Origin of the sequence: Chitinophaga agri, assembly GCF_010093065.1 — a bacterium.
GTDB classification, from domain to species: domain Bacteria; phylum Bacteroidota; class Bacteroidia; order Chitinophagales; family Chitinophagaceae; genus Chitinophaga; species Chitinophaga agri.
In genome coordinates, this window is sequence record NZ_CP048113.1 from 865,070 (window position 1) to 980,412 (window position 115,343).

Here is a 115,343-nt window from a genome sequence, read left to right on the forward strand (position 1 = left end):
ATCCTGTTCAAGGTCCGAATGGATCTCTTCCACAGAGAACCGGGCCCTTTTCAGCTCATGTGTTAGCTGCTTTACATTCTGCTTACGGGAGCAGAATATAATAATACTGCCAAACTCTTTACGGGAGAGGAGTTGCTTGATCAAAGCTATCTTTTGCTCTTCAAATACGATAAAGGCCTCCTGTACGATCTTCTCCGGCGGTTTAGAGATAGCAATATTGATCTCTTCCGGCTCATGCAGGATCTTCAGGGCCAGTTTCCTGATCTTGTCAGGCATCGTGGCCGAGAACAGCAGATTTTGCCTTTTTTTAGGCAGGGCAGAGGTGATCCGGATGATATCATCATTGAAACCCATGTCCAGCATGCGATCGGCTTCATCCAGCACCAGGTATTTGACTGAGTCTAATTTTACATATCCCATATTCAGGTGGGCGATCATACGACCAGGCGTACAGATCACGATGTCCACCCCGGAAGTCAGGGCTTTTTTCTCGGCGGCGAACAAAGCACCGTTACTCCCGCCATAAACGGCGATTGAGCTGACCGAGGTAAAATAAGACATACCCTCCAGCGTCTGGGCAATCTGAACTGCCAGTTCGCGGGTAGGTACTATAATCAGTGAGTTGATCTTATGTGTCTCATGGGGTGCTGTGATCAGCCGGTGCAGAATAGGCAGCAGGAAAGCAGCTGTTTTCCCGGTACCCGTTTGGGCACAGGCCAGTATGTCTTTACCTTCTATGATCGGGGGGATAACTTTTTCCTGGACTGGCGTTGCCGTCGTATATCCCATCGCATCTATTCCGTCCAGGACCCTGTCGTCCAGGTCAAATTCATCAAAATACAAAGTGCTTATATGGTTTTAATTCACAAATATATTAGCTAAAGATACATAATTGTAATCAGAGCACATACGGTATGTTCTTTGCGGGATAGGCGGGAATCAATAATTATCTGAGATGCTTGAGAATTTACAGAGAGATCTGCACCTGCCGCCTTTTGTATGGAACCTGTTGCTTGGAGGGGCCGCCCTGATCACGGGGTATCTTATTAAACACCTGTTCGCGCTATTCCTGAAGTTCACCACCAGGAAAAATCAGACTGAATATTCGCTGATCAGATCTATATTGAGCAGATTGGGCAAGCCGATCAACTATCTGCTTCCCGTGCTTGTGCTGGATATGGTGCTGCCCTTTATGGAGATGTCGAAGAAGCCAATGGATGTGTTGAGCAGGGTGGTCGAGATTTCCCTGATCATTTCTTTCGGGATCATACTGACCGGGCTGGTTAAAATATTTGAGGACTATATCCTCCATGCCTATGATCTGAAGAAAGAAGACAACCTCCGGGAAAGGAAAATGAGGACGCAGCTGCAGTTTGTACGTAAACTTGCTATCACCACAATTATGATATTGACCTTATGTGCTGTGTTGTTAAGTTTTGATAGTCTGCGGAAGATAGGAGCCGGTCTGCTGACAGGGGTCGGTGTCGGTGGTATCATCGTGGGTTTCGCTGCGCAACGTTCCCTGTCTAATTTCCTGGCAGGTATGCAGCTGGCTTTTACACAGCCGATCCGTATTGACGATGTACTGGTGGTAGAAGGCGAATGGGGCCGGGTGGAAGAGATCACCCTGACTTATGTGGTACTGGGCATCTGGGATCAGCGTAAACTGATATTGCCGATCAATTACTTTATAGAAAAGCCATTCCAGAACTGGACCCGTACAGGATCGGCCATCCTGGGCACGGCCTTCCTATACCTGGATTATACCGCGCCAATTGACATACTGCGGGTCGAATTTGAGCGTTTACTGAAGGATCAGCCACTCTGGGACAAGCGTGTACAGGTGATGCAGGTGACCAACATCTCAGAAAGAACGGTGGAAGTCAGGATGCTGGTGAGTGCCAACAGTTCCGGCAAGGCATTTGACCTGCGGTGTTACCTGCGTGAGAATATGCTCTCCTATATTCAGAAGAACCACGCCTATTGTCTGCCGAAGACACGCGCACTACTGGAAGATAAAGAGGTGCCGCTCATTCAGGGATGATCATCATTGATCTCTACCCAATAACCATCCGGGTCGGTGAAATAGATCTGTTTGACACCATCGACCCGTTTGGTTGGCTTATCCGGTTCTCCGGCCCAGCTGAAGAAGGGGATATGGTGCTGGCGCAATCTGGCCATGAATTCATCTACTGAGGGAACGCTGAAGCAAAGGTGTGAGTTCTTATCATGGGGCACGATTTCCTTTGCTCCGGAAATAATATGCAGATGGCTGTGTTCCGCCACTTTAAACCATGTGTGACGGCCATCATGGAAGGGCTCAGGGATGGTATCTATCTGGATAATGTCCCTGTAGAACGCAGTACTTTTCTGGAGGTCAACTACATACAGTGCAATATGATTGAGCATAGCACTTTTCCGCTGTTGAGCGGAAGCAGGCATATTGGAGAATATCATAACAGCTGCCAGCAAAAGCAAATGTGGAATCCGTTTTTTCATTCTCCAATATACTCATCACTTATCGAATTTTACAAATTTTCTTGTCACTTTGATACCCGTATCGAAGATGATCGTTACCAGGTAAATACCCGGCACATAATCTGACACATTGAGCTCATATTCATACAACTGGCTAAGTGCACTGATCGGGGTATTCGTATCAGAGAATACCGTGCGTCCATAAAGGTTGATCACACGTACGTCCACCCTTTTCACGGTCTGGTCCAGGTTGTATTTGATCCTCAGTTTATCGTCGGTAGGGTTGGGGTATACCAGCATTTCATCAGCGTTCAGCTTTGGGAGGGACAGTGCACCCTGATGAAACCCCTGGTGCAGATGCACATAATCCGGGTAGTTGATCGCTTTCACCGCTATTTCCCCGACAGTAAAATCGATATTGTAATCGCGTGATTCACCATCGACATCCGTGAGTGTGGCGACGAAGCCCTTTCCACCACTGGAAGTGACCTGACGTTCTATCTTTGGGAGTAACGCAGAAGACTGCGCATGTGTCATCCCCGGTAAGAGGAATGACACACCCGCAGCACTTATTGCCAATAATTTACTGATTACGTTCATTGTTAAGGTTTTTCTTCAGTAAAGATTTCCATTTCCACCCTTCTGTTCTTGCCTTTACCATCTCTGCTGTCGTTGGCAACGAGCGGTTTTGTCTGGCCATAACCTTTGGTGGTGATCCTTTCAGCATAGACACCTTTGGTTACGAGGTATTGTCTTACTGCTTCACTTCTTTTTTCTGATAAAGTCTGGTTAAATGCTTCGGTACCCTCGTTATCCGTGTGACCGCTCAGCAGCAGCTGCCATTCCGGATGTGCCTGCAGTAATGCAGCCATTTTATCGAGAGAAGGCAGTGAAGAAGCTGCTATTTCAGCTTTGGCACTGGAGAACTGGAGGTTTGAAAATGCTTTATTTACTACTTCTTTTTCGCTTTTTTTCAGTTCAGCTGCTTTCAGTGCAGGCTTTGCCGTGGTTGCAGCAGCTGAATCAGGAGTCGGGAGTACATCGGTTGCTGCGAGCGGGCCCGGACCAACAGGGAAACGTCTGTCAGAGTAAGACAGTACGGTGCCGTCAGGCAGTACTTCGTCCGCACGGGAAGCAACGATCTGCCAGGTGAATGGAACGCTTGACTTACCACCCTGTAATTCTTTAACATCAAAACCTTTGGCAGATTTATTAGTAACGAATACGCCGTTACACTCACCTTCCAGCTGGATGAACACCTTCATCGGGTGTTTGGCATCTACGCGGATGGATTGTGTCAGCAGTTCTTCCAGGTTGATATGAGCCACACCGTTTACCAGTTCGCCGGTACCGAAGTCCTGGAACAGTACTTCAGGGGCTTCTGTACAGAACAGCAGGCGGTTTTCACCGGTTTTATCTTTAACAACGGTCGATTTGGTACCGTTGGAGATCACACCATATATGCCGGTGGAATTACTACCAGCCAGGTAAGTATATACGTGCACAGACGAAGCCGTTCTGCCAAATTCGAAGATACCACCCCAACGCTCCACATCAGTCGCATCACCTTTTGCAAAGCCAAGCACACCTACGCCAGGATACTGTGTAGCACCAATACCACCTGCAATACCCACCACACCAGCACCACCATGGGTAGGGAGAACGGTTGTCTGGTTATTACCAACACCCATTACACCGATACCAACGTTTACGGTAGTACCGAAACCGATCGTACCTACACGGGTACCCATACCCATTACACCAGCACCAATTTCGGGCGCGTTGGTGATAGTCTGATAGTCAATATTATTACCGGTACCCACTACACCCACACCAGTCGCGTGTGTCGACATACCTAAAACACCACCGGAACGGAAGGAGTTGGTTGCCTTATAAGGGGAGTTGGTCATACCTATCACACCCAGACCGCCGCTGGTAGAGGAGTTGTAACCTCTTACACCCTCGTTGAAACGGGTCGTACCTGAACCATATACACCGGAACCTACCTGGGTGAAACCTTTCACACCATAACCGTTACTGGCATTATAACCAGCTACGCCAGCACCGGTACCGCTGTTGGCGTAACCGATAATAGCGTTGGTATAGATAGGCTGATCATTTACAATACCTGTGGAGTGATCACCCGAGAATACAGTGAATACGCCCTTGCCGAGTGAAGTACCAGCATCGTCTGTACCATTTACAATGATCTGTGGTTTATCAGGGAATACACGCATTCTTTCATATTGTGTACCTGTACCACCCGCTTTGATGATCAAAGGGTTATCGTCGTTTGTGCCTAAGAAGTCCAGCGCCGGATTGGTATCGGTATTACCTCTTATCAGCCATGCTCTGTGCACTGATTTTACGGTGTCAGCATCCGCAGTAGTGGTCAGTCCGATAGAACCGTCGGCTCTGAATTCCAGGTTGGAGAGGTTCCATCCTGTACCGTCCTGCGCCAGTATCTGCCAGGTGCCGGTACTATCGTAGATATATGATTTTCTGTCGGCTGTATTATAATAAGCCATATTCAGGGCCGGTTCTGCCGGAGCAGCAGCCAATGCACCTTTCCAGTTAATAGAAACACCGTTGACACCGACAGTACCGTCTTTACCATCAGCACCATCCTGGGCGAGCAACTGCCATACCCCGGTGCTATCATATATATAAGACTTTTTATCGGTAGAGTTGTAGTAGGCCTGGTTCAGGGTTGGAGAGGCAGGAGCGGCAGCCAGTGCGCCCAGCCAGGAGATAGAGGTACCATCCTGACCATTTGAACCGATCACGCCGTCTTTCCCGTCCTGGGCGAGTATCTGCCAGGTGTTCGTGCTGTCGTAGATGTAGGATTTCTTATCAACTGTATTGTAGTAAGCCTGATTCAGCGCCGGATCCGCAGGAGCGGCAGCAAGTGCGCCTAACCAGCTTACACCGGTACCTACACCGTTTGTCCCGTCAGTACCACTTTCAGAGAAGATCTGCCAGGTGGTGCCGTCGTAGATATAGGCTTTTTTGTCAGTGATATTGTAGTAAGCCTGATTCGGGCCGGTAGGAGTAGGTTCAGCACTGAAGGAACCTAACCACGATAAAGCCGGACCAGGAGTGCCGTCTGTACCGTCCTGCGCCATGATCTGCGGGAGATTGTTGGCATCGTAGATGTAAGATTTCTTATCTGCACTGTTATAATAAGCCTGTCCCGCAGATGGATTTGCCGGCGGATTCGCCAGTGTTCCCAGCCATACGATGTTGACGTTGGTACCGCCGTTACCGCCACCGTTGTTTGAACCGCCATTGACAGCGTACAGGGCGTAAGGTACAGCCATGAAAGGTACTACGCCTACGGGTACGAAGTCGTTGTTACCGTTCTTGTCCAGCTCAACTTTCAGGAACTGATTGGCCGCGCTCCATTGAATGGCTGCAAAAGAGCCCATTTCAACGTTGCCCTGACCAACAATAACGCTAAACAAACCCTGAGAGTTAGTTAACGCGTTATGTTTTTCAATGTACACGGGGTTGCCGGTCACACTGCCGCTAAGGATGCTGAAACGCACCTGGATCGCCTGCAGTTTTAACGGATCTCCCTGGTCAGAACTCCGGGCAAGTGCCTGGTAGTTAAAACCACTTAAACCAGGCCCCTGGGCCCTGGCAAAGAAGCTGGAACAGACTAAAATGGGGATAGATAAAATGAGTAAAATTCCTTTCATCTCATACAAATTATAACAGTAATAAGGCAATAAGTATATAACATTATGTTATATCTTATATTATATTAAGTAAAGATATGACTAAAATTTTATTTATTAATTATTTTAATGTATCATATACACTAATCACACACAAGTAGCATGGTGAAATGTGAGAAATGTTATATCTAATTATTATATCTGTCACATCTTCGTGCTATTTTTATCGGATGAGCCGGTTAATTTTCAGTGGTAGCTAATTGATTTCCAATTCCGGAAAATGGAAGCCCGATACCGCAATAGATGATCATACCCAAAAAGTGTTATTACCTATTGAAATAATGCCGAATTGACATATGCTGATAGTTTATTCGGCCGCCTTATAAACAGGTCGCTTGTTCGTCGCTAGTTCGTCGCTTGTTCGTCGCTTGTTCGTCCGGATCATAAAAGAGGCTGACAGGGTGTATTCAGGACAACCAGGACGGTTCACTGCGTGGAATGCGGTTGTATCACTGTTCGCTGCATACCTGCCGTCTGACAAAAAATCAGTACTGATACCCTGCCCCGTATATGTTGGTAAATTGTTAACATGCACTGCCAGTATCTCCATCCGCTTCGTTTTATGGCTTCCCCGCCGTATATTGCTCCCTTTAAAGGAATTTTGAGATATGCAATTGGGACTTAAGCATTATCCTGTTCTGGCGGCCTCACTCTTACTGGCCGGCATGCAGGTAAACGGACAAGACAAAAAGCCAACTTTCGCAGCAGCAAAGGATTTTAAACCTACAGAATACGTTAACCCGTACATCGGCTCCGGTGGACACGGTCACGTTTTCGTGGGGGCAAGTGTTCCCTTTGGTGCCGTACAGGTGGGACCTACCAACATTGTTAAAGGTTGGGACTGGTGCTCGGGATATCACTATTCAGACAGCGTAGTGATCGGTTTCCCGCAAATGCACCTGAGTGGTACTGGTATCGGTGACCTGGGTGATGTGCTGATCATGCCGTATACCGGTAAGATCAGAACCAACAAGGGTACACAGGAGAATCCGACCAGCGGGTACGGTTCCCGTTACACACATGCGCACGAAACCGCGAAGCCAGGTTACTACGCGGTACAGTTGGAAGACTACAATATCAAAGTGGAGCTGACTGCTTCTGAAAGGGTTGGCTTCCATAAATATACTTTCCCGCAGGGACAGGAGGGTCACATCATTATCGACCTGAAAGAAGGTATCGGCTGGGATTCGCCTGTAGAAACATTCATTCAGAAAAAGGATGACTACACCCTCGTAGGTTACCGCTACTCCAAGGGATGGGCGGAAGATCAGCGCCTGTGGTTTGCTATCAAAAGCAACGTGCCGGTGAAAGACTTCCTGGTATTTGACGGTGATAAACAACTTTCCGGTACCGAAGGTAAGGGCAAAACGATCAAAGGCGTGATCTCCTTCGATAAAGCGCCTGCGGAAGCAATGCTGAAAGTAGGTATCTCTCCTGTAAGCAGTGAAAACGCACTGGCAAACATCAACAGTGAGATCCCTTCCTGGGACTTCGTAGGTACTGTGAAAACGGCTACCGCAAAATGGAACAAGGAACTGAACAAGATCCAGGTGCAGACAAAAGACACTGCTGCCAGAAGCATTTTCTATACTGCCATGTATCACACGATGATCGGTCCGGCCCTGTTCAATGATCATGACCGTTCTTACCGTGGTACTGACAAGAAAGTCTATCCTAATCCGGGCTTTGACAACTATACCGTTTTCTCCCTGTGGGATATCTATCGCTCCTGCGCACCTTTGTACACACTGACACAGCCGGAAAGAGTGAACAGTTTTGTGAACTCTATGCTGACCATCTACAAACAGCAGGGTAAACTCCCTATCTGGCCGCTGGTGGGTAGCGAAACCAACTGTATGGTGGGGTACCACGCCGTACCTGTTATTGCGGATGCTTACCTGAAAGGTTACAAAGGCTTTAACATCAATGAGGCATTCGAAGCCATGAAAACGTCGGCTACCAGAGATGATCTGGGTATGAAAGACATCAAGGCAAAGGGATATATTCCGGCTGATAAAGAATACGAATCTGTGTCCAAAGCAATGGAATACGCCATTGACGACTGGTGCATAGCTGCCGTAGCTAAGAAACTGGGACGTACAGCTGATTTTGAATATTTCTCCAAACGCGCTGGTTACTACAAGAACTATTTTGACAGCACCATTAAGTTCGTTCGTCCGAGAATGGATGATGGCAGCTTCAAAACACCATACGATCCTTTCCATTCTATCCATGAGAAAGGCGACTTTACCGAAGGTAACGGCTGGCAGTATACCTGGCTGGTACCACAGGATGTGGAAGGGCTGATCAGCCTGATGGGCGGCGATGACGCCTTCACAAAGAAGCTGGACAGCCTGTTCGTAGCGGAAGGTGACATGGGAGCAGAAGCATCAAATGACATCTCCGGTCTGATAGGTATGTACGCCCACGGTAATGAACCAAGCCATCACGTAACCTACATGTACGCTTACGCTGGTAATCAGTGGAAGACCTCAGAAAAAGTAAGACAGGTCATGAGAGACTTCTACACCACTACTCCGGAAGGACTGGCTGGTAATGAGGACGTAGGTGCGATGTCTTCCTGGTATGTACTGTCTTCACTGGGTTTCTACCCTGTAAATCCTGCGAAAGGCATTTACGTGTTTGGCAGCCCGCTGTTTGAAAAAGCCAGCCTGAAGGTACAGGGTAAGACTTTCACGGTGGAGACCATCAATAACAGTGCGGAGAACATCTATATCCAGCAGGTAACGCTGAATGGTAAGCCATACAAAAACAGCTACATCCGTCATGCGGACATCCTGAAAGGCGGTACCCTGAAGATCACTATGGGTAACAAACCTAACTACGAATTCGGTAAAGCCCTGGCTAACCGTCCGGATTCAAAATACTAATCATATACACATCTGATTTTACAGACCGGCTGTACTGCATAGCAGTACAGCCGGTCTTTTTTGTCCCATCACAGCTTCCCGGCTGGTCTCTCTTTTAACGCCAGCATTCATAACTTCTGTCCGAAGTAGTTCTTCATAACAATTTGTTTGCAAACGCGTTAACCGGTAATTAACAGTTTAAATGAACGGATCTGCGTAGCTTCATGCAATAGATTGCAGGAATGTAGTCTGTATTTTCCACGTGCGGAGCCATCTACCATCAACTGAACGTAAACAAAGATGAGTGAAAATCACGAACACATATACCAGCTTTTATTACAGAAACGCAACGGTACGATTAACGAGACAGACGACCGGTATGTGTCGGGGCTGATAAGCGGACATGAGGATGTAGAACTCATGTGGCGTGCATTGAAGCATAGTTTCTCCCTGCCGGGAGAGGAAAAGTTCTGGCAGCAGATAGATGTTGCCAACGCCTGGAGTAGTGTCAGAATGGAATTGTCTGCAAAGAATACGAATATACGTAGTCTCAGAAAATGGTTGTTCGCAGCCGCTGTAATTACCGTCGCCGCAACTGGTATCAGTCTCATATGGAAGCATAACCTGCAGCAGCCAAAGGTAGCTGCGGCTATGCCTGTCAGTCAGCCCGCTGCACCAAAGAACGGTTTACAATTGCAGCTGGCAGGAGGGGAGACGATCGCGCTGCCCTATAACCAGGTAGGACAGGATATCAGGGCCGGAGATGTACAACTGAGTGCAGGTGCCAAAAAGTTACAATATACCGGCGGCGCTGGCATGGGGAGCGGCTATAACACACTGACCGTACCACCGAAAATGGATTATAAACTATTATTGTCTGATGGTACGGAAGTGTGGCTGAATGCCACTTCCCGTTTGCGTTTTCCATTTAATTTCACTGGTGATAAACGGGAAGTCTACCTGGATGGGGAAGCCTATTTTCAGGTAAGTAAAAATGACGCCAAGCCTTTTATCGTGCATACCGAACAAACGGATATACTGGTACTCGGTACCAGTTTTAACGTCAACGCCTATAGCGACGGCCTCACCAGGACCTCGCTCGTAACCGGGGCAGTTATCACGAAGGCAGATGGTAAGGAAGTGCAGCTGAAACCCGGACAGGAAGCTGTTTACAGTAGTGACAAAGGCTACAGGATCACCGAATTTGATGACAGCGAAGTACTGGCCTGGATGAAAGGCGTATATGTATTTCACAATACCCCGCTGTCGGACATCGCCAGCGTAATAGAACGCTGGTATGGTGTGGAAGTCGTATTTGATAATAAAGAACTGGCCGGCAAGAAGTTCACCGGCGGTCTCGAAAAACTGCAACATCTCGATTATTTCCTGGAAACCATGGAACTGATCGGCGATATACATCATTCCTACGATGCTAAAGGTGCATTGCACCTAAAGTAAAATAAACGGCAGCTAGTGAGCGCTTCTGCCGTTTATTTCTGCTTCTTCAAGGTCCAGCATCGCTTCCTGCTTGCGCAGTACCTCATCATCATATTGGTGCTCTTTCTTCAGCCGGAATAACTCCTTCCGCTGTAATGCGATCAGGCGTTTCTTAATATCATGATACAGCTGTATCTCCTGTAATTCTGTATCGTCACATTTCAACGATGCCAGCTTGGTCGTAGACAATGAAATACCACTTTGCAGCTGGTGGTGCAGGTTGGCGACCAGCTCATTGTCTTCGATCTCCTTTTTATAGGCATGCTGTAACTGGGCATGCGCCACTTTCATGAGGTGCAGTCGGATGCCCGTTTCCTGCTCCACTTCAGGCACCACATTATCGATCTCGGTTACCTTCAGCAGTTTGGTAATGACAGGCAATAACAGCCCCTGAATCACGAGCGTAATGAAGATAACCACGAATGTGATGAACAGGATCAGGTTACGATGGGGAAAGTTAGTGCCGTCCGATAATACCAGGGGAATAGATAACGCTGATGCCAGTGATACCACACCCCGCATGCCGGCCAGCGCTATCACCAGCGGGGCCCTCCAGCCCGGTGGATTTTCTTTTTCGCGGACGGACCTGAAAAGTAACCGGGGAATAAAAGTAGCGGGGTACATCCATAGTATACGAATGAAAATAGCAACAAAGCTGATAATGACCCCGTACCTGATCGCTTCCCCCAGGGAATAGTTCCCCAAACCTTCCACGATCTCGGGCAGCTCCAGTCCGATTAGAATAAACACGATCCCGTTCAGGATAAAGGCGACCGTCTTCCAGACACTGACTGCCTGCATACGGGCGTTATAATTCAGGATCTCGTGGGAGCGGAAGGAAAGGAACAACCCGCCGCTTACGACTGCCATAACGCCAGAGAAATGGAATGCCTCCGCCGCCATATACATAAAATAGGGCGCCATGAAGGTCATGGAAGTCGAAATACTGGGAGTGGTCGGCAGCCAGCGCAAAATGCCATAAAAGACATGTCCGACGGCCAGTCCGGTCAGAATACCCATGATCGTTACCAGGAAGAAATCTGTGGCTGCCTCGTGCAGGGAGAAAACCCCTGAAACAACAGAGGCTACCGCAAACCGGAATACAATAAGGCTCGACGCATCATTCACAAGGCTTTCTCCCTCGAGTATATAAAGCGCCCGTTTGGGCAGTTTCACATTTTTCAGAACAGAAGTGGCAGCTACTGCGTCCGGTGGTGAAATGATGCCACCCAGCAGGAAACCCAGGGACATAGTGAAGCCGGGTATCATAGCAGTGGATACATATGCCACAATGCCTGACGTAAATAATACCAGTCCAAACGCCAGTAACGCAATGGGCCGTTTCCATTTCCAGAAGTTATGCCACGATGTATACCAGGCTGCTTCAAACAGTAACGGTGGCAGGAATACCAGGAACACTAATTCCGGTTCCATTTTGATACGTGGCACTCCCGGAATAAAACCGATGACAAGTCCGCCGAGGACCAGAAAGATCGGATACGAGATCTTTAGTCGTTGTCCGAGCATCATCAGCATGAAAACGACAAACAAAAGCGATAAAATCAACAACAGATTTTCGTAAATCATATATACCTGGTTTACAGGGGATAAACCCCTCTCAGGCCCAAACTTAAGACAATATTTTGTATTGCTGTGTGAGGTTTTTTATGGCATACTTAATAAGAGAATTATGACCGGTGAGATTTAATTTCTTTGAAATATTATGCCGGTGATTTTCTACTGTTTTGATACTGATGTTAAGTGACTGTGCGATCTCTTTTGTGCTCATACCTTCAGCGATCATCTGCATGACCCTGAACTCTGTTTTGCTTAGCTTGTGATGGGCTTCCTGTGGAATAGCGGGCAGAGAGACAATGGTCGTGTGCCTTTCCCTGGGCTGCAGATTGAAAATGGTAAAACGTGTAAGCCTGGACTTTATGCTCATCAGGAGTTCCTTACTCTTGAACGGGCGGGCCAGGAAGTCGTCAGCCCCGAGGTTCATGCCCATACGCATATCTTCCTTATTATCTTTTCCACTGATGAAGATAAAGGGAATATGTTGCAGCGACGTATCATTTCTCATTTCCATCAGAAAATGAAAACCACTGCCACCGCGTAGTTTCACCCCACATACAATAATGTCGGGCTGATACTGGCGGCAGATATAGATACCTTCTTCCGCAGTGCTGGATGTATAAACGTTGTAGTGATGCAGGGTTAATAACTGTTGAATTTTCCTGATTAAAGCAGCATCTTCTTCAATAACCAGAATGCTGTAAGTTGACTCTTTCATTGGCTAATTAATTGGAGGTAGTTTGTACGTCCCCGTTAGTTGTGTTTTCCTCATAATTGTTGTTTGCCGGACATTCGCATACTATTTTTCCTACTAACGCATAACTGCTCCTAAAATTGGCAGTAGGAAAAAAATATACCGGCATAGTTATAGGTCCCTTATAAAGTTTTATGATCCATTAAGTCTGTTTAATGATTGGTGAACGATTCACTTCCTGTCGGGCCCGTAGCAATGTAATACGGGCACAACAGGGGTAACATTTAACGACGGTTTTTCTCGGGAGATGGTGGGCATAGTCAGCCTGTAACAACGGCTGTACGTAAATATGCATCAAATATTGGGGCCTTTTACAGCCAAGTCTGCTGCCCTTTCTGAAAATAAGTGTTATCACCTAGAAACATGTGTGTCCTTACTCATTTTCAATATCAGGTGCCGAAATTTACGAAATCACCCGCAACATTTGTACATCTTTACACAAGAAATGCATAAGTCATTTAACATGAGGCAAATCTGAAGTAGGATTTGTTACCAATAGGACATGAAAGTTATATGTTTAATCAATATATCATAAGTAATTAATTCTGCCATATCCATATCCATAATAAAGCCGCAAATGGTTTCGCAACCTGCGTATGCTGATTATGAGAATTGTATACCAGGCGCCTGCGAAGATTTTTTAAACACAGGTTTTCATAGGATAGATAACTAAATTGCCGCTCATTCCTGGGCGGCATATTTATTTTTATTATTTAATTCATTAGCTTTAACCCTTACAGGTTTCGCCATTACAACTGGTATAACCAGCCACAAAGTGCTTACTTAACTATCATAATTCCATGGAACAACACAAAAATTCTAATCGGAGGAACTTTATCCGGAACGTGTCATTGGGTAGCCTCGCCGCATTAAGCCTTCCTGAGCTTGTATCCGCTGCAACTACCTCTAGTGAAAGCCCCGCCCGTGCCAAAAAGATAAGCCTGAAAAAGGATGCTGTCATCCTCTTCCAGGGAGATTCCATTACTGATGCAGGACGTAAACGCGATAAGAATGATGCCAACGACCCTTCCGCACTGGGTAACGGCTATGCTTATCTGACTGCCGCCGCCCTCCTCAGAGAGTTCCCGGATAAAAATCTCAAGATCTATAACAAGGGTATCAGCGGTAATAAGGTATACCAGCTGGCTGAAAGATGGGATGCTGACTGTCTGCAGATAAAACCAGACGTATTAAGTATCCTGATCGGTGTAAATGACTTCTGGCATACACTCAACGGTAATTACAACGGTACTATTAAAACATACAGGGACGATTTTACCAAACTGCTCGACCGTACAAAACAGGCCCTGCCTGAAGTACAGCTCATTATAGGTGAACCTTTTGCGGTGAATGGGGTCAAGGCGGTGGATGATAAATGGTTCCCTGCCTTCAATGACTATCGCGTAGCTGCCCGTGAGATCGCTACTAAATACGATGCGGCGTTCATTCCCTATCAGTCTATCTACGACAAAGCAGAGAAGTCCGCGCCTGGGTCTTACTGGACAGGCGATGGGGTACATCCTGCTATTCCGGGTGCGTCACTGATGGCGGCCTCCTGGATGGAAACGATCAGGAAATAACCAGGAATTAAGAAATCGGCATCAGGAATTGACTAGATCATGCCCTCCTGAAACAACTAGCGCTCCTGGCCAATGTCCGGGAGCGCTGGTTATTTGTAGCAGCATTGTATTATCAGATATTCCTAATTCCTCATTCCTGCTTCCTGATTAATTCTCGGCGGCATCAGTTTATATACAACCGGCGTCACTATCCTCGACAACAACGTAGAACTGATCAGTCCTCCTATCAGCACAATTGCCAGTGGTGCGATCAGCGGATTGGAGGAGACTGCAATCGGCATCAGTCCACCGATAGCTGTCAGTGACGTCAGCACGATCGGCAGGAACCTGATCTCTCCCGCCTCCCTGATCGCGGTATCCAGTGATTTACCTTCTTCTCTCAGCTGGTTCGTAAAGTCCACCAGCAGGATCGTATTCTTTACCTCGATCCCCGCCAGGGCAATCATACCAATGATCGCTACAAAGGAAAGCGAGTTTCCCGTTACCCACAGTCCAATTGCCGCACCTACAATACCCAGTGGTATCACCGACAAGACGATCAGTGTACTCTTAAATGTCTTAAACTCCAGTACCAGCACCGCAATGAAAAGGAAGATCGTCACAATAATGATACTCATAAAGCCGCCAAATGAATCCTGGCGTGCTTCCACTTCTCCGCCCATTTCATAACTGTAACCAGCGGGCAACTGGATCGCGTTCATCTTCTCAATCGTACTGTTAATGACACGGTCGGCCAGAAAGCCTTCCTGTACGGATGCTGTTACCGATACCACTCTTCTCTTTTCCTGGTGATTGATATGCAGGGGAGAGGCTTCCATTTTCAGGCTCGCTACCTGCGACAACGGATAAGACTTATCGTCCTGGTTGTTTACATAGAGGTTATTGAATACATCCAGTGTCGGACGACCATCCTTATTCCGTGTCAGCAGGACATCATAGTCGTTGTCGTTCTTATCCGCGTAATGTCCCAGGTTCAGTCCTGCTACTGCCAGACGTACTGTCCGGTCAATATTCACACTTGATATACCCAGTAACTGCGCCTTTTCTTTATCGATGTCTACCCGGATGTCTGTCTTCAGCAGTTTCACCGGATTATTCACATAGATGGCGCCAGGGACCCGCTGTAACATCCCCTCTACTTTGCCTGCCAGGCTTCGCAGCGTATCCAGGTTGTCGCCGAATAGCCTTACTTCCACCGGTGCCGGTGCAGGCGGTCCCTGCTCAAAGTTCATTACTTCCACCTTCGCGCCCGGATAAGGTGTCCAGCGTTTACGCAGCCTGTCTATCAGTTGTAACTTTTCATCCGCACTGGTATGCTCGTCCAGTTGTATAAATATCTGGGCAAAGTCCGCTCTTTCATGCTCCTGTACAACGTTATAATAGATCCGCGGATTTCCCTTGCCTACATTTGTCGCAAAGTAACGGATCGTCCTTTCCTGTTTGAGTTCCTGCTCTACCTGCCTGCTGATGCTTTTGGTGTAGGTCAGACTGGATTGTGGCGGTGTCGTGATATTGATCAGGAACTGTGGTTTCTCTGATGCCGGAAACAAACTGAACCCTACTATCTGAAACAGGAATAATGAGGCGCCAAAGATGAGTACCGTCACCACGATGGTAATGAGAGGTCTGTTCAGTGCCTTGTCCAGCAAACGGGAATAACTGCCATGGATCAGTTTCTTCAGGGTGCGCATGAAGATGTTACCTTCCGGATGGCCCTGATGCTCCTTCAGCAGTTTGCTGGACAGGAACGGGATGATCGTCAGGGATACGAGCATGGAAGCAAACACACTCAGCACAACAGCCATCGGTAATCCACGGATAAAATCGCCCGCACCTTCCGGCAGGAACACTAACGGCATAAAAGCAATGATCAGGGCTGCTGTACAACCTACCACCGCCTGACCGATCTGTTGGGTCGCCTTTAAGGTCGCTTCCATCCGTGAATGCCCTTCCAGCATCCAGCGTTCAATATTTTCCACCACCACAATGCTGTCATCGACCAGCAAACCTAGCGCCACTACTAACCCTACAATACTTAGCTGGTTCAGGTTGTAACCAAAGACATTCAGTAATACCACACCGATTGCCAGTGATAAAGGAATAGAGATCATCACGATCAGTGCCGGCCGGAACCCCAGTGGCAATAAGGTAATAGCCACCAACAGGATAGCGATCATAAAGTCTTTTCCCAGTCCGCCGAGACGCCTGTTCACATTATCTGCCTGGTCAAAATGCTGGATCATGTCAATATTGGAGGGCAGCGTTTTCTTAAAAGCGGCGACTACCGGTGCATACAGTTGCTGTGTCTGACTGATATTCTCTCCTTCCTTCTGGGCTGCTACCACAAAGGCACAGCGGCGTCCGTTGAGTCGTGTCTCGTATTGTTCGTCAGCGAACCCGTAGTAGATATTCGACACATCTCTCAGGAAGATATTTTTCCCCTGGCTGTTGAACACCACCGTGTTCTTGATCTCATCCAGCTGCTGATAGCTACCACTGCTCTTGATATTGTAGCTGCGGTTGCCGGCATCTACACTGCCGCCGGGGATGTTGGCCATTTCCTGCTGGATACTGGTGATGACCTTATGAGCCGGCAGGCCCAGTTGTGCGATCTTCTCCAGGTTCAGTTCTATTTTGACCTGCCTGCCGGGAATACCATGGATCTCCACGTTCTTCAGTGCCTTGATGCGTTCCAGTTCGTCCTGTAGCTTCTCTGCATAGTATTGCAGTTTATCTTTCGGTGCCGTCTCTGATACCAGCGCAATCTGCATGATGTTCACATCGCTGGGCTGTACACGCTGTACGTCAATATTGATGTTGTCCGGAAGCTCCCCGCGTTTGCCATTTACAACCCGCAGTACTTCCTGGTATTTGTCATCGACGTTACTTTTGTATTTATATTCCACGCGGATAACGGCCAGTCCATCGCCAATATTGGTACGTACGCGCTTGATGTTCTCCTGGGAGGACAGTTCCTTTTCCAGTGGGTCTACCACCAGGTCTTCCATGTCTTTCGGACTAGTACCCGGGTATACTACCACTACGCTGAACATGGGCGATTTTACTTCCGGGTCTTCGGAACGGGGCATGGATAAGATGGTCGTGAGACCTAAGACGATGATCATGATAAAGATGACCAGTGTAAACTGGTAGTTCTTTACCGCGTATGAAGAAATTTTCATGATTCCGATAGTTTTAAAGAGAATGCTGATGCGGGAGACGCGTTATTTAACCGTGATAGTGCTGCCGTCAGTGAGATACGCACTGCCGGAGACAATGAGTGCGGCCGCCTGTTGCAGACCATTACTAATGATGACCTTCTCCGCTTCCATGCCGGCAATCGTTACAGGTACCTTGTGTGCGGTTTTATTGTCGTTGGTGATAAACACATAACCGCTGTTACCATCTCCTTCCAGCAGTGCGTCATAGGGAATGGCCCATGGTCCCTGGGAGGCAGTGGCTGTCACTGTTACCGGAGTGATGACCGCTTTGCCAAACATGCCGAAAGCAATGGCGGAAGGCTTTTCTCCTGTCAGTCTGATATCCGCCGTAAAGGAACCGCTCTGCGGTTGTATGCCCTCAGATTTGCGGGAGACGTTACCCGTGAAGGTTTTACCTGGAACCGCTTCTACTTCTATGCTGGCTTTGTCCTGCAGGTTGATGGCCGCCCATTCCTTGTTGCTGATGTTGACGCGTAGCAACCAGTTACCCGATTTTGCACCGTTGGTCTCCAATACAGGTGTACCCGGTTGTACCAGCTGTCCTTCACTGGCCAGCTTGCGCAATACATACCCACTGGCAGTTGCCGTGATCTGTGAATGCGCGCGGTTGAACTGAGCTGTCTTGACCTGTTCAGCGGCGATATCTAATGCAGTCTTTGCGTTTTGCAACTGTTCGAGCGTAGCGACGCTGTCTTTATAGAGATTGTCCACTCTTTTATAATCACGTTGCGCTTTTTCAAATCCGAGCTCTGCCTGTTGTACCTGGGCATTGATCTCTACCGGATTCAATAAGGCCAGTACCTGGCCCTGTTTCACGGCATCACCTTCTCTTACCATGATGCGCTGGATAATGCCGCCGGTCTTGAAAGACAGCAGTACTTCATCGTCTGTGGTGAACTGTCCGGATACGGCGATGGCTGTATGTGCATTCAGCTGACCATTCAATGGCAGCAGTTTCACGGGAATGTCGGCAGTTTTATTGTCGTTATTATGTTCGGCAGCGCTGGGCGTTCCGCAGGAGATGACCATGCAGGAAAAGGAAGCCATTAGTGAGATAGAAAGGATTGTTTTCATGTTGAATATTTTTAGGAAGCAGTTTATAGTTTATAGGAGGCTTTTGCACGTTCAATATCTGCAATGGTTGTTTGCACGGCGGCAAAGGCGACAGATAACTGTAAGCGGGCATTCGTCAGCTGATTCTGTGCATCGAGCAGCTCTATATACAGGAGTTGCCCTGCTTTGTAGACTTTCGACTGATCGGTATAGTACTTTTCAGATAGCCGTAGTTGTTCGCGGGCACTGTTGAAATTGGCCACCGCTGTACGATAGTTATTTTCTGCTACCTGCTGTTCCAGCTGGAATGACAGGTTAGCCTCGGTATAGGCGGCCTGCAGATTGCTCACGTCAATAGCAGCCTGTTTGGCTTTGTATTTCCGTTGTCCGGCGGCGAAGAGGTCCCATTGCAGGTTGACACCCCACATATAATAGCGGGACTGGTTATCCACTTTCCAGTTAAAGCCCTGGGAACCGAGATCCAGGAAGGTGCTGAGTTTAGGCACCAGGTAGGATTTCGACTGGCGGTAGGAGAGGTCAGCTATCTTCTGTTGCTGGGAAAGCTGTAACAGTTCCTCTCTAACGTTGGCTGCTGTTGCGGGAGCTTCCGATAGTTCTTCCTGCTGGAACAGGCTGCTGTCGATAGTGACAGGTGCTTTCAGGTCTCTGTTCAGCAGGAAGTTGAAGTAGGCGGCGGCATTCAGTTGTTTATTCTCCGCATCTGTGATGGCTGCTTCGATCTTCTGTTGCTCTGCTTTGGCACGCGTCAGGGCCGTGCTGTTGGTAACACCGTTGGCAAGGAAGCTGGTGTTCACGCGTATATTCTCCTGCACCTGTGAAAGGGCCGTATGATAGATGTCCACCGCTTTCCCGGCCTGGTAGTATTGGTAATACGCTGTTTTAATGTCTTTTACAAGCCTGCGTTTATACACATTCAGGGCTGCCTGCTGAAGGGTGATACTTTCCCGGCGGATCTTCTGTGCATACCAGATTTCGGTATTTATCAGCGGGAGAGAGGTCCGCAGGTGTACGTCATAAAAGTTATCGGGGTTCAGCAGTACAGACTGGTTTTCCAGTTGCGGGAATTTCTGACTATTAGTTAGCTGGTTCAGTGTGGTATAAACCGGGTTCAGCATGTCACCGATCGGAATATCGATCGTACGGCCACCACCAGCCCTGGTATAATTACCGGTCAATCCCACCTGTGGGAAGAACAGGCTCCTGGCTTCCTGCAGGGCGTAAAGCGATCTATCCAGCTGAAAATGCTGCTGTTTGAGCCCCTGATTCTGTGAAAAGGCGCTCTGGATATAGTCTTCCAGCACTTTGCTCTGCCCATGCCCGTACTGGGCGCACGTTCCAATAATAGCCATTATTATTATGAACGTTTTTCTTTTCATGATTATAGTTGACATAATGAACACTGTTTAGTTATGGCGGATAAAAAAAGACACTTATCGTGTCTGTTGAAAATTAAAACGATCAGACTATAACCGGATACCCCGGCGATAGCGTTAGTGAAGCGCGCGCGCAGGCCTGCCGGTGCTGCCCGTTATTTTTTGATCAGGCGCAGGTAGTCATCTATTGTCGCCTTGATCAGTGTTTTGCTTTGATCATCAGGCAGATGCATCACCTTGATCCGTTCTCTGATGTATAGTGAGATCAGTCCATGTCCGAAAGCCCAGATCGATAGCGCTGCCGTGTGCAGATCCGGATAACGTAACTGATCCATCACAGGAGTCAGCACCTCAACAAGGAAGGCAAATGACTCATCACAGTTTGGCCAGTCGTTTTCGTCTACCGCGTTCATAGGCGAACGAAGAATGAACATCAGGTCATACAGGTCCGGGTGCTCGAAACCGAAGTTGACGTAAGCATGCAGTAATTGCTCCAGTCTTTCCATGGGATCAGTCGCTGTTGTATAATGCATAAAGGCAACATACAGCTGCGCAAATGCCTGCCCCTGCACTTCATATAACAACTCGTCCTTGTCTTTATAGTAAAGGTAAATGGTCGCAGGGCTGTACTCTATTTTCTCGGCGATGTTCCTGATGGATGTCTTCTCATAACCATCGTTAATGAACATCTCCATAGCAGTACTGATAATGCGTTTCCGCATTTCCTGTTTTTCCCTTTCCTTCCGGTCACTAATTCCCATAACAATTTCTTTACAATGCAAATTTAATGAACAGTGTTTATAAAATAAAATAAAATTAATAGTTTTACGTCACTATCTTATAACAAAAGACACCTTACATGGTCAGCACTACATCAAATCTATCAGAATCAGCAGTTTACACAATTTTAGGAGCAGGAGGGGTGATCGCCAGGGAATTAACGGCCGTGTTACTGGAACACGGTAAACAGGTGCGTTTGGTAAGCCGGCGGGGACAGCCGGAGCAGGGGGTGACCAATGTGATGGCGGCGGATATGCTCGACCCGCTGCAAACAAGGAGGGCCGTCAGCGGTTCAGCCGTCGTTTTTCTGTGTGTCGGACTGAAATACGATCACAAGGTGTGGCAGGACGCCTGGCCTAAAATTATTCAGAACGTGATCCATGCCTGCAGCGAAGGAGGTATTCCGCTCATCTTTTTTGACAATGTGTACATGTATGGACTTGTAGATGGTAAAATGACCGAGGATACGCCTTATAACCCACGGAGTAAAAAAGGAGAGATCAGGGCCCTTGTAGCCCGTAAGATCATGGATAGGGTGAGTGAAGGCCGGCTGACCGCCACCATTGCCCGGGCGGCTGATTTCTACGGTCCCGGCGCGAGCGCCACCGGCGTGCTGAACATGATGGTGATAGATAAACTGGCAAAAGGACAAACCGCCAACTGGATCGGGAATGATCACGTGCCACATAGCTATACCTACACTCCCGATGCCGGCAGGGCATTGTATATGCTGGCTACAGATGCATCGACCTATAACCAGGTATGGCACCTGCCCACCACCAATCCTGCACCTAACGGTAAGGAATATGTGGAGATGATCGCAGCTGCTTTACACACAAAGCCGAAATACACAAAGCTCAACAGCTTCATGATCAGGCTGGCCGGGTTCTTTAACACCACTGTCGCCGAAGTCCACGAGATGATGTATCAGACCACACACCCTTACCTGTTCGACAGTACGAAGTTTGAGAAGCATTTTCATTTTACTCCCACTGCCTACAAAGATGGTATTGAACAGATCATAAAAGCGTATAAAAGCTGAAAAAAAATTTGGTGATATAAGTTTTCCGTTTATATCTTTGCACCAGTTCTTTAAGTTTCTTATCAAGAAAGGCAGAGGGAAATGGCCCTGTGAAGCCTTAGCAACCATCCGGAACCACCAAACCGGAAAGGTGCTACATCCACCCCGCATCGCGGGAAAGATAAGTCAGTAGGTTTGATCGATATTTACTCAAAATATATTCAACTCACCTGGCTACCAGGTGAGTTTTTTTGTTTTAAGACCTCCCTGTCGCTATCTGCTCTTCTCTGATAAGTTCCCCTAAGGAACCTGTTTATTCAACAATTTTCATCAAACTTAAAAACACAAAGAGATGAGCACAATCACACAACTGATCCATTCTATTCCCGTAGACCCACAGACCGGCGCCATCGCAGTGCCCATCTACCAGACTTCCACCTTTGTACAGGAAGCGCCCGGCGTTAACAAGGGCTATGACTATGCACGTACCAATAACCCGACCCGCGAAACACTGGAGAAGATCGTTGCCCAGCTGGAAGACGGCGCCACGGGTATTGCTTTTTCCAGCGGTCTTGCCGCCATTGACGCTATCCTGAAACTGTTGCAGTATGGAGACGAGATCGTCGCTGTAGATGATATTTACGGAGGTGCCTTCCGGTTATTCAATAAAGTATACCAGAAGTTCGGCATCAAAGTAACCTATGTTGATACTTCGGATGTGCAGGCGGTATTCAATGCCATCACTCCCAGGACAAAGCTCATATGGCTGGAAACGCCTACCAATCCCACCCTGAAGATCTCCGACATTGCCGCACTGGCAAAGATCGCCGCTGCCAGCAAATGCCTCTTCTGTGTAGACAATACCTTCGCCTCTCCCGTGCTGCAACAGCCGTTAAATTTAGGTGCCGATATCGTTATTCACAGTGCTACCAAATATCTCGGCGGACATAGCGACCTGATAGCCGGCGTAGTAGTGACCAAAACGCCCGAACTGGGTGCCGAGATAAAATTCTATCAGAACGCCTGTGGCGCCATCCTCTCGCCATTCGACAGCTTCCTGCTGATCCGTGGTATAGAGACCCTGCATCTGCGTGTAAGGCAGCATTGTAGTAATGCTCAGCAGATAGCAGCATACCTGGCGATACATCCATTGGTAGACAAAGTTTTCTACCCTGGACTACCGTCCCATCCCGGACATGAAATTGCAAAGAAACAGGCCAAAGGTTTCGGTGGTATTGTCTCCTTTACCCTGAAAGAAGACACGGAGGCGGCTGCACTGGCGTTTGTGACGTCCACGCAGTTGTTTAAACTGGCAGAAAGCCTGGGCGGTATTAAAAGCCTGCTATGTCACCCGGCAGGAATGACGCATAAATCCATCCCCGGCGAAACCCGCAGAGCGGCCGGAGTAGCGGATAGTCTCATCCGTTTGTCCGTCGGACTGGAAGAACCGGCCGACCTCCTTTCAGACCTTGATCTTGCCTTTCATAAAATTCAGCAGGCGACCGGGTCTGTTTTAAGTCTATAGTTTCGTAGTTTGCAGTTCCGGATGATCCAAACTGCAAATTGTTAACTATGTTAAAACCGATGTTATTCAGTGTTTGTCTTTCCGCTATATGTTTGTATACCAATGCGCAGGACAACACATCATTTATAATTAAAGATGTTACGCTGATTGACGGGAGCGGGCAGCCTGCCCGTTCTAATGTCAGTCTTGTGGTCAGCGATGATACGATCGCGGCCATATTACCCGCTGGCATCAACTATCCTGTGAAAGTTGCGGAAGAGATCAACGGGGCAGGCAAAACGATCATGCCATTGATGGTTGATGCCCATTGTCATGTAGGTATCCTCAAAGGCACTACGATCGCCAGCCAGCACTTCACTCCCGACAATGTTTCCCGTCAGCTGAATAAATATCTCCAATACGGTATCGGTACCGTGTTAAGTCTCGGTACGGACCAGCCACAGGGTTTCATGCTCCGTGATGCCTCCCGTGCTGACATGCTGGGAGGGGCTTCCTATTATACTGCTGGTTTTGGCTTCGGCGTGCCCCGTGGTACACCACCGGCGGCCTTTGGCCCGAGCATCCTCCGTCCGGGTAGTGCAGATGAGGCCCTGCAGCAAATGCAGCACCTCGTTACCCTGAAACCTGATTTTATCAAGATCTGGGTAGATGGTGCCCCCCGTATGCTCCCCGAGATCTATCGGGCGATCATCACTGAAGCACATGCCAACAATATCAAAGTAGCCGCCCACGTTTACTACCTGGAAGATGCACGTCAGCTGGTAGATGCCGGTATTGACGTACTCGCCCACAGCATCCGTGACCAGGAGGTGGATGATGCACTGATCAGGGCCATGAAGCTGAAGAACGTGTTTTATATCCCCACCCTCTGTATAGAAGAATTCGGACTGGTCTATGGCGCCGCCAGCCCCGGATGGTTCACTGACCCTTTTTTCGTGCGTTCCCTGGAACCAGGTGCATGGGACCTGCTGAACAGCGACGCCTATCGCAAACAACAGCAGGAAGATAAGGACAGGGACCGTAAGATCAGGGCCTTTGCGATCGCGAAAACCAATCTGCATAAAATGGACAGCGCCGGTGTGAAGATCGCTATGGGCACTGATTCAGGCGCACAACCAGTCAGGGCGCAGGGCTTCTCCGAACACCGGGAATTACAGCTGATGACAGCAGCCGGCATTCCTGCTGTAAAAGCGATCAGTTATGCCAGCCGGAATGGTGCCGCCCTACTGGGAATAGATAAACAGACCGGCACCTTACAGCCGGGTAAGAAGGCAGACTTTATACTGCTGGATGCAGACCCGCAACTGGATGTCAGAGCTACGCAAAATATCAGCGGCATCTGGAAGAACGGGAAACAGATACGATAACTAAAAGGGGGGCGTTGCCAACACGCCTCAGGGTAAAAATATGAGATCAGCATTAAACATCGGCCTATGCCTGTTATTATCTGCAATGACATTAACGGGGTATGGGCAGACCAGAAAAAAGAAATCAGCGAAGGGTAAATCAAAAGCCAGGACAACGGTGAGAGCAGCAGCACCAAAGGTCACAGGACCTGTTTACACCACAGCACAGCAGGTACAGATGAGAAAGTCTTTCTTCCTGCTGTATGTATTGGAAAGAAAAGGAGCAGCACATGATATGGTGTTGAAGAGCACCGCGTTTAACCGTCTCGCAGCGGAACGCCAGGAAAGGCTGAAGGCGGCTTACAGCGATTGTGGTGATGCCGCGTGTATCGGTACTGCATTGTTATGGACAGCGGAAGATATCAGGGAAGCCGGAGAGGAGTTCAAGCGCCTCACCATTGCCGATACTGATATGGCGCAGTTAGTAGAGCGCCTGAAGATAGAATCCCGTTATCCGGTATATAACGATGCCTCAGATACGACCTTTATACGTAAAGCATGGGAAGATGTTGCGGCAGGTATGAACCATGTCTACAAAGTATACCTGCAGGCCGTACCACCCCGCTATCCAAAGATCGATTCGATCTCTTTCAGACCATCCGATCCGGCGTTCGTACAGAAGGTGAAGGCCGCTACCCAGCAGGTGCTGACAGCCGGTGCAGGGAACACCTTCTTCAAACCATCTTTGCTTGCGTCACTAAAAGCGCTGGAGATCAACGGCCGGGATGAGGCCACCCGCTATGAACCTTTATACAAGGGCAGCAATGCAGCACCTTTCTCCAAGTCAAGAAGGATCAACTGGAATGCGTATAAATATACCGCTATCCTCGTACCAGGTGCCGGCCCGGGTAAGGCGGGCGCCTCGATGGACAGTATGGGCGCCTACCGTTGCGGACTGGCGGCTGAACAGTACAGAAAGAACATGGCTCCTTTCATTATTGTTTCCGGTGGACATGTCCATCCTTACAAAACACCGTTCTGCGAAGCAATAGAAATGAAAAAATATATGGTGAGCAAACTGGGTATTCCGGATAGCGCCGTGATCATAGAGCCGCATGCAAGGCATACGACGACCAACATCAGGAATGCTGTCAGACTGGCTTCTTTATTCAATATGCCTGCTGCAAAGCCGATGTTGATCGTGTCAGATGCGTTTCAGTCACTGGCGATAGAAAAAATGGCGATCCGTTTTATTAACGAGATCGGCTATCTGCCATATAAGGGAATAGAAAGAAGGAGCAATACGGAAAATGTGATCATGCCTGACCTGCGGGCATGGCAGCAGGACCCTGAAGATCCGCTCGATCCTTAAGCCAGTTGCGCCCTTTTATCACCCTGGTTACCATCATGGCGGCTACCGTATCTCCGGTGGCATTCAGAATGGTAGCCAGGGGATCTACCAGGGTACCGATCACCATCACAGCCGGTAAGGCTTCTATAGGAAAACCATATACAGACATTACCAGCAGTTCCCCGATATATCCTCCGTTAGGAATACCCCCTTCCACAATACTCACGATCACTGTTACGCCCAACGCCAGCAGCACAGTGTCTACGCCTGTCAGCGGCCGACCGAACATGGCGAATACCACCCCGATCTTTATAACAGAAGAGATACTGGAACCATCTTTATGCAAGGGGCCACCCAATGGTACCACTACGTTGCCGATGTGCTCAGGGATGCCCATGCGCTGTGCGGCGATCAGGTTAGCTGGCATCGTGGCGATACTGCTGCAGGAGCCGAGCGCCGTAAAGGCAGGCACAAGGTTATGCTTCCAATAGAGCTTCACACCAGCGAAACCACCCGCCAGAAAGGCATATACACTGAATAATACAAGGAAGTAAAAGAAGCCGAATCCATAGTATAAAGCCATGGAACTGGCATAGGTACCGAACAGCTGCGGACCAAGCGTTCCCACCTGATAGGCAAAGTAAGCGCCGAGACCTATCGGCCCGAGTAACATAATGAGTTCAAGCAGGGACTTCATCACCTCATTGCCGGAATGCAGGAAGTTCCGGAATGCCTTACCGGCATCACCTGCTTTCAGGGCAGCAAAGCCGGTGAGCGCCGAGAAGATAATGAAAGGCAGCATATTCCTGCGTGACAGCAGTTCAAAGAATTCGCCTACCGTCAGCAGTCGTACGATCTGCTCACCAAAACCGGCAGGGTGCATATCCGGATCTTCCGTAAACGTACCCGGCGCCACCGCCTTCAGCGGAAAGATCCAGATGGCAACGATGGTCAGGAAGGCCGATACAAGCACGGTACCCAGGAATACAAGGCTCATCACAGAAATGACCTTACCCACTTTCTGACCGGTATCAATATTGGCAATGGCAGAAGCGATGGCAAAGAACACCAGCGGGATGACAGCTGTAAAGAGCAGGTTCAGGAATATATCGCCGATCGGTTTGATCACCTCTACCTGTTTACCAAAGATCAGCCCCAGGATACTGCCGGCAATAATGCCGCCTAGTAGGGTCAGCAGGCTGCTGTAATTTTTAAGAATATTGCGCATAGGTCAAATATATTGAAAAGTCTGTTTGCCCGGTATGCATACACGGAAGCAGCCGGGTAGGAGCAGGCGGCTGTATTACCCGAAAAATTTAATTGTTAAATTGACATTTATCATTAACTTGCACCCAGTAGCGATTGTTGTTTGCCAATAAAGAGAGCAAGGTAATTCCACAGAATATGAAGACTGATCCGACCGGCAAAACTTCCCGTGAAAAAATCAGGAATCAGGAATGAGCAATCAGTGCGCCATCAGGCATGATAGTGCTGCTTTATAATCAACGTATGCCATTTGCAGGTCAAATGCGTCCGGGTAGCGCTTTCGGCTGAATTACATAAGAAATTAAGCACCAGGAATGAGGGATTAGTGCGCTGGAAAGCATGATAGTGCTGCTTTACTATCATCGTACGCCATTTGCAGGTCAAAGACGTCCGTCAAAACAGCAGGTTGTACGCCGGGCTTGTGACTCTATAAGATCAATTCTCAATTCCTCGTTAAAACTGTTTCTGCGAGCTGCATGCAAATTTCCCAGGTAATTTTTGCCGCATGCGGCCGATTCAATAACGTGAACTAGGTCGGCGAAGGTCGAAATCATTCGACCTTCTATTTTTTCCTTCACCTCATGCCTGACATAGGCACTCTTCCCTGAATTGATTAGCTTTGAGCCTGCAAATCGTAAAACAGGCATATGAAAAAGGCATTTATTTTTGACATGAACGGCACAATGATCGATGATATGGAGTATCATCTGGAAGGCTGGTTTAACATCCTGAATAATGACCTGGGTGCAGGTATGACCCGGGCGGCAGTAAAGAAAGAGATGTATGGTAAGAACCAGGAGCTGCTGGTCCGTATTTTTGGGAAAGACCGTTTTACAGCTGCAGAAATGGATGAATTATCCATGGAGAAAGAACGCCGTTATCAGCAGGCATACCTGCCGCATCTGCGGCTGATCGATGGACTGGAGGCATTCCTGGCAGCGGCTGAAAAAGAGGGTATCGGGATGGGTATCGGCACGGCCGCCATTCCTTTTAACGTAGACTTTGCACTGGATAACCTGCACATCCGCCATTACTTTAAAAGCATTGTCACTGCGAATGATGTAGCGACCAGCAAGCCCAATCCGGAAGTATTCCTGAAGGCCGCGGAGGAACTGGGCGTAGATCCTGCTAACTGTATCGTATTTGAAGATGCGCCTAAAGGCGTGGAAGCCGCAGCAAATGCAGGCATGAAGGCGGTGGTCCTGACCACTATGCACACGGTGGAAGAGTTCAGTGCCTTTGATAATATCCTGACCTTTGTACCGGATTATACTACGCTGACGGTACCAGCGTTGTTCAGGTAAGCCTTTTATTTACTTAACTGTATAAGAATGAGGAGGGTGTGTCAAAAGTAATTTTGACACACCCTCCTCATTTTTGTATACCCATATGCACCGGAATGGCAGCTGATGACCTCCTGATCAGGTTACGTTACCGTCACTAAAAGGGCACTATAAGGTCACTTCAAGGGCATCTCAATATCCCCTGGATATCGAAGTGCCCTTGAGATGTCCTTATGATGTCCTTATGGTGCCCTTTTAGTGAGCATATCAGTTGCCTTTTTCACTAATAATAAAAGCTTATAAAACAGATACATATGCGGGTTGACATACCTGGTTCAATGGGGATGGTGCGGGCAGCAGGTGTACGCCGTTCATGCCAGGCGTCCGTCGTCCGTGGTCATGGGCTGGCTGGTTTACGTTAATCCTACCCTATGGGAAGTCGTATTAACGTAAGGCGTATCACCTGCTGCAGATGTTTTGGCCGAAAACAACAGGGCCAGGGTCACTATTTTTTAGAATAGGCATAACGTAGGACAGTACGCGTAGTAATCCGCTGTTTACTGCACGCTGTATCATTCCTGTCCATAATACAGCCGTTTTTGTCCTGCTGGCGGGACGAGCCGGTCATCGGTGACCCGCGCTCAGAAAATGGTGCAGCATCGTGAGCCGGAGTGCCTGTCAATACTGCTATCGCAGGCATTTACGGTTCCTTTGAAACGCGCATGGATATGCCTGCTCATACAGTAGTTTTTGTCTGCAGTAAAGACCATTTATTTCTCCGGTAAAAAATAATTGTAAAATTGACATTTAAAGTTCTATATTGTGAGGAAATAAGCAGTCTGTGGTTTAAAATGCTGGCAATATCAACGGGGTGCTTTATATTAGCGGAATTAAACTCCTGGAAAGTATGACACGTTATTCCCGGCAAACCCGGATGCTGGTAGCTGTAGACTGTATAATTTTCGGTTTTGACGGGCAGGATCTCAAGCTTTTGCTGATTAAGCGCGGTTTTGAACCAGAAAAGGGTAAATGGAGCCTGATGGGAGGTTTCGTACAACCTGATGAAGATCTTGAACATGCGGCAGCCCGTACGCTGACCAAGCTGACAGGACTGGACGGGGTATATATGGAGCAGTTAGGCGCTTTTGGTGACCCGCAGCGGGACCCAATGGAAAGAACGCTATCTATTGCCTATTTTGCCCTTATCGACATCAACCAGTATAAGCAGCAGATCACCGACGAGTACAAGGCTGAGTGGTTCCCACTCAGAGATGCGCCTAAACTTATCTTCGATCACGCCCACATGGTCACAGAAGCGCAGGCCAGATTAAGATACAAAGCGGCGATCCACCCGCTGTTGTTCGAGTTGCTGCCTACAAGGTTCACCATCCCTCAGTTACAGATACTGTTCGAAGCAGTATATGATGCCGGCTTCGATAAGCGTAACTTCAGCAGAAAGGTGCTTTCTACCGGGCTGCTGGTTAAACAAAAAGAAAAAGAGAGGGCTACTTCCAAAAGGGGAGCATTCTATTATAAGCTGGACAAAAGAAAATACAGCGCCAAATTCCACGCCTTCCTCAATTTTGTTTCCGATCCGGGAAATTTGAAATAGGCCATCACTGATATGATGGTCACTGCGCAAACAGTGATAATCATATCAGCGTTTTTTTGCCTGTTTTTATAATTGTCGTTTTGACAATAAAGTAGACACAAACGATTATTCATTTTAAAATAAGCTGCTGTTTTCTGCCGCCGGGCAGAACGCACGTCAGGAATGTACGTTATGGAAAATTCATTTGTAATAGGGGTTGACTTTGGTACTGATTCGGTACGCGCGCTCGTTGTGCATACACAAACGGGGCAGGAAGCCGGTAGTGCGGTACATTATTATCCCCGCTGGCAGAAAGGATTATACTGTGATCCTGCCACACAGCAATACAGGCAACATCCCCTTGACTACCTCGAAGGTCTGGAGCATAGCATCCGTGAAGCTTTACAGCAATGCCCCGCCGGTACCGCCGCTCTCGTAAAAGGGATCGCCGTTGATACGACGGGCTCGACACCCGGTCCTGTGGATGAAACGGGTACGCCGCTGGCCTTATTACCCGGTTTCGAAGAGAACCCGAACGCTATGTTCGTGCTCTGGAAAGACCATACGGCCAATAAAGAAGCGGCCCTGATCAATGACATCGCACATAGCAACGGCATGGATTATACCCAGTACAGTGGTGGTATCTACAGCAGCGAATGGTACTGGGCCAAGATCCTGCACGTTATCACGGAAGATGGCGCCGTGCGTGAGAAGGCGGCTTCCTGGGTGGAACACTGTGACTGGATACCGGCAGTGCTGACCGGCAATAACAGCATGGACACCCTATTACGCAGCCGTTGCGCGGCAGGCCATAAAGCCATGTGGCATGCCTCCTGGGGCGGATTACCTCCGAAGACTTTCCTGGAAAAACTCAGTCCGGCACTTACCAGATACGACCAGACTTATACCGACACCGTAGACGCAACTGTTCCTGCCGGCACCATCAGTAAAGAATGGGCGGCTAAACTGGGACTGCCCGAAGATGTAGTGATCGGCACCGGTGCCTTCGATGCCCACATGGGCGCTGTAGGCGGTGGTATCCAGTCATACGCGCTGTGTAAGGTGATCGGTACCAGCACCTGCGACATCCTCGTAGCACCGATGGAAGAAGCAGGCCACCTTTTCGTAAAAGGTATCTGCGGCCAGGTAGACGGCTCTGTTATACCAGGCATGCTGGGACTGGAAGCCGGGCAATCTGCCTATGGCGATGTATTTGCCTGGTTACGCAAACTGATCATGGGGCCGCTCTATGCCCTCATGCCGGACGATAAAGAAAAACTGGCGGAGGTAGAAGGTAAACTTCTCGCTTACCTGTCGCAACAGGCACAGCAACTGCCGCTGAAAGATAATGATCCGCTGGCGCTCGACTGGTTCAATGGCCGTCGCACGCCGGATGCCAATCACACACTGAAAAGTACGATCACCGGTCTGCACCTTGGTATTGATGCCATACAGCTCTTTAAAGCACTGGTAGAGGCAACTGCCTTCGGGGCACAAAGTATTGCAGCACGTTTCCAGCAGGAAGGTATCGCCATCAATGAAGTGATCGCACTCGGTGGGGTGGCCAAGAAATCTGGCTATGCCATGCAGGTACTGGCAGATGTGATGAACAGGCCGATCCGGATCGTGAATAGTGAAAATGCCTGCGCATTGGGTGCTGCCATGTTCGCGGCCGTGGCAGCAGGTATCTATCCGGATATTGATCAGGCCCAGAAAGCCATGACTTCCGGGTTTGAGACCACCTGGCAGCCACGCCAGGAGAATGTTCCGTATTACGCTGCCCGTTATCGCAAATTTCAGGAACTGGGCGCCATCACCGAAAAACTACATGTATGAGCAACCGTTATCAGGGCATAAAAGAGCAGGCTTACGAAGCCAATATGCAATTGCCAGCACTGGGACTGGTACTCTTCACCTTTGGCAATGTGAGCGTGGCTGACCGTGCTGCAGGTGTATTTGCCATCAAACCAAGCGGCGTGCCTTATGTACAGCTGTCGCCGGATAAGATGGTGATCGTTGATTTCGACGGACAAACAGTTGAAGGCAGCGGACGTCCATCCTCCGATACCAAAACACACGCGGTACTCTATAAACACTGGGAAGAGATCGGCGGTATCGTACATACACATTCCACCTACGCAACAGCATGGGCACAGGCCCAGCGGGATATTCCGGTGTACGGTACTACACATGCCGATCACCTGACAGCGGATGTACCCTGTGCGGCGCCGATGAGCGATGAGATGATCAAAGGCAATTATGAATATCAGACCGGCTTTCAGATCATACAATGCCTGCAGGAGAGAGGCTTGTCCTATAAGGATGTGGAAATGATGCTGGTAGGCAATCACGCTCCCTTTACCTGGGGTAAAACGGCTGATAAGGCCGTGTATAATGCCGCAGTACTGGAGGAAGTGGCCCGGATGGCTTTTCTGACGGAAAGCATACGCCCGGAATGTCCCAAACTGAAAGACGCACTTATTAAAAAACATTTTGAACGCAAACACGGGCCTGATGCTTACTATGGTCAATAACGCCCGGCATCACCTATAAATTCCAACAGCATGATACAGTTGAAGCAATTTGAAGCCTGGTTCATTACAGGCAGCCAGCATCTATATGGAGAGGAAACGTTAAAGCAGGTAGCGGCGCATGCTGAAAAGATCGCGCAGTCGCTCAGCAATGAAGCGAATATACCGGTACGCATTGTGTTTAAGCCGGTGGTAAAAACGCCTGATGAGATCTATCGCATCTGCCAGGAGGCCAATACAGCGCCTGACTGTATCGGTGTGATCGCGTGGATGCATACCTTCTCTCCGGCCAAGATGTGGATCGGAGGACTGAAAATACTGCAACGTCCTTTGCTGCACCTGCATACGCAGTTCAACCGTGATATCCCCTGGGGAGACATCGATATGGATTTTATGAACCTGAACCAGTCCGCTCATGGCGACCGTGAGTTTGGTTTTATGATGTCAAGGATGCGCATGGACCGTAAAGTAGTGGCCGGCCACTGGCAGGATCCGGATGTTGTTTCGGAAATTGGTACATGGCTGCGTGCTGCCGCCGGCTGGTTTGACTGGCAGGGCGCCCGTTTTGCCCGTCTGGGAGATAATATGAGACAGGTGGCCGTGACCGAAGGTGATAAGGTAGAAGCGGAACTCCAGTTCGGCTATTCCGTAAACGGTTATGGCATTGGTGACCTGGTAAAATATATTAAGGAGATTGGCGACAGCGCGATCGGTAAACTGATAGAAGAGTACCATGACACCTATACACTGGCCGCTGGTTTGCAGAAAGGCGGCGCACAGCATGCCTCGCTGATAGAAGCAGCACGTATCGAACTCGGTATGCGCGCCTTCCTGGAAGAAGGTAAATTCAAAGGATTCACAGATACCTTCGAAGACCTGCATGGCATGGAGCAGTTGCCCGGTATAGCAGTACAACGTCTGATGGCAGATGGTTATGGTTTTGGCGGAGAAGGGGACTGGAAGACAGCGGCGCTGGTAAGGGCAATGAAAGTAATGGGAAGCGGTTTGCCAGGTGGTAACTCATTCATGGAAGATTACACCTATCACTTTGATCCGGATAACAGACTGGTACTCGGCGCGCACATGCTGGAGATCTGTTCTTCCATTGCGAGTGGTAAACCTACCTGCGAGATCCACCCGCTGGGAATAGGCGGCAAGGCTGATCCGGTAAGACTGGTGTTTAACGTAGATGGCGGTCCGGCTATCAACGCGTCTGTGATCGATATGGGTAACAGGTTCAGACTCCTGGTAAATGAAGTGGAAGCGGTAGCGCCGCTGCATGAGCTGCCTAAATTACCGGTAGCCAGAGTACTGTGGAAGCCATATCCGGACATGCGTACAGGTTGTGCGGCATGGATCCAGGCAGGTGGAGCACACCATACCGGTTACAGCCAGAACCTCACGGCGGCGCATATGCAGGATTTCGCGGATATGGCAGGTATTGAATTTGTGAAGATCGGCAAACAGACAGACCTCTACCAGTTCCGTAACGAATTACGCTGGAACGATGCGTTCTACCTGATGAAAGGATTTAAATAAGTAATAGATCAATAGTGGCTGAGTAAAGCCAATGATGACGTGGAATATCAATCGCCGTCCCGCCTCGCGCGGGATGGCTTTTTTTATTACAGCGTATGCCAGTTCCTGACCAGCTCCGTCAGCAGCGTCTGACCTACCGGCCATTCACCCAGATCAGAGTCCGCATTGATGTGTCCTTTCTCGCCGGCATTGACGAAACGGCTACCCCAGGCATCAGCAAAGGACCGCGACCTTTCCGGCGAGGCATACTGGTCATTGGTACTGGATACCACAATACTTTTAAAAGGCAGTGTGGCCATCGGAATAGGCGCAAATCCATGGGCTTCTTCAGGAAATCCCGGTCTCTCGGCATCTGCCGGTGCGACCAGTAGGGCGGCTCTGATACTTAGCTTCGTGTGTTGGGCCCAGTGAGCCAGGGCGATACATCCCAGGCTGTGGGCGGCGATCACCACATCCGGCCCTGCTTCGGCAACGGCTGCCTCGATCGTTTGTATCCATTCACTCATTTCGGGTGCGTCCCAGTTTTGCTGTTGAATGCGTTTGTATCCGGATGTTTTCTCCCAGATACTTTGCCAATGAAGCGGACCAGAACCATGTAGACCTGGTGCAGTCAGTACGTTAACTTCCATAAAACAGACCTTTTTAAAAATACTCCTTTAGCAAGACAGATGATGGTATAACTGGCATTAGGGAATAACAAAGTACTAAAAAGGAATAAAAAAGCAAATAGCCTAACCGTTAACAAAACGCAAATTTCGCCGGATACCGGCGTATTTTGACCTTTTCATAGGAGAACGGCGGAAGATGCGCTTAAATTCTTCCTCGGTCAGTTCCTCCCAGTCCTTCGTGGAAAAATTAAGGATCTCGGGGATGGGGGTGAATTCAACGGTCTTATTAGGTTTGGAAAAGCGGTTCCACGGACATACATCCTGGCATACGTCACAGCCGAACATCCAGTTATCAAACTGACCCTTCATGTTATCAGGTATCAGCAGGTCTTTGAGTTCGATCGTGAAATAGGAGATGCAACGGCTGCCGTCTACAACGCCTGGTTCAACGAGGGCGCCAGTAGGGCACGCATCCAGGCAACGCGTGCAGGAGCCACAGTAGTCACCTACCGGACCGTCATATTCCAGGTCCAGGTCAGTGATCAGCGTGGCAATAAAAAAGAAGGAACCGGCCTGTTTATGGATAAGATTACCATTCTTGCCCAGCCATCCCAGTCCGCTGCGTTGTGCCCAGGCTCTTTCCAGCACGGGCGCCGAGTCTACGAATCCACGGCCGCTTACAGCGCCAAACTCCTCCTGCATCCTGGCGAGGAGGGTATTGAGCTTAGCTTTGATAACTTCGTGGTAATCATGTCCGTAGGCGTATTTGGAGATCTTCGGGGCATCGGTCAGCTGTTGTTCATGCGGGTAGTAGTTCAGCAGGAGGGTAATGACCGATTTCGCACCGTCTACCAGCTTCCGCGGATCGATCCGCTTATCGAAATTGTTCTCCATATAGTGCATGGAACCATGCATCCCCTTATGAAGCCACTTTTCCAGCCGGCGCGCATCATCGTCCAGCTGCACCGCCTTCGCAATGCCACAGTGGTCAAAACCGAGGTCAGCTGCATGCTGCCTGATAAACGCCGTATATTTTGCCCTAAGTTCCATGAACCATGCAAGTTACGTAAAAATAAAAGTTTACTACTCCAAGTAACGGATATCAAATTTGCCTACCTTCATCCCCAAAATCCTTATAACCTGATATGCGTAGCAGATCTATTGTATTCCCCTTGCACCTCGTAGTAGGGTGCCTGATTTCATGTGCAGCATTTTCCCAGTCTAAAATCAAGTTCGGTAAGATCACCCCCGAAGATTTTAAGGCCACAACGTTCGAGAAAGATACTTCAGCGCATGCGGTTATCATCGCAGACATTGGATCATCTGCCTATGAAGCCGACAGGGACGACCTCCATATGATTTTTAAAAAGTACAAACGTATTAAGATCATTGACAAGAATGCCTATGATGAAGCCACTGTCAAAGTAGGGCTTTATCACGAAGGTGCAACCGAGGAGAGACTCGTGAACGTAAAGGCATCTGCCTATAACCTGGTCAACGGACAGGTTGTAGAAACAAAAATGGATAGTAAAAGTATCTTCACTGACAAGGTTGACAAAGATGTCAATGTCAAGAAGTTTACGATCCCTGATGTAAAAGAAGGTACTATTATCGAGTACCAGTACACTGTCAATTCTCCCTGGAAATACTCGCTGCGTGGCTGGGTGTTCCAGGATGAATACCCGGTCATGCTGAGTGAGTACACGGTGACCATTCCTGAGTTTTACGATTTCGTATTCATGAAACAGGACGTCGGTGGTTTGCTGAAACACAAGGCAAATATCGAGCGGCAGAATTTTACCCTGCACATTGCGTCCAGTCCTACGGCAGCAGCAGAACGTTACAGCTTGTCGGCGAACACTACTGAAAATGTCTGGAGTGCCGAAAATATCCCGGCGCTGAAGGAGGAAAGTTATACGACTTCTCTGAGTAACCACATTACCAAAATTGAATTTCAGTTGTCAGCGATCAAGTTCCCGGACTCACCGGTAAGACCGTATATGTCTACCTGGGAGAAGTTCTCGGACGAGATGCTGAAAAGTGAAGACTTTGGCGCTGACCTGAGTAAGAACAACGTTTTCCTCGGGGATGTGGTGGACGGTTTGGTGGCTGGTCTGAAAGATGATACAGCCAGGGCACGCCGTATCTATAACTATGTAAGAACTAACTTCACCTGTACCGACCATTCCGGTTTGTTTCTCAGTAAGTCGCTGAAGACGGTATTCAGCTCCCACAATGGTAACGAAACAGACCTGAACCTGCTCCTGATCGCTATGCTCCGCCGTGCTAAACTGCAGGCTGCCCCTTTGATACTCAGTACACGCGACCATGGTGTGACACATGAACTGTATCCGCTCAGACAACGTTTCAACTATACCGTTGCTGCACTGACGGTTGACTCGCTGACGTATTTTATGGACGCTTCTCATCCCTACCTCGGCTTCGGACGCCTGAGTAACTCCTGCTATAACGGTCACGCACGTCTGTTGCTGAACAACACAACGGCCGTGCCTGTCTATCTGAATCCGGACGATCTGCTGGAGCAGAAAACGACCTATGTAATGGTAATGGCTGGCGAGAATGGTACACTGAAAGGTAGCTACCAGCAGGCGCCGACTTATTTTGAGTCCTGCGCTATCCGGTCTGCGATCAAGGATAAAGGCAAGGATACCTATTTCAAAGGGCATGAAAAAGAGTTCGGTGAAGAAGCCACTATCAGCGGCGTAGAACTGGAGGACCTGGCAGATAATGAAGTACCGCTCAAAGTAAAATACGACTTTGAAATGAAGCCGGACGAATCAGGTATGCTATATATTAATCCGCTGTTCAAAGAGGCAACGACAACAAACCCTTTCAAATCAGAGACCCGTTTCTACCCGGTGGAAATGCCATATGTGGTAGATGAAAGCTATACCCTGAATATGATGGTGCCGGATGGTTACACGGTAGAAGAACTGCCTAAATCAGCCGTTGTAAAACTCAATGAGTCAGATGGCGTATTCCAGTACCTCATCCAGCAGAGTGAGAATAATATTCAGTTCCGCTCCAGGATCAAACTGAACAGGGCTGTATTTGCACCGGAAGAATATCCAGAACTGCGCAGATTCTTTGACATGATCGTAAAGAAACAATCAGAACAAATTGTACTGAAAAAGAAAAGCTAACCAATGTTATCCTCTTTAATGAAACAATATAGATACGCAGTCTGTTACTGCGTATTTTTCCTCCTGTTTATGGCCCCCGCATTCGCAGGCGATCCGGTCTACCCGGCTATGCTGATACCGGATTCGCTGAAGAAGAATGCGCATGTGGTAAAACGTTTGGAGGAAGTCACTGTAAAGATCAATGATCCCGGGGATGTGCGTGTCACGACGCATTACGTGATCACCGTTCTGGACCCGAAGGGAGAAAGATACGCCCGTATGTACGAGTACTACGACAAACTGCAGGACATCCGTTCTATCAGAGGGACGTTGTATGATGAACTGGGTATGCCGGTAAAGAAACTAAAGCAAAGCGACATAGAGGATTTGAGCGGCACGGGTAGTAGCTCCCTGATGACGGACGATCGTGTAAAGCGGCATGCGTTTTATCACAATATCTACCCCCATACCGTAGAATATGAAATAGAAGTGAAATATAATCACTCTTTTTACCTCCCGTCATGGTATCCACAGGAAGACGAATGTATTGCTGTAGAGCAGAGTAAGCTATTAGTGATCGCTCCAAAAGACTATATCATGCGGTACAAGGCGACGAACTGTAAGGGAGAGCCTGTAAAAGGCACAGAGGGTTCCAGCAGCACTTACACCTGGGAGGTTAAAAACCTGTGTGCAGAAGAGGAAGAACCGTATACGCCCCGCTGGACGCAGCGTATGCCGGCTGTTCTGTTGGCGCCTTCCTCGTTTGAGATGCAGAAGTATAAAGGAAATATGACCACCTGGGAGGAGTTTGGTCATTTCTACTACGACCTGAATGCAGGTCGTGACGTGTTACCGGAGCATGTAAAACAGACTGTACATCAGCTTACGGATGGCAAAAGCAGGGAAGAGAAGATCGCGAAGTTGTATGGCTATCTGCAACAGAATACCCGCTATGTCAGCATCCAGCTTGGTATCGGCGGCTGGCAGACATTTGATGCCAACTATGTGGCGACGAAAGGATATGGCGATTGTAAGGCGTTGTCCAACTATATGTGTGCGCTGCTGAAGGAAGCCGGCATTAAAGCCAATTGTGCCCTTGTTCGTGCAGGCGCCCAGGAGAACGATATTGTACAGGCTGATTTTTCGTGTTCGCGTTTTAATCACGTCATCCTCTGTATACCTGATAAAAAAGATACTACATGGCTGGAATGCACCAGCAATACGGCGCCGGTAGGATATCTCGGAGAGTTTACGGCCGACAGGTTAGTATTGCTGGTAGACGAAAATGGCAGTAAGCTGATTCGCACGCCAGTATACCCGCTGGAAAGTAATCTCCAGACGCGTACGATCAATGCCGTGATAGACGCATCAGGCGACATGAAGCTGAGAGCTGCTACGCGGTACAGCGGTTTGCAGCAGGATCATCTGCACGCCAGGGTTAACGGCCTGACGAAAGACAAGATCCTGGAAGGCTTAAGAGAAGCGGGGTTCTTCTCCAGTTATGATGTGACGGGATATGACTGGAGGGAACAGAAATCAGTCCTGCCATTTATTGACGAACAAATGGACATTTCTGCACATGCATATGCCACTGTAACGGGCAAACGTATGTTCATTGAGCCTAACCTGCTGAATAAGTCGTCCGGAAGGCTCTCAGCCGATTCCACCCGTAAGTCAGCCATTTACCTGAATTATTCCTATAGGGACGTAGATAGCGTTAAAATCACCATTCCTGAGGGCTATACGGCGGAGGCAGTACCGCAACCGGTATCACTGGACAGCCAGTTCGGCAAATATTCCAGTAAAGTGACCCTGGAAGGGAATATGATCGTTTATGTACGTGCGATCGATCATAAGGGCGGTCATTACCCGGCCAGCGCTTATGGCGACCTGGCGAAGTTCTATAATGCCATGTACAAAGCTGACCGGGGCAGGATTGTGCTGGTCAAAAAGTGAAATAATTGCAGTCTGGTACCGGAAAATCTGTAAAAAGAGCAGTCCGGTACCAATCTTTCTGACAAAATGCCCCTATTGTTAACCTTGGATCGTGATTTGTTGTTCTTTATATGTCCGATTGGAAATACTACACATAAGGAGAAAACAAACTGTATATGAATCTGAACAACTTCACTATCAAATCGCAGGAAATACTGCAACAAGCGCAGCAGCTCGCCTTTAACGGTCAGCAGCAGGCCATCGAAACAGGGCATTTGCTTAAGTCCCTGATAGATGACGAAGACAGTGCTATAGACTATTTACTTAAGAAGAATAATATAAATATCAACTTCCTGGCTTCAAGACTGGAAGATCAGATAAAAAAGTACCCACGCATTTCCGGAGGGGAAGGGGGACAGGTATTAAGCCGTGACGCAAACAGCGCTATGCTGAGGGCCGGTGCCAGTATTAAGGAATTTAAAGATGAATTTGTCAGTGTTGAACACTTATTGCTCGGGATACTGGGTGGAAGCGACGAGACTGCCAAATTGCTGAAAGATGCGGGTTTGACAGAAAAAGGTCTTAAAACCGCTATCAAAGATCTCCGTAAGGGAAGTACAGTTAACTCTCAAACAGCCGATACCCAGTATAATGCGCTGCAGAAATACGCGAAGAACCTGAACGAACTGGCACGTGCTGGTAAACTTGACCCGGTGATTGGTCGTGATGAGGAGATCCGCAGAACGTTACATATCCTTTCCCGCCGTTCCAAAAACAATCCGATCCTGGTCGGAGAACCAGGGGTAGGTAAGACGGCTATCGTGGAAGGGCTGGCGCATCGTATCATTAACGGAGACGTGCCGGAAAACCTCCGTTCTAAGATCATCTACGCCCTGGATATGGGGGCACTGATGGCAGGTGCGAAATACAGAGGTGAATTTGAAGAACGATTGAAATCAGTGATCAAAGAGGTGACAGATAGTAACGGGGAACTGGTGCTCTTCATAGATGAGATCCATACCCTGGTGGGCGCTGGTGCGATGGAAGGCGCTATGGATGCTGCCAACATTCTGAAACCTGCGCTGGCCCGCGGCGAACTGCGTGCTATCGGAGCCACCACACTGAATGAATATCAGAAATATTTCGAGAAAGATAAAGCCCTGGAACGCCGTTTCCAGAAAGTAATGGTAGATGAGCCAAGCGTAGAAGATGCGATCTCGATCCTGCGAGGATTGAAAGAGCGTTACGAAAGCCATCACCATGTACTGATCAAAGACGAAGCAATTATTGCAGCCGTAGAACTGTCGTCCCGCTATATTACAGACCGTTTCCTGCCGGACAAGGCAATCGACCTGATAGACGAAAGTGCTGCTAAGCTCCGCCTGGAAATGAATTCTATGCCGGAAGAACTGGACGAACTGGAACGCCGTATCAGACAGCTGGAAATCGAAAGGGAAGCGATCAAACGTGAGAATGACGAAGACAAACTGCGTGAGCTGAACGCCGACATTGCGCGGCTGGGAGAACAGCGTAGCACGTTTAAGGCAAAATGGCAGGCGGAGAAGGAGATAGTGGACAAGCTGCAAAGTGCGAAAGGTGATATAGAAAACCTGAGGCTGGAAGCGGAACAGGCAGAACGTAACGGGGAATACGGCCGTGTGGCTGAGATCCGTTACGGTAAAGTGAAAGAACAGGAAGAACTGGTAGCCAGGTATACAGCAGAGCTGAATGAAATGTCGGCAGACCATAAAAGGTTGCTGAAAGAGGAAGTAGATGCAGAAGATATTGCGGAAAACGTCGCCAAAGCCACTGGTATCCCAGTATCGAGAATGCTGCAGAGCGAGCGTGATAAACTGCTGCATCTGGAAGAAGAGCTTCATAGACGTGTGGTAGGACAGGAAGAAGCGATCATCGCAGTTTCTGACGCCATCCGCAGAAGCCGGGCCGGCTTACAGGACCCTAAACGTCCAATAGGCTCATTTATCTTCCTTGGAACCACCGGTGTAGGTAAAACGGAGCTGGCGAAAGCCCTGGCTGAATACCTTTTCGATGACGATTCTATGATGACGCGCATCGACATGAGTGAATATCAGGAAAAACACGCGGTTAGCCGTCTGATAGGTGCGCCTCCGGGATACGTAGGTTACGATGAAGGCGGACAATTAACCGAAGCAGTGAGACGTAAGCCTTATTCCGTAGTATTGCTGGATGAGATAGAAAAGGCACACCCGGATACTTTTAACATTTTGCTGCAGGTATTAGATGATGGCCGCCTGACCGATAATAAAGGTCGTGTGGTGAACTTCAAAAATACCATTATTATTATGACCAGCAATCTGGGTAGTCAGATCATCCAGGAGAATTTTGAACGGATTGATGATACTAACCGGGAGTATGTAGTGGACGCGACCAAGACGGAAGTGATAAATTTACTGAAGCAAACGATCCGTCCTGAGTTCCTGAACCGCGTAGATGAAGTAATTATGTTCCAGCCATTGCTTCGCAATGAAATTAAAGGAATAATTAACATTCAGTTACAACAGTTGAAACAGCTGGTAGCGCAAAATGGCATGATATTGGAGTTCTCTGATTATGCGCTTGACTATCTCGCTGTTCAGGGGTATGATCCGCAATTCGGAGCAAGACCGCTGAAAAGATTGATTCAAAAAGAGATCACGAACCTGCTGAGTAAAAAGATCCTGGCAGGGGACATTGATAAATCCAAGCCGGTGTTGATTGATGTGTTTGATGGCGTAGTAGTCGTTAGAAACAATCATGCAGTAGGCGCATAAGACATTTTCTATTCAAATACGACGATATACAGTTACGAATACCCGGATAATTCTTTATCCGGGTTTTTTATTGGCGGGATTTATTCTGTAATGCCGTATCTACGACGGCTATTATTGTTAAGCCTTTTTATATTGCATGCAAACCACCCCATTGGCAAAAGTCTTTGTACTAACCAATGTAAGCGGCGTTATCCCATTCACATTTTTGAAAAGCGGCATGCCTTCACCCAGCAACACAGGGTTTACAAACAGCCAGAATTCATCTACTAAATCGTATTGTAACAGTGAGTGGGTAGCGGACGGACTACCGAATATCAGGATCTCTGTACCTTCCTGTTGCTTGATAGCTTTGATACGATGTTCCACATCTCCGCTAATGAAGGTTGTATTGGGTAATTCGTCGCCAGCTATACTCTCAGACAGCACAATTTTACCTGCCTGTTTATACCAGGCCGCATGCTCAATATCATGTTGACTGGCATTAGGCTGGTCAGCGGCAGTAGGCCAGTAGCCTTCCATCATTTGCCAGGTCACGCGGCCGTACAATGCAGTGTCACTGTTGCTGACACGGTCGCCGACATATCCGAAGATCTCCTCATCCACTTTGATCCAGTCCATTTCACCATTAGGACCGGCTACATATCCATCTAAAGAAACATGAAAAAACGAAACGAGTGTACGCATACTGGAATTATTTTGGGGCAAACTTACGGTCCACAGCTCATTTCAATAATGGCTAAACGGGACAAACATGCGGGCGTGATCTGACACATGTAAGAATCTGTATATTTTACTATAACTTGTGCCAGCCTTGTACAGCTTGCAGGAAGCATCGCTTTGGCAGGGACTATTTCCCCGTTAAGCCGTGCAGTTATCGCGGTCGCTGGACAGGGTGTAAACTATAACATCCATGTCAAAAACAGCCAGAGAGGAGCGTCTCTTAAGTTGGATACACGCAGGACGACTGTTAGTAAGTCAGCCACCCATTATCCGTTATTCCGTTTTCGTTCTCATTGTATTACTCTGTTTAACAACAGCAGACAGTTTTGCGCAGGTGATTGATAGTCTTACTTCCCCTGCGCCGGCTTCCGTTTACAACAATGGGACAGTTGACGTGCAGGAAGATAATTTTAAGATATTCCTGATAATATTCGGTAGCTGCGTAGTTGCAGCGGCCTTTATGACTGCCATTGCAGTCGGGTGTCTTGTGGCTATCATACTGGCAGTAGTTATCGTACTGGCGATCTGTGGTATCACTTCGGCTTCTCTTGCTGCGGGATTCGTCAGGAGGTCATGGACATCTGGTTTAAAGACGTTCCTGTGCCTTTCCACCATCACCATCAGCACAGCAGGAGGCATTCCTGTAGCGTGGATGATTTCCATCTTAACCCAGCGGCCGCTATCTATAGCTGCAACCGTTGTCATTGGGCTGACGGGAGGTATGATCGGCGGGGTGTTCTTGTATTGGCTGCTTGTAATACTGGGTCGTGAGGCAAGGTACTATTTTAACCGCTTGATGGCGTGATGGCAGCACATGAAAATATTGCGGAAAGCAGGTAACCGGCACTATGATGGTCCGGTTACCTGCTTTTATGGTGCCAGTGCTACCACCAGCTTGGCAGCAACTATTATGTAAGTCCGTAGCGAAAAGTGTTTTACATTTAACGTATTGACGGGTATTAACAGCTGGCAGCAGCGGCCCGGCAAGCAGCATAACTGGAAATTATGGAGCAGGATACAAAAGTTACATGGAGGAATAAACTGCATAATATTATCTATGAATCAAACACGGTAGCGGGCAAGATCTTTGACGTTGCCTTGTTGGTCCTGATCATTTTAAGTATCGTCGTTGTCATGCTGGATAGTATTCAGAGCTATCATCAGCGATATGGTGAGCTGTTTCATATCCTGGAATGGTCTTTCACCTTTTTATTTACACTGGAGTATCTCCTTCGTTTGATAAGCATCAGGAAGCCCTTGTTGTATGTTACTTCATTCTTTGGGATCATTGATCTGCTGGCCATTCTGCCGTCTTACCTGAGTGTATTTGTGGTAGGGGCGCAGTCGCTACTGGTGCTCCGGGCGCTAAGGCTACTACGCATATTCCGGATCTTTAAGTTAACACATTTCCTGACTGAGATAGATTTCCTTCAGACCGCTGTTTCCAGCAGTCTGAAGAAGATCACTGTCTTTATGATGGTCGTGCTCTTTACAGTCATTATACTTGGATCAGTCATGTACCTCGTCGAAAATGGTGAAAACGGTTTTGCCAGTATTCCGGATAGTATCTATTGGGCGATCGTTACGATCACGACTGTGGGCTATGGAGATATTGCACCAGTGACACCGGTAGGTAAGTTCATTGCCTCCATCATGATGTTTATCGGGTATGGCATTATCGCTGTGCCGACAGGCATTGTGACCAATGAAATGGTGAACGCTACACGCAGCAGGAAGCATGGTCATGAAACGTGCCCTGGTTGTGGAAAAGAAGGGCATGACAGAGATGCGGTGCATTGTAAATATTGTGGTACTTTGTTGTGAGCTATACTATTTGTAGTGTAGCTTTAACCGCTATCAATAAAAAAGGGGAATCATATCAGACCTGATCGAAACCTTCCACGTCCTGGAAAAGCCAAGCAATGACCAGGGAATTAACATCGAATTTTCTGAACCTATGGATATTGCGGACGTCGGAGATGTAGTGGCACAAGCTAACTTTACCTTTCAGATTGAGGGCGCAATGAAGGAACTTACCACTTTTTGTATACTGACCAAAATAAGAACAGCCCCGGTGGTCATTACTTACCGGGGCTGTTTATGCAGTTAGTTAACTACCGGAAAATTACCGCCGTCAATAACAAGATTTGCCCCGGTGATGTACGAGGCCGCAGGTGTAACAAGGAAGCACACCAGTTCCGCCGTTTCTTCCGGCTCGGCCATTCTTCCCAGGGGCACACCGCCGACTCTGTTGAAAAGCTGCTGCGTCATTTCTTCTACCGTGATACCCGCCTGTTTTGCATAGTCTTCCAGGAAGGCGGACATAGCTTCTGTTTTATTCAGCCCCGGAGATACGGTGATCACCCTGATGCCTTTACCGGCAACTTCAGTAGCCAGGGCCTTGCTATAGGTATTCAGTGCCGATTTTGCGGTGCTGTAGGCCATGGTAGACTCCCAGATGGGAAACGAACCGCTGGTAGAGGATATGTGGATGATCACACCACTCTTCTGCGCCAGCATGGCGGGCAATAACGCCCTGTCCAGGCGAACGGAGGAAAGCAGGTTTACCTGCAGCGCCTGGTCCCAGTGTTCATCTGTCAGTGTGCTAAATCCGCCGCCTGGGAATGTGTTTGCACCCATGTTATTGATCAGTATATCTATGCGCCCGAATTGTTCATGGATGGTGTTGGCTACTTTGTTCACCTCTTCCGCCCGCGATAAGTCTGCTGCGATAAAGGTATATGTTGTGTGCTGCTCCTCCGGTTGATGACGCGCAGTGACGATCACAGTGGCGCCGGACTGCTCCAGTTTCCTGACGATCGCTTTGCCAATACCTTTTGTGCCCCCGGTGACCAGGGCGATCTTACCTTGTAATATCCCGTTATTCACTTGTGTACTTTCCATGCTATTCGTTTTTGAATGTTTGTTATTGATTAAGGAAATAGATTTACATTAGTTTCATAAAGTAACTAAAACTGTTACTGTTAAAACATCTCACCCCACTAATTGGCGGTTACGTTGATGTAACTAAAAGCCGAAAAGTGGTAACATTTATGTAACCAATGAAGAAATTCAAAGCACATACATCGACGTGTCCGATTGTTCATACGATGACCTATATTGGTGGTAAGTGGAAACCTATTATCCTGGGCCGGCTGGTGAATGGGGCAGTCCGGTTTGGGAAACTGGCGGTACAGATACCGGATATATCACGTAAGATCCTGACCGAGCAACTGAAGGAATTAGAGGAAGACGGCATCATTATCCGGCATAGTTATAACGAGAAGCCGCCCCGCGTTGAATACGAACTAAGCGAGATCGGTCAGACCGTCCTGCCTGTGCTGATGGCAATGACGGAACTGGGGGAGCAAATGCACGAAGCCATTACTAAACACAAGCGGAATAGTTTGTCTGGAAAAAATTAATGCAATGAGAAAATTCTATATTCTTTTCTTACTATTCGGACAGTCGTCTCTTTTAGCAGTTGGCCAGTCATCTGTGCATGTACCTGCTGACGCTGCGTTACAGACATTGATGCAGCGGCACCAGGTGCCCGCCGCTGGTATTGGTGTTATTGAAAATAATGAATTGAAAAGTGCCCGGGTCTTTGGTGAATTGAGGGCTGGAGTGCCAGCGCCTGCCAATACGCTGTTTCAGGTTGCATCGCTGACCAAACCAGTTGTAGAAATGACCACATTACGACTGGTCAGCAAGGGACTCTGGTCCCTGGATGCCCCCCTGGCGAAGTACTGGACCGATCCGGATGTGAAGGATGATCCCAGACATGGGTTGTTAACTACCCGTCATGTATTGTCCCATCAGACGGGGTTTGTCAACTGGCGGTGGGAGCATCAGACAGGCAAACTTGTTTTTGATTTTGCACCAGGTACAAATACGCGGTATTCGGGTGAGGGATTAGAATATCTGAAACATGCACTGGAGGCCAAATTTAAAATGCCACTGGCTGCGATCGTCAGCAAATATCTCTTTGAGCCAGACAGCATGAAAGACACTCATTTTTTCTGGGACGGAGGCGTGACAGAAGACCGGTATGCGGTGCCTCATAACAAAGAAGCTGCACCGTACGAGATCCGAAAGAATAAGGAAGTCAGCGCCGCGGATCTGCTGATGACCACTATTACCGACTATACAACATTTGGGGTAAATGTTTTAAGGAAAAAGCAGTTGAATGATAAGGTCTGGGAAGACATGATACATATACAATCCAAAGAGCCGAATGCGAAATTCGGCCTTGGATGGGAAGTATATAACAATGTGAAAGGCGGGGACTTTGTGCTCTTACATAGTGGAAGCGATCCCGGCGTGAGAACAGTTATTGCACTGCTACCGTCGTCTAAACAGGGGCTGGTGATCTTCACCAACAGCGACAATGGTATTCCGTTTATTAAGGATCTCATCAAAGAATCGCTGGATATAGGAGAAGCGTTGCTTCAGAAGGTGAAATAAACCCCGCAGGCTTGCCAGGCAAGGAACTGCGGGGCTGCAACCGCTACGTTACATCTCTTTATCGGCGATCAGCTTCGAGTCACGGGTATTTTTTTGTACAGCAATGGAGGAAAACATGCTCAGGACGAACGCCATGGCATAAAAACCTTTCTCACTCAGGGCCATATCTGCATTCCACAGGCCAATCGTTAACAGGAGCACGGCGGCGATAGCAGCAAACCAGCTTAGTCCGTAATAAAGGTCCGTTACAGCCAGTCCTTCCGCCCTGTCTCTCACGCTTTTTTGTACAGAGATGACTGCGAACAAGCCAAATAATAAAATAGTCAGATAATAGCCTTTTTCGTTGAGCTGCATATTGGCATTCCACAGGCCAATGCAATATCCTACCGCACCTGTCAATAAGGCGAACCAGGATGCTCCTATAAATGCTCCGGTAGGTTTAAGGGGATTTCTGCCCTTTTCCCCATTTTTTGCAGAGGATGAATTTTCGTCTGTTCTGTTTTGTAGCGGTTCCATAAAACTTTGTTTGAGTGATTAATATGAAACAAATGTCGGATGTAAAGGAGACCTGAAAAAGCCAGATTGTGTAAATTACTGACGATATAATTTTCAAATATTTACCTTTGATAACATTGGTAAAATGATTAAACGATAGGTGTATGGACTCACTTTCGGAACTGGTAAAACTGCTTAATAATAATGAAATAGAGCTTTTTAGGCAGTTTTTGCGACGGAAGAACAAACGCGGCGATGTAAAGAACCTGCAACTGCTGGAATTAATAAAAACTGACGATATAAAAGGCATAGATGCCCTGTATGCATCAGAAAGTGTCGATGCTTATCATGCTTTGCGCAAAAGGTTGCAGGATAGTTTGCTGCTATTCCTGTCACAACGTGCCTTTGAAACCACGCATGCTGATACCTATGACGCGCTTCGTTTGGTCATGGTAGGTCGTTTTCTGCTGGAAAATGATGTGGTGAATGTCGCATTTAAGTGTCTGGATAAGGCGGAGCGGCTGGCGGAGCACCTGGAACAGTTCAATCTGCTGAACGAGTTGCTGTTACTGAAGCTGCAATATGCCCATCTGCCGGGTGCTGAAGACCTGGACGTACTGACCGCACGTTTTCTGCAAAACCAGACACATATGCAGCGGGAGGCGAAGCTGAACATGGCCTATGCCTTTCTGCGGCGGGAGCTGCAGCAGATACACCTGAAAGGAAAGATCGTTAATCTGACCGCCCTCATGATCACGACTATCAGGAAATATAAGATCTCTGAGCAGGAACTCATGACCTATAAGTCTGTTTATCAGATCCTCTTTATTGCGAATGAGTATGCCGCTATCCAGCAGAACTATGGATTGATAACACGTTATATTGACCGGACGAATCAATTTATACAGGACCAGGCGCAGAAGAAGCAGCCTTATCTCTTTTATCATATCTCCATTCTATATCTGTTGGCTAACTTCCATCTGCGGCAAAGGGAGTTTGAGAAGAGCAGCGCCTATCTGGAGGAGATGGATACATTAATGGGAACAGACAGCCGCTACAGGGCGCAGTTCTATTTACGTCACCAGCTGCTTGTGTCGCTCAATCTGTTCTTTACCACCGCCGCCGGTGGGGCTATCCAGATCGTGCAGGCATCACTTGCCAGTATAAAGCATGGGGCTAAACCCGAGGATATAGAGGATTTACGGATATGCCTGACCATGTTCCTGGCGCTCTCCAACGATCAGGGAAGTTTGAAACAACTTGCTATGCTGACCCGCACGGATGCCTGGTATGAAAAGAAAATGGGTATGCTATGGACTATCCGGAAGAACATGATGGAAATTCTGATCCATGCGCAGTTCTCTAATACCGAACTGGCGATGTCGAGGGTAACCAGCTTCCGCCGGCGATATAAGAAGTATCTGTTAAAGACCTCGGAGGAGCGGGTGTTGGTGTTCCTGAAGCTGGTGGAGAAATATCTTCAGCAACCGGATGTGGTGTATGAAGTCGCGTATCAGCAAACGGTGTTAAGTCTGGTAGACAAAGTGGCGAACAACGATATTTTCACGCTGAGCTTTATTGCCTGGCTGATGGCCCGCTGGGAGCGGAGAACCGCCTATGAAGTTGTACTGTCTTTAATCCGGACGGGTGATTACCAACATGACGGGCTGTGATTGGCCGCACCACCGCTGTATGATCAACAGATCATTAATAACCGCTTCTTTCCGGATCGTTCTGCTGGTGCCCGGTGAAGGCAGGGCACAACCGGGCTTTCGGGGTGATCAACTGCTAACCGCCATAGGTTGCCAGTGCCTAAATTGATGATGTTGGCGTTCGGTTTGGCCTGATAATGCAGATCGAAGAAATGGTCAATCAAGAATGACTCGAAACCTTCGTCAGGGCCATCATATAGCTGTTTCAGTTCCGCACGTATCTCCGGGATCAGTATTTTCTGTTCACCCTGTGAATTGGGCAGTATATCACTGGCATCGCCATGATACGTACACAGGAAGGTATTAGTTGGTACGGGAGAACGGTCTACATGGAAGGAATAAACGTCGGTCGGGAAAAAGGGGAGGGCGTCGTCCCGGTCATAGTGACAGATGACGTTCAGAACGGGCGAAGCGCCATGTGCTTCCAGCAGTTGCCAGTCGCTTAACAGCGTTTCACGGGCCAGTTGCCCCTGTTCACTGAGCGCAAGTGCGAGCAGGTCTTCCTGTTCGATGGTGGTTATGTTACCGTCCAGGGTGAGCTTTTCGACGATCTCAGCGAAATCACCTGTTAGTTCACGGGTCCAGCAAATCGCGTTTATCTGGCCTTTAAATGGCGTGGAAACGAGGTCGTGGAAAGTAGTGACACAGTGAACTTGATTTTCGGCGTGAGAGAGATCGATCATGATAGTGTGTGTGAATGTTGCGTTGATGAGGTATGTGGCCGGCGGAGCCTGCGTACATACCCATTGGAAAATTTCGGATGAAGGTAATAAGAAAACCTAACAGCGGGTATGTCCAGTTGTTGCCTCAGTCCAATCAGACTATCAGGTAAGACGTTACAATGAGTGGCGCTGAACTGCCCGTTAGTAAATGACATATCCTGGCGCATGATGGCAGTAGCCGGCATCGCATTACCAGATACTGTCAGGATAGCGCGGCATTTTTGTGTATTTTTGGTACAAAGCAATATTTATGATCGGAGAAAGAGAAAAACGGTTTATGCAGATAGCAGTCGAACTTTCCCGTGAGGGAATGGAAAAAGGAGACGGAGGGCCGTTTGGCGCTATCGTAGTGAGGGGAGAGGAGATCGTAGGACGTGGCTGGAATAGTGTGTTAGCCCTGAATGATCCTACGGCGCACGCAGAAGTGACTGCCATCAGGGATGCCTGTTCCAAACTGAATACCTTCCAGTTGCACGACTGTGAAATATATACTTCCTGTGAACCCTGCCCGATGTGCCTGGGTGCTATCTATTGGGCGAGACCACAGCGTGTCTACTTCGCCAATACGAAGGAGGATGCAGCGGCCATTGATTTCGATGACTCGTTTATCTACCGGGAGATCCAGGTGCCGCATGCCGACAAGAAAATACCGTTTATCGCTTTTCCATCGGATGCCGCCCGGCAGGTATTTAAGGACTGGCAGGTGAAGGGTGACAGAACGTTGTATTAATTGGCAGTGGGGGAAATGGAATGTGTTATGAATTGAGACATTCCGTTATTCTATTGTAAAAGATAAATAGCAAAACGGGGAGCTTCAGGAACTGAAACACCCCGTTTTTACTATTTTAAGAACCGTCATTAGGTGCAATTCCTAATGCTTGGTCCTGATTATTACGCAGCTTTCTTAGCGGCAGGCTTGTGACCTTCATGGCCTTTATGTGCCTTCGCGCTGTCGGCAGCTGGTTTTTCAGTTTTAGCTTTTTCTTTCTTAGCAGGTTTCTGTGGCGTCTGTGCGAAAGTGATCGCGCTAACACTCATAAATACCGCTGCTACAATAAGGCCTTTTTTAATGTTCATGATCGTAAGTTTTTAATAATTTTTGAGAGGTGAATTGTTTCAATCACTGAAGTAAAGTTACCTCTTCAAAAGGCTGCATCCGGGCGGTTTCGGTGAAAAGGGCGCAAGTGTCGTTGAAAAGCCACAAACGAAAGGCGGGCTAGAAAAGTAATTGCATAGTCTCGTGTAATGCTCTCATACAGAGTGATTTAAGTGTTTCGAACTGCCTGGCGACATCATCCTGGTCATAGCTGGATTCCAGTTTTTCCAACGATTCAAGGATGGGATACAACTGTCCTTCCAGTCCGATAAAGGAAATAGTCGTTTTAAGTGTATGTGCCGTCCGGCGTATATCCGTGACGTTATTACTATCAATAGCCCGTTTCAACATACTCAGGTCTTCTGGCAGCTGGCCCGCGAATTGCGTGAGCATATTTTGTTCAAATGCCTTATCGCCCCGGGAGAGTTGCTGGAGGTATTCCAGGTGAACCAGTGTGGAGGGGGATGCGATATGCCCGTTAAGAACCGGCTGGTGAGTAAAATGTTCGGTTATACCGCTTTTACCGGTAAAGATCTGTATCATGCTATACAGCTCATCCTCGCGTATCGGTTTGGCCAGGTATTCATTCATGCCGGCCTGGATACATTTCTCCCTTTCGCCCGACATGGCATGCGCCGTCATAGCGATGATGGGGATATTGGAATGTAAATCTTCCCTGATTTTTTTAGTAGCCGTATAGCCATCCATTTCCGGCATCTGGATATCCATCAGCACGAGATCAAAATGTTGGCTGGTCAGTGCGTTCAGTGCTTCCTGGCCGTTATTTACCAGCTGATAATGCAGGCCCCTGTTGTCCAGCAGGTGCCTGAGCAGGTGCTGGTTCATACGGTTATCTTCTACAACGAGCAGCTGCGCATCGGACGGCTGTGGTAAGGAAAAATGTTCCTGCGAGAGCGCGGGATGTTCTGCCCCATCTGCCGGTAAATGGCCCAATGAGTAGGGAAGCTCCACCAGGAACAGACTCCCTTTCCCGGATTCACTTTCTACCCGTATGCTGCCATGCTGTAGCTCCACCAGCTGTTTCACGATGGTGAGTCCGAGACCAGTACCACCGTATTTCCGCGTAATATCTGCCTCTGCCTGATGGAAGCGGTCAAATATGGTAGACAGCTTGTTATCTGCGATGCCAATGCCTGTATCACTCACGGCAAACAACAAACGAACGCCTGCCTCACTGCCGTTCAGCAGAGAGACATTTACCTGCACCTGCCCCCTGGAAGTAAATTTGATCGCATTATTGATCAGATTGACCAGTACCTGGGTGAGCCGCATCACATCTCCATATAGGATGTCCGGTACGTTTGCTTCGGCATTCATGGTAAAGGCCAGCTGTTTTTCCGCAGCTTTAGGCTGGAACATGAGCTGAAGGGAGTGGATCATGCCCCGGAGACTGAAAGAGACAGGTTCCAGGCGCATCATACCGGATTCTATTTTTGAAATATCCAGGATGTCGTTGATGATATCCAGCAGGTTTTCTCCGGCGTGCTGGATAGCCGCCACATATTCTTTTGATTTCTCGTTCTGCGGCTGTTGCTGCAGTAAATGGGTGAAGCCAAGGACCGCGTTCATTGGTGTCCTTATTTCATGGCTCATGTTGGCCAGGAACTGGTCTTTAATAACGGTTAGCTTTTGTTCCTGCTGCCGCGAACGGTCCAGCGCATCGATCAGTTGTTCCTGCTTATAGATACGGCTGGTAATGTAAAGGAAGGACAGTAGACTCGACAGACAGGCAAAGAACAGCATGATGGTACCCCAGTTCAGCGCTTTCTGTCCGCTGGTGTCTATCATATGCGTCATCCGGTTTACTTCTGTTTGCCGGGTACTGTCAAGGGAATGAAGTATCACATTGATCGCATCTCCGAGGCGTTGCCCTTTCTGGGCGTTGATCATTCGCTCGGCAGCGCCTTTACCCTTTCCATAAAAGCTGTCCAGTACGTGTATGTTGAAATTATTTTTTTCATCCACAAGGTAGTTTAGCTGGGTTAACAGCTTTTCTGTGCTGTCATTGAGGGCGAGTTTATTGATCTCAGTGAGGTCGGACCTGATGACCGCCACTTCTGCCTCTATACCGGTGATGTTCAGGGTGTCCTGGGAGATGACAGTGCCCCGTACCTTACTATCGGTTTTGGCTATATTGGTCTGCAGCTTCTGCAGTTCATTCTTCACATTCAGCTCATTCAGCAGCTTTTCATTACCGGAAATGAGCTTACGGATGTTCTTGGCTGAGTTGAATTGCAGCACTATGAACAGTACGAGTCCTATAATGAACAGGCCCAGCAGGTAGTATTTTATCAGCTTTGGCTGCATAGTGTGCTCCGGTATTTTAATAAAATTACGATTTTGTTCAGTGATGGCTTCTTTTAGTGGCAGGAAGACTGACAACGGGGTGTTCATTACGGACGAATGACGAATCACGAATGTTATACATCCGTCACCCGTCATTCATTGCTTTAACCCAAATCTTATCTCCGTCAGATCACTGAATCCACTATCAGATCTATCGATGTTGCCCGTTGCATTCCTTTGGTTATAATATCGTCGTGTTTTTCCTGATCATTGAAGGAAAACAGGGATCTGCCGTGAATAGCCGCTCTGCCGGAGATGATCACTATAGAAACTTAAAGGTTGACCCTTTTAAGATGTGCTATTACTTGGTAGCAGGAGCAGCCGCTTTTTTGGCAGTGTGGTGTTTCTTATGTGTTTTCTTTGCGGCAGTAGCCTGTGCTGGCTTGGTAGCAGGTTTTTCCTGTTTAGCCGTAACGGTCACCGCTTTCATTGTTGCAGGTTTAGCGGCAGTGTTAGCAGTTGTAGATTTAGCTTTTGTGGTATGGGCCGGAGTAGCAGCGAAAGTTGCAGTACCTGCGAAGATCATGGCTGCTGCCATCAGTGTTCCTAACTTTTTCATGGTAAATTGTTTTGTTTGTGATTAACTATTTTTAAGATTATTAAGTCATTTTCAGCATGTCAGTCAGCAGCAATCCGGTCGTTGTAGCTATTGATCCTTTTTTTGTTCGTTACGGGTTAGTGACCGGTTGCTTTTTGTTTGATTTGCTGACTCAAAGATAGGACGGTCGGGCGCTGGTACGGGATGGATTTGGGTTAACAGGCATGAGTTGTCGGTGGAAAAGGAGGAAGTGTCGGCGGGATCGGTTATATTTGTTTGCTACCACCATCAAAAGACGTTAAGTCAACTAAAACAAACCCTCATTTTATAATGGATCTGAGAAAAACTGCCGGCAGTATTGCCCTGCTTTTAGTATTACAAGGCGCCTATGCGCAGCAAAAGCTGAGTGGTTTCAACAGCGAACATGCCCAACAGCAACTGGAACTGGAAGCCCGTTTTGACAAGGAACTGAGTGCAGCCGCTATTGGTAATAACATCAAAACGCTGTCGGCTAAACAACATTATCTCGGTACGCCTAGAGATAAGTGGGTGGCGGAGCATATTCTGCAGCAGTTTAAATCCTATGGTTGGGATGCTAAGGTGGAAACTTACCAGGTGCTCTTTCCTACACCAAAGACCAGGATACTGGAGGCGAGTTATCCGGCTAACTATAAAGCTGTGCTGAAAGAACCGGCGTTAAAGGAAGACGCCAGTACGGGACAGCCCGACGAGCTGCCTACCTATAATGCCTGGAGTGCCGACGGCGACGTGACCGGCGAACTGGTATTCGTGAACTACGGTTTGCCGGAAGATTATGAATACCTCGAAAGGCTCGGCATCGATGTAAAGGGAAAAATAGTCATTGCAAAATACGGCCGATCGTGGAGGGGTATTAAACCTAAGGTCGCACAGGAACATGGGGCGATCGGTACGCTGATCTATTCCGATCCGAAGGACGACGGTTACTACCAGGGGGATGTTTATCCGCAGGGTGCGTTTAAAAGCGAATACGGGGTGCAAAGAGGCGCTGTGATGGATATGGTGATATATCCGGGCGATCCGCTGACCCCGGGTGTAGGTGCGACTGAAAATGCCCAAAGACTGGAACGGGCGGCGGCGACCAACCTGTTAAAGATACCGGTACTCCCGATCAGCTATCACGATGCGGCGCCCCTGCTGGAAGCCCTGGAGGGTCCCGTGGCACCGGAAAGCTGGAGAGGTGCCCTGCCGTTCACCTATCATGTTGGTCCGGGGAAAGCGAAAGTGCACCTGAAGCTGGAGTTTGACTGGAAGATGGTGCCGGCCTATAATGTTATTGCTACCATGAAAGGGAGTCAGTATCCTGACCAGTGGGTGATCAGGGGAAACCATCATGATGCCTGGGTGTATGGTGCGGCGGACCCTGTTAGCGGATTATCTTCCCTGCTGGAAGAAGCCAAAGCGATCGGCGAACTCGCCAAGAGGGGTTATAAGCCAAAGCGTACGCTGGTATATGCCGCCTGGGACGGAGAGGAGCCTGGTCTGCTGGGTTCTACTGAATGGGTGGAAACACATGCTGCTGAGTTACAACAGAAAGCGGTCGCCTATATCAACTCTGATGGTAACAGCCGCGGATTCATGGGGGTAGGCGGCTCTCATGCCCTGGAGCCTTTTGTTGGGGAGATCGCCAGAAGCATTAGCGATCCGCAGACGAAAGTCAGCATCTTTGAAAGAAAACAGGCTGCCGATGTAGTCGCAGCATCTACTACTAAAGCGAAGAAAGATATACTGGCAAAGAAAGACCTGACCATCAGTGCGCTGGGATCAGGGTCTGACTATTCTTCTTTCCTGCAGCATCTGGGTATCCCGTCACTTAACGTCGGTTTCGGCGGAGAAGGAGCCGGTGGTGAATATCATTCCATTTACGATACTTATGAGAACTACTCCCGCTTTAAAGATCCTGGATTTGAATACGGCGTAGCGCTGTCTAAGCTGGCGGGTCATGCCGCATTGAGACTGGCGGATGCGGATGTCCTGCCTTTTGATTTCCGTAGTCTGGCAAAGACGATCACCGGTTATATCACAGACCTGATCTCTCTTGCTGACCAGATGCGGGAAAGCACGGCCGTGGAAAATCAGATCATCAGCAGCAATGCCTATCAGCTGGCAGGTGATGCCACAAAACCCCTCAAAGTGCCTGCCGCCAAATCAGAAGTGCCTTACATCGATTTTTCCAAACTACAGAATGCGTTAGTGGCATTTGATAAAGTGGTGCAGCAGTTGCAGGATGTGAAAAAAGGACAGTTGCCCGCTGCAAAACAGGATGTGCTGAACAAGGCGCTGTATCAGGCAGAACAACAGTTGCTGCACGCAGGGGGCTTGCCTAACAGGGACTGGTATAAGCACGTGATATATGCACCTGGTTTCTATACCGGGTATGGTGTGAAGACGATGCCAGGTATCCGTGAAGCGATCGAACAGCGGAAATGGAAAGAAGCAGAAGAACAGCTGACGATTGCAGCGAATGCTGTCAACAGACTGACAGATTATCTCGAACAGACACTGGCCGCTGTAAAACCTGCGCCGGAAACAGCAGATAGCAAATAACATCGCCTGTCATAAAAAAGGTGGTCGTACCTATGACAGCTACGACCACCTTTTTCATTATTCATTCATAAAAGATTCAGCTTACTATTCAATGACGCCCGATAAGCATCCGCCACGGGAATCGCATTCTTAGCTATAACGATCGCCCCATCTTCAATTGATTCGATCTTGTCAAGGGCGACAATATAAGACCGGTGTACCCGCATGAACTTCGTTGCCGGCAGTCGTTCTTCTATCGCTTTCAGCGTTGAATGTACTGCGTGAAACTTTTGACCCGTGTGCAGTTTTACATAGTCTCCCATTGCTTCCAGGTATAACACCTCATCCAGTTTGACACGTTTCAGCACGCCACTGTCCCTGATGAAGATGAACTCATGATCCGTCTCCTGCACGACCTTATTCCCGGCCTGTTTTAACTCCTTCACTCTTTCAATCGCCTGTATGAACCGCGCGGGCGATACAGGTTTAATCAGGTAATCCGCGACATGTAGTTCAAACGCCTCGAGTGCATAGTCTTTCTTTGCCGTGGTGAAGATGATGACAGGACCATTCTTACCTATATTACGTGTCAGTTCGAGTCCGTCCATGCCGGGCATTTCTATATCCAGCAGCAGAAGGTCTATCTTCTCTTTTTGCAGGATATTATAGGCGTCTATTGCACTGGCGCATTCGCCGGCCACGTGGAGCTGGTCTACATGGCTGACCAGTTGTTTCATGGCAGTGCGTGCCAGCTTGTTGTCGTCAATGATGAGGCAGTTCATGGCACAAAGATAGGAATGCTGGTGAGTGACCGGGCTTAAAGACAGCTTATAATTCCCTTAAAACATCCGCAGAGCTATGTATTATAAAATTGTTTAAATATCTTGCAGCTGATTAAATGGGTCTCAACTTGAAGCAACTTAAAAGGCTTTTACTTTTCCTGTCCTGTATCTTCTTACTTCCTGCGTTGCAGGAGGACAGCCCGTTTATATCTCACGCATCACAAACTGTATTACATCCAACTACAGGTAATACTTTACAAACAGATAAGCACAAGGTCACTTATCATGCTGTTCAGTTTGAATCAGTGACGAAGAGGCCTTATAAGTACCGCAGCCGTACGAAGGCCCTGAATGACTTTCATGAATTATGTCTGTTTGTTTCCAGCATCCGTATCAGGCCTATTCTCCTTTATATCCAGCCTCATTATAAGGGGTATAAGGAATCCTATATCAGTGTCGCTGTTACAATAAGTGACTGGAGAGGCCCTCCTGTAGCCTAATCTTTCTATTTTCTCAATGTATTCTTATTTAAAGCCACCGGTATGCGCCTGTGGCTGAGTTAACACATCTGTCAGTTATGAATAAAAAACATGCTGCAGGGATGTGCGTGATATCGCTATGCCTGCTGGCAGGCGTGTCGCCGCATGTTCATGCACAATCAGCAGCGGAGCATTTGTCCCTGCAACAGGCGATCTCTCTGACGCTTGATCATTATCCCTCGTTAAAAGCGAAACAGACATTATCGAAGGCCAGCATTGCCCATACTACGGATGTCAGCCACAACTGGTGGCCTGCCGTTAAGCTGGTGGAAGAAGCGACAGTTGGTACCGACAATGGTATCTATGGCTCTTATTTTCCCTTGGGAACAATACCCTCCACTTCTGGTGGTATCAGGGCGGCTAACCGGGGGGATGTGATGAGTGGCAATATTGCACTTGCACAGGTACAATGGGAGGTTTACAATTTCGGAGCGTACCGTTCCCAGCGTGAGGAGGCCATCCAGCAGCAAAAAGTGGCCGGTATGGATGCAGATATCACTGCGAATGACCTGACGGTGGCAGTTGTGCGGGACTATCTGGGTATGTTGCAATACCGTTCACTGATGCAGATCCAGGCCGACAATATCGAGCGTACACGCTCCGTGCAGCGGGCGGTGACGGCTATTGTGTTGCATGGTCTGAAGCCAGGCGTAGACAGTTCTATCGCTGCGGCTGAATTATCCAAAGCAAGATTAAACTACCTCGATATACAGAACAGCTATAACAGTGTGCGCATGCATATGAGTATGCTGACAGGGTTGGACACCAGTGCCATACAACCTGATACACTGTATAATAACGGATTGTTATCCATGCTGGCTGGCACCGGCGATACAACCAGTGTAGCGGCGTCCCATCCGGTATTGCAATATTATAACGGCCTGTTGTTACAACAACAGAAACATGAAACCGTGATCCGTAAAGCCGCCCTGCCGAAAGTATCCATTCTGGCAGCAGGCTGGATGAGAGGTTCCAGCGGGCAGTTTGATGATGTATATAATAAGAACCTGTTCAGTGGATTGAGCTATAGTCGCCGTAACTATCTGGCTGGGTTGGCGTTGACCTACAACCTGGCAGATATCGGTCATACAAGGGACAAGATGCGGGAACAGACATTGAAAACAAAAGCAGCAGCCGAGCAGCTCGAAACGACGCAACTGGTGCTGGATAATAGTCTGCGGCAGTCTAAACTGAATATCCGTACTGCCCTGGATAAGCTGCGCGAGATGCCTGCACAGCTGAATGCTGCCCGAGCGGCGGCCCTGCAGAAAATGGCACTCTATAAAGGCGGACTGACAAACATTATAGAAGTCACCAATGCACTATACCTGCTGAACAGGGCAGAGACAGATATGGTGCAGACCCGTAATGCCGCCTGGCAGGCATTGTTTACACAGGCCTTCGCCGCTAACGAGATACAGGGGCTTGTACAGCAGCTGGAACAATCCCGTATCCAATAACATCAAAAACCGATTATTATGTCATTAGTTACCAGTGCACTAAAAAAGCCATTGTCGGTGGTCGTGTTAACCATCGGCATGTTCCTCTTTTCAGTGCTGGCAGTTATCAATATTCCGATAGATATCTTTCCTAAACTCAACCTGCCCACGATCTATGTCATAGAGCCTTATGGCGGTATGTCACCGCAGCAGATGGAAGGGTTCTTCGCGACCCGTTTACAGGACCAGTTCCTGTATGTGAATGGTATTAAAAACATCAGTAGTAAGAACATACAGGGGCTGACCATGATCAAGCTCTCTTTCTACGAAAACACAAATATGGCGGAAGCTTCCGCACAGGTAGCCCTGCAGGTGAACAGGGCCATGAAGTTCTTCCCGCCGGGCGCCCTGCCGCCGCAGGTAGTACGTTTTGATGCCTCCTCCCTGCCGGTAGGACAACTGGTGTTCAGTTGCCCGAACCGTTCGCTGAAAGATATCTATGACCTGGCCAATACGCGTGTCAGGCCAATGTTTGGTTCAGTGCCCGGACTATCGGCCCCGCCACCTTTCGGGGCTAACTCCCGCTCTGTGATCATCAACGTAGACCCTAACCGCCTGCGTAGTTACAATATGAATGCGGATGAGGTGGTAGAAGCGATTGCGAAGAACAACGTGATGACGCCTTCCGGGAATATCCGTATCAACAATACGATGTATGTAACCACGATCAACTCCCTGGAAAAAGAAGTGCAGGACTTTGGCGACATACCGGTGACAACCAATGGTAACTCAACGGTGTTCGTTCGTGATGTAGCCAGGGTATCAGATGCCGCAGATGTGACCGTGGATTATGCGCTGGTGAACGGGAAACGGTCGGTGTACATCCCGGTGGTAAAAACGGCAGATGCCTCTACCTGGGATGTGGTGAAACAGCTGAAAGCGAGGTTACCGGAGATGCAGAGCCTATTGCCGGAAGATGTCCAGGTGAGCTATGAATTTGATCAGTCGGTCTTCGTGATCAATGCGGTAAAAAGCCTGTTGACAGAAGGTTTGTTAGGTGCGCTGCTAACCGGTTTGATGGTACTGCTCTTTCTGAGAGATCTTAGAAGTTGCCTGGTCGTGGTGATCACCATTCCCATAGCTATCCTGATGGCGGTACTGGGATTGTACCTGGCAGGACAAACCATTAACCTGATGACGTTAAGCGGACTGGCGCTGGCCATCGGCGTGCTGGTGGACCAGGCCACGGTAACGATAGAAAATATCCACCAGCATCTGGAAATGGGAAAATCCAAACGGCAGGCCATTTACGAAGCCAGTGAGGAGATCGCCTTTCCGCTATTACTCATTTTACTTTGTATCCTGGCGGTATTTGCGCCTTCCTTTATCATGAACGGTGTGCCAAAGGCGATGTTCCTGCCGCTATCGCTGTCTATTGGTTTTGCGATGATCGCTTCCTATTTCGCTGCACAGTCGCTGGTGCCTGTACTGGCTAACTGGTGGCTGAAGGAAGGGAAGTTCACCGCTCACGCCCATCCGCAGGAAGGTGGTTTTGAAAAGTTCAGGGCACGCTTTGTATCGCTGGTAGAATGGCTGGGAAAACGTTCCCGCCTGGTGATCGGCAGCTACATCATACTGGCTTTTGGCATAGCGGGTATTGCGTTTTTTACGATCGGTAAGGACCTGATGCCACATGTCAATACCGGTCAGTTCCAGGTACGGCTGAAACAACCGGATGGTACCCGTCTGGAGAGAACAGAAGAAAAAGTACACCAGGTATTGCAGCTGATAGATAGTACGGTAGATGGTCACGTCGCGATCAGCTCCGGTTATGTGGGACTGATCCCCAGCAGCTACGGTACCAGTAACCTGTATATCTTCAATAGTGGCACGCACGAGGCGGTATTACAGGTTAATCTGGAGGAAACGTATAAAGTGGACATCGAGGAGCTGAAAGATAAATTAAGGGCTGTGATCAAGGCGCATATGCCAGAAATGAGGGTCAGCTTCGAACCGGTGGATATGACGGAAAAGATCATGGCACAGGGGGCTGCAACGCCTATTGAAGTGAGGGTGGCCGGAAAGGATATGAAGGAGATCGAGCGCTATGCTAATACGCTGGTAGATAATCTGAAGGAGGTTGAGTTCCTGCGCGATGTGCAGATCGCGCAGCCATTACACTATCCGGTGATCAAGATCAATGTAGATCGCTTTAAGGTGGCGCAGATGGGGCTGAATATGTACCAGGTGGCCCGTTCGGTGACCGCCTCGACTTCTTCCAGTCGTTTCACGGAAAAGAACCAGTGGCTGGACGAGAAGGTGGCTTATACTTACCAGGTGCAGGTGCAGGTGCCGGAATATATTATGCAAACGATCAATGACCTGAAGGAGATCCCCCTGGTAAAAGGGCAGGCCAGACCCGTCCTGGGAGACGTGGCCACATTCTCTAACAGTGAAATGCCGGGAGAATTTGACCGCGCTGGTACCCGTCGTTTTGTGACGGTAAGTGCCAATATCAGGGATAAGGACCTGGGTGCCGCTACCCGTGTCGTACAGGAAGCTATCGACGAAATGGGCGAGCCTCCGCGCGGACTGAAGGTGGAACTGAAGGGTAGTTCCAGCTTGCTGACGGAGACGCTGGGCAGTCTGCAGAACGGACTCTTACTGGCAGTGGTCGTGATATTCCTTCTGCTGGCAGCAAATTACCAGTCTTTTAAGCTCAGCTTTGCCGTATTGGTAACGGTGCCGGCAGTGATCGCAGGTGCGCTCGTTATGTTATTACTCACAGGCGCAACGCTGAATCTGCAATCTTATATGGGTATGATCATGTCTACCGGTGTATCTGTGGCGAATGCGATCCTTATCGTGACCAATGCGGAGAAACTGAGACTGGAATATAAGGACGCCTACCGCGCAGCCGTGGCAAGTGCCGGCATTCGTCTGAGGCCGATCCTGATGACCAGCCTGGCGATGATAGCCGGTATGATACCCATGGCGACAGGTCTGGGTGAATCCGGTGATCAGACGGCGCCATTGGGACGTGCGGTGATCGGTGGACTGATCGCCTCCACACTGGCGGCCCTGTTAATACTACCGCTGGTGTACGCAGCTATACAGCGGAAATCATCTTATGATGACCCTTCATTAATGCCTGAAAACAAGATTGACGAACCTAAAATTGCTGAAATACATGTATAAATATCTCATTATAATAACATTGTCAGGCTTGATGTTTACGGCCTGTCGTGAAGCCGCTCCCAAAAAGAAAACGGCCGTAAAAGACGGTAAGGGCAGAAAGTATGAGTTGGTAGCAGTGGTGAATCAGCCGCTATCATCCAGTATCCAGTTACCAGCTGTACTTGAAGCATATCAGAAAGTAAGCATTTACCCGAGAGTGAACGGATTTGTGAAGAAAGTCGCAGTTGACCGGGGTAGTGCCGTACGTAAAGGTCAGGTACTGATTACGCTGGAGGCGCCGGAGATCATTGAGCAGTACTTTGCCGCACAGTCAAAATACCTGCAGGCTAAGGCAGTCTTTGCCGCATCTAAAGACAACTTTCAGCGTACACTGGCAGTAAGTGAGACACCGGGTACTATTTCCGCACATGATGTAGAGGTAGCCAATGCCCGTATGGAGGCTGACAGTGCCATTATGAATGCCGAACTGGCCAACTTCCGGGCATTGGAAGCAACGCGTAGCTATCTCACAGTAACAGCTCCTTTTGACGGTGTGATCACAGAAAGAAATATCCATCCTGGTGCACTGGTAGGACCAGTAACAAAGTTAGAGGGCGGACCGATGCTGATGCTGGAGCAGGAAGACAGGCTGCGTCTTGTGGTACAGGTACCGGAGGTATATAGTGCGCAATTGTCGGACAGCCGGCAGGTAAGCTTCCATGTCAATGCACTGCCGGGCAGAAACTTTACAGGGAATATCAGCCGTCAGGCAGGGTCATTGAGTGACAGGTACCGTTCTGAAGCGGTGGAAGTGGACGTAGTGAATAGTCAGCATCTGCTGAAGCCGGGGATGTACGCGGAGATGTCTATTCCGGTAACAGGCTCTGTGCAGGCGATGGTTGTGCCGGCGAGCGCGATCGTCACTTCTACTGAAAAGAAGTATGTGGTAGCTGTACGTGAAGGGAAGACACGCTGGATCGATGTGCAGGAAGGTAATCATCATAGTGATTCATCAGAAGTATTTGGCAATCTGAAACCGGGAGAAAAAGTGATCTTGAATGCGAATGACGAGATAAAGGAAGGGATCAGCATCGATTAATGCAATATCACGGATGTAGTGGGAGAGGTTGTTCACCAATTGTGGACAACCTCTTTCATTTATAGGGTTGTCCCCGTTGTCCTCCGGCAGCATTTTTGTAACCTCTTTCATAAACGATTGATATGACAGTAAAGAAGTCCATGAACGAAAAACGTGCTATCAAGCAGATAAAACGTAAAAACGCAGGTGCTACCAGTGCGGCGAAGGCAGCCCCGAAGAAGGAATTCAATGATGACCAGAATAATGAGCTGGAAGGGTATGATGAGAATGAGTATGATGGAAAGGATAAAGCGGATGAAAAGAGGAAGAAGTCGTAAGTGAGTGGATAAGGCAGCGTAGGGAAAAGAAAAAGGGACCCTGAAAGAGCCCCTTATTTCTGAACGTACATAAGTTTAATTACTTCATCATCAGCACAGCGGATAATCCAGCGGATTTCCATTGCGCATTGTAGTTCGGCATGATCATCGTGCGCACAGCGGGCTCACGGTTCTCATTCTTTGGTGCAAAGAGGCGCTGTAGCTTTGGATAAGCCCAGTAAGCCGCTTTGGTACTCAGGATACCCAGACCTGCACCTGCAACAACATCACTTACCCAGTGACGGTTATTGTAGATACGCAGTACACCTGTTGCGGAAGCGACAGCATAACCTGCCACACCATACCAGGGACTTACATCTTTATATTCCTCCCACATGAACTGCGCCGTCATGAAAGCAACAGATGTGTGACCGGAAGGGAAAGAGTTGTAAGTACTGCCATCAGGACGAAGGCGTGCCGTAGCATTTTTGATGAAAAAAGTACTGGAAGTCACCAGAACGGACGACATTCCCAACAGTATAGTACGATCAGCGAAATTGTGTTTGCCTTTGATACCGGCCATATTCAATGCGTATACGGCGGCCGCAGGAACATATTTCAGATAATCATCGATACTGGTGCGGAAGGTTGGATGATCTTCCATGATCTCGTTCTTGGTGCTGCGGTCCAGGGAACGTAAAGTACCACTGGTCAGTGACACGGCGCCATAAGTCATCATGGCGGTAGGGACAATAATGCCTGCAAGTCGCGTCGTGTAATTGGGAATGCTGCGTTTCTGAGCGTAGTTCAGGTTCGTGTTAAAAACAGGGACCCGCTCGTCCATCAGTTCGGATGTTGTTGGCACATCGTTTGCGTGATGGATAGTCGTATCCGCATTCACATTCACAATTGCTGTGTCAGCATTTGCATAGACACAGTACGTCGACAGTTGCAGGCTAAGCAGTAAGAACAATCTCATGTTTGGTGCTGGTGAATTCTTTATGTTACTGTTAATACTTATTAAGTTACTACAAAATTGCTGAAAGATTCTGTCGACAATCTGAATATCCCACGTCTTTAACTATATTTTCACTTTTTTTTAGCAATAACTGGTATATTTGTGTTATATCAGTATCACATTTTACAGGAAATGGTGTCTTCCTGCACAAGAACCGTCTTCGCCTGATCTTTACATAGGCAAGTCTGATGGCGCCTGCAAATAATAAATTTGTCTTCCTGAGTATATTGGGAAGAAGCTGAAATTGTATTTATTTGTAGGCTAATGAAATATATTAAACACACTGTCGAACAACTGACGATCGCTTATCAGCTGCTACGCTGGACACTGATCATCGTTCCCGTCTCTCTTATTGTCGGTTCCCTTGTTGCTTTGTTTTTATGGTTACTCGAAAAGGTAACAATAATCCGGATAGACAACGGATGGTTGCTATGGTTATTGCCGTTGGCAGGTGTATTGATCCACTTTCTGTATAAAAAGATGGGTAGTAATACCGAAGCGGGTAACAACCTGATTATGGATGAGATCCACGAACCGGGAGGTGGTGTACCCGCCAGGATGGCGCCGCTGGTACTTGCGACCACTATCATCACACATTTATTTGGAGGGTCTGCAGGACGGGAGGGGACCGCCGTACAGATCGGTGGCAGTATGGCGAATATGCTGGCCCGCTGGATGCGGTTGTCACCGGCTGATGTAAGGATCATCCTGATGACAGGTATAGCTGCCGGTTTCGGGGCGGTATTCGGGACGCCGCTTACAGGGGCTGTATTTGCCCTGGAGGTGCTGGCGATAGGACTGATCCGCTACGATGCACTGATCCCCTGTCTCATCGCCGCCGTATTTGCCGATATCGTTTGTTCCGCCTGGGGCATCCATCATACCCATTACCAGATCCTCTTTGAACAACATCATGTGTTCTTCCATTTCGTTCATTTCGATTTCCTTCTACTCATAAAAGTAATTGGTTGCGGTGTCGCTTTCGGGCTGGCGAGCTACCTCTTCGCCACCTGCATGCGCAATATCAAAAGCTATGCAAAGAAATGGATCCAGCCAGCCTGGCTGATCCCTGTAGCAGGTGGTTTTATCGTGATTGGTGCCTGTTACTTACTAGGTACCCGCGATTATATTGGTCTGGGTGTAACATCTCCTGATCCCTATGGCGTCAGTATTGTCAATGCATTTACGACCAATCCGATCTCTGACTGGGGGTGGCTCTGGAAGTTACTACTTACTGCCATCACCCTGGGAATGGGCTTCAAGGGGGGGGAAGTAACGCCGTTGTTCTTTATTGGTGCTACACTTGGACATACACTTGCGGTGTTACTCGGCGCACCCGTGGATTTGTTTGCCGGTCTCGGATTTATTGCCGTATTTGCAGGTGCCACCAATACGCCGATAGCCTGTACGCTGATGGGCGTCGAACTTTTTGGCACAACTCATGTGCTATATTTTGCTGTTGCATGTTTCACTGCCTATTATTTCAGCGGACATGCCGGTATCTACAGTGCGCAACGTATAGCCGTACCGAAGAACCATCAAATTGATTAACCACACAACTGAATTTTAAACTTATGAGGGCTGTAGCCGTTCAGCAATTTAAAGGGATTCCCGAAGTAATGGAATTACCCCGTCCGGAAGTCAAACCCGGTACTGTTCTCGTCCGTGTAGCCGCTGCTGGTATGAATCCATTTGACTGGAAACTGGTCGATGGTATCCTGGATGGAACGATGCCGCATAAATTCCCCCTGGTCCTGGGCGTGGATGGCGCCGGTACAGTGGAAGCTGTCGGCGAAGGGGTTACACGCTTTAAAACCGGTGATAAGATCTATGGGCAGTTTATTCATTCCCCGGTTGGTGAAGGATCTTATGCCGAATATGTAGCTGTACCTGAGAAGGCCGCGATCTCACATGCGCCGGAAAGTATTTCTCTTGTCGATGCTGCCGCCATACCTACCGCAGGGATGACTGCGCAACAGTTGCTGGAACGACTCGGGTTGAAACATGAACAGACACTGTTACTTGTAGGCGCTACTGGTGGTGTTGGTTCGTTCTTGCTGCAGCTTGCAGCAATGCAGGGGATCTATGTGATCGCCACTGTAAGCAGTGAAGAGGGCGAAGAACGTGTGAAAAAGCTAGGTGCGAAGGAAACGGTAAATTATAAAAAATTATCTGTAGAAAAAGAGATCAGGAGCAGGTATCCATCTGGAGTGGACGGGTTAATCGATCTGGTGAGTCCTGCACCAGTGTTTAAGACAATGACGGAACTGGTGGCGAATGGCGGCGCGGCGCTGACCACTGCGTTTGTATCTACGCCCGAGGTGCTGAGCGCGAGAGGGCTGACGGGGGGGAACTTTGAGACACACGGGTCACCAGCGTCGCTGGATGTACTGACCGATGCGGTGGATAGTGGTATGTTGAAAGTGCCGGTTGGCGAGGTGATTACTATGGAGCAGGTAGCAGGTGCGATCGCAGAGAGCCGGAAGGTTAACGGGAAGGGAAAAACAGTGGTGAGGATCGCTGACGATGTAACGTGACCAGGCGTATTTAAGTGATGTATGTTTATTGTTTAATTATTGTAGTTGGCGTAGCCAGTGTTTGCTGGCTTTTGTATTTCAGACGTCCGTTTGGTAACAAGGGTTATTTATTGAAGATCGTATATGATGTTACTTACGCCGTATAACTGATATGCGGTATTTGAGAAACGTTGAGAAGTTGGTGTTCAACCGTCTTCTCAACGTTTTTTTACTGATTATTTGTGAATTACTGTTGATTGTTTGTTTATCATTACTGCTTGTTGGCTGATTGTTATCTATCGATTGTCATTCATTGTTGTAGTCACTGGCAATGTTCAGCTTTTCGATAGCACCTGCATCCAGTCCCAGCTGCGTTGCTTTTAACAGATCCTGTAGTTGCTGGGTGCTGGTAGCGCTGACGATGGGGGCAGTGATGCCAGGGTGCTGAATGAGCCATGCAATGGCTACGCTGGTCAGCGATGATTTGTAGTCGGCTGCTACTTCGTCGAGTGTTTCAAGAATGCTCTGTCCACGTTCATCCAGGTAACCGACAGCTTTTTCTCCACGGGCACTTTTAGCGGCATCTTCTTTTGTTCTGTATTTGCCACTGAGGAAACCACTGGCTAGTGAGTAGTAGCTAATAACACCCAGTCCGTATTGTTGTGTGATGGGCAGATATTCACGTTCGAATTTCTGCCGGTCGTATAGATTGTATTCCGGCTGGAGAGATTCGTATCTGGGAAAGCCATTGGTGTCGCTGGACTCTAAGGATTGCAGCAGTCTTTCCGGACTGAAGTTAGAAGCGCCAATGACGCGCACCTTACCAGCTTTAACAAGTTTATCATAAGTGGCTAGCGTAGCATCTACGGACGTTTTAGGGTCGTCGTAATGAGACTGATAAAGGTCTATGTAGTCGGTTTGCAATCTGCGCAATGATTCTTCCACTGTCTTTTCAATATATGCAGGAGAAAGATCGCGCACTTTGCCACCGCCAACTTTTGTGGCAATGATCACCTGATCACGTTTGCCGGTTTTCTTCAGCCATTTACCAATAAGTGTTTCTGATTCACCACCATTGTTGCCCGGCGCCCAGTGAGAATAAGAATCCGCCGTGTCTATCAGGTTAAATCCTGCATCGACGAATGTATCAAGTAGAGAGAACGAGGTTGCTTCATCCGCTGTCCAGCCGAAAACATTTCCGCCAAAAGCCAAAGGTGCCACCTGTAAAGCCGATTTTCCCAATTGTCTTTTTTCCATTATTCTTATTTGATTTTATGATGAGTAAAGAGGTGTTTTGCTATGTTATCGTGATGATAAAATACGCTAACACTATTCATGCTGATTAGTTATGATCCTTGTCGGGTAATCAACACAGCGATTTAAAGTTTTATTAAGTAGTACGGAATTTATAGCAGTTGTCTGTGATTTATTTTTTTTCTGTAATTGATGCGATGCAGGCAACAGTATTGAAACCTTTGTTACGCGGTTGTTTACGCCGGTAATGGTAATATGTGCGCATGCATTCAGCATTGAATGTACGAGTTTGTTTCAAATTGAATACCATAATTTTCCGTATATTGGCGGCCATTGTCGTCGAATATCTGCAGTCATTGTTACCTACTGAGCAGGTGTTTTTTCCGTATCTATTTTCAGGTGCGTTTTTTGTAAAGTGCTTTCCGTCTATCGGGACAGGCATTGATTTAAGCTAGATTTTTTGATTTAAAACTGTATTATGAGTAAAACCATTATTGTATCTAACAGACTACCAGTAAAAATCACTGAAAAGGATGGGGAATATGTGCTGAATCCCAGTGAAGGTGGTCTGGCTACAGGCTTGGGTTCCATTTACAGGCAAGGCTATAATATCTGGATCGGATGGCCGGGCATTGACGTAGGTGAGGCTGCACAACCGCAGATCAGGGAACAGTTAGGTGAAATGAACCTGATGCCTGTATACCTGACACAGGAGGAAATCAACAACTATTATGAGGGGTTTTCTAATGAAGTATTGTGGCCTGTTTTCCACTATATGTCCGTTTATGCCCGCTATGAACAGGCCTATTGGGATTTTTATTATCAGGTGAACAGCAAATTCAGAGACGCTGTTCTTCAGGTTGCTGAACCAGGTGATGTTATCTGGATCCACGACTATCAGTTGTTGTTGTTGCCAGGCATGATCCGCGCGGAGGTACCCGATGTAGCGATTGGTTATTTCCAGCATATTCCATTCCCTTCGTTTGAACTTTTCCGACTGATCCCATGGCGTGCTGAATTGCTGGAAGGTATGCTGGGTGCTGACTTATTAGGTTTCCACACCTTTGATGACAGCCATCATTTTCTGAACGCGGTTACCCGCCTGCTACCCGTAAATGCTTCTGCCAACGTCGTGATGGTCAATGACCGTGCGGTGATCGCTGAAACCTTTCCAATGGGTATCGACAATCAGAAGTTTGAACAACTTTCAGCCGATCCGGAAGTACTTCGTCAGCTGGAGAATCTCAAAGAAACATTCCATGATACACACATGGTCTTGTCTATTGACAGACTTGATTACAGCAAAGGTATCATACAACGGTTGCAGGCATTTGAACTCTTCCTGCAACTTTATCCGGAGTATATAGAGAAGGTGGTATTGTATATGATCGTTGTGCCGTCTCGAGATACGGTGCCGCAATACAGGGAACTGAAAGAGGCCATTGATATGCTGGCTGGCGGTATTAACGCACGCTTCCGCACGATGAACTGGCATCCTGTAAATTACTTCTACCGGTCGTTCCCAGTTGAGGTATTGTCTGCATTGTACAACTTTGCAGATGTAGGACTGGTTACCCCGATGCGTGATGGTATGAATCTCGTGAGTAAAGAGTATGTTGCCAGTCGTAAAGATGACGACGGGGTACTGATCCTGAGTGAGATGGCCGGTGCATCTAAAGAATTGATCGATGCGCTGATTGTAAATCCTAATAATATTGGTGCTATTGCAAGAGCTTTACACGAAGCGATCAACATGCCCATACAGGAACAGCAACGTCGCATGAAGCAAATGCGGCAGGTAGTTGGGAAGTTTAATATTTCTCACTGGGTGAAACTGTTCATGACACGCCTGCAGGAAGTAAAGCAATTGCAGCAGTCCATGCTGGCCCGCAGAATGAGCATGGATATGCAGTCGCAGGTCAGGAATAAGTACAAGAAAGCCGCTAAACGTGTTATCTTCCTCGATTATGATGGTACGCTGGTTGGCTTTCAGTCTAATATTGATCTCGCTTCGCCCGATCAGGAACTCTATCAGTTGTTAAAAACACTGACACATGATAAAGCCAATCACGTAGTCATGATCAGTGGCCGTAAACATGAAACGCTGGAAGAGTGGCTGGGACAGCTGCCGTTGGATCTGATCGCGGAACATGGCGCATGGCATAGGAAATATGGGGAAGACTGGCAGAAAATACCCGGACTGACCGCTCAGTGGAAACAGGATATCATGCCTATTCTAGATACCTATATGGACCGTACTCCCGGCTCTTTTATAGAAGAAAAGAGTTACTCGCTTGTATGGCATTACCGCAAGGTAGAAGCCGGCCTCGGCGAACTGCGTGCCAATGAGCTCATGAACACACTCCGCTACTTCACCAGTGATATCGGATTGCAGATCCTGCCAGGTGATAAAGTAATTGAGATAAAAAATGTGGAGATCAATAAAGGTAAAGCAACGCTTGCATGGTTGCAGGACAGGCAGTTTGATTTTACACTGGCTATCGGTGATGATCATACTGATGAAGATATCTTCAAGGCATTGCCTAATGATGCGGTGACGATCAAGGTAGGTAGCCAGGTTTCGGCAGCGAGATACTATCTGCGCAATCATCACGAAGTACGCGCATTCCTGCGGACGTTAGTAGCCGGATAGCCGTTACGAATTACTTTGAGTAGCGGAATAACGCTAAGGACTATATAAAAAGATGCCGCTTCAATATGATGCGGCATCTTTCTTTACATGTATATTGAGAAAAATGATCAAAGGAAGATAGGTACATCCAGTCGCATGGATATTCTGTAAGCTGCATTCATCAATCCCACGTGGCTATAGGCCTGCGGGAAGTTACCCCACTGGCTGCCATTTTCTTCATCCACATCTTCACTGAATAACATCAGGTGATTTGAATATTGTAACAGGTTCTCGAACTCTCTTACTGCATCATCTATACGACCCACACATGCTAATGCTTCTACATACCAGAATGCACAAACGAGGAAGGTCGTTTTCGGTTTTCCAAAATCGTCGGAATGCAGGTAACGGTAGAAGAGCCCCTGCGGTGTTTTCAGTTCCTTTTCGAGTGCCGCCAGATGGTCCCTCGCCTTTTCTGAAGCAGGGTCAAGGTAGTTCATCATGATCAGCTGTAAGGTACTGGCGTCCAGGTGCTGACTGCCTGCCGCATTGGTATATACTTTTCTCACAGGATCATAACAGCTTTCTATATGCGCGGCAGCCCTGTCTTTCAAAGCGATGGCTTTTTTTGCCAGTTGTTCATTGCCGATGGTACGGGCCATTTTTTCTGCGGCGGCACAACCAGCCCACTGGAACAGGTTACTGTAGCAGTGGATGTTGGCGAAATTGCGGAATTCCCAGATACCGGCATCCTTTTCATCAATGGTGTGTTCTATCTTATTCAACAGATATTCTATCCACCATGCGGAATCCTTGCGTTCAGAGAACACAAAACGATGGTCTGTATATAATGGCAGCATCGAGATCAGTACCTGGCCATAGATGTCGTTCTGTATATGCTCATAAGCCTGGTTACCGACGCGTACGGGCTGGTTGCCCTGATAGCCTTCCAGATGAGGAAGGATCTGCTCCACAAGATTTTTCTTACCAGTAATGCCATATAATGGCTGATACCGGTAGTCACCAGAGAAGGAGATGTCCGCGACGTAACTGAAGTACTTCTCCATTTCCTCGAAATGGCCGATATGGTTCAGTGCGGTGATCACATAAAAGGTGTCTCTCAACCAGCAATATCTGTAATCCCAGGTGCGACCGCTACCCGGCGATTCCGGCAGACTGGTCGTACTGGCGGCGATAATGGCGCCGGTATCTTCGTACTGGTGGATTTTCAGGGTCAGCGCAGACCGTATGACTGCAGGCTGGTAGAAATTGGCGATGTTAGAATGTTTGATCCATGTGCGCCAGTACACGGTTGTTTCACGCAGGAACCTTTCCGCAGTACTGTTCAAAGGTGCCTCCAGTGGATGCCCGTAGGTCAGGAGCAGGTATTTTTCGTCATTTAAGACAAAGAATTCTTCTTCGACGAGATAACTGATGGGAATGTTGGTCGTCAGTCTGAGCGTTTCCTCGCATCCCAGGAATTCGATGTGATTACTACCTCTTTGCGCTTTCAGGAAGCCACTTCCGTAATCGCATACCGGTGTACATTTTACTTTTACCCGTGGATTGCCCTCCAGTGGCTCGATCTTGCGGATCAGCATCAGCGGTTTGAAATAACGTTCATACTGATAGAAACGGGGAGCAAAGTCCGTGATACGGTATTTTCCGCTCTCACTGGTGACTTCCGTACACAGTACATTGGTGTTTTCCAGGTAATACTGCTTGGACGTGTACTCTCCTGAAGGACGGATGTAGAATTCACCACCCTTCTTCTTATCGAGCATGCCGCCAAAGATAAAGGAGCTGTCCATGCGAGGCCAGCAAAGCCAGTCTATGTTTGTGTTTAGATTGACATGAGCAAGATATGCACAATTGCCAATAATGCCAGTCTGATAAGTATGTCTTTCCATAAGTGATTCATTAGAACACAAAAGCCATTCCAATACGGCACATTTTGTGTTAATTAAGAACTAAAAACCTCTTTTTTTGATTTCCCGTAAATTCCCTGCATGAAGAAATGGCTACGTATAACCCTGATTGTTTCCGGAAGCCTGTTAGGGCTGCTGGTCCTGCTATGGCTCGGATTAGCATGGCATATCCGGCATAACAAGGCCATGATCCTTCAACAGATCAGCGATCGGCTGAAGGAGAGACTACATGGAGGAGAACTGTTGATAAAAGACATGGAACCTTCACTGGTGCGCAGTTTTCCGAATATTTCGGTCGCGCTGGAAGGGGTAAGTGTTAAGGATAGTCTGTGTAATGTACATCGCCATCCCTTGCTTGATGTAGCACGTATCTTCATAAAAATAAACACTTTCTCGTTACTGAAAAAACAATTAGATATTAAACAGATCTCTCTGGAGGGAGGTACGGTGTATTTATTTACTGATAGCACCGGATATAGCAATGCCAGTATGCTGAAGCCGGACACGAAGGTGAAGGCGGAAGGGAAGGGTATGGCAGCGGATATTACACGTTTTCAGTTGCACGATATGAAACTGGTGATGGAAAACCTGCAAAAGCACAAATTATTCAGCTTTGCGATTGGACATCTGCAGGGAAATTTACGCAACCACGATTCCGGTTGGGTGTGTAACCTGAATATGGCGGTAAGGGTGGGGAGTCTGGCATTTAACACCGACAAGGGCAGTTTCCTGAAGGACAAGCCCTTACAGACCGACCTGGAGGTCACCTACAACAGCAACCGGAAGCTGCTGGAGATCCCGCAGCAGGCATTGTATATCTCGGATCAGAAAATTACAGCTGGCGCCTCCTTCTCATTTGGCGATCATCCCAGACCATTTACGGTGCATATTATCGCTGAACAGATACCTTTCCGCCTGGCGGCGTCTATGCTGACGCCCAGGATCAATGCAAAGCTGGATAGTATCAGCCTGGAAAATCCACTGGATGCAGAATGTGTGCTGAAAGGGTTAATGTCCCGTGGAGAACCAGCAGTAAATGTTACCTGGAAAACAGTGAAGAACCATGTGATGCCAAAGGGGATGGAATTGCAGGAATGCAGTTTTACCGGCCGTTTCTCTAATGAATGGATCGGTGGACAGCCGAGGGGCGATGAAAACTCAGTTATCAGTCTGTATGGATTAACGGCCCGCTGTTATGGTATACCGGTGGCAGCCGATACTATTGATATTACGAATCTGAGACATCCGACGCTGATGGGGATTTTTAAGTCTAATTTTTCGCTAACTGACCTGAATAGTGCGCAGGGAGAAGAAGAGATATTCCGTTTTACCGGGGGAACGGCCAATGCTACCTTGTTTTATAAGGGCGGCATCACTGTGGGAGATACGATCATTCCTTATCTGAAGGGAACGATCCAGCTGAAGGACGGCGCGATGGTGTATGTTCCCAGGGACCTGCAGTTGACGGCCTGTAATGCCTTACTGGACTTCAACGGACAGGACCTGTTCCTGCAGAATATTTCTGTTCGCACGCAGAAGAGCAGTTTGCAGATGGAAGGGAGTGTCAGGAATATCACCCGGCTGTATTTTTCCAATCCGGATAAGTTACAGCTGGACTGGAATGTCAGGAGTGACGGGATTGACCTTAATGAGTTCCGTGCTTTCCTCGGGAAGCGCCGGCAGAGTAAACGAACGACTATGGCAGCGAACAGGCGGAAGATCAGCCGTATTGCCAGTCAGCTGGATGTGATGCTTAGCACCTGCATTATCAATCTCAATGTGCAGCTGGCAAAACTTAGTTATGGCAATTTTACTGCCCAGCAGGTAAAGGCCGATCTGTCGATGAAGGAGAGTAATGTCACCCTGAAACGAGTATCGCTGGCGCATGCAGGGGGAAGTATTGATATGAATGGCGTGATGAACCAGGAAGGTGCCAACAACCGGTTTAAGATCAATGCAGGTATCCGTAATGTGCATGTGGATCAGTTGTTTCAGGCGTTCAATAACTTCGGGATGCAGTCGCTGAGCCATAGGAACCTGCGTGGCATCTTTTCCGCAAAAGCAGCCGTCAGCGGTAACATCCTGGATAATGGAAGTATGTCTCCCCAGTCGATGTACGGTACACTGTCCTTTGATCTCCGGCAGGGAGCACTGGTACATTTTGCACCTCTGGAAGACATAGGGAACTTTCTGCTGCGAAAGCGGAACCTGGATAATATCACCTTTGACAATCTTAAAAACACGCTGACATTGCAGGGTAACAAGATCATTGTTCCGCCCATGCAGATCAATTCCAGTGCGCTGTACCTGGACGTATCAGGGGTATATGCAATAGCGAAGGGGACTGACATGTATATTACGGTACCACTTCGTAATCCAAAGAAGGATGAAGATATCGTTGACAAGGAGGAAAAAAAGGCGCGAAGGAAAAAAGGAATTATACTGCATTTCCGTGCAATGGACGGGGATGACGGCAAAGTAAAGATCAAAATGGGCGGCAAAAAAGACAAGCCGGAGGAGGCGGAAATGTAACTTTTTGAATAGAACAGTCGTTTTATAGTAATTTAGCGCCTGACAATCAACTTCTATGAGAAAACTGCTGGTTCCGGCATTACTACTCTTTGCCGCTTGTAAGAAGGACGACACAACAGTTAGCCAACGTCCGTATGATGGAAAATGGTACATCCATCACGTTATTAATAAAAAGTATACGATAGAGAACGGAGACACTACGTTTAGCAGGTACAATGTGATCACGGGTACCGGTAGGGAGTATGTCGAGTTTCCGGTGAGCAGCAGTACACCTACAGAAGTGTTCATACAGTGGAGTAGTGGTTCTTCACAGATGACCTATGAACCTGTTACGCCCAGTTTTTTTAAGTTAGACGACTATATGTGTGAGATCACACAGCTCACAGATAGTTCACTGCATTTTAACGGTATCTATTTCGACGGAGAGAGCACTCCGGGCAAGGTGGAGGTCTTACAAAATTTTTATACGCTGGGTCGTTGACCAGAGCGTTTTTCACTTTAAAAAGGCATGGTTTTTATAGTTTAATGAGCGGACCATGTTTCCAATCTAATGTCCAGAGAGTATTTTAAGAGCATTGCGCGCACATTGCGCGTTTCATTTCAGGTTTTACAAAATAATGATCCGCTACGCCTGGCGGGAGCTACCGCTTTTTTCGCCAGTTTTGCGTTACCGCCAATTCTGTTGATCTTATTACAGGTATTCGGGCTCCTTTTTGACCGTAAATCCATTGGTAAACAGCTCGTGGGCCGTCTGGCAGAACTGGTGGGCAGGGATAGTGCACAACAGGTAGTCATCACCCTGAGAGGATTCAGGGGACTTGCGCAGACATGGCCGGTGGCTATTATATTATTTGTTTTCCTGCTGTTTGTCGCGACCACCTTGCTGAAGGTGATCAGAAGTTCTCTCAACCAGGTCTGGATGATCCGTATTCCTGTTAAAGAGAGTTTTGGCGAGGCAATGCTTGGACGTCTCCGTTCACTTATTGTGATCGGAGCCGCGGGTATCCTGTTCCTGGCGAGTCTGATGGCTGAAAGTGCACATGCTTTCCTGGGTAACTATGTCAATGAATTGTTTCCTAGTGCTGCTTTTGTATTTAGCGGTGTTTTTACACAACTGGTCTCTCTGCTGATCGTGACTGCGTGGTTTGGCGTACTTTTCCGTTATCTGCCGGACGCCCGTCCGACGTGGAAAGTTGCGCTCTCCGGTGCTTTGCTTACGGGTGTACTTTTCAGTATCGGAAAATTGATCTTACATCGTCTGCTGTATGGGGGCAATATTGGTATCCTGTATGGGGCTTCAGCCTCCGCAGTGCTATTGATGCTGTTTATCTTCTATAGTGCAATTATCTTCTATTACGGAGCTGCATTTACTAAAGTCTGGAGCGAATTTAAGCATCGTCCGATGCAGCCCCTCCGTCATGCGACCTTTTACGAACTGGCAGATGTGGAAGTACGCTGATCACTCACCGCGTAACACCATTTCTATCTGATCTTTTACAGGATTACTAAAGCCTTCCAGCTCAATTTTCGGATGTTGGTCAAGATTGATGCGGATCTTACCGTTTTCATTGACGAGAGAGTCAGACAGGGGCTCCAGGAGGGCGTGCATTTGCCTTACGCCTAATTGTACCAGCTGATTCATAAAAGAGTCTTCCAGTTGGAGAAATTCACGGTTCTTATAGGTATATGTTACCTGAATCATAATAGATGCTTTTCAGAGGATATAAATGAAAAATAATATTGGTTAAATTAGAATATACGTAGTTACTGAACAATCAGATGAGTTATTACCGCAATTTTCATGCGCAATTTAACGGTATAAATATATAAATTTAACTAATAACTAGTTGTATCTCACTTGTATAAAACTTTTCCACAATAAGTTTTCCACAAACGGTAGGGCTCATTTTCCCTGCAATGATTTATCTTGCCGTTTCAAATTTACCAGATGCGTTTACGTTATTTCAGATACTCCGCTATCGGGGTATTCACTTTGTTAGCCTGTGTAATGGCAGGCAGCGCCTCCGCACAGCCCTGGAAACAGGTTAAATGGGCGAAAGACGGCCAGACTTTTTACCAGCAGGAGAACAATGGTATTACAGCCTATAACGCCAAGGATGGCGGACAGACTGCTAAGATCACTCCCGCCCAGCTGACGCCTAAAGGAGGTACGCCTATTCAGATAGAAGATTTTTCTTATACGCCTGATGAAAAGAAATGGCTGATCTATACTAAAGCGCAGAAAGTATGGCGGTACAAGACGCGTGGCGACTACTGGATGCTGGACATTGCCAGTGGTAAACTGATGCAACTGGGTAAAGGATTACCCGCTTCCTCACTTATGTTTGCGAAATTTTCTCCCGATGGTCAGAAAGTTGCTTATGTCAGCGGACATAACCTGTATGTGGAAGATCTGCTGACGGGTAAAGTAAAGGCCCTGACGACAGATGGTACCCGCCGGCTGATCAATGGTACCTTTGACTGGGCCTATGAAGAAGAATTCGACTGCCGTGATGGCTTCCGCTGGAGCCCCGACAGCCGTTCTATTGCTTACTGGCAGATCGATGCCCGCAAGATAAGGGACTTCCTGATGATTGATAATACAGACTCCCTCTATGCGTATACCATACCGGTAGAATATCCGAAAGCCGGTGAGAGTCCTTCTTCCTGCCGTGTAGGTGTGGTGAACGTCACGACCGCCAGGACAACCTGGTTACAGGTGCCCGGCGACGCGCAACAACACTACATTACCCGCGTGGAATGGAACCCTGCGACTAAAGGCCTGATCCTGCAGCAACTGAACAGAAAACAGAATCAGAGTATCCTTTACACTGCCGACGCACTGACTGGCAAAACAAAGGAACTCTATAAAGAGTCAGATTCAGCGTGGATCGATATCCGTTCCCGCTGGAACAGTGAACTGACCGGGTGGGACTGGACCAACAGTGGCAAGTCTTTCATCTGGGTAAGTGAAAAAGATGGCTGGAGACATCTTTACAGTGTTGATATGACTGGTAAAGAAACCCTGCTGACGCCTGGTCAGTATGATATTATTAACCTGCTGCGTATCGATGAAGCGCATAACCAGGCCTATGTACTGGCTTCGCCTGATAATGCAACACAGCAATATCTCTACAAAGTCTCACTGGACGGAAAAGGGACGCTGGAAAGAGTTTCCCCGGTTGTAGAACAGGGTACACATGAATATGAAATTTCTCCGACAGCAGAATATGCGCTACACAGTTTCTCCAACCACTACTACCAGCCACACAGTGAGATGGTGTATCTGCCGGCGCATAAAGATGCGGAAAAGAGCCGTATTGCTCATGATCTGATGACATCCCGTTTTGCTGTGCGTCAGGAGTTCTTCCAGGTGACAACCGCTGATGGGGTGACCATGGATGGCTGGATGGCCCGTCCGACTAATTTCGATTCTACCAAGAAATATCCTGTGGTATTTTATGTATATGGTGAGCCGGCAGCTGCTACCGCAAAAGATGAATATGGTGCAGGCCGCAGTTTCATTTACAACGGCGATATGGCTGCAGATGGTTACATCTATATTTCTATGGATAACCGTGGTACACCTTTACCTAAAGGTCGTGCATGGCGTAAGGCTATCTACCGTAAGGTTGGACAGGTGAATATGCAGGACCAGGCCAATGCTGCCGTGGAACTTTTTAAACGTCACGCTTACCTCGACACATCCCGTGTAGCTGTATGGGGCTGGAGCGGTGGCGGTGGTATGACACTGAACCTGCTGTTCCGTTATCCGAAGATCTATAAGACAGGTATCGCGATCGCAGCTGTTGGTAGTCTGTTCACTTATGACAATATTTACCAGGAGCGCTATATGGGATTGCCACAGGAAAATCGTCAGGACTATATTGATGGCTCTCCGGTGACCTACACCAAAGGTCTGGTGGGTAACCTGCTGTACATCCATGGCACGGGTGATGACAATGTGCACTATCAGAACGCGGAGCTGTTACAGAATGAACTGATCCGTAACGGCAAGCAGTTCCAGTTTATGTCTTATCCGAACCGTACACATAGCATCAGCGAGGGCGCGGGTACATTTCAGCACCTGTCAGCTTTATATACCAATTACCTGAAACAGCATTGTCCTCCGGGAGCGAGATAATAAGTGAATTATGAACAGACCAAGTATAATCGGATTAGTTTCGGTAGCAGTAGTGATCGTCAGTGCGTTTTTGCCATGGCTCACAATAGAAAGTAAACACCTGGTATTCACAGGTATGGACACCACTGGTTCCAGCTTTGGTGAGCCGGGAAAGCTCAATATCATTGTAGCGGTTATTGCAGGGATCTTCTTTGCTTTACGTGGCAAATGGCCGGCAAGGATCAACCTTTTTATCACCGCTTTCATGGCAGCATGGACCTTCAGGAATTTCATCTTGTTTTCAAGATGTGAAATGGGAGAGTGTCCGCATCGTGAGATCGGGTTATATCTTTCTCTGGTCGCATCGCTGATCACATTTGCATGTGTGATCCTGAGCAATGGAAAGCAGAAATAGAGCGTAATATATAGATCACAAAATAGAAAGGGGCTTCCGTCAATGGCGGAAGCCCCTTTATCATGGCAGATAGGATGTTCCTGATACAAACATTCACCCCACCGCATTACAAGTATTAATTATCTGAATATTGTCAGCATCACATACGCTCCTAACCCCACCGCGCCTGTATAGGCGAGGTTACGCAGGATAACAGGGATGGCTGACTGGCTGGTCATTTTTGCTTTAATGAAACTAAAAACAGTCATTGCAAGGAAGCATATCAGCAAACTACGGGATGCAGCGGCAGGAAAGTTCTCATCCTGCAAATAAGGCAGTAGTGGCAAAAGTCCGCCAATTAAAAAGAACATGCCTGTCACTATAGCACTACGGATCGCTACGCCAAAACTGAAATGCCTTTCTTCAACATGTGCTGTTCTTAATGTTTCCTCCCATTGTACGGCATCCTTTTCCATTTCGGCAGCGATATTCTCAATAACAGGATCACTGATATTAAGTCTTTCCAGCTTTTGGCGTTCTTCGGGAGAAAGGGAGCTTTCATCGTGTTGCGTGTCGCCACGATTCGCCTGAAAGGCGGTAAACATGACCAGCAGGCTGGCGGCTACCCATATACAGCTATTGATAGTATAAAATTGCTGGACTGTGACAGGAAGGCCCTGTGACAGGAAGGTTGTAAAAAACAATAATAGCAAACCTTCAGGAAATCCGATCAGGAAATCTGTTTTCCATCCACTGCTACGAATGGCTTTCTGGTCTTTGGGCATGTTAAGCTATAATATTTCAAGACTTTTAGCGATGATGCCTACAGCCTCTTTTACCTGAGCTGCGGTAATCGTTAATGGAGGCGCAAAGCGGATCTTGTCGCCATGGGTAGGCTTGGCAAGCAGTCCGTTTTCTTTCAGCGAAAGGCAAAGATCCCAGGCGGCTTCCGGATGATCATGATTAATAACGATCGCGTTTAACAGACCTTTGCCACGAAGGGTGCCAATGTGCGGAGATTGGAGGGCTGCCAGTTCATTTCTGAGCAGTTCACCCATTGCGGCAGCATTTTCTACCATCTTCTCTTCCTTCAACACAGTGAGTGCTGTGATAGCCACCTTACAGGCCAGCGGGTTACCGCCATAGGTGCTGCCATGTTCACCCGGTTTGATGGTAAGCATGATCTCATCGTCTGCTAATACAGCTGCTACCGGCAATGTACCTCCGGAGAGCGCTTTACCAAGTATCAGGATGTCAGGATGTACGTTCTCGTGATCACAACAAAGCATTTTACCAGTACGTGCCAGGCCGGTCTGGATTTCATCAGCAATGAACAGCACATTCGCATCCTCACAATATTGGCGGGCTTTAGAGAGATATCCCTCATCAGGTACCATCACTCCGGCTTCTCCCTGTATGGGCTCTACAAGAAAACCGGCAACATTTTTATCCTGCAAGGCGCGTTCAAGCGCAGGCAGGTCATTATAAGGAATGACTTCATATCCCGGCATAAACGGACCGAAGTTCGTGCGGGAGGAAGCGTCTGTACTAAAGGAAACGACATTTAAGGTACGGCCGTGGAAGTTATTCGCACAGACGATGATCTTTGCCTGGTTCTCAGGTATGCCCTTTACAACATATCCCCAGCGACGGGCCAGCTTCAGGGCAGTTTCCACTGCTTCTACACCGGTATTCATCGGGAGGACTTTATTGTATCCGAAATAACTCGTAATAAAGGCAGCATATTCGCCTAAAAGATCGTTATGAAAAGCGCGTGAAGTCAGCGTCAGTTTCTGTGCCTGTCCGATAAGCGAACGGATGATGGCCGGATGGCAATGGCCCTGGTTCACTGCGGAATATCCTGACAGGAAGTCGTAGTAACGTTTGCCGTCAACATCCCAGAGAAAAACACCTTCTCCACGATCCAGCACCACGGGCAATGGATGATAGTTATGCGCGCCGTATTGTTCTTCGAGGTCCAGATAATGCTGGGTCTTTTCACTGATATTAAATGTGTGCAACATATAGCCCAAAGGTAATTAGGAATTACGAATTAGGCATTAGGAATTGAGTAAGTCTTTAGCGCGAAACAGCACCCCCTGCTAAAACAATGCTTTAATCGTGAGTGAAGCTGAGATGGTGCGGGAGCAGAGAATCGATAATATTGGACATGACAAGCTGATTACTAAAGAAGTCTGACCATAAATAGTCAGACTTCCTTAAAGACGGGAGGAAAGGTGAAGGAATCGAAAAGGAAATTTGTCATCAATGCTCAATTCCTAATTATTCTTCAGTTTATTTACCAACGCCACATACTCTTCCTGTGCCGTTTCTTTTGTTTTTCCCTTTAATTTCTGCCAGGCTTCAAATTTAGCTTTGGCTACAAAATCAAATGGGTTAGCAGGAGGCTCGCCGGTAATATCGCCCTCAGTACCTTGTTTAAAGAGGGAGTAAAGTTGCAGAAGTGTCTCATTATCAGGTTTTTGAGAAAGGGTTTTGCTGGCAGTGGCAGCCGCTTCAAACTGTTGTTGCAGGTCCATGATATATTTTTTATATTAAATGTAGAGAAAATAGTACCAAATCTCACGGAGTAACCTATCCGGGAATAGCAAATTTTAAATACCTTTGCGGCTTGACGCGGGGCGTTAAACGCCTGGTTTTAAAAGCATATATGAAGAATATCAGGAATTTTTGCATCATTGCACACATTGACCACGGTAAAAGTACATTGGCTGACAGGCTGTTAGAGCATACCAAGACGATCTCTGAAAGGGAAATGCAGGCGCAGGTACTGGACGATATGGATCTGGAAAGAGAGAAAGGTATCACAATTAAAAGCCATGCGATCCAGATGAACTACGTTCAGGATGGCCAGTCTTATGTATTTAACCTGATCGATACTCCCGGTCACGTGGATTTCTCTTACGAAGTATCCCGTGCGCTGGCTGCCTGTGAAGGTGCATTGCTGTTGGTGGATGCTGCTCAGGGTATCCAGGCTCAGACAATTTCCAACCTCTACCTGGCGTTGGAAAATGACCTGGAAATCATCCCCGTGATCAATAAGATCGACATGGAAGGCGCCATGATTCCGGAGGTAAAAGACCAGATCATCGAACTGATCGGCTGTAAAGAGGAAGAGATCCTGCTGGCTTCCGGTAAAAGCGGTATTGGTATTGAAGAGATCCTGGATGCTGTTGTAAAACGTATCCCTGCTCCTAAGGGAGACCCGGAAGCTCCTTTACAGGCGCTGATCTTTGACAGCGTATTTAACTCTTTCCGTGGTATCATTGCTTACTACAGAGTTTATAACGGTACTATTAAAAAAGGCGATAAAGTTAAATTCTTCAATACTGATGAAGAATACTTTGCTGATGAAGTAGGGATTCTGAAACTCGGACTGCAACCTACTAAAGAGGTGAAGACCGGTGACGTAGGATATATTATTACAGGTATTAAGAATGCGAAGGAAGTAAAGGTAGGTGATACCATTACCACCAGCGCAAACCCGAGCCTCGAGGCCATTAATGGTTTTGAAGAGGTGAAACCAATGGTATTCGCAGGTATCTTCCCGGTAAATACGGAAGACTTTGAGGAGTTACGCGACTGTATGGAGAAACTCCAGCTGAACGATGCCTCCCTGACCTTCGAACTGGAAACATCCCAGGCACTCGGCTTCGGTTTCCGATGCGGATTCCTTGGTATGCTGCACATGGAGATCATCCAGGAGCGTCTGGAAAGAGAGTTCAATCAGACAGTGATCACCACTGTTCCGAACGTAAGCTTCATTGCGCATAGCACCAGGCAGGAGGTTATTATCGTAAATAACCCGGCCGAAATGCCTGATCCAAGTAAACTGGAGCGTATTGAAGAGCCATTTATCAAAGCACAGATCATTACCAAGCCCGATTATATCGGTAACATCATGACGCTGTGCCTTGGTAAGAGAGGTATCCTGATCAATCAAAGCTATCTGACTCCTTCGAGAGTTGAACTGATATTTGAAATGCCGCTCACAGAGATCGTATTCGACTTCTACGATAAACTGAAGAGCCAGACACGTGGTTATGCATCATTTGACTATACACCGATCGGTTACCGTGACAGTGATATTGCAAAGATGGATATCCTGCTGAACGGTGATAAAGTGGATGCATTGAGCGCCCTGATTCACCGCAGCCGTGCCCAGGACTTCGGTCGTAAGCTCTGTGAAAAGCTGAAAGAGCTGTTGCCTCGCCAGCAATTTATGATTGCGATACAGGCAGCTATCGGTGCGAAAATCCTTGCCCGAGAAACTATCAGCGCTATGCGTAAGGATGTTACCGCTAAATGTTATGGTGGTGATATCTCCCGTAAGCGTAAACTGTTGGAAAAACAGAAAGAAGGTAAGAAGCGTATGAGACAGATTGGTAACGTGGAAGTACCGCAAGAGGCGTTTCTTGCAGTACTCAAATTAGATTAATACGCGCATCAAATTTTGGGAAATAAAAGCGACCGGAGTGATCTGGTCGCTTTTTTATTATCAGGTACCTCCCGAACGTTTCAGTGCTAATATCAATACATAAAAAAAGCCGGCAGGAATTACTCCTGCCGGCTTTTAAAATATGCTTTCTCTTTAAGCCAGCTGGCCTTTAGGAGCAATTACCACTGATTTGATAGCTGACCATGCGCCAAACAGCACCACTGTAAAGAACACATTCCCCATCAGACCATTCAGGGCAAAGCTACTGAACAGATCACCTTCCTTATAGAAAGGAATGCCTGCTGCATAACAGGCGATCAGACCTGCACCTGTTTTAGGATACATATCTGTAGTCAGGAACGTTCCCAGATTTGTGATCAGGAAAAACAGTAGACCTGTACCGATAGACGACAACAACAGGGTTAATGTATTCACCTTTCTGATGCGGGTACCTATGAAGGTAATCAGCATGAATGCACCATATACGAAGAACAACTGACCCAGGTAATCACGATTAAGCGCCTGAATGCTGGTGAACAGCTGTAGGAACACGTCAGAGAGGAATAAAGACAATAATGGAATAATGTACGCCAGACGTTTGTCTTTCAGTACGATGCCGCCGAATAAAGCTGCTGCGCCAATAGCATTGAAATTCCACAGACCGGCCTGATTAGTCAGAATACGGCAGAGAGCAGACAGGAATATCAGCAGGCTGATGATCAGTATTTCCCTGATAGAATCCTTTTTCATAATGGGTTGATTATTTGCGTCAAAGATAACTGATTTTAAATAGATTGAACAGGTACGCTTGCCTTAAATATCACGGTACCTGCGTTGCTCTGAATATCGTAGGTAGTATCAAAATAGGTTACTACTGATTCGCCTTTTTTCAGGTTGATAGGCTCGCCTCCTTTTTCAGTGATGATAGCGGCGCCTTCCATTACCAACATGATTTCTGTCGCCTCACTGGTATGTTCATAGCGTTGTCCGTTCTGTATTGTAATACGGCTCACCACGAAGTCTGGCGCCGGAGAGTGGTAAATGCTTTCCAGTCCGCCTTTTACAACCTCGCCAGCCAGGATCTTCGGATGTACCGGCTCGAAACGGGTATGCTTCAGCAACTCTGGTACGTCGATGTGCTTAGGCGTCAGACCACCCCGTAAAACGTTGTCGGAGTTGGCCATCAGCTCTACATTCTGACCTTCGAGATAGGCGTGTGGAATACCCGCGTCCTGGAATACTGCCTCACCCGGATGTACTTCCATGATATTAAAGAAGTAGATAGAAAAGATGCCTCTATCCAGATTTTCCAGGCCCTGAGGGTCATTGGCAATCGCTCTGCCGGCCCAGAAAGCGGGGTCGGATTTAGCCAGTCGGTTGTTCTGGTAATCTTCCAGTACAGACGCGGCGAGCGGGCGTAACATGCTGTTCACCTCTGCCTGTGACATTTCCATTACGACCTTGTATAGACCATAGTAGCCTTCTTTCTCGAATATAGGCGCCAGCGTAGCAAATTCTTTTACGCTCTGCAGCACATTCTTCAGCTTATCCTCCGGCAGGAAACCATGTAACAGCCAGAATTCGCTGAGCGCAACCATAATCTCAGGTTTATGGTTGGCGTCTTTATAGTTACGATGAGGAGCGTTCAGGGGAATACCGGCTTCATTCTCACGGGCAAATCCTTTTTCAGCTTCTGCTTTGGTAGGATGTACCTGAATAGAAAGCATATCTTTTACATCCAGGATCTTCAGCAGATAAGGCAGTTCTCCAAACCGGTCCCAAACTTTAGGGCCAAGCACTCCTGTAGGATCAGCTTTTACCAGCTGGTCAAGTGGTGTGGACTGACCGTCAGTAGCGATAACTGATGGCGCGCTCTGGTGTGCGCCCATCCAGTATTCTGCACTTGGTTTACCATTTTCCGGAATACCTAATAAAGCAGGAATGTAGTGATATCCACCCCATGCGTAGTTCTGTACCTTGCCATCCAGCCTGAATAATTTCTTCTCGCTCATGCGTAATATTGTTTATTTTCCTGTGATTGTTAACCTGTTGTTTTCCCAAAGGGAAAGCAAAAATAGTCAAAACAATGGCATCCCATATAGCTTTGGGCAAAAAAGGAGAGTCAATCGCAGCTGACTATCTCCGTTTACATCATTATAATATTATAGCAATTAACTGGCGGTACCGCCGGAAAGAGATTGATCTCATTGCCTGGGAAGAGAACTGTCTGGTGTTCTTCGAGGTAAAGACACTGGCCAGTGACCTGTTCGGCTGGCCCGAGCAACATGTGGATGCGTCCAAGCGCCGGCATGTACAGGCCGTTGCTTCGGCATATATGGATCACATGCCGCAGTTACCGAAGATGATCAGGTTTGATGTCATTGCTATTACATTCCAGCCAAACGGTGGGCACGAATTGCTGCATATGAAAGATGCGTTTTAGGAACCAGGTAGGAATAGTAAACGCTGCGAATGGATGTGTTGTTTGGAGAAGATAGGCTTCACCCCAAATAAGAAGACGAGCTCCTTCACGTCTGAACGTGCTGGAGCTCGTCTATAATATATTGTCACTTAGCACCTGTCAGTTACTGATTTGTAACGGCTGGTTAGATTGATGCTAGCCCCAGATACCAGTGTAGTTATGTGGAGTGATCGCTTTCAGTTCTTTCTTCAATGTCGCGCTGATCTTCAGCCCGTCGATGAACTTGTGCATTGTCTTCTGTGTGATGTGCTCTCCGCCACGTGTAAGGTCTTTCAGCGCCTCGTATGGTTTAGGGAAGTTCTCGCGACGCAGCACGGTCTGAATAGCCTCGGCAACAACCGCCCAGTTATTTTCCAGATCGTTTTCCAGCTTTGCTTCATTCAGGATCAGTTTTCCCAAACCTTTCTGCACAGATTTCAATGCCAGGATAGTGTGGCCGAAAGGTACACCAATGTTACGGAGCACGGTAGAATCGGTCAGGTCACGCTGTAAACGGGAGATAGGCAGCTTGCTGCTCAGGTGTTCGAAGATAGCGTTAGCCATACCGAGGTTACCTTCTGCATTTTCAAAATCGATCGGGTTTACTTTATGCGGCATTGCAGAAGATCCTACTTCGCCGGCTTTGATCTTCTGTTTGAAATAGTCCATGGAGATGTATGTCCATATGTCACGGCAGAAGTCAATGAGGATCGTGTTGATACGTTTGAGTGTGTCAAACTGAGCGGAGATATTGTCGTAATGCTCGATCTGGGTGGTATACTTCATACGTTGCAACCCCAGGGTGTTGTTCACAAACTTATCGCCGAATTTTTCCCAGTTGATCTTAGGGAATGCTACGTGATGAGCGTTGAAATTACCGGTAGCGCCGCCGAATTTTGCTGCGAATGGAATATCCCCCAGCAGTTTTACCTGACCTTCCAGTCTTTCAACGAATACCTGTATCTCCTTGCCGAGAATGGTCGGAGAAGCCGGCTGACCATGTGTACGGGCCAGCATCGGGATCTTCATCCACGATTTTGCCATTTTCTTCAGGTCCAGTATCAGGTTAGCTATTGCCGGCATATATACATGTTCAACAGCCTCTTTCCAATACAGTGGAGTAGCGGTGTTGTTCACATCCTGAGAAGTCAGACCGAAGTGTACCCACTCCAGTTTTTCTTCCAGGCCGAGCGCCTTCAGCTCATTTTTAACAAAATACTCAACAGCTTTTACATCGTGGTTGGTCACCTTTTCAGTTTCCTTGATCAGCTGAGCATTCTCAATGGTAAAATCCTGGTAGATCTTACGCAGGGCAGGTACCTGAGATTTGGAGAGTGTAAATACCTTCTGCTCTGAGAGGGCGATAAAGTATTCTATCTCTACCAATACGCGGTAACGGATCAGTGCAAACTCAGAAAAATAAGGAGCCAGTTCTTCCAGTTGTCTCCGGTAGCGACCATCCAGAGGAGAAATGGCGGTTAAAGCTTGTAATTGCATAATGTTATTTGATTAGTGAGCGTTTATCACTTTTTGCCTAATTTAGCCGGCAAAATTACAGAAATTGGAACGGAAAGTAAAAGTAGCGGCAGTAAGTTATTTGAATACCAGGCCATTATTGTACGGATTCAGGGAGCACCCGGTGATGAATATGCTGGATTTAAGTGTAGATTACCCAGCTAAGATAGCACAACAACTCATTGATGGAGACGTAGATGTGGCGCTTGTCCCTGTGGCAACCATCCCAAAACTGAAAGAATATCATATCATTTCTGATTTTTGTATTGGTGCGGAAGGTCCGGTTGCGTCGGTTTGTCTTTTTAGCGAAGTTCCCCTGCACGAAATAAAACGTATCTACCTGGATTATCAGAGCCGTACTTCTGTAGCATTACTGAAAGTACTGGTACGTGAACACTGGAAATTATCAGCAGAACTGATCGAAACAACCGGCGACTATCAGGATAAGATCAAAGGTACAGATGCCGGACTAGTGATTGGCGACCGTGCATTGGAACAGCGCCATGTGTCCCCTTATATATATGACCTCGCTGAACATTGGATGCGATTTACCAGTCTGCCTTTCGTTTTTGCAGCCTGGATCAGTAATAAACCGTTGTCTCCGGAATTTATCCAGCAGTTCAATCATGCAAACAGCATCGGCTTCCATAACATCCCGGCGATCGTTGCTGAGAATCCTTATCCTTTGTACGATCTCACAACCTATTACACGCAGAATATCAGTTATCCGCTGACACCCTCCAAGCGTCAGGGTATGCAGCGGTTCCTCAGCTATCTGATGCAGTAATCAACGAGCAGGCAAGGCTTACAAAGGTGCGGATTTCCAGTATGGATCAATCTGTCATCGGCTCATGAGTAGCCTATCAAATTATACGCGCCCTGCATGCTGCCTGTCCGTCATAACGGACAGGCAGCATGCAGGGAAGTGTCTGTTCCCTATTTCCTGATTATTAATAGTTAATCCTCAGCTCCTTCCACTTTTTTTACTATATTAGTTACCCATCTGTCTGTTCACACAAATTCCAGCATCATGAAAATTGGTATCCTTGGTAGCGGCCCTGTCGGACTTACGTTAACAGAAGGACTGATAATGGCCGGTCATGAGGTGATACTTGGTACCCGTAATCCTTCCAAGGAGTCGCTTCAGCAATGGATCAAAAAGAAGGGAGGGGACCGCGTAACTGCTGCGCCTTTCAGGGAGGCGGCCTCCCAGGGAGAACTACTGGTAATTTGTACCAACTGGGCGGGCACCCAGAAAGCCATTGAAGCAGCTGGATTATGGAATTTTAAGAATAAGGTGGTAGTTGACGTTACCAATCCTCTTGATGGCAAAGGGCCTGACCAGCAGGGTAGACTTAGCTTCTCTATCGGACATACAAATTCAGCTGGTGAGCAACTACAGGCCTGGCTACCTCCAGATGCTCATGTCGTAAAAGCGCTTAGTTGCATCGGACACGAATCAATGTTCCGTTCTCACCAAGAGCAGGAAACGCCCACTATGTTCATCTGCGGAAACAAAAGAGCGGCTAAAATGGCCGTAACAGGTCTGCTGAATGAAATGGGCTGGAAAGATGTGGTGGATATGGGAACGATAGAAATGAGCCGGAATATTGAGCCGCTGAGCATCTTATGGTATGCTTATGGGTTCAGGACGGGTACCTGGAGTCATGCTTTCAAACTGTTCAAATAAAAAGACCGGGCATATAGGGGATCGCTCCATATGCCCGGCCGCCTGATATCTTTCCTGAGAACTAGATCTCTTTTACATTAATGTAGAAGTTAGGATCTACTTTAAACTTCTTGATATCTGACAGGGTAAAACCTGTTGACTGCCAGTTCCTTCCCGGATAAATGAATGAATAGCCATTATCGGTCAGCGTTACCTTTACTGGCATATTGAAGTTCTCCACGTCGGTTACCCAACGGAATTTCAGCTGACTACCCTCGAAGTGATATTCCAGTGTAGGAATAGACGTACGCGTAAGATACTGTTCAAACACCTTATTGAAGTTCATGTTAGTCTTCTGATTGAAGAATTCCTCTACCTGACGGGTAGTGACGGTCTGGTGCCAGAAGGTCTTATTCAACCCGCGCAGGATGTCGCGGAACACATAGTCGTTGTTCACAATCTGGCGAATGGTATGGATCATGTTGGCACCTTTATAATACATATCACCACTACCTTCATTATTTACCCCATAATTGCCGATGATAGGAATATCATTCCTGATATTCTTTCTGATTCCCGTGATATAGGCAAATGCCGCTTCAGGACCATACTGACATTCAGTGAATAGTGTCTCTGAGTAGTTAGTGAAGCTTTCATGTACCCACATGTCAGCGATGTCTTTCGTAGTGATATTATTGCCGAACCACTCATGGCCGCTTTCATGTACAATGATAAAGTCCCATTTCAGGCCCCAGCCGCTACCGGAAAGATCAGTGCCTTTGTAACCCATCTGGAATTTGTTTCCATAGGCAACAGCACTCTGGTGTTCCATGCCGAGGTGCGGAGACTCAACGAGTTTATAGCTGTCCTTATAGAAAGGATATTTGCCAAACCAGGACTCAAAACATTTCATCATCTCTTTCACGACGGTGAAATGTGTACGGGCAGTATCTACGTTATAATCGAGTACCCAGTAGCTAAGGTCAAGTTTTCCGCCTTCACCTGAATAGGTATCTTTGAACTCTGAATAGTGACCAATGTTCATGGCCACATCATAATTATTGATCGGATTGGCCACATACCAGGTCCATACGATATTACCATCTTTGTCAACGGCTTTTTTCTTCAAACGACCATTTGATACGTCTACGAGGTCGGGAGGTGTAGTGATGGAGATGGTCATATTATCCGGTTCGTCACTCTGATGATCTTTATTCGGCCACCATACGCTGGCCCCAAGTCCCTGACAGGCAGTAGCGATCCAGGGCCTGTTCTGATCATCTCTTTTCCAGATCAGACCACCATCCCAGGGAGCGTTCTTTGCAATGCGGGGTTTACCATGATAGGCGATAGTGATCTTTTTTAGTTTCCCTTTGACCTGTTTTTTAGCAACCAGGTCGATGAAGATCACATTGCCCTCCCTTTTATACGGGACACTTTGTTTATCCTGTGTAACACTATCAACCGCCAGCGGTTCCTGCAGGTCTATCTGCATAACACTGTCCACTTTCAGCACCTTGTAGGTGATCGTATTCGACCCTGCCAGTGTACTGTCACTGAGATTAGGTTTTACGCGCAGATCGTAGGATTTAACATCCCACCAGGCTCTTTCACGGGTGATCGTACCCCTGAGTGTGTCTTGCCGGGTAAATGTAGTTTGATGTTGGGCGCCGGCTGTTAATGCCGTAAACAAAACCAATAAAAGCATAGGAATGCCTCGCATAGAAATTCTTATTTTATGCGGAAAGGTATTAATTTTCGTGTAATAATGCCTAACGCTGAAGGTTTAATGCTTAATGGTTTATGAAGATATCCATAAGCGGCATACAACAGATGCTCAATGGCGTAAGACCCTTCGCATGTATATGAGATATTTATGTATAGTAGTTGTTGTGTTACTGGCGGCCTGTGGCACCCCGTCCTCTTCAGACAAACAGGTGTTCCGGTATAATGTCCAGGAGGGAATTGCCTCCCTAGATCCTGCCTTTGCCAAAAATCAGGCAGTTATCTGGGCGGTGAGGCAGTTATATAATACCCTGGTTGAGCCGGATGCTCAGTTAAACATACGTCCGTCCCTGGCTACCCGCTGGGATATATCTCCTGACCATAAAACATTGACCTTTCATTTAAGAACGAATGTCTATTTTCATGATAATGAGGTGTTTCCCGGAGGGAAAGGTCGCCGGTTAGTCGCCAGTGATGTGGTATATAGCCTGCGTCGTATTATGGATCCGGCAACAGCTTCGCCGGGTGCCTGGATCTTTAACGGGAAGGTAGATAAGGAGAAAGGCTTTCTGGCATTAAATGATTCCACCTTCCAGCTGTCATTGTTACAACCGTTCCACCCGATATTGGGCATCCTGAGTATGCAGTATTGCTCGATCATACCTCACGAGATAGTAGATAGATACGGAAAAGATTTCCGTAAACATCCCTGTGGCTCGGGTCCTTTCCAGTTTTCTTTCTGGGAAGAAGGGCAGGCGTTGGTCCTGCACCGTAACCCCCACTACTTTGAGAATGACAGTGCCGGACGCCCATTACCATATTTAGATGCGGTAAAGATCAGTTTCCTGGATAGTAAGGCAACCGAATTTCTGCTGTTCCGGCAGGGACAGCTGGACTTCATGAATGATATTGATGCCTCTTTTAAAGATGAAGTACTGACGAAAAAAGGTAACCTGAAAAAGGATTGGGAGGGTAAATTGGTACTGGACAAGAGTCCCTATCTGAATATCGAATACTTTGGCTTTCTGATGGATAGTACTAATTCCGCCGTAAAACATTCATCTTCAGCTATTCAGAAAGTCAGGCTGGCTATTAACTATAGCATAGACCGGACCCGGATGATCACCTATCTGCGGAATGGGATCGGCTTTCCGGCCACTGCAGGGTTTGTGCCAATGGGATTGCCTTCATTTGATACAAGCCGGGTGAAAGGGTACCGGTATGATCCCGTGAAGGCAAGGCAGCTATTGCAGGAAGCCGGATTCCCGGAAGGGAAAGGACTGCCAACAATTAAGTTGCTGTCCATACCCGTTTATGAAGATTATGCCAATTACGTGGCCAACCAGCTGCAGCAGGTAGGTATTCCTGTGCAGGTAGAGGTGATGCAGAAGGCACTTTTATTGGAGCAAACGGCTAAATCGCAGGCATTGTTTTTCAGAGGGAGCTGGATGGCCGATTATGCAGATGCGGAGAATTACCTGGCTGTCTTTTATAGTAAAAACCCTGCGCCCCCAAATTATACCCGCTATCATAATCCGGCGTTCGACCTATTATATGAACAATCACTGAGTGAGAATAACGATTCTCTCCGCTACCTGTTATATCAGCAAATGGATAAAATGGTACTGGCAGATGCCCCTGTTGTACCCCTGTTTTACGACCAGGTGATCCACCTGGTGCAACCCAACGTGGAAGGATTTACCAGCAACGCGCTGAACCTGCTGGAGCTTAGGAATGTGAGGATCCGGCCCAGGATCATTAATGAAAATTAACGGCTCGGAAGTCCGGACAAAGTTTGAAATTTGCAAAAAGCAATTGTCATGAATGGTGTCATGCATCCGTGGGAATCTCCACATTTTACGATGGGCAGTCAATATGGTTCTCCCCAGTTTAATGCCTTCACCCTGGAGGAACGGTTAGCTGCGGGGATTGTTTATCCAACCTTCATACGCCGGGATTTTTACAAGATCATGCTCTTTCAGGGAAGGGCTGTTTTCCATTTTGGTGATGAAAGTATCGCCGTAGATGGAGACACATTATTGTTTTTTAATCCGAGGGTGCCCTACACGTATGGTGACATTCCGGCTGACCTCAAAGGTTATTGTTGCGTCTTTACAGAAGCGTTCTTCCATGAGCATTTTAAGGCGAAGCTGACCGACATTCCGCTGTTCCGGCAAGGGGTTAAACCAATATTTAAGATAGATGCTAAAGTCGTTAAAGAAGTAAGTAGCTCATTTGATAAGATAATCAGTGAGTTAAATAGTGATTACGCCTACCGGTTTGAACTCATAAGCAGCTATGTAAATGAGCTGATTTATTATGCAATGAAGCTAAATCCGTTCCAGCATCCGGTGTCCGAAGGGAATGCAACTGCCCGGATCACCAGTGTGTTCTTCGAACTGCTGGAGCGGCAATTTCCGGTAGACCTTTTTTCCTCTCGTATACTCCTGCGAACTCCTAAAGACTTCGCCGAACGACTCGCCATTCACGTCAATTATTTAAACCGTGCCGTAAAAAAAGAGACAGGTAAGACGACCTCGGAACTGATCTTCGACCGACTTGTTAATGAGGCAAAAGGGATGCTGAGACATAGTAATATGAACATTGCCGAGATCAGCGACGTGCTGGGATTTGAGGACCAGGCGCACTTTAATAACTTCTTCAAAAAGCGGACGGGGCAAACTCCATCTATGTTTCGGCAGGTTTGATTTTTACAAATAACGGTTTGATAGCTACAAAATAATCATAGTAGGTAGTCCTACCTTTGTGATGTAAAAAAGAACATCATGGATAAGACAACATATAGGACACCACAAGTGCCTCTTCATTCCGGTTTTGAAGGTGCATCAACCGCGGCTGATGTGATAAAAGAAATTGACCTTTCTGGTAAAACGGCTATCGTCACCGGAGGGTATGCTGGGATCGGTGCGGAGACCACCCGGGTACTGGCGGCTGCGGGAGCCAAAGTTATTGTGCCTGCCCGTGATACCCATAAGGCGGCAGCAACGCTATCAGGTATCCAGGGAGTGACAATAGCCAAAATGGACCTGATGGACCCTGCATCAGTTGATGCGTTCGCGGCACAATTCCTGGCTGGTGGACAACCATTACACCTGCTGATTAATAGTGCAGGTATCATGGCGCCGCCCCTGACAAGAGACAGCCGTGGAATTGAGTCTCAGTTCGCTACGAATCATCTCGGACATTTTCAGCTGGCCGTCCGCCTCTGGCCGGCCCTTGTACAGGCAGCAGGAGCCAGGATCGTGGCGCTCTCTTCCTGGGGACATCGCTATTCTCCGGTGATATTCGATGACATCAGTTTCGAAAACCGGGAATATGATCCATGGAAAGCTTATGGTCAGTCAAAAACGGCCAACGTCCTGTTTGCCGTAGAGGCAGACCGGAGGGGAAAAGATGCAGGTATCCGCGCCTTCGCAGTACATCCAGGTAGTATAGTAAGTACAGATCTTACCCGCTATATGTCTGAAGATCAACTTAAAAAGATGGGTGCATTGGACCAGGACGGGAAGCCGGTAATAGACCCGGCCAGGCAGCTGAAGACAATCGAACAGGGCGCAGCCACCAGTATATGGTGCGCCGTAAGCCCTCAACTGGAGGGAAAGGGCGGTGTGTATTGTGAGAATGCAGATATCTCTCCTGTGATAGAGAGTGATGGAACACAGGGAAGTAATGACCTGAGTCTTCGGAAGGCATCCAGCGCATTCGGTGTGTTTCCGTATGCCATAGATGCGGAGAACGCGGTACGCCTCTGGGAAGTGAGTGAACAGCTGACAGGTGTAAAGTTGCAGTAATATTTACCAATACTTAAAATGAGTGAGGATTAACTGGCTAGTGACTCTACAGCCAGGAATGTGATGAATATTAGCTGGTGCTGATGGTAGTAAAGCCAGCTGATATGCATCACTATTGTTAATTATCAGTTGTTTATCATGTTAGCCCTACAAACAGTCGTCTACCTATTCTGCACTTCCTACCTGCAGTATACTCGCTGATAAGCTGTAAGATAATCCGCTGCTGGATGGAAGAGGACTGTTCAGACTGGCCGTACCAGGAGAGAAAGACGCTAAAAACAGCTTTCAGTGGTCAAAATGGTGATAAGATTGGCCCCAAATTAAGGAGTTACACAATTTTAACATTTCCTAAACACCGCTTCTGTGGCTATCTCACCGCCGGTATAGTCCGTCTCAGTGCTTGATAAGTAATTATTTATAAGGGTTCCCGCTCATTTTAATATAACTTTGACCACTTATTCATTTACGTTTAAAGCGAGATAATGACTGCGATTCTGATATTCTTTTTTTCCCACTGGTTTTTGTCATTGTTCTTTCACACCTTTTTCCTGCATAGATATGCATCCCATCAGATGTATACTACGAGTAAAGGCTGGGAGAGAGTATTTTACTTCTGTACCTGGTTCTTCCAGGGCACATCTTATTTAGTACCAAGAGCTTATGGTTCTATGCACCGCATGCACCATGAGTTTAGCGATACAGAACATGATCCGCACTCTCCTCACTTTTTCAAGGACGTCTGGTCAATGATGTGGCAGACACGTAAACTATATAATGACATCTATGAAGGTAAAACCGTTGTGGATGAGAAATTTACAAAGAATCCTCCGCTGCCGGTTTGGGATGCTATGGACCGTTTCGGCGACCATATTATCACCCGTCTGGCATGGGCCGCGGTTTATATTGGTTTCTATGTAGCATTCGCACCAGCCTGGTACTGGTATCTGCTGTTACCCGTGCATTTCCTGATCGGGCCTGTACAGGGAGCTGTGGTAAACTGGTGTGGTCATAAGTATGGTTACCGGAATTTCGAGAATGGTGACAAATCCCGCAATACCAGCCCATGGGGCATCTTGCTGCTGGGAGAGCTGTTCCAGAACAACCACCACAAACACGGTGATAGCCCGAATTTTGCAAAGAAATGGTTTGAACTTGATCCTACCTATCCGGTAATGAAGTTTTTTAACTTCATCGGTATCATCAAACTGAAAAAGCCGGAAGCTAAGGTGGTGAACCTGAAGGCGGCTGCATAAATAAGATAGTAAGTAGAATAGATAGATACACATCAGGCCATCAGTTACAGTCGGAAGACCGTGATTGATGGCCTGGGTGTTTTTAGGAAGTATAGCATCCTAGAATTTCCTGAAGTAGCCGAAAGTCGCCATCTGCAGCATGGGTTTGTCACCGCTGGTGTCGCCATAGGCATAAATGTCTCCAAAAGCGGGCAGATCATATTTTTCACGGATGCGGCGTACCTTCTCTTCTCCGTTGCAATTGATGCCGTTGATCCTGCCAGTCACTCTTGCATCCCTGATCTCCAGTTGTGTACCGATACATTCAATACCGATACAGTCCGCCCAGGGTTTTACCCATTCCTGAGCGGAAGCAGTTACTACCACGACGCGGTGCCCTTTGGATATATGCTGTTTGATTTCCTGTTCAGCAGTTTCCCGGATCAGGCCAGGCAGTTTGTCCCGACAGAACGCGGCGCATTTATCCCGGAACTCATCCACAGGCATATTGCGGAAAAAATATTGTAACACGATCTCCTTCGCCTTTTGTTTTGAGATCAGCTTACATTTCATCATTACCAGTGCAGGCGCCAGCAACGCCAAACCAGCATATAGTGCTGCGTCTCCCTTCTGAAAGCGGATGATCTCAAACAGGGTATCCCGCCGGGTGATCGTCCCGTCAAAGTCAAAGAAGGCAATAGCAGGCTTCATAATTTCAGCTTTTTGAACATGAACTCAGGTATCGATTTGATAATGAGCATAATGTACCGCCAGAACCACCTCGTATAGATCTGATTCTTTTTTGCTTTGACGGCCCGGTAAATGTCCCTTGCGACATCCTGCGGCTGCGCAGTTAGCAGTGGGGGAAGTTTGAGGTTTTCCGTCATCCGGGTATACACGAATCCTGGTTGTACACTGAGCACATGTACACCTTTGTGGAACAGGCGGTTGCGGAGACCGCTGAGGTAAGCAGTAAAGCCAGCCTTCGCACTACCATACAGATAGTTGCTCTGCCGGCCGCGCTCTCCGGCTACCGAGCTGATACCTACAATGGTACCAGTACCACGGGTGGCATAGTCTTCTGCGACAATATTTAAAATGGAAACGGCGCCTGTGTAGTTCGTATGTAGAATACGGCTGGCTTCATTCCAGTCAGCCTGCCCTTTTTCCTGTGATCCGAGGTAGCCGAATACGGCTATTGTAATATCGGGTTTTACAGTCAGGGCGTTATAAAAAGCGGGGTGGCTGTTAAAATCAGTAGCATCGAAGGCATAGGTACTGGACTCCACGCCGTAGCGGATACGGAGGTCCTGCTCCAGTGGGGACAGGGATGCCTTGTTACGGGCTGCCAGTTGAATATCATATTTGTTACCGGCGAACTCACGGGCGATGGCAACAGCCATGTCTGACCCGGCTCCCAGAATAAGAACAGTAGGCATATATTTGAAATCGGTATTTTAAGGTAGTTGCGTTATTGCGTCAGCAGTAATCTGTCAGACTGTACTGAACGGAATAGCTTTTTACCGTTGTATTTTTTAATGATCTCGGCAAACTTTTGTGCATTGGGGTAGCTTTGCCAGAATACTTCCTGCTTCATGCGGGCATCTTTTGAGAGATAGAGGCGTCCGCCATATTGCAGCACAATTTCGTCCAGCTGGTCAAGGAATTCGAACAGTCCTTTACGTACCGGAAAGTCAAGGGCTAACGTATAGCCTTCCATCGGGAAGGAGATCAGGCTATCCTGTTTACCAAATACTTTCAGTACGGCCAGGAAAGAGCCCAGCCCTGCATCACTGATCTTTTTGAGGATAGCGACAAGACCTTCCTTCTTTTCAAGCGGGAGCACGAATTGATACTGAACAAAACCTGCTTTGCCATAACCACGGTTCCAGTGCAGAATGGCGTCCAGCGGATAGAAGAATGGCTCGTAAGGAATCACGTTGTTAATCTCCCTTTTGGTATTCTTCAGGTAGTACAGCCAGTTAAACGCCTTAACAGTCAGTGTATTAAGTGTGAAAGAGGGAAGATTGAACGGCATGGACAGTTTACGTTTGGCCGTCAGGTGTAAGGGCGCTTTACGTTGCTGTTCATTCAGCTCCCCGGGGGTAGCATGTTCACCTACTATGAGGATGCCACGGCCGAAGGAATCGCCTTTCTGCAGGCAGTCGATCCACGCCATGGAATATGTGTAATCTTTGTATTCTTCAAACAGGCGGATCAGATCTTCCAGGTTCTTCGCCTTGATCTGTTTCTGACGGATGTACGCAGTATCGATCTTTTTCAGACCAAACTTCACCCGGGTAATAATACCGGTCAGCCCCATGCCACCGCAGGTTGCCCAAAACAGATCCGGCTCTTTTTCGGCGGAGCAGGTGACTGTATCCTGATTGCCTGTGATAACGTCCATCTCTATAATATGTCCTGAGAATGAGCCGTCCACGTGATGGTTTTTACCGTGTACGTCAGACGCTACTGCACCACCTACGGTAATGAATTTCGTACCGGGTGTAACCGGCAGGAACCATCCTTTGGGAACTATAATATCGAGGATCTGATCGAGTGTGATACCCGACTGACATTCGAAGACGCCATTCGTAGTATCAAAAGCCAGCACCTTATCGTATTTAAGGGTGGATACACTGTATTGTGCCAGTGAAGCATCGCCGTAACACCGACCGTTTCCACGGGCGATAACAGCTGAATGGGAGGATATAAAATCCTGTACTTGTTCGTCCTGCGAAAACGTTGACTCATCGCAGGCGATAGCGGGGTAGTTCCCCCAGTTAGCTAACCGTTTTTCCATTACTCAAAAAAACTTTTGTTAGTGGGTAAATAAATAATCACATAAAAACTCAGCACCCACAGGAGTATGGTTAATTGAATGAAACGGTCTTTGTATAGGATTTTGGTTGGAGAACCTGTATTATTCTCCACATATGTTATTTGCAAATATCGTAATAATCCACCAATTACAAAAAGACATGTATAATATAAGCGGTAGGTATGGAAGTTAGACATGGTCTCAGGCGCCATTGTATACATCAGATAGGACACAATGATCACCGCCGATACCAATGCCAGCATTACATTTAAAAAATCCATATTGTATCCTTTGGACGCTTTGCGCATGTCTTTTCCGGATTGTGTTTTGATCAGCACATCATCCCTGCGTTTAGCAATGGCCATAAATAATGCCAGGAGGAATACCATGATCATCAGCCATTCGGATACGGCGAGATCCGCAGCTACACCTCCTGCTTTTACCCTCAGTACAAAGCCAGTGGACAGGATCAGTATATCCAGGATGGAAATATTTTTCAATCCCATCGAGTATAAAAGATTAATCACAAAATAAATACCCAGTACAAACGCAAACTTGGGCTTAACGTAATATGCGAGGAGTGCACCAATGGCGAGGCACAACACAAAAAATACCAGTGCTGCCGGTTTAGACACTGCACCTGAGGCAATAGGCCGTTTACATTTTACCGGGTGTATCCGGTCTGCCTCTACGTCTTTATAATCATTAATAATGTAAATACTGCTGGCAATGAGGCTAAATGCAAAGAACCCGATCAGTAACTCAATGACCTTGGAGAAAATGAATATTTCGCCCGCAAAGAAAAGTGGGATATACAAGAACAGATTTTTCGCCCAATGAGAGGGTCTTAATAATTTTAAATATTGCACGGGGATATAACTTATAGTTGACGCCAAGATACGGACTGATTATGGAACAACAATGCTAAAAAATGCTTATTTCGGGTAAATTCTACTATTTTTGGGCCCGTTCATGTTCATTTATACTCGTTTTCACCATTTTATTATCCCCGTTTATGCCGTCGACTTACGCTCCGTTCAGCCGGAAAGGTGCTTTTATTACGGAATTATTGATTATTGTTGGTCTGGCCCTGGTGCCTTTGTTTGTAACGTTTCCCTACAGGGTGAATATCTTTCTTTCCTGGGAAGGCGCTTACAGGATTTCTCAGGGGCAGCTACCTTACAAGGATTTTGGCCTGCCGCTGGGGTATGGTTTCTGGCTGATGCCTGCATTGTTCTTTAAATTATTTGGCGCCCAGCTCATTTCACTGGTGAAGGCACAGGTGTTTATGAACATCCTGGCAGGATTATCATTCCGTTCCATTCTGAAAAGTTTGAATGTAAAACCTGCGATCAGGGTATTGTCTGTATTACTGTTCGTGCTTTCGTATTCGTTCTTCAATTTCTGGCCCTGGTATAATCAGACGGTTATTGTCTACGAGTTGGTCGGACTCGCATTCCTCTTCCGCTTCCTGACGGGACCAGCAGGTAAAGTACGTTATGTGTTCCTTTTTCTGTCTGCCGCCTTTACATTCCTGTCTTTCTTTACCAAACAGGATGGTGGTGGACTCGCATTGTTGCTGTCCCTTGCCTTGCTGGGATATCATGCGCTGGAAGGGAAACGCTGGCTGGATGTGCCGGTTTTTCTCGCCTTTTATGGACTGGTCGCTGCAGCTGTCATTGTGCCGTTGCTGCCTTACGGTTTTGGCTATTGGTTCAATCATGGTCAGGCACCGCACAACTCACGTTTATCATTATATGACATCCTTTCTGAGGTGATGGGTGCTTCCCAATGGATCAAATTCTACTTTGTGATGGTGGTAATCTGCCTCATACCGGCATTCCGCAACTGGAAAGCTTTCTGGAAGAAACGAGAGGCAATGCTGTTCACCCTGCTGACGTTGGGAATACTAGTGGAAGCCGCTATTTTCCAGGTCACGAGTTATACTCCGCCGGACAATAATATATTCTTCCATGCTTTTGCCTTTGCATTTATTGCCAGCCGCTTACAGGACCAGCTGGAACTAAAGATCGAGCGTTGGCCTTCTTTCGGTCTGGCAGCCGCGTTGGTTTTATTGTGGTGGTCCGGGTCTTTCTGGAAATACCTGGACAGAATTGTAGCACGTGTCGTTCCACATGAGCAGGTGATCGCAGGTAAAGGAAATGTCGCAGTTGCTGATAGCAGTAATTATGCGATCTACAATCCACAGGTAAGTAAGACGGGAGAGAATGTCGTGTCCCGGAATAACTTCATGCTGAATACCGATACTACCGATGTGCCTGTAGAGAAATGGATCTTCTCCGATCTCTGGGCTTTTCACAAAATCTATATGCCACCTTCAACAGTCGAGGGCATGAAACGGTTGATGGCGATGCCTGTTGTGAAGGAGAAGAAAGGGACGCTTAAGCTGCTGAATATGACGGAATTAACACCGCTAGCGCAGGCGATGCCCTATAAGCTGGAGACAGGTAGTGACTACCCTTTATGGTATCACCTGGGTGTAGGCATGTTCAACAAACAGCTGGAGATGTTCAGCAATAAGGTGAAAAACCATTACTTTGACGTCGTGTTATACGAATATGCGCCGGGTAATAACAACTTCTTCCCGTTCGCGTTAAGGTATGAGCTGCAACAGCATTACCGTAAAGTAGATGAATTCCTGGCGCCCCGTCGCCCGACGAATGCCATCATTGAGGTGTTCGTAGCTGAATAGGGACGTCGTTAACGACTGATACTATGCCCAATAAACCGGATACTACAAAGCTCTGGACATTCTTATTTGCAGTCTATATTATTTGGGGATCTACCTATCTGGGGATGAAAATCGCCACGGAGGTAGTTCCCCCTTTTTTATTATCAGCCTTTCGTTTCCTCGTAGCAGGGACCATCATGGTTTGTATAGGCTGGCGAAGCGAAAAGCAACTGCCTACCCGGAAACAGTTTTTGTCAGCCGCCTTCGTGGGACTGATGCTGATCGGAATCGGTAATTCAACTACTGCATTGGCGGTGCATTACATGCCATCCGGACTAGTGGCTTTAATCGTAGCCGCCATACCGGTATGGTTTATAGGTCTGGACTGGGCCTTTTTCAGTAAGCAGCGGCCCACACTGATGACGGTGACGGGTATTCTGATCGGTCTGGCGGGCCTGTTCCTGTTATTCAATCCTTTTTCGGCTGACCATAGCAGGGACTATCCATTATGGCCGCTGGTAGTGCTGGCTGCTGGAATGGCTTGCTGGACGCTGGGCTCATTATCAGTTCCCAGACTGTCTATGCCGGCACCTATGACATCGGCAGGTTTGCAGATGCTAACAGGGGCAGTATTTTGTTTTTTAGTCAGCAGTGTAACGGAGGATGACGCCTGGAGCACATTGCATCACCTAAGTACCAGAACGATCAGTGCTTACCTCTACCTGGTCTTTATGGGCTCGCTGGTGGGCTTTACTTCTTATAGCTGGCTGACGCGTAACGCGCCACCACGGCTATTATCGACCTACGCATATGTAAACCCGGTAGTAGCACTGTTCCTGGGATGGGCGATCGGGCACGAAAGTTTGTCTGCAAGAACACTGACCGCCTGTGCGATCGTTATTGGTGGGGTGATATTGATGACGCTAGGCAAAAGGAAAGTGCAGGATAATAAAAAATGACTTCCTGTTATGAACGGTTCGGATTTACGGACTTACATGTGTCCAACTCAGTGCATGATGGCGAAGTCTGGCATGATGTGACGCTGAAGTCGTGACATCGCTGCCCCAATAAAGATATGACTGTCAGCCTCTTCCTATGATGACTGTGGACTAATTTATTTAGTGAATGCTAAAATATTTAGTAATTTAGTTCCACAGTTGATTGTTATGGAAAGGATACAGGAGAAACTTGCAATTCTGGCAGATGCGGCAAAATACGATGCCTCCTGCGCTTCTAGTGGTAGCAACCGGAAAAATGAGTCCAAAGGGCTGGGGAATGCTCATCCGGGAATGGGCATCTGTCACTCTTATACGGCAGATGGTCGCTGCGTATCATTACTAAAGATATTACTGACAAATGTTTGCATATATGACTGTGCTTATTGCGTGTCCCGCAGAAGTAATGATATTAAGCGGGCGGCATTTACAGTGCAGGAAGTGGTTGACCTTACAATTAATTTCTACCGCAGGAATTATATAGAAGGGTTGTTTCTGAGTTCCGGTATTTTCAAGGATCCGGATTACACAATGGAGCGGTTGGTGAGAGTTGCCAGGAAGCTCCGGACTGAGCATAATTTCAATGGGTATATACATTTAAAGGCTATTCCGGGTGCGAGCGATGAGCTGATGCAGGAAGCGGGGCTGTATGCAGACCGGCTGAGTGTCAATCTTGAGCTACCGACAGAAGCCGGGTTGAAGTTACTGGCGCCGGAAAAGAACCGGCCTGCTATGGTCAAACCCATTCGTTTCCTACAGAGTGAAATTATCCGCCTGGAAGATGAACGTAAGGTATTAAAGACGGTGCCTACCTTTATGCCTGCCGGACAAAGTACGCAGGTGATAGTAGGAGCGGCCGGAGAATCTGATATGGAGATCATGCACCTGGCTTCCCGGTTTTATAAACAGTTTCAACTGAAGCGGGTGTACTATTCCGGCTATGTACCTATCAGCAATGATACGAGATTACCGGCTTTGCATAGTCAGGTGCCGCTGATGCGGGAAAACCGGCTGTATCAGGCAGACTGGCTACTGCGCTTCTATGGGTTTGAGCCGCATGAGTTATTGAACGAAGGACATCCGAACCTCGATACGGACGTTGACCCTAAATTGTCCTGGGCGTTGCGCAATCTTAACAGCTTCCCAGTGGATATTAATAAGGCCGATAAAATGCTGATTGCCAGGGTGCCCGGCATTGGTATGGAAAGTGTACGTAAAATCTGTTCCGCCCGTATGCACGGTCAGTTAGGCTGGGATCAGCTGAAGCAAATGGGTGTACAATTAAATAAAGCCAGATACTTTATTACCTGTAAAGCCGGTGCACTCGAAAGACGGGACCTGACATCAGAACAGATACGTCAGCAACTGCTGGCACAATCTCACAGTAAATGGATAAAGGCGCATAGTCCGCAGTTACAGCTATTTTAAAGAGACAGCGGAGAACAATGAATGATACACAGTTATATGCATCTATGCTATGAATTTCCTCAATGACTATCGTCTGAAAGGGAATCCTGACAATCAGGAATGATCACCTGCTGACGATAGATTAAATGTTACTAAAATGACTACGTGGTTGTATGATGGAAGTTTTGATGGCTTCCTTTCTGCTGTATTTGATTTATACTGGCAGAAGAAAACGGATGTGACTATCCGCAAGGAACAGGATCATGTCAAAGGGTTGTTTGAAAATGTCATCTTTATGCCGACAATAATGGCGAATGCCGACAGGGTGTGGGCCGGGCTCAGTAAGAAGCTAACGGAAGAGAGTCTGCAGCAGCTCTTTTGTTGTTACCTGTCAGAACTACCCGGGGAGGAAGATCATATGGTGGGATTTATCAGGCATGTATTTGCCGGTGGAGAGGGGGTTACCGGTGATTTCGGGAATAAATATGTGCTGCATGTTGCCCAGCTTGCGCGAAAGGTACACCGGGAAAAGCACCGGATGGAAGCTTTTGTACGTTTTCAACTCACAAAGGATCAGATCTATTATTCACTGGTATCACCGGATTACAACGTACTGCCATTGATCGCCAGGCACTTTAAGGAACGTTATGCTGACCAGTACTGGATCATTTATGATGAACGCAGAAGGTATGGGATCTATTATAATCTGGACAAAGTAGAAACGATAAGATTGCAGTTCAACGCTGAATATGATCCACATTATCATACCACAGGAAATGTGTGGGCGCCGGAGGAGGAACTATATCAGCGGTTATGGAATACCTATTTCAAAGAGGCAAATATTGCGGGCAGAAGAAATCCCAGGTTACAGTTACAGCATATGCCTAGGCGGTATTGGAAATACCTGACAGAGATGCGGTTAGGTTGAGTTGAACGAGATCGGGCTGTTTAAAAAGTCTATTGCTCACATGGTACAACGCTTACAAATAATAATAACCGGCTTATTAAGATAAGTCCTTATACCCTTCGTTAATCTCTCCCAACCGGAACTGATTGACCAGATGATGTGCAAGCCTCGTAGGTTCAGGAATACGGTAGCGCCCTATACACTGGGTAACTATATCTAATGCGCTTTCTACGTCCATCTGATGCCCAGGAGAGACGAACACGGATTTTACGGCATTCTTTGTTCGCAGGACGGCGCCGACGGCCTCATTTTTAAATATCAGAGGAGAATGACTACCCTGAGCAGGCGCGGGCTCCTCATATTGACCACAAAGTACCTTTTTTGCACAACCGATAGTAGGCGCATTCGCTAACACACCGAAGTGGCTCGCAACGCCCATTCGTCTCGGATGCGCGATGCCATGTCCGTCTACTACCAGCAGGTCAGGCTTTAGGGGCAATTGTTCCCAGGCATCCATTAACGCAGGAACTTCACGGAAAGCCAGGTAACCAGGTACATAGGGGAAGTGTACCTCTTTCTTTACGAGCGAATAGCCGATAGGTGTTAACTCCGGAAAACGTAACAGGATAATGCCTGCATAGACGGTTGTACTGAATTTGTTAAAAGATATATCGGTGCCAGCAATGACATTTACTGGGCAGGTACGTGGCTGTATCAGGATCTTCTCCCGGAGATTGTTTTGAATCTCAGTAGCAGCTGTAACTTTCAGATTGTCATAATTTACGTATTCCATGATTTGACTGTCGGACTCTCCGGGACGATTCAAATTTCGTTCCGAAGGTAAGGAAGTAGTGCAGTCATAAGGCAGAAGATCCGGCGTCATCAGCAGGCATAAGATGATGGTTATACATGACGAAGACCGGGGGCTGTCTACTGCCGGACGTCTACAGCATACAAGAAGCACAGGCAGTCTTCAGTACTATCCTGTGCGCCTGCTGATATTGCTCAGTCTAATACCACAGCGGATGTAGAGAGAAAAGTCCGCTTCATTTGGCACGGAATTGGTGCTATATTTATCAGAACAATTTCTCTTTTTTAGCCTAGGGGAGGCTACAAATCGTAACCTGAGATGAAACCCCTCTTACATTTTAACTGGGTAATGCCAGCATAGAAAATAGGAAAGAGAAATTTTAAGGAGTCCCGGCTTTCATGCCGGGATTTTTTTACCCCCGCCTGTAGAGGAGGCTTTTGCTTGTTGGCATTGCGTATGGCAAGGGTGTTCCTTCAAAAGATCAATTTGCAGCGCGCCTTTCAGTCAAAGAATGAGCGGAGGCGACATAAGATTACAGCAGATGCTTTACTGGACTTCCCAACCAGCCTGATAATCAGTTGGTCAGGTATGAGAGGGATCGTCTCACTGGCGATAGCGATTGGGCTGCCGGTTACGCTTGAAAGCGGCGCGCCATTCCCACTACGTAATGAGATCATCTTTATATCAGTGGCTGTTGTGTTGTTTACATTGCTTGGACAGGGGCTCACCTTACCCTGGATCGTAAAGCAGCTGAAGCGGCATAAATCTTAGAACAAACTTAACTGATCACCCTCTTTCTTCTTCGGGGGCTGTGCCTTTCCCATCACTGTCTGTCCGCCGTATCGCCACGAGTTATCTCTTTCCTGTTGAATGAGATCTTCCAGCCGGGCATTCGGAATAAAATCCTTTTCCACCTGCTGTGACAACTGCGAGAGCTTACGGATGGCGTCCTGTTTATCGGACTGACCGATCTTAGCTTTGTTAACGGCATCTTTCAATACGCTGATCGTCTCATCATACACATTGACAGGAACAGGGAAGGGATGCCCATCTTTTCCGCCATGTGCAAAAGAGAATCGCGCCGGATCGGTAAACCGGGAGGGGGTACCATGTATCACTTCGCTGACCAGCGTAAGCGACTGTAAGGTACGGGGGCCTACACCCTCCAGCAGCAACAGCGATTCGAAGTCGTGCAGCTGACGCTCATGGGCTACAGCCAGCACACTTCCCAGTCTTTTGAGGTCTACATCTTTTGCCTTCACATCATGATGACCGGGCATGATCAGGTTCCTGATCTCTGGCAGCAGGTGGGCCGGTTTTTCCTTCACCAGTTCCAGCATGCCGGTTTTGGTCGCAGTTGCTTCCGGGTCGGTAAGGTTGAGAATAAGTCCCTGGTTCTTCCCGTATATAAATGTATGCGGCGCTTCTGTATAGGCTTTAAATGCGGCAGAATGCCAGTGATAACGACGGGCCATGCTACTGGCATCGTTCATTCCCTGTTGGACGATGGCCCATTCGCCTTCGTCGGATACGATGAAAGTGTGCAGATATAGCTGAAATCCATCCTGGATAGCCGTATTATCTACCTTGGCAGCCAGTTTACTGCTACGTACAAGTTCCTGCCCGGGAAGGCCGGTACGCTCCGCAATGGCCAACAGTTCCGCCGGCGTCTGACGCGAATGCTTACCCTTTCCTCCACAGATATAGATACCCAGTTCCTGTGCCCTGGGATTCAAAGCTTTCTTTAACGCGCCCAGTACGCTTGTAGTGATACCCGAGGAATGCCAGTCCATCCCCAGCACGCATCCCAATGCCTGGAACCAGCAGGGATCACTGAGTTTCCGGATCACTTCCGCCTTTCCATAATCGGCAGCGATGGTTTCAATGATAGCACCTCCCAGCAGGCTCATTCTCTGCGCCAGCCATGGTGGTACGTGACCATAATGTAAAGGTAGATCTGCATGTCCTCCCCGCATATACTGTTCCTATTTCTCTTTCTAAAGTGGGTTTGCCTGAACGGTGAAATGATGAATGTTCTTATCCGCCATCAGTAAGTCAGTAAGGGCAGTGATCGCCTCTGGTTTACCGTTTACCTCATATTTCTCCTCTATAAGTGCATCCTCTCTTTTCTGTATCAGCAATTTATAGTTCAATTCAAGCTGTTTGAATCTACCTGTGATCTCCTCAGGTTTGTATTTGTCTACCGGGTAGCTGATGGTGTAGGTACGTTTCTCTCTCCATCGTCCGATATTCGTTTCAAGCGCTTTTAGTCCCAGTAGTAACCCCAATACGATCACCAGGGAGAACGCTGCCAGCACGAAATCACTCATACCGATGGCGATGCCTAACGCGGAAGCGATCCATATTGTGGCAGCTGTGGTGATCCCGTCTATTGTAAAGTCACCTTTGAAAATAACGCCAGCGCCTATAAATCCGACGCCTGTGAGTATGTTTGACGCCACACGGTCGGGGCTACCCGGATATCCCAGTTCAACTGACAGGATCGTGAACAGGGTACTGCCCAGACAGATCAGGGTCAATGTACGCATACCCGCTGCCTTATGCCGGTATTCCCGTTCAAGACCAAGCAATCCGCCTATAACGACCGCGACTATTACTTTAAGTAGCTGATGCTGTTCAATATTTTGAAATAGAGACGCTTCCATAAACCTATTCAAATACAAATGTAAGCCTTGGCATAATTCTTTAGGCATAATGCAGAAATCATACTTCTGATACTTTTCATTGTTAAACCTGGATAAATTTAAGTTAATCATGAGAACGCAAACGAACGACCTCGGTAATAAAGCAATAACCCTTCGTCTGGCACTCTGTAAAATTGGTATCACTACTTGTCTCGCTATTATTCTGAGCATCTTCCTGTTTGCTTGCGGCAGTTCGAGAGAAAGTGGCAACACAACGGACAGTTCAACAATTATCCAGTCAGATACTTCCAGTACAGTAGACACTATGAACAGATCCATGGATACTTCTTCCGTAAGACCTGATTCTACGTCGATTAAGTAACGTTGTGTGGTCGATTGTCGACTATCGTCTACTATTTGTAGAAAAAAATACAGAGATGTATATGTGATAACTTATATCTGTTAACTCAAAAAGGGCTTATGAAAAATACGTTAAAAAATAATCAGCTGTTGTTCGCATTTATGATCGCCGGAGGTACTTTCCTGGCAGCTTGTGGAAATGGTACAGGCACCCATTCTGATACGACTACTGTAGGAGGAGTGGAAAATGGCACTGTAACGCCCGACACAGCTCCATCGGCAGAAATACCACCAGGAGCGATCAACCCCGGGGAAGATTCTTCCCGCTATGGGACAGGAACTGCAGATTCCAGTAAGAACAGACAGCAATAAGGTCAGTTACGGGAACAGTCAGCGAATACAAATGTAGTTACCATCAGGTAACGACTGCATAAGTGGTTTTTGGGAGATGGTCATTGTCTTCAGGCCCCTTAAAATTAATTAAACGACGCAGATTGGCTATTTAAGTCGTTGTAAACCAGATTGTATAACAAAACAGTCCTTGTATTCGTATCTGTACTGCGGCTTTTCAGTACGCAGTGTGACATCCGCAGGGATGTACATTCGTAATTGACTATCGTCTTGGAACAAAGGAGGTCTTTATGGCCTCCTTTATTTATTTTCGTCAGCTTAAAATATTTTACCTTTCCACCCCGTCATAACCTATACAACTTGTTTATTCCTCCACTGGAAATGTTCACAAACTGATGCAAGAAGATAGCACACCACAGAAAAAGCCTTTACGTGCAGCGGCTCTAAAACGCACACTCAGATTATATAAATATGTTAAACCGTATTGGCCGGCATTCAGTCTGGGGATCCTGTTCCTCTTTGTGTCAAGTGCCGCCAATCTCGCCTTTCCAAAGCTGCTTGGGGAACTGGTTGATGCCGCTGGTGGACATCGTGTGACGACTGATCCACACCGTATCAATCAGATCGGGTTACTACTGGCGGCAATCCTCATTGCCCAGGGAATTTTCGGCTATTTGCGGATAATGTTATTTGTTAATGTAACGGAGCGTTCACTGGCTTCCTTACGTCAGCATATTTATAACCATCTCATCAAACTGCCGATGCGCTTCTTTCTGAGCAGGCGTGTCGGGGAACTGGGTAGCCGGATCTCTTCGGATATTTCCCTGTTACAGGAAACATTTACTACAACGGTCGCTGAATTCATCAGGCAGATCATCATTATCGTTGGTGGTATTGTGCTGCTGTTACATACTTCTGTACAACTCACTTTGCTGATGCTGGCTACCTTGCCGGTGATCATGGTGATTGCCTATTTCTTCGGACGCTTCGTAAGACGGTATTCCAAGCTGGCGCAAAGTCAGGTGGCAGAAGCCAATACAATCGTTGAAGAAACCCTGCAGGGCGTGTTGAACGTCAAGGCCTTTGCTAACGAATTTTTCGAAATGAAAAGATACCGTCAGAAGATCCAGGAGGTCGCTGCAACAGGTATGAAGACCGGAAAGTTCCGCGGCGCTTTTGCTGCCAGTATGATTGTCGGGATCTTCGGCGCCATGATAGGCGTGATCTGGAGGGGCGCCTTACTGATCGCTGAAGGAAAAATGGACCCGGGCATGCTGCTGTCATTTGTGCTGTACTCCAGTTTCATTGGCGGCTCTGTGGCCGGTCTGGCAGAAGTGTATACCAGTATTCAGAAGAGTATTGGTGCGACGGAGCATCTGCTGGAGATACTTGATGAACCGGCAGAGCCGATAGCAGAAACGGCTGTTGTCGCACCACAGGATCACCTCACCGGGCAGCTTTCCTTCAGCAATGTGTCTTTCCATTATCCTACCAGGGAAGATCAGCAGGTGTTACAACATGTCTCATTTGATATAGCGCCTGACCAGCAGGTAGCACTGGTCGGACCCAGTGGCGCCGGAAAAAGCACGGTCGTGTCCTTACTGTTGCGCTTATATGATCCGCAGTCGGGAACAGTACGCTTTAACGGAAAAGATGCTACGTCGTTTCCGCTTTCCGCGTTGCGGAGTCAGATGGCGATCGTTCCACAGGACGTTTTCCTCTTTGGGGGCACCATCCGCGATAACATCGCTTACGGTAAACCGGAGGCAACCACCGAAGAGATCCGGGAAGCCGCACAAAAGGCAAACGCCTGGGAGTTCATAGCGCGCTTCCCCGATGGACTGGATACCGTCGTTGGGGAAAGGGGTATTCAGTTATCCGGCGGACAACGGCAGCGTATTGCTATTGCCAGAGCTGTCCTGAAAAATCCCCGCATACTTATCCTCGATGAGGCTACCTCCGCACTTGACTCTGAATCAGAACGACTGGTGCAGGATGCGTTGGAAAAGCTCATGGAGGGCCGGACCTCTATAGTGATCGCACACCGTTTAAGCACGGTGCGCCAGGCAGATAAGATCATTGTGCTGGACAAAGGGCAGCTGGTGGAAGAAGGTACGCACCAGGAACTGATCCTCATGGAGGGTGGTTTGTATAAAAGTCTGAGTGACATGCAGTTCTCGCATTAGTGGTGCATTAAATATGCATTAACAGGGTGTATTCCCTGGAAGGCCATTCCAATATTCCCGGGCGGGAATCTGGAATGGCCTTTCTTAATTGTACCATTCAGGGAATGGGCTAAAAAACAGGACCTGATAACCTTACTAACAGGGCACGGACAGGTCACTTAAAGGGCACCTCAAGGGCACTTCAATATCCAAGGGATATTGAAGTGCCCTTGAGGTGCCCTTTAAGTGACCTATTGGTGATACCTTCGTGTAAAGATCAGACCGATAGCAGCAAGGTGTTTGTCTGCTATCAGGCAGCAGGAACAAGCGTAAACAGCAACGCCTTCAGTTCTTGCGAACCGAAGGCGTTTTATATGAAATTATAACGGCAGGTCAGGCCTACATGTAAGGTCTCATTTCCTCCTCAATGTTCTGTCTGAGCGCCATTAGCTTTTTAGCATAGTTCTCCATTTCGATGGCTGCCTGCGTTTCGGGCACCCATTTAGGCACCGGAACCGTTTTGCCATTATCATCCACCGCAGCGAACACCATTACGCAGTGGGTGGTTTTGATCCTGTCCTTACGACGCGGATTACCCGCCTGCACATTGATCGCAATATGCATACTGGACGTACCCGTGTAGATAACAGTAGCCGTTATTTCCACCATATCTCCAATGGAGATAGGCTTGAAGAAACGGATACCACCCACATAGACTGTTACGCAGTATTCACCGCTCCAGTTGGCCGCACAGGCGTAACCTGCCTGGTCAATCCATTTCATTACGGCGCCCCCATGCACTTTACCTCCAAAGTTTACGTCAGACGGTTCTGCAAGAAAGCGGAGCGTGACGGTGTTGCTGATAGCATCGATCATAAGTATTCGGTTTTGGACAGGTAAAATTAAAATTCTTCTTTGTTTTCCTGTCCTTCTTCTTTTTTACCGCCTTTACGCTTAAACAACTGTGTATCCATTTTACCGAAACGATAAGACACGTTCAGTCGCAGTTCGCGGGTAGCACGCTTGCGGTATCTTTCCTGCTCAGAGAAGGCCGTGTTGGTGTAAGACAGGTTACGGTCGGTATTGAAGATATCGTTCAACGCCAGAGACACCACCAGGTTCCTCTTCTTCAGGAACTCCTTACGCAGCGCTATATCAGCAGAGTATTGTGCCGCTCTTTCCCCCTGTGGAAGGATCTGTTTGGACTCGTAGTTACCAGTTACCTGCAGCGAGGTATTCCATCCCAGTTTGGTATTACTGTTCACTTTACCAAACCAGATAAAGCCCTGATTAGTAAGGTTGTTCTGCAGGTTGCTTGCATTGATCTTTTGCTGCGCAAGGTTCAGGTTCGATGTGATGTCCCAGCCTTTTATGATCTGGTTGCGAACTGTAAATTCAGCACCGTACGCATTACGGGTATTCGCATTCACCGGATAAGACAATACTACTTTCTGCGTCTGACCATTGATGGTCAGGGTTGTGTCTGTATAAAAATCAGTGATGGCTTTTTCCGTATTTCTGAAGTAAACAGACACCAGCACGTTATGTTTTCGATTGAAATCCTTCAGATAGCTTAATTCGAATGAGTTGGTGAACTCAGGACGTAAAGCCGGGTTACCACGGCTGGCACTCTGGGCCGTGTAGTCCAGGTTAGGCAGCAGGTCGCGGAACCATGGGCGACGTATACGGCGGCTATAGTTCAGTTGGAGCTCATGGTCACCTTTGAATTTCTGGGAGAGGAAGATGCTGGGGAACAGGCTGATAGGATAATCGATCTTGTAGCTGTTCTTGTTCTGGCTTCTCATTTCTCCATCGTAGAAGGACTGCTCCGCACGCAGACCACCCTGGTATCCGAAGTTGCCGGAGGTACCTGAATAGCTCACATATGCAGCGTTCACTGTTTCTGAGTAACGGTAATTATTTGAAAGGGAAGAATCTAATACATATTGACCAGTAGTATAATCCTGCCCCTTGGTATTCAGTTCGTTATTGAACTTACGTGTGGTAGTACGCAGACCAGCTTCTATCTTAG

The 115,343-nt window shown here is 47.7% G+C and carries 94 protein-coding genes and 2 riboswitches (2 of these 96 running past the window's edge); of the genes, 52 read left to right on the forward strand and 42 right to left on the reverse strand.

Translation table 11 applies throughout. The features are described from left to right. On the reverse strand, positions 1 to 843 hold the 5' portion of the coding sequence (locus GWR21_RS03225; protein WP_162330345.1) for a DEAD/DEAH box helicase. Its footprint begins 480 nt before the window's first position; only the first 843 of its 1,323 coding nucleotides appear in the window; it begins with the start codon at positions 841 to 843; its stop codon lies beyond the left edge, outside the window. Between the two features lie 112 nt (positions 844 to 955). On the opposite strand from GWR21_RS03225, the gene GWR21_RS03230 reads away from it, so the two are divergent. Then, positions 956 to 2,044, forward strand: a complete 1,089-nt coding sequence (locus tag GWR21_RS03230; RefSeq protein WP_162330346.1) for a mechanosensitive ion channel family protein — start codon at positions 956 to 958, stop codon at positions 2,042 to 2,044. Here the strand turns inward: GWR21_RS03230 and GWR21_RS03235 are convergent. The 4 genes from GWR21_RS03235 to GWR21_RS03250 all read right to left on the reverse strand — a co-directional run bounded on the left by GWR21_RS03235 (position 2,035) and on the right by GWR21_RS03250 (position 6,768). Next, a complete protein-coding gene (locus GWR21_RS03235) occupies positions 2,035 to 2,499 on the reverse strand; it encodes a VOC family protein (protein ID WP_238430151.1) in 465 nt (154 codons plus the stop codon). The genes GWR21_RS03230 and GWR21_RS03235 overlap by 10 nt on opposite strands. A gap of 15 nt (positions 2,500 to 2,514) precedes the next feature. Continuing rightward, positions 2,515 to 3,078 carry a T9SS type A sorting domain-containing protein gene (locus tag GWR21_RS03240; protein ID WP_162330347.1) on the reverse strand — a complete coding sequence of 188 codons (564 nt, stop codon included), beginning with the start codon at positions 3,076 to 3,078 and terminating at the stop codon, positions 2,515 to 2,517. Between the two features lie 2 nt (positions 3,079 to 3,080). Further along, a complete protein-coding gene (locus tag GWR21_RS03245) occupies positions 3,081 to 6,179 on the reverse strand; it encodes an OmpA family protein (protein WP_162330348.1) in 3,099 nt (1,032 codons plus the stop codon). 346 nt (positions 6,180 to 6,525) lie between these two features. After that, positions 6,526 to 6,768 carry a hypothetical protein gene (locus GWR21_RS03250; RefSeq protein WP_162330349.1) on the reverse strand — a complete coding sequence of 81 codons (243 nt, stop codon included), beginning with the start codon at positions 6,766 to 6,768 and terminating at the stop codon, positions 6,526 to 6,528. Positions 6,769 to 6,826: 58 nt separating this feature from the next. Between GWR21_RS03250 and GWR21_RS03255 the strand changes: the two genes are divergently transcribed. After that, positions 6,827 to 9,109: a GH92 family glycosyl hydrolase gene (locus tag GWR21_RS03255; RefSeq protein WP_162330350.1), complete on the forward strand. Its 2,283-nt coding sequence runs from the start codon at positions 6,827 to 6,829 to the stop codon at positions 9,107 to 9,109. Between the two features lie 279 nt (positions 9,110 to 9,388). Beyond that, on the forward strand, positions 9,389 to 10,546 hold the full coding sequence (locus GWR21_RS03260; protein WP_162330351.1) for a FecR family protein: 1,158 nt from the start codon (positions 9,389 to 9,391) through the stop codon (positions 10,544 to 10,546). A gap of 12 nt (positions 10,547 to 10,558) precedes the next feature. Here GWR21_RS03260 and GWR21_RS03265 read toward each other — a convergent pair whose 3' ends face one another. Continuing rightward, positions 10,559 to 12,172 carry a Na+/H+ antiporter gene (locus tag GWR21_RS03265; protein WP_162330352.1) on the reverse strand — a complete coding sequence of 538 codons (1,614 nt, stop codon included), beginning with the start codon at positions 12,170 to 12,172 and terminating at the stop codon, positions 10,559 to 10,561. A gap of 43 nt (positions 12,173 to 12,215) precedes the next feature. Next, complete coding sequence (locus GWR21_RS03270) at positions 12,216 to 12,878, reverse strand: response regulator transcription factor (RefSeq protein WP_162330353.1); 663 nt, start codon at positions 12,876 to 12,878, stop codon at positions 12,216 to 12,218. Positions 12,879 to 13,714: 836 nt separating this feature from the next. Between GWR21_RS03270 and GWR21_RS03275 the strand changes: the two genes are divergently transcribed. Then, on the forward strand, positions 13,715 to 14,494 hold the full coding sequence (locus GWR21_RS03275) for an SGNH/GDSL hydrolase family protein (RefSeq protein ID WP_162330354.1): 780 nt from the start codon (positions 13,715 to 13,717) through the stop codon (positions 14,492 to 14,494). A 122-nt stretch (positions 14,495 to 14,616) separates the two neighbouring features. Here the strand turns inward: GWR21_RS03275 and GWR21_RS03280 are convergent, their stop codons facing one another. The 4 genes from GWR21_RS03280 to GWR21_RS03295 all read right to left on the reverse strand — a co-directional run bounded on the left by GWR21_RS03280 (position 14,617) and on the right by GWR21_RS03295 (position 20,923). Then, on the reverse strand, positions 14,617 to 17,676 hold the full coding sequence (locus GWR21_RS03280) for an efflux RND transporter permease subunit (RefSeq protein ID WP_162330355.1): 3,060 nt from the start codon (positions 17,674 to 17,676) through the stop codon (positions 14,617 to 14,619). Positions 17,677 to 17,718: 42 nt separating this feature from the next. Beyond that, positions 17,719 to 18,789 (reverse strand): efflux RND transporter periplasmic adaptor subunit, encoded by a 1,071-nt coding sequence (locus GWR21_RS03285; protein WP_162330356.1) that lies wholly within the window; start codon positions 18,787 to 18,789, stop codon positions 17,719 to 17,721. 23 nt (positions 18,790 to 18,812) lie between these two features. Then, on the reverse strand, positions 18,813 to 20,138 hold the full coding sequence (locus tag GWR21_RS03290; RefSeq protein ID WP_162330357.1) for a TolC family protein: 1,326 nt from the start codon (positions 20,136 to 20,138) through the stop codon (positions 18,813 to 18,815). Positions 20,139 to 20,317: 179 nt separating this feature from the next. Then, complete coding sequence (locus GWR21_RS03295) at positions 20,318 to 20,923, reverse strand: TetR/AcrR family transcriptional regulator (protein ID WP_162330358.1); 606 nt, start codon at positions 20,921 to 20,923, stop codon at positions 20,318 to 20,320. 98 nt (positions 20,924 to 21,021) lie between these two features. On the opposite strand from GWR21_RS03295, the gene GWR21_RS03300 reads away from it, so the two are divergent. From GWR21_RS03300 to GWR21_RS03315, 4 genes are all read left to right on the forward strand, one after another. After that, positions 21,022 to 21,984 carry an NAD-dependent epimerase/dehydratase family protein gene (locus GWR21_RS03300; RefSeq protein WP_162330359.1) on the forward strand — a complete coding sequence of 321 codons (963 nt, stop codon included), beginning with the start codon at positions 21,022 to 21,024 and terminating at the stop codon, positions 21,982 to 21,984. 56 nt (positions 21,985 to 22,040) lie between these two features. Continuing rightward, positions 22,041 to 22,151, forward strand: a riboswitch (SAM riboswitch). A gap of 164 nt (positions 22,152 to 22,315) precedes the next feature. Beyond that, positions 22,316 to 23,488 (forward strand): trans-sulfuration enzyme family protein, encoded by a 1,173-nt coding sequence (locus GWR21_RS03305; protein WP_162330360.1) that lies wholly within the window; start codon positions 22,316 to 22,318, stop codon positions 23,486 to 23,488. Positions 23,489 to 23,535: 47 nt separating this feature from the next. Further along, positions 23,536 to 24,855, forward strand: a complete 1,320-nt coding sequence (locus GWR21_RS03310) for an amidohydrolase family protein (protein ID WP_162330361.1) — start codon at positions 23,536 to 23,538, stop codon at positions 24,853 to 24,855. A 40-nt stretch (positions 24,856 to 24,895) separates the two neighbouring features. Then, on the forward strand, positions 24,896 to 26,206 hold the full coding sequence (locus GWR21_RS03315) for a YdcF family protein (RefSeq protein WP_162330362.1): 1,311 nt from the start codon (positions 24,896 to 24,898) through the stop codon (positions 26,204 to 26,206). On the opposite strand, the gene GWR21_RS03320 is transcribed toward GWR21_RS03315, so the two are convergent. Next, positions 26,151 to 27,413, reverse strand: coding sequence for a dicarboxylate/amino acid:cation symporter (locus GWR21_RS03320; RefSeq protein ID WP_162330363.1), 1,263 nt, complete (start codon positions 27,411 to 27,413; stop codon positions 26,151 to 26,153). The two genes, GWR21_RS03315 and GWR21_RS03320, sit on opposite strands and share 56 nt — an antisense overlap. A gap of 685 nt (positions 27,414 to 28,098) precedes the next feature. On the opposite strand from GWR21_RS03320, the gene GWR21_RS03325 reads away from it, so the two are divergent. The 5 genes from GWR21_RS03325 to araA all read left to right on the forward strand — a co-directional run bounded on the left by GWR21_RS03325 (position 28,099) and on the right by araA (position 34,395). Next, the gene (locus tag GWR21_RS03325) at positions 28,099 to 28,755 is read left to right on the forward strand and encodes an HAD family hydrolase (protein WP_162330364.1); all 657 of its coding nucleotides are present in this window, start codon (positions 28,099 to 28,101) and stop codon (positions 28,753 to 28,755) included. 886 nt (positions 28,756 to 29,641) lie between these two features. Further along, complete coding sequence (locus tag GWR21_RS03330; protein WP_162330365.1) at positions 29,642 to 30,346, forward strand: NUDIX hydrolase; 705 nt, start codon at positions 29,642 to 29,644, stop codon at positions 30,344 to 30,346. A gap of 171 nt (positions 30,347 to 30,517) precedes the next feature. Next, positions 30,518 to 32,161, forward strand: coding sequence for a ribulokinase (locus tag GWR21_RS03335; RefSeq protein WP_162330366.1), 1,644 nt, complete (start codon positions 30,518 to 30,520; stop codon positions 32,159 to 32,161). After that, a complete protein-coding gene (locus GWR21_RS03340) occupies positions 32,158 to 32,859 on the forward strand; it encodes an L-ribulose-5-phosphate 4-epimerase (protein ID WP_162330367.1) in 702 nt (233 codons plus the stop codon). The genes GWR21_RS03335 and GWR21_RS03340 overlap by 4 nt, the downstream gene beginning before the upstream one ends. A gap of 30 nt (positions 32,860 to 32,889) precedes the next feature. After that, the gene (gene araA, locus GWR21_RS03345) at positions 32,890 to 34,395 is read left to right on the forward strand and encodes an L-arabinose isomerase (protein ID WP_162330368.1); all 1,506 of its coding nucleotides are present in this window, start codon (positions 32,890 to 32,892) and stop codon (positions 34,393 to 34,395) included. 86 nt (positions 34,396 to 34,481) lie between these two features. Here araA and GWR21_RS03350 read toward each other — a convergent pair whose 3' ends face one another. Both GWR21_RS03350 and queG read right to left on the reverse strand, forming a co-directional pair. Then, positions 34,482 to 35,024 carry an RBBP9/YdeN family alpha/beta hydrolase gene (locus GWR21_RS03350; protein ID WP_162330369.1) on the reverse strand — a complete coding sequence of 181 codons (543 nt, stop codon included), beginning with the start codon at positions 35,022 to 35,024 and terminating at the stop codon, positions 34,482 to 34,484. Between the two features lie 102 nt (positions 35,025 to 35,126). Then, on the reverse strand, positions 35,127 to 36,053 hold the full coding sequence (gene queG / locus GWR21_RS03355) for a tRNA epoxyqueuosine(34) reductase QueG (protein WP_162330370.1): 927 nt from the start codon (positions 36,051 to 36,053) through the stop codon (positions 35,127 to 35,129). Between the two features lie 95 nt (positions 36,054 to 36,148). Between queG and GWR21_RS03360 the strand changes: the two genes are divergently transcribed. The 3 genes from GWR21_RS03360 to clpB all read left to right on the forward strand — a co-directional run bounded on the left by GWR21_RS03360 (position 36,149) and on the right by clpB (position 42,873). Continuing rightward, on the forward strand, positions 36,149 to 38,167 hold the full coding sequence (locus tag GWR21_RS03360) for a DUF3858 domain-containing protein (protein WP_162330371.1): 2,019 nt from the start codon (positions 36,149 to 36,151) through the stop codon (positions 38,165 to 38,167). A 69-nt stretch (positions 38,168 to 38,236) separates the two neighbouring features. Further along, positions 38,237 to 40,102: a DUF3857 domain-containing protein gene (locus GWR21_RS03365; RefSeq protein ID WP_162330372.1), complete on the forward strand. Its 1,866-nt coding sequence runs from the start codon at positions 38,237 to 38,239 to the stop codon at positions 40,100 to 40,102. A gap of 155 nt (positions 40,103 to 40,257) precedes the next feature. Then, positions 40,258 to 42,873 carry an ATP-dependent chaperone ClpB gene (clpB, locus tag GWR21_RS03370; protein ID WP_162330373.1) on the forward strand — a complete coding sequence of 872 codons (2,616 nt, stop codon included), beginning with the start codon at positions 40,258 to 40,260 and terminating at the stop codon, positions 42,871 to 42,873. Positions 42,874 to 42,990: 117 nt separating this feature from the next. Here clpB and GWR21_RS03375 read toward each other — a convergent pair whose 3' ends face one another. After that, a complete protein-coding gene (locus tag GWR21_RS03375) occupies positions 42,991 to 43,557 on the reverse strand; it encodes a dihydrofolate reductase family protein (protein ID WP_162330374.1) in 567 nt (188 codons plus the stop codon). 226 nt (positions 43,558 to 43,783) lie between these two features. Here GWR21_RS03375 and GWR21_RS03380 point away from each other — a divergent pair, with 226 nt between their 5' ends. Together GWR21_RS03380 and GWR21_RS03385 are read left to right on the forward strand one after the other, a co-directional pair. Next, the gene (locus GWR21_RS03380) at positions 43,784 to 44,398 is read left to right on the forward strand and encodes a hypothetical protein (RefSeq protein WP_162330375.1); all 615 of its coding nucleotides are present in this window, start codon (positions 43,784 to 43,786) and stop codon (positions 44,396 to 44,398) included. Positions 44,399 to 44,598: 200 nt separating this feature from the next. After that, a complete protein-coding gene (locus tag GWR21_RS03385; protein WP_162330376.1) occupies positions 44,599 to 45,417 on the forward strand; it encodes an ion transporter in 819 nt (272 codons plus the stop codon). A gap of 282 nt (positions 45,418 to 45,699) precedes the next feature. On the opposite strand, the gene GWR21_RS03390 is transcribed toward GWR21_RS03385, so the two are convergent. Further along, positions 45,700 to 46,497 carry an SDR family oxidoreductase gene (locus tag GWR21_RS03390; protein WP_162330377.1) on the reverse strand — a complete coding sequence of 266 codons (798 nt, stop codon included), beginning with the start codon at positions 46,495 to 46,497 and terminating at the stop codon, positions 45,700 to 45,702. Between the two features lie 158 nt (positions 46,498 to 46,655). Between GWR21_RS03390 and GWR21_RS03395 the strand changes: the two genes are divergently transcribed. Both GWR21_RS03395 and GWR21_RS03400 read left to right on the forward strand, forming a co-directional pair. Then, the gene (locus GWR21_RS03395) at positions 46,656 to 47,018 is read left to right on the forward strand and encodes a winged helix-turn-helix transcriptional regulator (protein ID WP_162330378.1); all 363 of its coding nucleotides are present in this window, start codon (positions 46,656 to 46,658) and stop codon (positions 47,016 to 47,018) included. A 4-nt stretch (positions 47,019 to 47,022) separates the two neighbouring features. Beyond that, positions 47,023 to 48,060 (forward strand): serine hydrolase domain-containing protein, encoded by a 1,038-nt coding sequence (locus tag GWR21_RS03400; protein ID WP_162330379.1) that lies wholly within the window; start codon positions 47,023 to 47,025, stop codon positions 48,058 to 48,060. Between the two features lie 48 nt (positions 48,061 to 48,108). Here GWR21_RS03400 and yiaA read toward each other — a convergent pair whose 3' ends face one another. Then, positions 48,109 to 48,576, reverse strand: a complete 468-nt coding sequence (gene yiaA / locus GWR21_RS03405) for an inner membrane protein YiaA (RefSeq protein ID WP_162330380.1) — start codon at positions 48,574 to 48,576, stop codon at positions 48,109 to 48,111. 143 nt (positions 48,577 to 48,719) lie between these two features. Between yiaA and GWR21_RS03410 the strand changes: the two genes are divergently transcribed. Beyond that, positions 48,720 to 50,228, forward strand: a complete 1,509-nt coding sequence (locus tag GWR21_RS03410) for a hypothetical protein (protein WP_162330381.1) — start codon at positions 48,720 to 48,722, stop codon at positions 50,226 to 50,228. 23 nt (positions 50,229 to 50,251) lie between these two features. On the opposite strand, the gene GWR21_RS03415 is transcribed toward GWR21_RS03410, so the two are convergent. Next, entirely contained in the window at positions 50,252 to 50,950 is a 699-nt protein-coding gene (locus tag GWR21_RS03415; protein WP_162330382.1) for a DUF1826 domain-containing protein, read from the reverse strand. 289 nt (positions 50,951 to 51,239) lie between these two features. Here GWR21_RS03415 and GWR21_RS03420 point away from each other — a divergent pair, with 289 nt between their 5' ends. Continuing rightward, positions 51,240 to 51,719, forward strand: coding sequence for a nucleoside deaminase (locus GWR21_RS03420; protein ID WP_162330383.1), 480 nt, complete (start codon positions 51,240 to 51,242; stop codon positions 51,717 to 51,719). A 161-nt stretch (positions 51,720 to 51,880) separates the two neighbouring features. Here GWR21_RS03420 and GWR21_RS03425 read toward each other — a convergent pair whose 3' ends face one another. The 3 genes from GWR21_RS03425 to GWR21_RS03435 all read right to left on the reverse strand — a co-directional run bounded on the left by GWR21_RS03425 (position 51,881) and on the right by GWR21_RS03435 (position 55,011). After that, entirely contained in the window at positions 51,881 to 52,066 is a 186-nt protein-coding gene (locus GWR21_RS03425) for a hypothetical protein (RefSeq protein WP_162330384.1), read from the reverse strand. Positions 52,067 to 52,205: 139 nt separating this feature from the next. After that, positions 52,206 to 54,413 carry a hybrid sensor histidine kinase/response regulator gene (locus GWR21_RS03430; RefSeq protein WP_162330385.1) on the reverse strand — a complete coding sequence of 736 codons (2,208 nt, stop codon included), beginning with the start codon at positions 54,411 to 54,413 and terminating at the stop codon, positions 52,206 to 52,208. A 340-nt stretch (positions 54,414 to 54,753) separates the two neighbouring features. Continuing rightward, a complete protein-coding gene (locus GWR21_RS03435) occupies positions 54,754 to 55,011 on the reverse strand; it encodes a hypothetical protein (protein ID WP_162330386.1) in 258 nt (85 codons plus the stop codon). 309 nt (positions 55,012 to 55,320) lie between these two features. On the opposite strand from GWR21_RS03435, the gene GWR21_RS03440 reads away from it, so the two are divergent. Beyond that, complete coding sequence (locus GWR21_RS03440; RefSeq protein WP_162330387.1) at positions 55,321 to 57,576, forward strand: transferrin receptor-like dimerization domain-containing protein; 2,256 nt, start codon at positions 55,321 to 55,323, stop codon at positions 57,574 to 57,576. Positions 57,577 to 57,641: 65 nt separating this feature from the next. Here the strand turns inward: GWR21_RS03440 and GWR21_RS03445 are convergent, their stop codons facing one another. Then, the gene (locus GWR21_RS03445; protein WP_162330388.1) at positions 57,642 to 58,337 is read right to left on the reverse strand and encodes a LytR/AlgR family response regulator transcription factor; all 696 of its coding nucleotides are present in this window, start codon (positions 58,335 to 58,337) and stop codon (positions 57,642 to 57,644) included. A gap of 128 nt (positions 58,338 to 58,465) precedes the next feature. Here GWR21_RS03445 and GWR21_RS03450 point away from each other — a divergent pair, with 128 nt between their 5' ends. The 5 genes from GWR21_RS03450 (at position 58,466) to GWR21_RS03470 (ending at position 64,908) form a co-directional block, all read left to right on the forward strand. After that, the gene (locus tag GWR21_RS03450) at positions 58,466 to 58,837 is read left to right on the forward strand and encodes a hypothetical protein (RefSeq protein WP_162330389.1); all 372 of its coding nucleotides are present in this window, start codon (positions 58,466 to 58,468) and stop codon (positions 58,835 to 58,837) included. 77 nt (positions 58,838 to 58,914) lie between these two features. Beyond that, positions 58,915 to 60,336: a TolC family protein gene (locus tag GWR21_RS03455; protein WP_162330390.1), complete on the forward strand. Its 1,422-nt coding sequence runs from the start codon at positions 58,915 to 58,917 to the stop codon at positions 60,334 to 60,336. A gap of 18 nt (positions 60,337 to 60,354) precedes the next feature. Continuing rightward, positions 60,355 to 63,513, forward strand: coding sequence for an efflux RND transporter permease subunit (locus GWR21_RS03460; RefSeq protein WP_162330391.1), 3,159 nt, complete (start codon positions 60,355 to 60,357; stop codon positions 63,511 to 63,513). Further along, a complete protein-coding gene (locus tag GWR21_RS03465; protein ID WP_162330392.1) occupies positions 63,506 to 64,591 on the forward strand; it encodes an efflux RND transporter periplasmic adaptor subunit in 1,086 nt (361 codons plus the stop codon). Before GWR21_RS03460 ends, GWR21_RS03465 begins: the two co-directional genes overlap by 8 nt. A gap of 122 nt (positions 64,592 to 64,713) precedes the next feature. Continuing rightward, complete coding sequence (locus GWR21_RS03470; protein WP_162330393.1) at positions 64,714 to 64,908, forward strand: hypothetical protein; 195 nt, start codon at positions 64,714 to 64,716, stop codon at positions 64,906 to 64,908. A gap of 79 nt (positions 64,909 to 64,987) precedes the next feature. Here GWR21_RS03470 and GWR21_RS03475 read toward each other — a convergent pair whose 3' ends face one another. After that, positions 64,988 to 65,866 carry a phosphatase PAP2 family protein gene (locus tag GWR21_RS03475; RefSeq protein ID WP_162330394.1) on the reverse strand — a complete coding sequence of 293 codons (879 nt, stop codon included), beginning with the start codon at positions 65,864 to 65,866 and terminating at the stop codon, positions 64,988 to 64,990. A gap of 158 nt (positions 65,867 to 66,024) precedes the next feature. Continuing rightward, positions 66,025 to 66,110: riboswitch (Fluoride riboswitch) on the forward strand. A gap of 59 nt (positions 66,111 to 66,169) precedes the next feature. On the opposite strand from GWR21_RS03475, the gene GWR21_RS03480 reads away from it, so the two are divergent. Beyond that, complete coding sequence (locus tag GWR21_RS03480; protein WP_162330395.1) at positions 66,170 to 67,456, forward strand: voltage-gated chloride channel family protein; 1,287 nt, start codon at positions 66,170 to 66,172, stop codon at positions 67,454 to 67,456. Positions 67,457 to 67,479: 23 nt separating this feature from the next. Further along, positions 67,480 to 68,442, forward strand: coding sequence for an NADP-dependent oxidoreductase (locus GWR21_RS03485; protein WP_162330396.1), 963 nt, complete (start codon positions 67,480 to 67,482; stop codon positions 68,440 to 68,442). A gap of 285 nt (positions 68,443 to 68,727) precedes the next feature. Here the strand turns inward: GWR21_RS03485 and GWR21_RS03490 are convergent, their stop codons facing one another. Continuing rightward, positions 68,728 to 69,678, reverse strand: a complete 951-nt coding sequence (locus GWR21_RS03490; RefSeq protein WP_162330397.1) for an aldo/keto reductase — start codon at positions 69,676 to 69,678, stop codon at positions 68,728 to 68,730. A gap of 475 nt (positions 69,679 to 70,153) precedes the next feature. Between GWR21_RS03490 and GWR21_RS03495 the strand changes: the two genes are divergently transcribed. Continuing rightward, positions 70,154 to 72,328 carry a bifunctional alpha,alpha-trehalose-phosphate synthase (UDP-forming)/trehalose-phosphatase gene (locus GWR21_RS03495; protein ID WP_162330398.1) on the forward strand — a complete coding sequence of 725 codons (2,175 nt, stop codon included), beginning with the start codon at positions 70,154 to 70,156 and terminating at the stop codon, positions 72,326 to 72,328. 107 nt (positions 72,329 to 72,435) lie between these two features. Here the strand turns inward: GWR21_RS03495 and GWR21_RS03500 are convergent, their stop codons facing one another. Then, positions 72,436 to 74,250 (reverse strand): glycoside hydrolase family 15 protein, encoded by a 1,815-nt coding sequence (locus tag GWR21_RS03500; RefSeq protein ID WP_317165780.1) that lies wholly within the window; start codon positions 74,248 to 74,250, stop codon positions 72,436 to 72,438. 66 nt (positions 74,251 to 74,316) lie between these two features. Here GWR21_RS03500 and GWR21_RS03505 point away from each other — a divergent pair, with 66 nt between their 5' ends. From GWR21_RS03505 to GWR21_RS03515, 3 genes are all read left to right on the forward strand, one after another. Further along, positions 74,317 to 76,767, forward strand: a complete 2,451-nt coding sequence (locus GWR21_RS03505; RefSeq protein ID WP_162330400.1) for an AsmA family protein — start codon at positions 74,317 to 74,319, stop codon at positions 76,765 to 76,767. Positions 76,768 to 76,822: 55 nt separating this feature from the next. Further along, a complete protein-coding gene (locus GWR21_RS03510) occupies positions 76,823 to 77,248 on the forward strand; it encodes a hypothetical protein (RefSeq protein ID WP_162330401.1) in 426 nt (141 codons plus the stop codon). Positions 77,249 to 77,317: 69 nt separating this feature from the next. Then, positions 77,318 to 78,226, forward strand: coding sequence for a YihY/virulence factor BrkB family protein (locus GWR21_RS03515; RefSeq protein ID WP_162330402.1), 909 nt, complete (start codon positions 77,318 to 77,320; stop codon positions 78,224 to 78,226). Here GWR21_RS03515 and GWR21_RS03520 read toward each other — a convergent pair whose 3' ends face one another. Beyond that, positions 78,227 to 78,469 (reverse strand): hypothetical protein, encoded by a 243-nt coding sequence (locus GWR21_RS03520; protein ID WP_162330403.1) that lies wholly within the window; start codon positions 78,467 to 78,469, stop codon positions 78,227 to 78,229. Between the two features lie 246 nt (positions 78,470 to 78,715). Between GWR21_RS03520 and GWR21_RS03525 the strand changes: the two genes are divergently transcribed. Next, positions 78,716 to 80,911, forward strand: a complete 2,196-nt coding sequence (locus GWR21_RS03525) for a S9 family peptidase (RefSeq protein WP_162330404.1) — start codon at positions 78,716 to 78,718, stop codon at positions 80,909 to 80,911. Positions 80,912 to 80,921: 10 nt separating this feature from the next. Continuing rightward, a complete protein-coding gene (locus tag GWR21_RS03530; RefSeq protein ID WP_162330405.1) occupies positions 80,922 to 81,305 on the forward strand; it encodes a hypothetical protein in 384 nt (127 codons plus the stop codon). Positions 81,306 to 81,424: 119 nt separating this feature from the next. Here the strand turns inward: GWR21_RS03530 and GWR21_RS03535 are convergent, their stop codons facing one another. The 3 genes from GWR21_RS03535 to GWR21_RS03545 form a co-directional block, all read right to left on the reverse strand. Further along, on the reverse strand, positions 81,425 to 82,069 hold the full coding sequence (locus GWR21_RS03535) for a VIT1/CCC1 transporter family protein (protein ID WP_162330406.1): 645 nt from the start codon (positions 82,067 to 82,069) through the stop codon (positions 81,425 to 81,427). 6 nt (positions 82,070 to 82,075) lie between these two features. Next, complete coding sequence (gene rocD, locus GWR21_RS03540; RefSeq protein WP_162330407.1) at positions 82,076 to 83,308, reverse strand: ornithine--oxo-acid transaminase; 1,233 nt, start codon at positions 83,306 to 83,308, stop codon at positions 82,076 to 82,078. Between the two features lie 255 nt (positions 83,309 to 83,563). After that, positions 83,564 to 83,824, reverse strand: a complete 261-nt coding sequence (locus GWR21_RS03545; RefSeq protein ID WP_162330408.1) for an acyl-CoA-binding protein — start codon at positions 83,822 to 83,824, stop codon at positions 83,564 to 83,566. Between the two features lie 131 nt (positions 83,825 to 83,955). Between GWR21_RS03545 and lepA the strand changes: the two genes are divergently transcribed. Beyond that, entirely contained in the window at positions 83,956 to 85,743 is a 1,788-nt protein-coding gene (lepA, locus tag GWR21_RS03550; protein ID WP_162330409.1) for a translation elongation factor 4, read from the forward strand. Positions 85,744 to 85,896: 153 nt separating this feature from the next. Here lepA and GWR21_RS03555 read toward each other — a convergent pair whose 3' ends face one another. Together GWR21_RS03555 and manA are read right to left on the reverse strand one after the other, a co-directional pair. Further along, on the reverse strand, positions 85,897 to 86,493 hold the full coding sequence (locus tag GWR21_RS03555; protein WP_162330410.1) for a DUF6580 family putative transport protein: 597 nt from the start codon (positions 86,491 to 86,493) through the stop codon (positions 85,897 to 85,899). Positions 86,494 to 86,528: 35 nt separating this feature from the next. Beyond that, a complete protein-coding gene (gene manA / locus GWR21_RS03560; protein WP_162330411.1) occupies positions 86,529 to 87,755 on the reverse strand; it encodes a mannose-6-phosphate isomerase, class I in 1,227 nt (408 codons plus the stop codon). A 74-nt stretch (positions 87,756 to 87,829) separates the two neighbouring features. Here manA and GWR21_RS03565 point away from each other — a divergent pair, with 74 nt between their 5' ends. Further along, positions 87,830 to 88,186, forward strand: a complete 357-nt coding sequence (locus GWR21_RS03565) for a YraN family protein (RefSeq protein ID WP_162330412.1) — start codon at positions 87,830 to 87,832, stop codon at positions 88,184 to 88,186. A gap of 174 nt (positions 88,187 to 88,360) precedes the next feature. Here GWR21_RS03565 and purB read toward each other — a convergent pair whose 3' ends face one another. Beyond that, positions 88,361 to 89,701 (reverse strand): adenylosuccinate lyase, encoded by a 1,341-nt coding sequence (purB, locus tag GWR21_RS03570; protein WP_162330413.1) that lies wholly within the window; start codon positions 89,699 to 89,701, stop codon positions 88,361 to 88,363. Between the two features lie 64 nt (positions 89,702 to 89,765). Here purB and GWR21_RS03575 point away from each other — a divergent pair, with 64 nt between their 5' ends. Further along, a complete protein-coding gene (locus tag GWR21_RS03575; RefSeq protein WP_162330414.1) occupies positions 89,766 to 90,506 on the forward strand; it encodes a menaquinone biosynthetic enzyme MqnA/MqnD family protein in 741 nt (246 codons plus the stop codon). A gap of 243 nt (positions 90,507 to 90,749) precedes the next feature. Further along, entirely contained in the window at positions 90,750 to 91,409 is a 660-nt protein-coding gene (locus GWR21_RS03580; RefSeq protein WP_162330415.1) for an NADPH-dependent F420 reductase, read from the forward strand. Positions 91,410 to 91,470: 61 nt separating this feature from the next. Here the strand turns inward: GWR21_RS03580 and GWR21_RS03585 are convergent, their stop codons facing one another. Next, positions 91,471 to 93,111 carry a M1 family metallopeptidase gene (locus GWR21_RS03585; RefSeq protein ID WP_162330416.1) on the reverse strand — a complete coding sequence of 547 codons (1,641 nt, stop codon included), beginning with the start codon at positions 93,109 to 93,111 and terminating at the stop codon, positions 91,471 to 91,473. A gap of 142 nt (positions 93,112 to 93,253) precedes the next feature. On the opposite strand from GWR21_RS03585, the gene GWR21_RS03590 reads away from it, so the two are divergent. From GWR21_RS03590 to GWR21_RS03605, 4 genes are all read left to right on the forward strand, one after another. Beyond that, positions 93,254 to 94,885: an ABC transporter substrate-binding protein gene (locus tag GWR21_RS03590; protein WP_238430154.1), complete on the forward strand. Its 1,632-nt coding sequence runs from the start codon at positions 93,254 to 93,256 to the stop codon at positions 94,883 to 94,885. Positions 94,886 to 94,915: 30 nt separating this feature from the next. Then, positions 94,916 to 95,821, forward strand: coding sequence for a helix-turn-helix domain-containing protein (locus GWR21_RS03595; RefSeq protein WP_238430156.1), 906 nt, complete (start codon positions 94,916 to 94,918; stop codon positions 95,819 to 95,821). Between the two features lie 78 nt (positions 95,822 to 95,899). Further along, positions 95,900 to 96,925: an oxidoreductase gene (locus GWR21_RS03600; protein ID WP_162330418.1), complete on the forward strand. Its 1,026-nt coding sequence runs from the start codon at positions 95,900 to 95,902 to the stop codon at positions 96,923 to 96,925. 572 nt (positions 96,926 to 97,497) lie between these two features. Further along, the gene (locus tag GWR21_RS03605; RefSeq protein ID WP_238430158.1) at positions 97,498 to 98,178 is read left to right on the forward strand and encodes a fatty acid desaturase family protein; all 681 of its coding nucleotides are present in this window, start codon (positions 97,498 to 97,500) and stop codon (positions 98,176 to 98,178) included. 99 nt (positions 98,179 to 98,277) lie between these two features. Here the strand turns inward: GWR21_RS03605 and GWR21_RS03610 are convergent, their stop codons facing one another. Genes GWR21_RS03610 through GWR21_RS03625 form a run of 4 tightly spaced genes read right to left on the reverse strand, consistent with a single transcriptional unit; the run spans position 98,278 to position 101,847 of the window. Further along, a complete protein-coding gene (locus GWR21_RS03610) occupies positions 98,278 to 98,868 on the reverse strand; it encodes an HAD family hydrolase (protein ID WP_162330420.1) in 591 nt (196 codons plus the stop codon). Next, positions 98,865 to 99,596 carry an SDR family oxidoreductase gene (locus GWR21_RS03615; protein WP_162330421.1) on the reverse strand — a complete coding sequence of 244 codons (732 nt, stop codon included), beginning with the start codon at positions 99,594 to 99,596 and terminating at the stop codon, positions 98,865 to 98,867. Before GWR21_RS03615 ends, GWR21_RS03610 begins: the two co-directional genes overlap by 4 nt. A gap of 32 nt (positions 99,597 to 99,628) precedes the next feature. Next, on the reverse strand, positions 99,629 to 100,960 hold the full coding sequence (locus tag GWR21_RS03620; protein WP_162330422.1) for an FAD-binding oxidoreductase: 1,332 nt from the start codon (positions 100,958 to 100,960) through the stop codon (positions 99,629 to 99,631). Further along, positions 100,960 to 101,847 carry a decaprenyl-phosphate phosphoribosyltransferase gene (locus GWR21_RS03625; protein ID WP_162330423.1) on the reverse strand — a complete coding sequence of 296 codons (888 nt, stop codon included), beginning with the start codon at positions 101,845 to 101,847 and terminating at the stop codon, positions 100,960 to 100,962. Before GWR21_RS03625 ends, GWR21_RS03620 begins: the two co-directional genes overlap by 1 nt. A 146-nt stretch (positions 101,848 to 101,993) precedes the next feature. Between GWR21_RS03625 and GWR21_RS03630 the strand changes: the two genes are divergently transcribed. From GWR21_RS03630 to GWR21_RS03645, 4 genes are all read left to right on the forward strand, one after another. After that, positions 101,994 to 103,691: a hypothetical protein gene (locus GWR21_RS03630; RefSeq protein ID WP_162330424.1), complete on the forward strand. Its 1,698-nt coding sequence runs from the start codon at positions 101,994 to 101,996 to the stop codon at positions 103,689 to 103,691. Positions 103,692 to 103,714: 23 nt separating this feature from the next. Continuing rightward, positions 103,715 to 104,629: an EamA family transporter gene (locus GWR21_RS03635; protein ID WP_162330425.1), complete on the forward strand. Its 915-nt coding sequence runs from the start codon at positions 103,715 to 103,717 to the stop codon at positions 104,627 to 104,629. A 207-nt stretch (positions 104,630 to 104,836) separates the two neighbouring features. Further along, positions 104,837 to 106,093: a putative DNA modification/repair radical SAM protein gene (locus GWR21_RS03640; protein WP_162330426.1), complete on the forward strand. Its 1,257-nt coding sequence runs from the start codon at positions 104,837 to 104,839 to the stop codon at positions 106,091 to 106,093. 136 nt (positions 106,094 to 106,229) lie between these two features. Then, positions 106,230 to 107,000, forward strand: coding sequence for a TIGR03915 family putative DNA repair protein (locus tag GWR21_RS03645; RefSeq protein ID WP_162330427.1), 771 nt, complete (start codon positions 106,230 to 106,232; stop codon positions 106,998 to 107,000). 76 nt (positions 107,001 to 107,076) lie between these two features. Here GWR21_RS03645 and nfi read toward each other — a convergent pair whose 3' ends face one another. Then, the gene (nfi, locus tag GWR21_RS03650; RefSeq protein WP_162330428.1) at positions 107,077 to 107,772 is read right to left on the reverse strand and encodes a deoxyribonuclease V; all 696 of its coding nucleotides are present in this window, start codon (positions 107,770 to 107,772) and stop codon (positions 107,077 to 107,079) included. A 504-nt stretch (positions 107,773 to 108,276) separates the two neighbouring features. Between nfi and GWR21_RS03655 the strand changes: the two genes are divergently transcribed. Next, a complete protein-coding gene (locus GWR21_RS03655; protein WP_238430164.1) occupies positions 108,277 to 108,561 on the forward strand; it encodes a cation:proton antiporter domain-containing protein in 285 nt (94 codons plus the stop codon). Here the strand turns inward: GWR21_RS03655 and GWR21_RS03660 are convergent. Next, entirely contained in the window at positions 108,558 to 109,766 is a 1,209-nt protein-coding gene (locus GWR21_RS03660) for a DUF763 domain-containing protein (RefSeq protein ID WP_162330429.1), read from the reverse strand. The two genes, GWR21_RS03655 and GWR21_RS03660, sit on opposite strands and share 4 nt — an antisense overlap. A gap of 21 nt (positions 109,767 to 109,787) precedes the next feature. Beyond that, positions 109,788 to 110,456 carry an MgtC/SapB family protein gene (locus GWR21_RS03665; RefSeq protein ID WP_162330430.1) on the reverse strand — a complete coding sequence of 223 codons (669 nt, stop codon included), beginning with the start codon at positions 110,454 to 110,456 and terminating at the stop codon, positions 109,788 to 109,790. 109 nt (positions 110,457 to 110,565) lie between these two features. Between GWR21_RS03665 and GWR21_RS03670 the strand changes: the two genes are divergently transcribed. The 3 genes from GWR21_RS03670 to GWR21_RS03680 all read left to right on the forward strand — a co-directional run bounded on the left by GWR21_RS03670 (position 110,566) and on the right by GWR21_RS03680 (position 113,332). Then, a complete protein-coding gene (locus tag GWR21_RS03670) occupies positions 110,566 to 110,817 on the forward strand; it encodes a hypothetical protein (protein ID WP_162330431.1) in 252 nt (83 codons plus the stop codon). Between the two features lie 98 nt (positions 110,818 to 110,915). After that, a complete protein-coding gene (locus tag GWR21_RS03675; protein ID WP_162330432.1) occupies positions 110,916 to 111,167 on the forward strand; it encodes a hypothetical protein in 252 nt (83 codons plus the stop codon). Between the two features lie 374 nt (positions 111,168 to 111,541). Then, positions 111,542 to 113,332, forward strand: a complete 1,791-nt coding sequence (locus GWR21_RS03680; RefSeq protein ID WP_162330433.1) for an ABC transporter ATP-binding protein — start codon at positions 111,542 to 111,544, stop codon at positions 113,330 to 113,332. 378 nt (positions 113,333 to 113,710) lie between these two features. Here the strand turns inward: GWR21_RS03680 and GWR21_RS03685 are convergent, their stop codons facing one another. Next, positions 113,711 to 114,187 carry an acyl-CoA thioesterase gene (locus tag GWR21_RS03685; protein ID WP_162330434.1) on the reverse strand — a complete coding sequence of 159 codons (477 nt, stop codon included), beginning with the start codon at positions 114,185 to 114,187 and terminating at the stop codon, positions 113,711 to 113,713. Between the two features lie 26 nt (positions 114,188 to 114,213). Continuing rightward, on the reverse strand, positions 114,214 to 115,343 hold the 3' end of the coding sequence (locus GWR21_RS03690) for a TonB-dependent receptor domain-containing protein (protein WP_162330435.1). It continues 1,318 nt past the right edge of the window; only the last 1,130 of its 2,448 coding nucleotides appear in the window; its start codon lies off the right edge, out of view; its stop codon occupies positions 114,214 to 114,216.

Coding starts and splice junctions, on each gene's coding strand:
- GWR21_RS03505 (WP_162330400.1), top strand. CDS start 74,317: ATGAAGAAATGGCTACGTATAACCCTGATTGTTTCCGGAAGCCTGTTA.
- araA (WP_162330368.1), top strand. CDS start 32,890: ATGATACAGTTGAAGCAATTTGAAGCCTGGTTCATTACAGGCAGCCAG.
- GWR21_RS03335 (WP_162330366.1), top strand. CDS start 30,518: ATGGAAAATTCATTTGTAATAGGGGTTGACTTTGGTACTGATTCGGTA.
- GWR21_RS03255 (WP_162330350.1), top strand. CDS start 6,827: ATGCAATTGGGACTTAAGCATTATCCTGTTCTGGCGGCCTCACTCTTA.
- GWR21_RS03240 (WP_162330347.1), bottom strand. CDS start 3,078: ATGAACGTAATCAGTAAATTATTGGCAATAAGTGCTGCGGGTGTGTCA.
- GWR21_RS03495 (WP_162330398.1), top strand. CDS start 70,154: ATGAGTAAAACCATTATTGTATCTAACAGACTACCAGTAAAAATCACT.
- GWR21_RS03340 (WP_162330367.1), top strand. CDS start 32,158: ATGAGCAACCGTTATCAGGGCATAAAAGAGCAGGCTTACGAAGCCAAT.
- purB (WP_162330413.1), bottom strand. CDS start 89,701: ATGCAATTACAAGCTTTAACCGCCATTTCTCCTCTGGATGGTCGCTAC.
- GWR21_RS03520 (WP_162330403.1), bottom strand. CDS start 78,469: ATGATTCAGGTAACATATACCTATAAGAACCGTGAATTTCTCCAACTG.
- GWR21_RS03365 (WP_162330372.1), top strand. CDS start 38,237: ATGGCCCCCGCATTCGCAGGCGATCCGGTCTACCCGGCTATGCTGATA.
- GWR21_RS03290 (WP_162330357.1), bottom strand. CDS start 20,138: ATGGCTATTATTGGAACGTGCGCCCAGTACGGGCATGGGCAGAGCAAA.
- GWR21_RS03670 (WP_162330431.1), top strand. CDS start 110,566: ATGAGAACGCAAACGAACGACCTCGGTAATAAAGCAATAACCCTTCGT.
- GWR21_RS03455 (WP_162330390.1), top strand. CDS start 58,915: ATGAATAAAAAACATGCTGCAGGGATGTGCGTGATATCGCTATGCCTG.
- GWR21_RS03600 (WP_162330418.1), top strand. CDS start 95,900: ATGGATAAGACAACATATAGGACACCACAAGTGCCTCTTCATTCCGGT.
- GWR21_RS03605 (WP_238430158.1), top strand. CDS start 97,498: ATGTATACTACGAGTAAAGGCTGGGAGAGAGTATTTTACTTCTGTACC.
- GWR21_RS03315 (WP_162330362.1), top strand. CDS start 24,896: ATGAGATCAGCATTAAACATCGGCCTATGCCTGTTATTATCTGCAATG.
- GWR21_RS03535 (WP_162330406.1), bottom strand. CDS start 82,069: ATGCCCAAAGACCAGAAAGCCATTCGTAGCAGTGGATGGAAAACAGAT.
- GWR21_RS03565 (WP_162330412.1), top strand. CDS start 87,830: ATGGCATCCCATATAGCTTTGGGCAAAAAAGGAGAGTCAATCGCAGCT.
- nfi (WP_162330428.1), bottom strand. CDS start 107,772: ATGGAATACGTAAATTATGACAATCTGAAAGTTACAGCTGCTACTGAG.
- GWR21_RS03485 (WP_162330396.1), top strand. CDS start 67,480: ATGAGGGCTGTAGCCGTTCAGCAATTTAAAGGGATTCCCGAAGTAATG.
- GWR21_RS03530 (WP_162330405.1), top strand. CDS start 80,922: ATGAACAGACCAAGTATAATCGGATTAGTTTCGGTAGCAGTAGTGATC.
- GWR21_RS03305 (WP_162330360.1), top strand. CDS start 22,316: ATGAGCACAATCACACAACTGATCCATTCTATTCCCGTAGACCCACAG.
- GWR21_RS03250 (WP_162330349.1), bottom strand. CDS start 6,768: ATGGAGATACTGGCAGTGCATGTTAACAATTTACCAACATATACGGGG.
- GWR21_RS03460 (WP_162330391.1), top strand. CDS start 60,355: ATGTCATTAGTTACCAGTGCACTAAAAAAGCCATTGTCGGTGGTCGTG.
- GWR21_RS03640 (WP_162330426.1), top strand. CDS start 104,837: ATGGAAAGGATACAGGAGAAACTTGCAATTCTGGCAGATGCGGCAAAA.
- GWR21_RS03380 (WP_162330375.1), top strand. CDS start 43,784: ATGTCAAAAACAGCCAGAGAGGAGCGTCTCTTAAGTTGGATACACGCA.
- GWR21_RS03445 (WP_162330388.1), bottom strand. CDS start 58,337: ATGAACTGCCTCATCATTGACGACAACAAGCTGGCACGCACTGCCATG.
- GWR21_RS03280 (WP_162330355.1), bottom strand. CDS start 17,676: ATGAAAATTTCTTCATACGCGGTAAAGAACTACCAGTTTACACTGGTC.
- GWR21_RS03645 (WP_162330427.1), top strand. CDS start 106,230: ATGACTACGTGGTTGTATGATGGAAGTTTTGATGGCTTCCTTTCTGCT.
- GWR21_RS03325 (WP_162330364.1), top strand. CDS start 28,099: ATGAAAAAGGCATTTATTTTTGACATGAACGGCACAATGATCGATGAT.
- GWR21_RS03420 (WP_162330383.1), top strand. CDS start 51,240: ATGATCGGAGAAAGAGAAAAACGGTTTATGCAGATAGCAGTCGAACTT.
- GWR21_RS03360 (WP_162330371.1), top strand. CDS start 36,149: ATGCGTAGCAGATCTATTGTATTCCCCTTGCACCTCGTAGTAGGGTGC.
- GWR21_RS03260 (WP_162330351.1), top strand. CDS start 9,389: ATGAGTGAAAATCACGAACACATATACCAGCTTTTATTACAGAAACGC.
- GWR21_RS03395 (WP_162330378.1), top strand. CDS start 46,656: ATGAAGAAATTCAAAGCACATACATCGACGTGTCCGATTGTTCATACG.
- GWR21_RS03415 (WP_162330382.1), bottom strand. CDS start 50,950: ATGATCGATCTCTCTCACGCCGAAAATCAAGTTCACTGTGTCACTACT.
- GWR21_RS03490 (WP_162330397.1), bottom strand. CDS start 69,678: ATGGAAAAAAGACAATTGGGAAAATCGGCTTTACAGGTGGCACCTTTG.
- GWR21_RS03425 (WP_162330384.1), bottom strand. CDS start 52,066: ATGAACATTAAAAAAGGCCTTATTGTAGCAGCGGTATTTATGAGTGTT.
- GWR21_RS03635 (WP_162330425.1), top strand. CDS start 103,715: ATGCCCAATAAACCGGATACTACAAAGCTCTGGACATTCTTATTTGCA.
- GWR21_RS03285 (WP_162330356.1), bottom strand. CDS start 18,789: ATGAAAACAATCCTTTCTATCTCACTAATGGCTTCCTTTTCCTGCATG.
- GWR21_RS03300 (WP_162330359.1), top strand. CDS start 21,022: ATGGTCAGCACTACATCAAATCTATCAGAATCAGCAGTTTACACAATT.
- yiaA (WP_162330380.1), bottom strand. CDS start 48,576: ATGGAACCGCTACAAAACAGAACAGACGAAAATTCATCCTCTGCAAAA.
- GWR21_RS03430 (WP_162330385.1), bottom strand. CDS start 54,413: ATGCAGCCAAAGCTGATAAAATACTACCTGCTGGGCCTGTTCATTATA.
- GWR21_RS03580 (WP_162330415.1), top strand. CDS start 90,750: ATGAAAATTGGTATCCTTGGTAGCGGCCCTGTCGGACTTACGTTAACA.
- GWR21_RS03480 (WP_162330395.1), top strand. CDS start 66,170: ATGAAATATATTAAACACACTGTCGAACAACTGACGATCGCTTATCAG.
- GWR21_RS03385 (WP_162330376.1), top strand. CDS start 44,599: ATGGAGCAGGATACAAAAGTTACATGGAGGAATAAACTGCATAATATT.
- GWR21_RS03525 (WP_162330404.1), top strand. CDS start 78,716: ATGCGTTTACGTTATTTCAGATACTCCGCTATCGGGGTATTCACTTTG.
- GWR21_RS03235 (WP_238430151.1), bottom strand. CDS start 2,499: ATGAAAAAACGGATTCCACATTTGCTTTTGCTGGCAGCTGTTATGATA.
- GWR21_RS03610 (WP_162330420.1), bottom strand. CDS start 98,868: ATGAAGCCTGCTATTGCCTTCTTTGACTTTGACGGGACGATCACCCGG.
- GWR21_RS03390 (WP_162330377.1), bottom strand. CDS start 46,497: ATGGAAAGTACACAAGTGAATAACGGGATATTACAAGGTAAGATCGCC.
- GWR21_RS03465 (WP_162330392.1), top strand. CDS start 63,506: ATGTATAAATATCTCATTATAATAACATTGTCAGGCTTGATGTTTACG.
- GWR21_RS03615 (WP_162330421.1), bottom strand. CDS start 99,596: ATGCCTACTGTTCTTATTCTGGGAGCCGGGTCAGACATGGCTGTTGCC.
- GWR21_RS03310 (WP_162330361.1), top strand. CDS start 23,536: ATGTTAAAACCGATGTTATTCAGTGTTTGTCTTTCCGCTATATGTTTG.
- GWR21_RS03515 (WP_162330402.1), top strand. CDS start 77,318: ATGTCCAGAGAGTATTTTAAGAGCATTGCGCGCACATTGCGCGTTTCA.
- rocD (WP_162330407.1), bottom strand. CDS start 83,308: ATGTTGCACACATTTAATATCAGTGAAAAGACCCAGCATTATCTGGAC.
- lepA (WP_162330409.1), top strand. CDS start 83,956: ATGAAGAATATCAGGAATTTTTGCATCATTGCACACATTGACCACGGT.
- GWR21_RS03510 (WP_162330401.1), top strand. CDS start 76,823: ATGAGAAAACTGCTGGTTCCGGCATTACTACTCTTTGCCGCTTGTAAG.
- GWR21_RS03475 (WP_162330394.1), bottom strand. CDS start 65,866: ATGAGATTGTTCTTACTGCTTAGCCTGCAACTGTCGACGTACTGTGTC.
- GWR21_RS03630 (WP_162330424.1), top strand. CDS start 101,994: ATGCCGTCGACTTACGCTCCGTTCAGCCGGAAAGGTGCTTTTATTACG.
- GWR21_RS03680 (WP_162330433.1), top strand. CDS start 111,542: ATGCAAGAAGATAGCACACCACAGAAAAAGCCTTTACGTGCAGCGGCT.
- GWR21_RS03665 (WP_162330430.1), bottom strand. CDS start 110,456: ATGGAAGCGTCTCTATTTCAAAATATTGAACAGCATCAGCTACTTAAA.
- GWR21_RS03660 (WP_162330429.1), bottom strand. CDS start 109,766: ATGCGGGGAGGACATGCAGATCTACCTTTACATTATGGTCACGTACCA.
- GWR21_RS03295 (WP_162330358.1), bottom strand. CDS start 20,923: ATGGGAATTAGTGACCGGAAGGAAAGGGAAAAACAGGAAATGCGGAAA.
- GWR21_RS03375 (WP_162330374.1), bottom strand. CDS start 43,557: ATGCGTACACTCGTTTCGTTTTTTCATGTTTCTTTAGATGGATATGTA.
- GWR21_RS03400 (WP_162330379.1), top strand. CDS start 47,023: ATGAGAAAATTCTATATTCTTTTCTTACTATTCGGACAGTCGTCTCTT.
- GWR21_RS03685 (WP_162330434.1), bottom strand. CDS start 114,187: ATGATCGATGCTATCAGCAACACCGTCACGCTCCGCTTTCTTGCAGAA.
- GWR21_RS03275 (WP_162330354.1), top strand. CDS start 13,715: ATGGAACAACACAAAAATTCTAATCGGAGGAACTTTATCCGGAACGTG.
- GWR21_RS03265 (WP_162330352.1), bottom strand. CDS start 12,172: ATGATTTACGAAAATCTGTTGTTGATTTTATCGCTTTTGTTTGTCGTT.
- GWR21_RS03245 (WP_162330348.1), bottom strand. CDS start 6,179: ATGAAAGGAATTTTACTCATTTTATCTATCCCCATTTTAGTCTGTTCC.
- GWR21_RS03590 (WP_238430154.1), top strand. CDS start 93,254: ATGAGATATTTATGTATAGTAGTTGTTGTGTTACTGGCGGCCTGTGGC.
- GWR21_RS03435 (WP_162330386.1), bottom strand. CDS start 55,011: ATGAAAAAGTTAGGAACACTGATGGCAGCAGCCATGATCTTCGCAGGT.
- GWR21_RS03675 (WP_162330432.1), top strand. CDS start 110,916: ATGAAAAATACGTTAAAAAATAATCAGCTGTTGTTCGCATTTATGATC.
- GWR21_RS03230 (WP_162330346.1), top strand. CDS start 956: ATGCTTGAGAATTTACAGAGAGATCTGCACCTGCCGCCTTTTGTATGG.
- clpB (WP_162330373.1), top strand. CDS start 40,258: ATGAATCTGAACAACTTCACTATCAAATCGCAGGAAATACTGCAACAA.
- GWR21_RS03585 (WP_162330416.1), bottom strand. CDS start 93,111: ATGCGAGGCATTCCTATGCTTTTATTGGTTTTGTTTACGGCATTAACA.
- GWR21_RS03545 (WP_162330408.1), bottom strand. CDS start 83,824: ATGGACCTGCAACAACAGTTTGAAGCGGCTGCCACTGCCAGCAAAACC.
- queG (WP_162330370.1), bottom strand. CDS start 36,053: ATGGAACTTAGGGCAAAATATACGGCGTTTATCAGGCAGCATGCAGCT.
- GWR21_RS03410 (WP_162330381.1), top strand. CDS start 48,720: ATGGACTCACTTTCGGAACTGGTAAAACTGCTTAATAATAATGAAATA.
- GWR21_RS03350 (WP_162330369.1), bottom strand. CDS start 35,024: ATGGAAGTTAACGTACTGACTGCACCAGGTCTACATGGTTCTGGTCCG.
- GWR21_RS03470 (WP_162330393.1), top strand. CDS start 64,714: ATGACAGTAAAGAAGTCCATGAACGAAAAACGTGCTATCAAGCAGATA.
- GWR21_RS03555 (WP_162330410.1), bottom strand. CDS start 86,493: ATGAAAAAGGATTCTATCAGGGAAATACTGATCATCAGCCTGCTGATA.
- GWR21_RS03320 (WP_162330363.1), bottom strand. CDS start 27,413: ATGCGCAATATTCTTAAAAATTACAGCAGCCTGCTGACCCTACTAGGC.
- GWR21_RS03620 (WP_162330422.1), bottom strand. CDS start 100,960: ATGGAAAAACGGTTAGCTAACTGGGGGAACTACCCCGCTATCGCCTGC.
- GWR21_RS03330 (WP_162330365.1), top strand. CDS start 29,642: ATGACACGTTATTCCCGGCAAACCCGGATGCTGGTAGCTGTAGACTGT.
- GWR21_RS03270 (WP_162330353.1), bottom strand. CDS start 12,878: ATGAAAGAGTCAACTTACAGCATTCTGGTTATTGAAGAAGATGCTGCT.
- GWR21_RS03440 (WP_162330387.1), top strand. CDS start 55,321: ATGGATCTGAGAAAAACTGCCGGCAGTATTGCCCTGCTTTTAGTATTA.
- manA (WP_162330411.1), bottom strand. CDS start 87,755: ATGAGCGAGAAGAAATTATTCAGGCTGGATGGCAAGGTACAGAACTAC.